Raw genomic sequence first — 115343 nt, 5'->3', positions numbered from 1 at the left:
AATACTTCTTTTTTATCAAATACTTGTGCAATATTAGGCACTGTATGCGCAAAAGGTACTAATTGCACATATGGAACAGTCATCTCTGGTGCATATGTTGCTAATGGAAAACCAGCTAATGTCATATATTCAATATTAGCAGTCCCTCCACCGTAACCAGAAGATAACATTTTTCCAGACACAGTTGCTTGTTGTTTAACAGCCTCCAAATTCTTAGAAACGTTATCCCCTTTATATTGGAATCCTTTAATATCATTTGGATTAGCGAGAGATTCACTTAAAATATAAGCAACTGTTTGTCCCGCTGCTTTTGATTGTCGTGTTTCATTAATTTGTTGTGCTGTATTACCATACTTCTTCTCAATACGTTGCATTTCTTTAGCCGAATAATCATGAGGTTCACGCATAATAACGGTTGAAATATTCGCCATAAAAGTCGCAATTGGGCCGTTCCAAAGTGAATCATCCCCAGAACTATAAACAACCCGTTGATAACCAAACTTTTGTAGCCAAGCCTGATTATGATCGGCATTAACAACAAACGAAATTGATAATGAACCCATTGTAACGACCAACATAACCAAACGAAACCATTTATTTTTGAACTTTAATTGGCTAAAAAAATTATTTAAACGGCCAAGTTTTTGTTTATGTACGAGATATTCTAGTAATACCGCAATAATAAGGATAATTAATCCTAAACTAACGGCACCAATTAATAATTGGCGATCAATCATTCCTGTTAGGCCACCAACAGCAGTCGCTTCCGACATGTCACTAAACATTATTGGTTCATTACGTGCTTTAACTTTCATGTACTCAGCAACAAAAACAACAATTACTGTTATCAGATAAATCGCTATCGTCATAAAAAAGCAATTTAAAATTGCATAAATTAAAACAAAAAATACAAAACAAATAAACACTGAAAACCAAGCACGTGGCGCTAACATAAATTTAATTGATTCACCTAGGGCTTTTGTAAAATCTGTTGTCTGATTATAACGACCCCAATCTTGGAAAAACATTGCCACTTGCAACATAACTGTCGTACCGATTGCTAATAATAAACCGGTTAATGTTACTCGCATCATTCCAATATAATTTAACGGTCTAATTGGTGTTTTTCTTTTTTTATTTATGCCATTCATTTTTAACCCCTACTTATATACTTTTGTTCTAATGCGCTATTTTTTGATTAATAGTATTAACTTTTGTAACATAACTATCACAGCAATACTAATTAATACTATCAAAATTGTATAAACGTTTGCCATGACACTGTTTATCTGGATAAACAACAATACCAACGTGGCTACTGATAGCCCTAGTATAAAATGATCACCTAAATATTTTAAAATTATTTGCAATGGCTTAATTTGATAAATTACCCTATCATGAAAAACATAAATAACACTTACTGCAAATAAGCTTGCAATGGTGCCAAAAATAGGATATGGATTATACGCAACAGTAAAATCAAAGGCCCCACTAATACTACTAATAGACCACAAGATAATACCAACAAAAAATGTGGCTAGGGTCATGGGCATTTTTTGTTGGTCTTTAATTAAAGAACCAAAATACATAAAGGGTTGCGCAATCAATGCTGCTTCCAATGACCATGGTAATTGCACAATAGTTCTAAACAAATAACCAGCGGCTGTCAGCATAATGATTGCTATTACCATCAACCACGACTTCTTTAATTTGGTAACCAAATTAAAAATTAACGTCGCAAAAAAGATAGCTAGTAATAACCAAACCAAGCCAACGCCAAAACTGCTTTGACCAAATAAAGTATCTGTTGGCCAACCAATACCATAGGCAAATGTTTTAATAATGGTCTTAACATCTGAAAACGGTTGCTTAATCCATGATAGTTGGCTAGCCAATATATTCAAAGCCATAATAACAATACTGGTTATGACATATGGTATAACCATTTTTTTTATACCATTTAATAATAGATGAGAAAATGATCGGGTACTATCTATAAAATAACCAACTACAAAAAAGATAGTTGGCACCGTTACTATCGTCAACAGTTGATAAATATGTATGTGTTGCTGTGCATTAATAACTTGCTCAATCATTAATAAAATAAATACTAAACCAACTAATGATTTCATCCGCCCCTTTAGTGTATCCATATCTCCTCCATACCCTATTATAAAAAACAAGAGACCCAAACAAATGTCTGAGTCTCTTTTCAATATATCTTTAGTAACTCATCAATGATAAGATATCATAACCTTCAAGTTTTTCACGACCATTTAAATCTTTTAACTCAATCATAAAGGCCAATCCAGCAACTATACCCCCTAAAGATTCTACCAACTTAATGGCAGCAGCAATTGTGCCACCCGTAGCAAGTAGATCATCAGTAATCAACACTTTTTCACCGGGCTTAATAGCATCTTTATGCATTTCTAATGCTGCTTCACCATACTCTAAAGTATATTTTTCACTAACGGTTTCTCTTGGTAACTTACCAGGTTTACGTGCTAAGACAATACCAGTACCTAGTTCATTAGCAACTGGTGCCCCAACTAAAAACCCACGAGATTCAGGACCAACTACAACGTTCACATCACGCATTTTAGCAAAGTGTGTGATGCGCCGGGTTGCTTCGGCGTACGCTTTTGGATCACCCCATAATGGCGTGATGTCACGGAAGATAACACCTTTTTCAGGAAAATCCGGAATAGAGGTAATATAGTCATTCAAATCCAACATCTGTTTAGCTCTCCTGCTTACTTAAATTCATTAATAACGTTTCTAATTCAGTTGTTGTACTGTAAATTAGTTGTCGTTCAAGATCTCGCTGTACCATAAATTTTTGGAACGTCTCTGTTTCGGTTAGATTCAATGGCGCTGGATTTGGTACAGCATTTAAAACACCATTCTCGATTATAACAAATTTTGCTTCCAAAAACACCTTTAATATTAACTGTAATGTTAACTTGTGTATGCTCAAATGATTGACAGCATCATCCAACTGCCTATTTAAATCAATATTTCTAAACGAATTAACAAATTTAAAAACCTTTGCAAAAGTTGGCTTATCTGGTACTTTTTGTAAATAAACGGGATTTTTAACATAAAACATTGGTACCAAAAGCTCCGGTACAGCATTTTGTAATAGTTCTTGTAATTGTGGCAATGATTCCGGTAAATCCACTAACACCATCGTTTGAATCCCTGTTTGCCGATCAATATCATGCCACATCACTGCATTTGCGGGTTGTGTAATATACTCAGATAGCTGTTGATAATGATTTTTATTGAAAAATACATATGTCGCATTAGCAGCAAAAGTTTGTTTAGTTAAGCGACTAGTACGCTTATCTAAAATTGCGGCCCCCTGAGCGGCCATATCTTTCAACATTAACTGATAGGTTGTACTGCCTCGAAACGTATTTTGACTCATCGTTCCTGTAACTTGCAATGATGAAAAATGGCCATTCAAAGCATCTGCTTGTTGACCCCAACCAAAAGCAATAATTGGTAGTACACCCGCTGCTGTCTGCGCTGTAAATCTTAAATGCTTACCCTCAGACATTGTTTTAACTTTATCAACGTTGTCTACATTAACGACAAATAATGGCTCCGGATTACCCTCACCAAATGGTGCTAACACCTGTAAATTATCAAAATTTTGTTGCGTAAAATCTGATGCAGTAACTTCAGCAGCAATTTGCAATTTTGGCTTTTGAGCTGTAGCTAGAGCTTGTTTAGTCGCTTCATCTTTTAAAACTGACCTAATCATTGCCAAATTATCTGTTGGTATCGTCATCCCAGCAGCACTCGCATGACCACCAAAGTTTGTCATTAAATCACGATGACCATCTAAAGCCTTAAACAAGTCAAAAGCTGCTACTGATCGCCCAGATCCCTTCATCTCGTTATCATTTATTGTTAACACAATCGTTGGTTTATCAGTTTGCTCAACTAATTTGCTAGCAACAATACCTAATACACCTTCATGCCATCCTTCACCAGCAACCACTAAAACTGGATCAGCTGATAATTCTTGTGCTTGAGCCTGTGCAGCAACCGTTATATCATTCACTAATTGCTGTCGCTTTTGATTAAGTTCGTTAACATGTTCTGCTAAAGTTTTAGCACTTTCATCATCATCCATCAATAACAATCGAACACCCGTCGTTGCATCTTCCAAACGTCCCAAAGAATTAAGACGCGGTGCAATCGTGAAGCCAATTGTTGATGAATCGATATCTGATAATTGTGTACCAGCGGCTGCTAACAATGCTGATAACCCCGGACGTGGATCTAACTTTAAATTTTCAAGCCCTTGTTTTACAATGATTCGATTTTCATCTGTCAATGACATAACATCTGCCACCGTACCTAGAGCAGCTAAATCCAACACTTCATCTGCTGGTTCTTCAAGCAATGCTGAAGCAACTTTAAAAGCAACACCAGCACCTGATAAACCACCAAATGGATACTCACCATCTGGATGACGGGGATGTACAATCGCTGTCGCTACCGGTAAATCTGCTGGTAACTCATGATGATCTGTAATAATAACATCAATACCCTGTGACATTAACCAAGCTACTTCGTTTTTACCTGAAACACCATTATCAACTGTCACAAGCAACTGCATCCCATCAGCAGCAAGTTTTTGATAATTATCTAAATTAGGTCCGTATCCATCACTAAAGCGACTTGGGATAAAATAAGTCACATTAGCACCCATCAACTCCAAAGCCCACGTCATAATTGCCGTACTGGTCATACCATCAACATCGTAATCACCATAAACAACAATGTTTTCACCGTTGTCAATAGCCTGGAATAAACGTTCAATCGCTTTATTCATATCATGCAATAAGAATGGATCATATAACGCTGAGATTTCAGGACGTAAAAAGGCATTTGCTGTTTCAACGGTATCATAGCCACGATTGACCAAAATTTTAGCAATTAATTTAGAGATACCAAATGTTTCGCTCAGTTCATTAATAATCGCTTTTTGGTTTTGAATATCCGGTTGTTCCCATTGATAACGTGAATTAATCATGAAATGCCTCCTCGTTCTATGAAATAGTGTCTGTTTCAGGTAATGTCATTGGTTTTGAATTTGTTTGTTCACCAAATGGCACATCATACACATCAAAATCATTAACAACACGTATGTTTTCAAAAGTTGAACGTGCTTGATAAGCCAATTCATTTGCTGCCTTACCTGCATAACGTGCCGAAATATGTGTCAATAATAACCGTCCAACTTGAGCTTGCGCTGCAATTTTAGCTGCCTGTATGCTAGTTGTATGGTAGTGATTACGTGCTTGCTTACCTTCACCTTTACCATATGTTGATTCATGAACCATAACATCAGCATTTTTCGCCAGTAGTAGCGTATTGTCATTTTTTCGTGTATCCCCGATAATTGCAACACAACGACCAGGCTTCGCTTCACCAATGACATCCTTACTATAAATAGTTCGTCCGTCTGACAACGTAATATCCTTACCTTGTTTTAATTGTCCATATAATGGACCTTCTGGTACGTTCAATTCGCGCAAGCGTTCTACTAGTAATTCACCTGGATGTGCATGTTCTTCAACACGGTAGCCAAATGATAAAATACGGTGGTCTAATGGTAGAGCTGTTACTGTGAATTTAGCCGTTTCTAATACCTCGCCACCTGCGTCAGGTAATTCCACAAAAGAAATTGGATAGGTTAGATGGGTTTGTGAAACTTGTAAACTAACTTCCACAAATTGACGGATTCCTTTCGGCCCATATATCATTAAGGGCTCATCGCCTCCTTGAAAAGAGCGTGAAGACAATAGTCCTGGTAATCCATAAATATGATCACCGTGTAAATGCGTGATAAATATTTTCGTGATTTTGCGTGGTCGAATAGTTGATTGTAACATTTGACGTTGCGTACCTTCACCAACATCAAACAACCAAACTTCATTAATTTCCTCAAGCAAACGTAAAGCAACACCCGTTACATTACGAAAACGTGCTGGAGAACCAGCGCCAGTCCCTAGAAACTCAATTTGCATAATTAGGAACTCCTTATCCTTTTAAATTATTTGTGCTTATTTCTAATTGAATTTTACTCAAAAAGAAAACCGCCTAAATGACGGTCTATACTAGTTATAATTTTAGCATTTTTTAACTGCTTTATACAGCAGTTTAATGATGCTAAAACGTAATTGTCCTAACTGATGATGGTTTTACAATCTCATTATTTGCTGAATCTTTAACTGTCGCAAATTGTATATCCAGTGATGATAAATGTTTTCCCACATGTTTAGGAACCAATACAGTTGTCGTTGTCGACGTCGTTTCGTAAGGTACAATACCTGAAGTATTTAAACGACCATCGTTGTAGATACCACTCAATATCGACATCGTTGTGTCATCAGAATATTTAATTGCTGTAATACCAGGTGTAATTGCTGTTACTAAATTATTGTTTGTCACATCATAGTTAATAACCAACGTGATAAATTTGGCACCTAATTTGCGATCGTTTAACGAACGTTTAGCTGATAATAGCGAATTTTGTGTGCGTGCAGTATTCTGAATAATATTGATATTTTTAATATGATAAATCATATTACCATTCGTAATGGTACTATCAACTTTTTTATTATCTACCCACTTCTGTTCAAGTCCTGTTTCTGTTAGTTGGTACTGACCAATTTTTTTAAGTTGTCCACGTTCAACATAGTTTTTATTTGCTAAATCTTTTTTGGTCGGTTGATATTCTTCATAACTGTCTTGTCCTTTTTTGGCAAAAGGAAGTTTATTATGATTCATAGCTTCTTCTGCCATCGTTCGTACACGCGTTGGTTGCCCATTGTTACGATATAATACTAAAACCATAATGAGCGCAACAATCGCAATTATGGTCGTTAAAAGCCAGCCCATTCGTCTATGCATATTACCCTTCCTTAATTAGGCTAACACAATAATGTTGTCTATAATACGATAACCGTATATTTTATGTAATAATTGTTCGCTATCACGAATCATTATCTCCAAATCATTTTCATCATACTTTTGTAAATCATGAATCGTTGTGCTTTGATTTGGCGCTAACGTTAAAATTAATTTTTTATCTTCTTTACCCATAATTTCAACAAACACATACTCTGATGAAAATAATTGTGTTGCCAACGGACGTTCTAATGGCATACCAAGTAAAGAAATTTTTAAATCTCCTAAGCGCATTTAGTAACCTCCGTTTTCTTTATCAATTATGCCATACAAAAAAGCAAGTAACCTTAAACAAAGTCACTTGCTTGTATTTTTAGCCGAAAAATCCTTTTTTATGTTCACCAGTCATTGCTTCTTTAAAAGCTTCAAGTGCTTTCTTCTGTTCCTTATTCAATTTCTTTGGAACATCTACATACAATGTCACAATGTGATCACCGTTGTTACCACTACGCATATGTGGTGCACCTTTACCACGTAGACGGAAATTAGTCTCAGTTGCTGTACCAGAAGGCACCTTTAATTTAACATCACCATGCACTGTTTTAACTGAAATTTCGCCACCTAATGCAGCTGTTGTAAAGTCAATTGGCATACGTGAATAAATCGTTGTCCCTTCACGTTCAAAATCATCCTTTGACGGTGAAACACGGAATACAACAAACAGATCACCATATGGACCACCATTAAAGCCGGCTTCACCTTGACCAGTCAAACGCATTTGTTGACCATTTTCAACACCAGCTGGAACAGTAACCTTTAGTTCTTTGCTTTCTTGTTTACCGTCATTTGTTGCACGTGTATACGAAATTGTTGCATCTTTACCAAAAACAGCCTCTTCAAAGGTTAGATTCATTCTGTATTGCAAATCTTGTCCCTTGCGTGGACGGTTAGGATCTTGGAATCCACCACCAAACATTTGACTAAAGATATCACCAAGGTCAGAAAAGTCGCCATATTGGGCGTTACCGCCACCAAAACCACCAAAGCCACCGAAACCACCTTGACCACCAGGTTGGCCATCTGTTGCACCATATTGGTCATACATTGCACGCTTTTGTTCATCACCTAATGTTTCATAGGCTTCTTGTATTTCTTTATATTTTTCTTCAGCACCTGCCTCATGATTAAGATCTGGGTGATACTTTTTTGATAATTTACGGTAAGCCTTCTTAATTTCATCTTGTGAGGCATTTTTATCAATACCTAAACGCTCATATAATTCAGTATTATTCATGAGGCAAATCCTCCTAAAAATTTTAATATGTATCGTGATTGCGAGCTGCTATTCTCACAATCACGTACGGTCTGTAACGTAGGGGTGTTCAGATCGTTAAATCATTTGATTATTTCTTATCGTCATCTGATACGTCTTCAAAGTCACCGTCAACAGTATTGTCATCTGATTGACCTTCTTGTGCGGCACCTTCTTGACCTTCAGCTGGTTGTGCTTGTTGATACAACTTAACAGCTAATTCTTGAGAAACCTTTTCCAAAGCTTCCTTCTTGGCCTTCATATCTTCTAAGTTATCAGCTTCCTTCGCTGCTTTCAAGTCTGCAACGCCATCTTCTACTGGTTTCTTATCATCTTCAGGCAACTTGTCGCCAACTTCTTCCAAAGTCTTTTCTGATTGGAAAATCAATTGGTCAACTTCGTTACGTAAGTCAGCTTCTTCCTTACGTGACTTATCAGCTTCTTCGTTAGCCTTTGCATCATTCATCATACGTTCAATTTCTTCATCTGACAATGATCCTGAGCTTTGGATGGTAATCTTTTGCTCTTTATTTGTTCCCAAATCCTTAGCAGATACAGAAACAATACCATTACGATCGATGTCAAACTTAACTTCAATTTGAGGTACACCACGTGGTGCAGCTGGAATATCTGCTAATTGGAAACGACCCAATGTCTTGTTATCGGCAGCCATTGAACGCTCACCTTGCAAAACATGGATATCAACAGCTGGTTGGTTATCAGCAGCGGTTGAGAAAGTTTGTGACTTTGATGTTGGAATAGTCGTGTTACGATCAATCAACTTTGTAAAGACACCACCCATTGTTTCAATTCCCAATGACAATGGTGTAACATCAAGCAAAACCACATCCTTAACATCACCAGTGATAACACCACCTTGAACAGCAGCACCAAGAGCTACGGCTTCGTCAGGGTTAATTGAGTGATCAGGTTCCTTACCTGTCAAGTTCTTAACAGATTCTTGAACAGCAGGAATACGAGTTGAACCACCGTTTAAGATAACCTTGTCAATTTCATCAATTGATAGACCGGCATCCTTCAAAGCGCTACGAACAGGTGCTTCAGCACGCTTTACCAAATCAGCCGTTAATTGATTAAATTGTGCACGAGACAAAGTTGTTTGCAAGTGCAATGGACCTTCGTTAGTTGCTGTAATAAATGGTAGGTCGATTTGAGCTTCAGTAGCTGATGACAATGTCTTCTTAGCTGTTTCGGCTGCATCCTTCAAACGTTGCAAAGCAAGCTTATCATTCTTTAAGTCAACACCGTGTTCTTTCTTAAAGCCATCAGCTAACCAGTCGATAACCTTTTGGTCAAAGTCGTCACCACCAAGGTGAGTGTCACCATTTGTTGACAATACTTCGAACACACCATCACCCAATTCAAGGACAGAAACATCAAATGTTCCACCACCCAAATCGTAAACCAAAATCTTTTGGTCTTGGTCTAATTTATCTAAACCATATGCTAATGAAGAAGCAGTTGGCTCGTTAACAATACGCTCAACTTCTAATCCAGCAATCTTACCAGCATCCTTAGTTGCTTGACGTTGTGCGTCATTAAAGTAAGCTGGTACAGTAATAACAGCTTTATCAACTGTTTCACCTAAGTAATCTTCAGCATACTTTTTGATGTATTGTAAAATCATAGCTGAAATTTCTTGTGGTGTATAGTCCTTACCATCAACAGTTACTTTGTAACCAGGCTCACCCATGTGTGACTTGATTGACAAGATTGTATCAGGGTTAGTAATTGCTTGACGCTTTGCTGTGTCTCCAACTTGCGTCTCACCGTTCTTAAATGAAACAGCTGATGGTGTCGTACGACCACCATTAGGATTAGTAATAATCTTTGGTGCGCCACCTTCCATAACGGCAACAGCTGAATTTGTAGTTCCTAAGTCAATTCCAATGATCTTTGACATAATAATTTACCTCTTATTGATCAGATTTTTTTATTTGTTAAATACTAATATTAATGAATAACTGCTTAATTATAAACAGATACCATCGCTGGTCGAACAACACGATCAGCTAAAACGTAACCCTTTTGAAGAACCGTTGCAATGGTATCCGCTGGATGATCATCATCTGCAGGTACTGATTGAATTGCTTGGTGGAAGTTAGGATCAAATGCTTCACCAGCCTCACCGACTGCTCTCACATCATGTTCTTCAAGTGCTGAAATTAGCGTTTTATACACCATTTCAACACCCGTCTTAATTTGTTGCGCTGAATCATCATCAGCTTCAACTTGCAAAGCACGCTCTAGATTATCTACAGCCGGTAAAATTGATTGCGCTAATTTTTGATTAGCAAATTTAACAGCTTGAGATTGCTCTTTTGCATATCGTGCTTGCATGTTTTGCATTTCTGCATGAGCACGCAAGTACTTATCTTCTGCTTCAGAAACTTTGGCTTCTAACTCAGAAATTTGATCTACTGTAGAAGTTGTTTCTTCATTATCAGTGTCAACATTGATTTGTTCACCGGTAACTTCGATTTCTTCTTCAGGAGTCTGCTTTTCCTTTGACATGTCAACACCTCTTTTCTAACGATAATATTCTAGTAACTGTTGCGTTAAAGCACTCCGGAACGCATCAACCAAGCTTATCATGTCAGCGTACCGCATAGATGTTGGACCTAATATAGCTATTGCCCCAACGCCGTACTGTGCAACACGATATGTGGCTGATACTAAACTATATGGTGATAACAAACTGTTACCATTTTCATCACCAATTTGTACCATCACTCCGTCATTTGCCGTTCCAACAACTCGTCGCATATCTCTAGCTGAATCAAGCAATTGATATAATTGTTTGATATCTTGCAAACTAGAATCAGTCGTGAAGTCAAGAACATTTAAATAACCGCCAATGAACACTTTATCATGAATAGAACGTGCCAAGACATCACCGAATAATTGCAAAAATGCAACTGGTGTTCGGATTGTACGTTCCATCTGCCAAGGCAAGTCACCAGTTAGGGTTCGTAAAACTTCAATAATGGGTTGGTTCACTAATGTCTTATTAATGTAATCAACCATATCATCAAGATTTTTTACGGACATACCTTCTGGTAAACGAAAACTTTGACTCGTAACTTGTCCATCATTCGTAACAATAATCGCCATAATTTGTTGGCCGTTAATTGGTACGAGACGAAAACCTGATAAGCGAATATCTGCTGATTCAGGTTTTAGAGCAACAACCGTATAACCTGTTAGGCTTGCTAATTCATTTACCATTGTTTGCATCAAATCATCAATTTCTTGAAAATTACGATTAAACACATGTTCTAAAGATTCCTGAACAACTTTTGATAAATGTTGCTGACGCATTAATTCGTCAACATAATAACGATAGCCTCGCTGTGAAGGGACGCGACCAGATGAAGTGTGCTCTTTTTGTAGCAAGCCCAATTCCTCTAATAGTGCCATTTCATTACGCACAGTTGCTGAACTTACTGCTAAATCTAATTCACTTAATAAAGTTTTAGATCCAACAGCTCTGCCGGTTTTTGCGTAATCACGAATTATGGTGGCTAATATTAGCCGCTGTCTTTCCGTTAACATACGCGTCACCTCCTTAGCACTCTCAACTACTTCGTGCTAACAGTTATTATAGTACACGCCTTATATCTAAATGTCAACACTTTTAGCACTCTTTATTGTAAAGTGCTAATTTATTTCTAAAAATGCTGTTATAGCTAGCTTTTTAAACAATGTAACCAATTAAAAATCCGTAAATTGATTACAAATCATCGAATTCACGGATTTTTCCATATTTACTTAGATACTTTTAACGAGACTCACCTACGATAACATTTCCTGCATATCCAAAACCGACCTTTGTTACATTCTTATTTAACACCCAGTTATAATGTCCCCTCGTACCAACGGGCAACATATTTATTTCATTAAACCAAGCATTAATAACAGGATAACCTTTTGACCACCCTATACCGATTACTTCACCAGCTGTCCGCCAGTGATCCGATGGAATCCCACGTGAATTTGTATAGTTAGCCCTTGTTGTTGCTAGGTTAGCTAATTCATTATCCCAGATAAGTGGCTTGCAGCCATTAGCTGTTCGTATTTTATTCAACTCTCGAAGTGTTACGTCATTTTCTTCTTGCTTATGGCCAACACCTTCATTATTAAAAGACCACTTATTGCCATTAATCATAACTGTTTGGTTTGTTATTTTTAAATACGTTATTGGATCAAAGTAATAATAGTTTTCTTGCCAACGTTGCAACCCACTCTGTACAACACCATTATTATCAACAAGATACCACTTACCCCATTGAGATAATACATAATCCCGCTTATTTAATAATTGACTTGTATTTAAATCAAAATAGTAATATTTACCTTCTATTTTATGAATACCTGTTAATAAAACACCATCATGATTTGCATAATATTTTCCTCCATTAATTTTTAACCACTGATTTTTACGAAGATAATGTGTATTATCTTCACCAAAATAATACTTGTTTCCTGAAATATGTTGTAACGATGAAACAGCTTTGCCATCGTTATTAAAATAGTATGTGTTACCCCATTGGTTTTTAAACACATTATCTTGCCGTAAGCCAGTATTACTATCAAAATAATAATATTGCCCATACCATCGTTGAATTCCAGTTTGTTTTTGTCCATTTTTAAATAGATACCAATTATGACCATCATTTAGATAGCCATTACCTAACATCCCATTTTGATAAAAGCGATGATTAATGTATTCATTCTTATTTTGGGCATTCACACACTTATCATTAGTTACCGTAACTCCCATAGAAATTGCGATAAACATCACACTTGCAATATAATAGCCTTTTTTCATCAAAATTCTCCTTATAACTTTGTCTTTCTTAACAACGTATATAAGGACGTTCAAAATAATTTTTTGTCTATTAAATTATTATCTCTATTTTTTTATAGCTTTTGTTTTCGGGTCAAAATAATACCATACACCATCAATTAGCTGCCAATCTACAAGTAGTATATTGTTATGAACATATTGTCTATCACCTAGTTCATTCGTTTGCCACCCGTTAGATAGAAAGAGTGTACTATTCTTATCATCAATATTTTGTGTCATATTACGATTATGAACAATGAAATTTGATATTGCATATCTCATTTGTTGATAAACATCTGTTTTTGGATGAACACCATCGTTTAAAGAATATTGACTATAAGCAAAAGGTGACTGTTGCCAATTAATAATCGGAATGCCAAAACTATTAAACGTTACTTTCAATGCGTCCTGCAAATCTTTAAGCGTATAATCACTGGCTTTTTTTTGCAGATAAGAATCAAACGGGACACTCCCCATAATTTTTAAATTAGGATTTGCCTGTTTTAATCGATAAATATTTGATTGTAACCTTTGTTGAACATAACCAATATTATTATCACTATAATTCAAATCATTCACACCGAGTGCAATTAGCAAATAATCTGCACTTTTAAATTCTACATCATTAATAATGTTAGTGACATTATTTGTTAAATCGACTGGTTTAGTTGCGCGATTACCACTTATCTGTGCACCAGAAAAAGAATAACAATCATTTAGTGAATTAGGTTGCAACAGTCGCCTTACAATATTGGGACATGAGTTACTAACAACCCGATTACCATTCCAACCGATCATTAAAGAATCACCAATTATCCAAATATTTTTATCTTTAAAATAGGCTAGTTCCACTAAATTGGAACAATTTTTATTACCTTCGTTTATTTCCAAACCTTTTTTATAATTAGCATTAACAAGTCGTCCTTCGTAAGCTCTGACTACTTCACTTTCTAAATTAAAAACAAAAAAACAGCTAAGAGAGTCAACAGAAGCCTTATTATTAACATGCTTACCACCTCATTTAATTTATTGTCTCATCATACTACGAAACAAATTACGTAGAAAAAATAAAATTAAACAACCAATAAAAAATTAGTTTTTTGGGCAATTACACTAATCAAAAAAAGATAGACCAGCGACTGCTGATCTATCTAATCGGTTTAATTTTTTATTATTCATCATGATATTTTCGTGATACTAATTAACATCATGCTTCTCGTTAGGAAATTCAATAGTCGGATTGAACTCCTTACCTGCAGCAATACCATCACGCATAATTTTTAAACGTGCATCTTTATCGGGTAAATTACTTTTCTTTAAACGCATATAATCCCACTTAATTTTCGCCTCACCACGAACTCGTCGATAAAAATTACGCTTTTGCATCGTATAAACACGATTACGATACATATTAAAGTAACGTGACACACGTTCCGGAATATCATTGGTAATATCATCTTCTGTATTAGAACGCATTTTATGCGTTACATTAGAAGCAGGAACTAAGTAACCCGGAGCAAGTTTTAAAGCCCGCTCTGTATATTCCAAATCATCAATCCAAATAAAAAAATCTGTAATTGGTAAACCAATTTCACCAACAATATGACGTGGGAATAAAACTGAAACAAACGTCCCATTTTCTACTAACACAGGCTTAGTAAATTTTTTATTCAATGTTGTATTAAACGTACCGTATTGACGTAATACATTTCTAACTGATGGGGTCCCATCAGTGAACAAAACATTCGATGATAAGAAACTAAAGTTTTGATTTTCATTAGCAAATGCTAATAAAGGTTGCAGTGAATCTTGATGTACAATCGTATCATCATCCATTACCCAAACATAATCATCATCAGTTTGTTCATAAAAATAACGAATACCAGCATTAAATCCGCCTGCACCACCGACATTTTCAGCCAGGCGGACATACTCAATACGGTCACCCAGTGATTCTAAAAATTCCTTCGTGTCATTATCAGAGTTATTATCAACAACAATTAAGTGCGATAATTTTGGTTCAACAGATTCTAATGCTGCAATAGCTTCTTTAAGCATTGGTAATCGATTATAGGTAACAATGACTGCACTTACTTTTCCCATTTGATTACTCCTTTACCTTGTTCTTCGCATATTCCACTGACGGATGGAAAAACCAACCATGAACAACACCTTTAATTACCATTCTGACACGTAGCCATTTTTTAGGCTGTCCATTAAAGAAAATCATTAACATTTCATAGGCTATCCGAATATGAGCACGCAAAAAACGAATAAACCCACGATTACGACTAAAGTACATCCGATTTCTAAAGGCATAGAAATATCTTGGTACACGGTTAATTGAATCTAACGAAACATTAGATTCAACATTTTGTGCCATCTTATGAATAATCCGTGATGTTGGCACCATATATCCTGGTAATTGCCGTGCTGCACGTTCCGTATATTCAATATCATCCCCCCAGATAAAGAATTCTTTAACTGGCAGACCAATTTTTGCAACAATTTGACGGGTAAACATTACTGAAACAAAAGTTGCGTTTCGTAGTTGTTCCATTTCAGTTGCATCTAATGGGATTTTTTTAAAGCGGTTAATTGGAAATGGTAAATTCATTTTAGCACGAGTATTGTCAGTCCAACGCACATCTGAAGCCAAAAAGCCAAATTGATTATTAACTTTTTTAGCACCTTCAAGTAGCTCCGTTAGCGCAGAAGGCGTTGGCACAGTATCATCATCCATTAACCATACATAATCGTCATCCGTTTCTTCCATAAAGTAACGAACACCTTTATTAAACCCACCAGCACCACCAATATTCTCAGGTAAACGCACATAACGAATTTGATTACCAAGACTAGTTAAATATTCTTGTGTATCTGCTTCACTATTATTATCAACAATAATAATGTTATCTACCTTTGTATCAGAATTCTGTAACGCCGCAATAACTTCTTTTAACATCGGTAGACGATTATACGTTACTACCACAGCACTCACTGTCATGTTATTTTCTCCAAACTAAATATAATAATTTAATATTAACAAATGAACAAATACTTCGTCATTCATTACCTTAATAGATGTACTTTACTTATTTTTCTTTACGTGAAACATAAATTGGACGATGTTTTGACTCTAAATAAATATTAGAAATATATCTACCTAAAATACCAATACTCAATAGTTGCATCCCACCTAGCGCTAACACAATAACCACAATTGATGCCCAACCAAAAACTGAAGTTTCAGGATATATAATGGCTCGAATGAAAACGATGATTGCGCCAATTAACGCTAATAAGAAAGAAAACATCCCCAAGAATGAAACCAGCACTAATGGTGCTCTCGAAAAATCAATAAATCCTTCAATTGAGTAACTTAACAATCCCCAAAATGACCACGACGTATTACCAGCAACACGATCCTTATTTTCATATTCTAAATACTTTTGCTTAAAACCAACCCAAGAAAAAATCCCCTTTGAGAAACGATTATATTCTTGCATGCTTAAAATTGCATCCACCATTTGTCGTGTCATAACACGAAAGTCACGCGCACCTTCAACAATATGCGTATCTGACATGGCATTAATTAATTTATAGAACAACTTAGAGAACCATGAACGAAGGATAGGCTCACCTTTACGACTTGTACGACGTGCACCAACTGCATCCCACTCACCTGATGACACACCAGCTAACATCTCTGGTAACATTTCAGGTGGATCTTGCAAATCAACATCCATTACGGCAATAAAATCACCTGTTGCATGTTCTAAACCTGCATATAAAGCTGATTCTTTACCAAAATTACGTGAAAAAGAGACGTAATGAACGTTTTCATCTTTGGCTGCTAATTTTTCTACTTCAACCATAGTATTGTCTGTAGAACCATCATCAATATACCAATATTCTAAATCATACTCTGAAAAATTCTGATGCTCTGCTTCCAAAGCCTTATAAAATAATTCGACCGTATCTTGTTCGTTGAAAACAGGGACCACTAACGATAACTTAGACATAAATTTTTCTCTTCCTAACTAACTGTACTAGTTATAAGTATAACAAAAAAAGCACCCCTTCACGGGCACTTTTTTTAATCATTTATTTATTAAAGTGTTCTGCGATAAATTTTTTGATATTACCAATAAAGTTAGCACGTAATAAAATCGTCAAACTAAAGTAAATGATAATCCCGACAACAATCTGAATAACTGATCTAGCTGGTGTTGCCGCCATATTTATCGTCATGATAAGTAACACAATAAACATCACAATACCAGCCACAAAGTATTTCCAAACACCATTGAATAATTTAGCAAAAGACAAATCATAACGCACAACCCAAAACTGGTAAATCGTTACTGCTACTTCCGAAATAACAGTTGCAATTGCAGCACCGTATAGACCCCATAATGGAATCGTAATAAAATTCAACAAGATATTAACAAAAGCACCCACCGTTACAGATATCGTAAAATCTTTTGTCCGATTAATTGGCATTAAATATTGTGTGCCAATCACATTACTCCAAGCAATGAATAACACAATTGGCGATAAAAGCGAGATTGTCCAACCAGCAGGCAAAAAGTTAGCACCCATATACCAAATAGCCGTTTTGGGTCCTAATGCCATCATACCAAACATCAATGGCACAGCTAAGGCCGTTACAAAATCCATCGATAGATAAATTGCTTTGTTAACAGCCTTCATGTTGCCTTTTGAAAAATAACTGGCAACACGTGGTAACATAACCGTTCCCATCGCTGTCACTAACGCAAGTGATACTTTCACTATTTTATCAGCATTTTCATAGAATGCGGCTGAGTCAATCGTGCTATTTTGGAATAATGGCAACATTGTTTTATTCAGTTGTAAATAAACCTGTGTTGCAATTGTTGGTATAAATAAACCAATCGTTGGTAATAAATGACGTCGTAGATCCAAAGTACTGATTTTTGGGAACTTAACCTTACCTGGTATATAAAACCACATCGTAATATTACCAACAACTTGCGTTAGAGCTAATAGTAAAATATAACGATTAACATCAGCTGGTGACTTCACAACTAAGAAAATTAAGATAACCATCGCAATTTTAACTAGCGAATTACGAATAACTGTTTTCTTAAAATCTTCCAAGCCCATAAAATACCATGAAATATCAAGCAATCCTGAAACAATCACCCAAGTTTGTAAATACAATTGGTGATTATTTTGACTAAATTCACCTGATACATTTCGCATGCTATAAATAAATAATATGTAAAGTGCTATTGAAATTAAACTAACAATTGTGTGCAATAGTTGAATTTCCCAAAAGCGCTTATTTTGTAATGCAACATCATCACGGACATACGCAATTTCACGTTGCCCATAAAGTGTAATTCCTAACGTTGCAAACAATAAGAAATAACTAACAATTGAATTTGTCCAAGCTTGAACACCCATTCCTGACGCACCTAAAACATGCGAAAGATAGGTCATTGTAATTAAGGGCGCTAACACCGTTAGTAATTGATAAAATACATTGTATAAATAATTTTTAACAACTTGCATATTTTCCTCTATTCATACAGACAGGTTGCTCACTCACCTGTATTCCTATTATTAGGGTAATAACCTTTTAACAACTGGGATTCTTTGTAAAATTAATATCATGATGACACTTAACAGCCACACAATCAACGGTAAAATAAATAGATGTACCCATGATGATGCCGACAAACTAAATACATGTTCAATTATCATAATCAAAAATTCATGAATCACATATACACCTAGTGAAACACCCGAGAGTTTGCGTAGCCATGTTGCAACCTTTGCGGATGGTTGCCAGGTTATATCAAATCGGTGTTGTGCCCACGCCCAAATACCTAAAGGAATGAAGAAACCACCAATTGAAAAGACACTATACACATCACGAACTGTTTCACCACGTATAGCTGACAGCACAATTGTGGTTAAAATCATAAAAATGATACTTAATCCAGTACCAGCATATAACCAATACCGTACTTTTTTAGTTATCTCAAACGTATGTAAATACCAACCAATAAAGAAAATACCAACACCTGTTGACAAAACCAATGGCACATTATTGACCATTTGATCTGGTGTACGTTGCAACAACATATAGCCATAATTAATAATACCAACGCCGATAACATATAAAGTGATGATATATGTCACAACTTTTTTATTAGCTTTTGTTGCCAATACTGATAAGAAAGGCATTGCAATATAGATTGGAATCACAAAATAGAAGAACCAAAAAATAGGTTGTATCGTATCATATTCTATCCCATTGATAAATCCTTTAATCGACCAATTATCTTGATGCATGACAAAATGATTCCACGCATACCAAATAAATGACCAAAAAATAAATGGCAGCAACACACGAAGCATTCTTTTTTTGAAAAAAGTTTTCGTATCATAACGATCACGATAATTTAACAAATTAGCACCCGATATCATGAAGAAAATTGGTACTGCCCAGATAAATACAACTTGAATAATTAAACTAATATACCAACTAGGGTCATGTGGCTTATACTCAAAAGCATATTCTGATGTATGTAACCATAATACCGCCATCGTTGCCATAATGTTTAATATATCCATATAGTAGTAATGCTTTTTTTGATTATCTACTAGGATTGGTTTTGCCATATTTTCTCCCACTCTCATTGTTAAGTCATATTTCTTAATCTTTTGGTTTCACATATAGCGCTGTCGTTAACACAATTAACCATAATTCATATGTCACAGTGCGCTACTTTATAATATCCAAAAATAAAGACCCAATCAACCGAAGATGACTGAGTCTAATTACTTTAGTGCTTTTCATCATGTGCAAAATTAAAATCTGCTGGTATATCAAATTCTTTCTTAACAGTATTAAATGCTGCATTGAATACTTGGTCCATATCATAATAACGATATTGACCTAGACGACCACCAAAAATAAATTGTGCTGAATGCTGACGTGCTTCTTTTGCATATTGCTTATACAAATTTGTGTTTTTCTCATCATTAACTGGATAATAAGCTTCCTTTGAACGATCCCATTCTTGTGGGTATTCCTTCGTCACAATAGTGACACCATCATCTGACAAACCATCAAAATGCTTCCATTCCATCACACGCGTGTAAGGTGTTTCTGCATCAGTATAATTAATAACTGAGTTACCTTGGTAGTTATCAACATGCTTCAATTCTGATTCAAAACGAACTGAACGATATTCTAATTCACCAAACTTGTAATCGAAGAATTGATCAATCATTCCGGTATACACAATACGTGGGAATTCAGCAATGTATTCATCTTTGTGATCAAAGAAATCTTCATTGACACGAACATCGATTAAATCATTGTCCAACATCTTTTCAAAGATTTGTGTGTAACCACCTACTGGGATACCTTGGTAACGGTGATTAAAGTAGTTATTATCGTAAATGAAACGAACTGGTAGACGCTTAATAATGAATGCTGGTAGCTCAGTTGCCTTACGTCCCCATTGCTTTTCTGTATAACCCTTAACCAACTTTTGGTAAATATCAGTACCAATCAATGAGATAGCTTGTTCTTCCAAATTACGTGGCTCACGATCACCTAATTCAGCTAGTGCTGCCTTTTTTTGCTCTTCAATCTTAGCTTGTGCTTCAGCAGGTGTCTTAGTTCCCCACATCTCATAGAATGTATTCATATTAAATGGTAGGTTGTATAGTTCACCCTTATAGTTAGCAACAACTTGATTTTGATAACCATTAAATTCAGCAAATTGATTAATATACTCCCAAACTTCTTTATTATCAGTATGGAAGATATGGGCACCAAAGTCATGGACCGTAATACCATGTTCTGTATGTGTATACGTATTACCTGCAATATGTGGACGCTTTTCAACAATTAATGAGCGCTTACCACGCTTTGCTGCTTCATAAGCAAAAATTGCACCAAATGGGCCTGCACCAACAATTAGATAATCATAATTTTTATCGTTTAAAGTCATTTTTATTATCCCCTATTACATCTTTATATAAAATACATTAAATATACTCTATCATAATTTATGATTCCACAACCTTAAAAATGAACCTTTTTGCGACCATTTTTGAAAAATTTTCGTTTCAAAAATTGCGTTCCTTTATCAATCCAATTTGTTTTTTCAGTTGTGATAATCGGATATTCCGCAAATGTTTTTTGTTCCGTGTACAACCAAGTATCCATTAAGCGTTCAGATAGAAAACCAAAAACGCGTTGCTCTTGACCTTCGTACTCACGGTACGGAATACGCTTTTCAACTTCATCTAATACATCAAACATAAATGATGTATATGACTGAAAGTTTTCCTGGTTCATAATACTCATATTAAACAAATGGGCCCGCTTTGATTGTCCCATTGTGATAAATGCCTCGTAATAAGTTGGAAATTTTTCTTTTATCACATCTGCCATCACAAAGTATGGTTCATTCTTATGCGCATTCAAATAATGATTTTTTTGGCTTTCAATATAATAATTACGTTGCTTCGGTAATAACACGTCCACTTTTTTCAGTGCTGTGCGAATTTGTGCTTCTGATAGAATATTATTCAAATCATGACCACCCTTACTACCAAGGTAGCGCCGGTAATGTACTAAACCAATAATATCTTCGTCTTGTAAGTTGTTTTTTGCCCAATACAAAGCTGTTAATTCATTATAAAACGGATTCATTTTTGACATATTTTTCCCAGTATTATCTTTTAAATAACCTGCAGGAATTTGATCTCGTAAATCCGCACCCACCATAATGGGGTAATAAGCCGCCTCATCAGGGATTTGATATGGTTTATGTGTTGCTATCAAAACTTTCATACAATTATATTTCCTTACTTGCTACTAACTTCATCTTCTGCTAAATGAATAACTCGCCAATAGAAAAATAGCATTAATAAAATTGGCCATGATGTCACGTTGGCAGGTGTTACTGCTGCCACTATTAAAATAGCTGCTGTTGTGACAAAAAATGCCTTAATAACAATCCGATAAAACACAATATGTTCAGGATTATTTAATTGTCCCAATGACTTTAAGACGGTCATTGCACGCTTGATCAAGCCAAATAATAACCAAGCACCAGTAGCCATAAATAATAATCCATACCGTGCTAACCAACCAAACACATCATTTAAAATTGGATATGATTGATTTTTATACACTGCCATGTATTCATAATTATTCTTAGACCATTGTGGTAAGTTGTCTACAATGTACGGACCTTCATATCCATAACCTACTCCCAACAATGGATGATGTAACCAGGCACCGATTAGACCAATCGTACCACCTAAACGATTATCAGTGCCACCTTTTTCAAACAGCCACCGATTAAGTAATTCATTAACTGATGGCATTGCAACATATGCAAGCGCACTACCTACCAAGGCTATCATCCCCAAAACAAACAACCACAATTTTTGATTTCTAGGTGCCATTAACCAATACAGCAACGCTAAAATAAAAATAATTAAAAAGCCAGTGGTTGTTTTAGCATAAAGTAAGACTAAAGCAATAAAAATAACAATTAACCAAGATAATATATACAATTTACGATGATTTTTAAACGACTTTATCGGTTCTTGAATAATCATCAATAATAATGGTGCAAATGCTAACCCTAGTAACAATGCCAAAAAAGATGCTTCGGGCTCTAATCCATTTAAACGGAATAATGTGGTCACATAACTACCATTATTATAAAAGTCACGATCTAACCAATGACGCTCAAACAGACTCGCTATAGCATTTGTTATTCGACTAAAGCGTCCAACTCCGAGTAAAAACAGAATTTGTGGCACTAGAACAATAACTGAATAACCAATAATCGTCCAAATAACACTTTTAACAAATTTTTTTGCATCATCAAATGATTGAATCGCCATTTTTTGAACAGTGTAGGCTACCCAAATAACCAAAATCATTTGAATAAAGGATACTAAACTGTGTAATAAACCATATGTTTGCTGACTATTCCCTATTTTCACTGATTGGTAGGCCATCAAACATAACTGTACAACCACAAACACACCCCAAAGACGTAAAGTGGTTGTTTTGGGTAATACCGTGCTTAATAACTGTGGTTGTACATACAATTTACCTAATATATATAATCCAAAAACCGCAATCGCAATTTGAGCAAACGAATCAAAGAAGAAAAATGTATACGTCTTTGGAAGCATTGCAAATGGCATTAACCAAGACATCATATAAAACTCCTTTTTAATTCTTTACTGCTTTCATATTTTTGTAGATGCCGGTAAAGAATGCCAAAACAATTCCCACAGCCAAACCAACAACTAAACCAAACAATGCTGCTTTCTTTGGTGAACCGCCAGAAACAATTGTCGCCGTTTGTGCATTTTTAGCTGATGACATTAATTCTGGTTGTGGCATATCAGCAATTAATTTTGGTGCATTCTTAGCGTATGAATCCGTATAAGCATTCACCATCTTCACTGCTTTAGTGCCCTTATCAATACCAGATATTTTTGCTTTAATTAACAAAGTAGTTTCTGGTGATGATAAGGTTAATGCTTGGCGCAATTGTGCGCCAGTCACCTTAACGTGTTGCTTTTTTAATTGTGCAACAGCAGGGTCAATAATTGTACGATCTTTTCCGATTTCTCGATAAGTTTTTAACATCCAAGCGTTTCCATTAACTTGTGAATTAGGATCCTTAGCATTGCTATCAATCTTACCAACATACATTGTGCGTGTAGCACTAACATTAATTGATGATGGTTGCTTGTTAATAAAGAACATCCCCATTGCACCAATAATGCCTAAGATAATAATCCACCAAGCATTACGAAGCAAATGCTTAAATAAATCGGTAACAGTAAATTGATTATTCATTTCTATTATTCCCTTTTAAACTTAAAATTTCTGATTAAATTTTAATCAGTTAAAAATTAAAACTTATTATTTCTAATTATACAGGAGAAATAATAAGTTTTATAGTTGAATACGCTACATTGCGCCTTCACCCTTAAAAACAGCGATAACTGTCATAAACAAAATTTTGAAATCAAACCATAAGTCAGCTTGATCAACATAGCCAATTTCTAGCTCAGCACGTTCTGGATATTGTATTTCACTCCGCCCACTAGCTTGCCAAAGGCCCATTGCGCCTGGTTTAACTGATAGGAATTTATCAACATCATCCCCATATTCAACCAATTCTTTTTCTACTACTGGACGTGGACCAACAATACTCATCTCGCCATTTAAAATGTTAATAAACTGCGGTAATTCGTCAATAGATGTTTTACGTAAAAAAGCACCAAATTTCGTGATACGTGGGTCCTCTTCAGTTGGTAATTTATAGCCATTCGCAACGAATTTTGCGTATAAGTCTTTATTTGCATATAATTTTTCTTCAGCACCTACGACCATCGAACGAAACTTATAAATACCGAATTCTTGATGCCCCATACCAACGCGTTTTTGTTGATAAAAAACAGGACCTTTATTATCACCAAATAAATAAAATAATGATATCACTAAGAAAACTGGGGATAAAATGATCAACGCAAATAATGCTACTGAAATATCTAAAAACCGCTTTGAAAAAATATAACTTTTTTCTGACAAACCAAAATCTCCTTTGCAATCAAAAAACATTACAAATACTTTGCATCAAATTCTGAATCTTGTGATGTCAAAATCTTAGGCCCCTCATTTGTAATGGCAATCACATGTTCATATTGCGCTGACCAAGAACCATCCTCTGTTGTAACTGTCCAACCATCTTCTGTCGATGTATTGACTTTCCAGCCACCCAAATTAACCATTGGTTCAATCGTAATCGTCATACCTGGCTTCAAACGCAACCCATGACCAGCTTTCCCATAGTGTGGGATTGCTGGTTCTTCATGCATAGTTGGCTGAATACCGTGACCAACATATTCACGGACATTACCGTAGCCATTTTCTTGCGTCACATATTGATCAATTGCGGCACCAATATCACCGACACGATTACCTACTTGCGCCTGATCAATACCAATATAAAGTGCTTTTTTTGTAACAGCCATTAATTTTTCCACTTGATCAGATACTTGACCAACTGCATATGTCCAGGCTGAATCAGAATAGTAGCCATCAAGGTCGACAACCGTATCAACTTTGACAATGTCACCTTCTTTTAGATACAAATGTTTACGTGGAAAGGCATGTGCCACTTCCTCATTGACCGATACAGTTGTTGCATATTCAAATCCTTCGAACCCGATTTGGGCAGCACGACCACCATGACTTTCAATATAGTGACGACTAAACTTTTCAATCTCCCATGTTGAAATACCTGGTTTGATTAAATTCCGAAGTCCTTTATGCATACCTGCAATAATAGCACCAGATTTCTTCATCCCTTCGATTTCTCGTTGTGATTTTATTGTAATCATTTATCTATAACCTGCTTTTCTTAATTCAGTTTAATTACTTGTATTATACGCTTACTTGTACAATTGTTGCTAATTTTTACATTATCTTATAAAAAAAGATTGAGACAAAAAGATGCCCCAACCTTTTGTATTATACTAAATTAAAATTCAACTTAAATATATCATTAAATTGATATTCTTAACGCAAATAAAATGTATTATCATTACCGAAATAATACCAGTGGCCATTTATTTTTCGATGACCTTGTACAGCACGGCCATCTGATCCCACATAATAGCGGTAACCCCAAGCACTCTTCCATTTATTTTCTTGACGAACACCTTTTTCAAACCAGTAGTAAGCACCCATGTAAAATCTAAATCCTGTAAATAATTGATCATTTTCAAACCAGCGCCATCCCTGCGGGGTATCCAAATATCCTTGGCGCTTGGTATTAACTTTAGTTAAAACACCTTGTTCATTCGCTAGGAAATGTTGCTTATTGATGGTTACTTTTTGATTTGTTCGTAGATAAAACGTCCCATTATCACCAAAATAATATTGCTTTTGATTAATAGTTTGTAATCCCTGCACAGCTCGTCCATCAAAGCCAACATAATAGCGATAACCCCAGGCACTTTCCCATTGATTGACTTGACGAACACCATTTTTAAACCAATAATAAGCACCCCTATAAAACCTAAATCCTGTGAAAAGGCGTCCTTTTTCATACCAACGCCATGCCGTACCATCATCAATGTATCCTTGATAATGAGTCGATTCTATTTTTTCAACTGGTTTAGTTGGCAAAACTGGTTTTGGCTGCGTCTCATGCTTATTATTTTGTATTGCATCATTCACGTTAGTTGTCGTTGCCTGTTCTGCTAAGAATTGTGAACCATAGTCAACAGATACATCAAATACGCCTGTTACGCCTGGAAAATTCGTATTAGAATTCCATTGCCACGCACCATATTGTTGATGCCATAAATTATCACTAGTCGGATTATAAGGATACGAAGCCATCCATATATTGCGATTACCAAATAAATTCACGTCTAATTGGGTTTGCGAAATGTAGTATGGCGCTGTATACAACATTTGACGCTGATAGCCAAGTGCTGTTAAACGATTACGAAACGCCAAAGCATTATTTGTAACATTTCCTGCCTGTGTCTGTGAATCTTCTAAATCATTTGCTAAAACAGTTGTGGTTGGCAGACCCAGCTTTTGAACTTGATTCGCAAAATAATCGGCTTCTTGATATGCTTCCTGTGGTGAGCGATATTTGGCATAGTGATAAGCTGAAACAATTAATCCTGCAGTGCGCGCATTTGAAATCTGAGTTGCTGCCACTGGACTAACATAATAATTTCCTTCAGTTAGCTTAACAATCACTCCCCGCACACCATGCGCCTTCATTTTTTGAAAATCAGTCACTGATAGTGTTTTATTCCACGACGACACATCAACCAAATCCATTCGTGGTTTGTTTGCTTCGCCTGCTGTGATGTTGGGGACACTATTTGCCGTCACATCATTTGTAGATAATGCATACATGCCAACTATACTAGTTGCGGCAATCATTACGATTTTTTTTAAGTTATTCATATTTTCACCTTAATCATTTAACATAATTAATTTGCTGCTTTCGTTAGGATAATAAAATCAGCACTGTGCACAAGCGCTTTTTTAGAATACTATATCGGGTGAGTCGTATATGAATAACTTTTTCTGTTTCATTAAATTTTTAGTCAATATTCCAGTTGTATTTGAGATTTAACATATTTTCCAAAAAAATTTTGCTTTTTTACATAAATAAATTTAGATAACCGTCATAAAAAAAAGTCTGAATTTACGAAAAATTCAGACTCTATCCTATTACAGAAACGTCATCAAAATATTCTTCAATGCTGCTGCTGCTTCATCCCCATCATGAGGATTATATTTTTTAGTAAGCTCTTGTAAAAGATGATAATCATAATCATCCTCTTGGAGCAATTGCATCAATTCAACTTCTGAGTAAGCAACCGGTAAATTCAAATCTTTTTTTGCATCTAGATAAATGCCCCGACGCGCACAATACTCAGTAACATCTGGCTGGAATAAATAAATTTTTTTCCCATACACTGAAAAATCAAAAAAGACACTTGAAAAATCGGTAATCAACGTATCAGCAATCATAAATAGCTTGTACAAGGAATAATTTTCTGCAGTAATAATCTGTCCTTGTTTCATACTATCGGTAAAGTAATGCCCACGATAAATGACTGTATAGTTTTCGGATAATTTAGCCAATGTTGCTTGTGTTAAATTAGTCTGTTCTTTTGCATCATACCCTCTAAAAGTCGGTAAATACAATAACACTGGTTTATCCGACTTAATGCCTAGCTGATACTTAATTCTTGCTGGTGTAATATTTTGTTCATACCGTTTAACAATATTTTTACGTAGCTGCCCTTGGGTTACAAATTGCTTGGTTCTAGGAAATACTTCTCTGAACTTCGCTAAATCATAATCACTATACGTAAACATGAAGTCAAATTGCACATGATCATACCAATACTGTACTAACTTAGATAACCCGACTTCTGAATGGCCTAACGCTTTAAGTGGGACACCATGCCAAAACTGAATATAAATATGTTCCTTATGTTCAAACGGTATTAAACGATCAATACTCGAATTAGCAATCCAATATTTGGATTTTAACAAATGATAGAAAAAAGTTGGTGAATTAGATGATATTTTCCGACCTAATTCTGGTTGTTTATACAACTTTGGTTTATTAAGTGCCCAGACCAACTCATAGTCCGCAAAATCCGGATCAGTACGTAACATGTTATACGCCTCTTTGGGCGTGTCTGAATATTGTCGTCCACTATATGAGATGAATAATATCTGTTTTTCATTTGGTTTGATAAATAATTGTAAGAATTTAACCAATATCAAAGTGCCCGTCAGATAGCTCATTCCAAAAAAGGACGAATTTTTAATACGATTCTTTATTTTTTGTGCTCGACCCATTCTATTACCATGTACCCTTAATTTAGTTACTTTAAGTGTAACAAAAATATGTTGCCATCATGTCACAAATTTCACATTTTCTAACTTATTTTGTTTCTTGCATCACTTCTGAACCACGATTAACAATCAAATAAGCATTTCCTTGATTATCCCAACCTTGTGATTCAAATTCACGCGTGCTGTAAACTTTCGTATAAACACCACTACTGATGTCAGCCTGTTTTAAAGTACCATTGGCCCATTTATCAGCTGGTAGCGCATAATAAATACCATCAGTTAGATAAAAAAGTTGTCTTGTTTGATTCTTAGTTGCTAAAAATTGACCAAAATAACCTGGTTTTTGACGTACAACAGTATTTGATATGGCCATATAAAATCGACCATTCTTAATACGGCCATGGTATAACATCAAATCGCCTGCTTTCACATTTTTAGCTGCTAATTGCCGTTTTGTCTTATCTGAAACCATACCTACCATTGCAACATTTCCTTGATCATCAATGCTTAAGTTATGTTCACCATGAAATGATTGTTTATTTTTCTTATCCTTAAAAATAAATTTGTGTCGTTCACTCGGATACAGTGTTTTTAAATCAACTTGTATTAACTGTTGCTGTCTTGATTTTTTAGTTAGTGATACTAGCCATAGCTGTTTTTGCTGTTGATTGAATGACACAGCTTGACCATGTCCCATGTAAAACTCAGGACCAATAACAATTGTTTGTAATAGTTGCTCGTCTGCCGTCGTTGCAAATTTATGATCATTGATTTTTTGTTCCAACTGACGTAAATTATCACTACCATTTTGCCAAACACCTAGTTCTTTAAGTCTTTTAACATCATAGCGAACAATTCGACCATAACTTTTATGTGCTTGCGATTCATACATAACATATAAATATTGTCCATTCATTACACTGCCCTGTGGTAGTTGCCAATTAACTAACTTCGTTGATTCTGTTGGTAACAATAATGCTGTTTGGAAGCCTTTAATCTCATTATTTACTGAACGATCATTTTCTTTAAAAGTTGTCACATTACGATGACTGGCAATGTAGTGTGGTTTCTTTAAATATGACAACCCCGTCTTAGGTGCTTGAACAACCTGATATTTTTTGGGCTCGATACGACTATTTTGAAAAACATTTCCCCAGTCACTGGTTTTAATCTTAGTGTTCGGTTTACTTAAAACTCGCCATTTCGTGGGTGTAACACGTGAAGGTCTTACGACTGCTGCACCACTTTGGTCTTGTAATTCCATTGTGATTTGATCTTGTGCTTTCAATTTCCTACTCAATTGCGCTTCAAATGGTTGGTTCAACATAATATCAGTATTTAATAACGTTTCTTGTTTATTTTTTACAACAAGACGATAGACCCTGGATTCTGATGATTGTGAATCCGTAATAGTCCCTTTAATCTCCTTGTTACCAGTTTGCATCTGCACGTTCTGTTTTAGGTTAACAGTTGTTAGGCTATCATTTGTTTGCCCATAAATTGTATGAACTGCTACCTGACTACTCATTATGACAACAATCAGCATCAGCCCCAATTTTTTAAATAACATCATGGTCGCTTTCCTTCCATTTATCGTATAAAACAAAAATTATGAACTTCATTTTTACATGTCGTCCATAATTTATTGTCATTTTGCTTAATATTACATATCTTTACGAATTAATGCACGTTTAATCGCTTTTTTACTTACTTTAAACGGTTGATTATCAATGCTATCTAAGGGCATAACCATCACAATTGCTGGACTAACATCACATACTAAATAATTCATATCTGAACGTAATATTTGATTATTGGTCAATTCAATTGTTTGACTAACAGTAAACACATCATGCACCATGAGCTTTTTTGATTGCTGATGATTAATAAAATGTCTACTTACAAAACGAATTATCCAAAATATCATAGCAAATTTGGCCGATGATTGTAATTGATTTGATTGTTTGATAACGATGCGTCGATTGCTTTTCTGCATTAAAGATTGTCCTTCTTATCTATCTACTAACCACTAAAATTTAAATCATACATTATAAATATACCATACATCTCCAAGACACCTGCTTAATAAAAAAGATGAAACAGTTTCCTATTCCATCTTTCATTGGATTAATGATGTGATTGCAATATCATTGCGTATTCGATAACCATTGCTTGTAGACTTTCATCCTGTAAAGTTTGTGCGTATGTTGCTAATTTCATCGGCGTTACTTGTGGATTATCAATCTTCTTTAAAATCTCACGTTTCTCTTCATACGCTATCTCAGCACCTTGTAATTGTGTGATTAATTGTTGACGTGCCCGCGCTACTTGTCGATTATCAGCTTGCACGCTAACTATTTTTTCATCACTACCCATTAATAGCAATTCATAACTATCATCTACTGTAAACGCATGGCACTTAAATCTATATTGACGATCATTAGGTACAATCTTGTTCGGATCATCAACAATCGTCTTAAAGTGCCCATCAATTATAGCTATATCTGTTTTGGCAATTGCATGACCAACATGTTCATACATCGTATATGTATTATTAGCATTACCATAAACATGAATTTCGATTTCTACAGGTAATTCGTCGATTTGTTGCATGGGATCAGCTACCATTGGTACAATTGCACCAACTTTAGCAAGTACTGGAATATTCGCCAAAGTACGTGACATTTTAATAGTTGTTGCGCCACTCTTATACTGACCAACTAAAATAGTACTTGAAGCAAGTGGGTGATTATCAATTTCATCGCCTTGATAAAGGATATCACTGAAGATATCCATCCATTGTCCCTCAGGTAACCAAACATCTACGGTTCCAGTATTACTTATCTTATTTTGTGGTGTCGTAATTGGTGCAACCATTAATTGGCTACCAAACATGTATTGATTTTTATACAAATAACTTTCTGTATTATCTGGATATTGATAGTACATCGGTTCTACTAGTGACCTATTATGCAAATTTGTTATAATATTAGCACTATCTAAATAGGGTATTAATTTACCACGCAAACGTAGATAGTTATCCATGTATTGACGAACATCTTCACGGAACTTCCAAGGCTCTTTACCAGAAAATGGATTATCTGAACTATGCAATCGATTAATTGGACTAAAAACACCATATTGAATCCAACGAAGTGCTAATTCAACATCAAAACTTCCTTTCATATGGCCCCCAATATCATGGCTCCACCATGTATAACCAATATTCGTTGCCATGCTAGTGAAATATGGTTGGAAATTCAATGAAGCCCATGTAATAAAGGTATCCCCTGAAAAACCAATTGGATAACGATGTGACCCTGGTCCTGCATAACGTGATAAGATAAGCCCCTCGCCATCATGTGATTGCGCATTATCAAGATAATGATAATGATTCAAATTCCAAAGTGGCTCTACTTTTTCTTTATTACGACTTGTCCCTTGTTGCCAATCCATCCACCAAAAATCAATCCCCTGTTTCTCTAATGGGTGATGTACCTTTTCAAAATAAGCCTTTCTAAACTTTATATTGTCTAAATCAAAGGGAGCTGGCTCTTCATGTTCGATATCTAAACCTAAATACTTCGCAACAGCAGGATAACTATCTTCAAAAGCCCTAATACCACCAGCTGGGTGTGTATTAATTGTCACATGGCGATGTTGCTTTTTTAGTTCAGCCAAAAAGCCATCCGGATCTGGGAATAAATTTCTATCCCAAGAATATCCAGTCCAAGTACTACCAAAACGTGACGGAACGTCTGTCGTACGATGCCAATCCATATCAATAACTGACACGTTAATTGGTACTCGTTCTTTATCAAAGTCGTCCATCAATTTTAAATACTCATCTTGTGTATACTTATAGTAACGACTCCACCAATTACCTAATGCAAAACGCGGTAAAATTGGTGTTTTACCACTCAATTTATAAAAATCGGCTAAAGCTTCTCGATACTCACGCCCGTATGCAAAAAAATACCCATCAACTTGTTCTGTCACACGCTGTGTAAATTCATTATCTGCAATTGCAAATGATTCGGTGTCGTCTAAATAAGCATACCCGTTTCGACTCATAATACCAGTATCTACTGGTATTTCTCCATCTGCATGGTCTAACGTTGCAAAAGTACCACCTAAATTGCCATCTTCATCTTCACCAAAATACCAACGACTATCATGCAGTGTATATTGATATTTAGCATCAATCCATAAGTTACTTGCCGCAAACTCACCACCATCATAATACAAGTGAAAATATTTTGTTTCTATTTCTAATAAATGGCCATCATTATGCTCTTTTAACGTATAATTAACATCCCCAAATATACGATTTTGGACTAACTGTGTTTGCCGATCTTCAAAACGGCCATCTTGTGCATACTCCAACCGAATTAGTCGATCTGTTAACAAGGTAAACCGATATGTCTCACCTTGAATGAAATTATGTGCCATTAAAAATGCTCCCCTTTACTAAATTGTCTTGCTTCACAACGCTCCCAAAACAAGCGTAAACGTTTTCATTTTAAAAAACAAGCATTTCGAATTCGTAGTACTACGCTTCTTTTACATCTTCATCCATAAAAGCTATATAATATAGTTAAAAAATGAGAGGCATTCTTCCAATGAGTTTAACTGTAAATCTATACTATACTGGCAAAGATGGCAGCGCCAAGAGATTTGTTGATGAGATGATTAATAGCGGTGTTGTTGCGAAAATACGTCAAGAGCCTGGGAATTTAAAGTATCATTATTTCCAATCATTATCAGACCCTGAAACAATTTTACTGATTGATAGCTGGGAAAATCAGACGGCTTTAGATAAACATCATCAATCGTCTATGATGAAAGATATTGCTAAACTTCGTGATAAATATGATCTACATATGCATGTTGAGCGTTATCGTGAAGATGATGCATCAAACGATACTGATAGCGACTTCATTCGTCAATAATATAAAATTAGGCGCTTCACTGAAATGTGATAGCGCCTAATTTTTGTTATTAATTATTTTTAATATCTATCGTTACCTTTACAAATTTAGCAAAGTCATCGTTTTATCCCACAATTTCTCTTGCAACACAACATCATTGACTTGTGGATTTACCTTATTAGACAATTTTTGCTTACTATAATATTGACCTGATTGCCACGTAACGTCTGGTGTGCCTTCAATAAAATAGCACAATGTCTTACCACCAGCCTCAGCACTTGGTAAGACTAGCTTACCCAAAGCTGATTGATAAATTTGACGCCAATTTTTTTGACCATTAGAAAAATTAGTTCTAATAACACCTGGATGAAATGCCACTGTCTTTAATCCTTGATCATGATAACGACGCTGTAATTCCTTAGTAAACAGTAAGTCAGCTAACTTCGAATCCCCATATGCTTTACTAGCATTGTATTTACCATCGTTATTATTCAAATTATCTAAATCAATGTGCCCATACAACTTATGTGCAATACTTGATGTATTGATAACCACTGCTTGTTGCTGATTAAATTGTGGCAACAATAAATTAGTTAGTAAAAACTGGGCTAAATAATTTATTTGAATTGTACGTTCAAAGGCATCTTCAGTCATTGCAAAGTCATCAAACAGCCCACCAGCATTATTAACCAAAATGTCGATTGGTTCATCACCTAAAGTATGCTTTAACATATCAGCTAAATGACGCACTTGCGCTAACTTTGCAAAATCGGCGATAAAATATGGTGCTCGTACTTCCTTTGCAACCGCTGCCGTCTTATCACGATTACGTCCAACTAAATATAGATTATAATTTTCATTATTGGCTAACTGCTTGGCCGCAGCTGCACCAATACCATCTGATGCACCAGTAATAATCACATTTTTCTGAGACATATAAAACAGTCCCCCCTTCGCTACGCTTGCTCAATAATTTCTAAAATTTGTTGTATTGCTGGATCCCAGACTCCCCACTCATGTGCACCAGGTACTTCCAAAAATTCATGGGTGAGTCCTTGTTTATTAATTTGTTGGTCCAGTGTCTGATTCATGGCATAAAATGGATCTTCTACCCCACAAAGTTGCCAAATTGCCGGTGCATTCGTGGTTTGTTGAGAGATTAAATAGGCAATATCATTATCTGATTCAATTACCTGTTCAGGTGACCCAAATAAACGACGATACCAACCATCACGTTCCGGCTTATTTTGCCAACTTCCCACGATATCAGGCATCGCTGATAGCGCAAAAATTTGTTTAAACTGGTTCGGATGCGTTAAACCGACTTTTAATGCACCAAAACCACCCATTGATACACCAGCAACATAACATTTATATGGATCAGTTGGCAAATTAAACCATTGTCGACAACGTTGCAATACTTCATCAGCAATGTAATCAAAATACTGACTACCATCTACTATGTTTGTATAATAGCTTCGGTCAGCTCGTGGCATGATAATTGTAATTTGCGTTTTGCTAGCATATGAAACCAAGCGTGTTTGATCTATCCATGAGTTTTCATCATCATGTAGACCATGTAGTAATAACAATATTTTACCCGTACCTTTTGGTTGATCAGGTAAAATTACATTAACTCGTGTATTCATCTGTAATTTTTCTGAATAAAACTCAAGTCGATTAATTGCCATATTATTCCCCTTTGGCATCATTCTATCATATTAAAAAGAACCAAAACATTACGGCAAATTAAAAAAGAGTTAACCTTTGCAGATTAGCTCATGCACCCTATCTATTTATCATAACGATATACTTTTGCTTCATATGGTCGTAATGTATGTCCGGTATCATCAACATAATTACTAATTACTTGCGTTGAACCTACTGGCAAATCAAATTCACGTTGTAATTTTTTATCCGTAAAATTAGCAATTACGAGTAACTCTTCATCCGCCGTTGTCCGTTTGTATATATAAACGTCAGCATCATCTGCTGCTAGTAACTCATAATGACCGGTCGTCATAATTGATAATTCATGACGTAATTTGATTAATCGTTGATAGTAATAAAAAATTGAATTCGAATCATCAACGGCATTAGCAACATTAATTTGCGGATAATTTTTATTAATCTTCAACCATGGTTTTCCCGTCGTAAAACCAGCTTGTGCTGAAGTATCCCATTGCATTGGTGTCCGTGCATTATCACGTGATGAATGGTAAACATATGTCATCATCTTTTCGGGTGACACAATCTTTTGATTAACCACCAAATCTTGATAAGCATTCAAAGTATCAATATCTTGATACTCGTTAATATCATCATATGCAATATTGGTCATTCCAATTTCTTCACCCTGGTAAATATAGGGCGTTCCCTGCATAAAGTGAAGGACCGTTGCTAACATTTTTGCGGACAATTCACGATAAGCAGGCCGCTCATCTCCAAAGCGTGACACAACCCGTGGTCGATCATGATTATTCCAATACAAACTGTTCCAAGCTTTACCATCAAGTGAAACTTGCCACTTTGACAGTACCCGCTTTAAATCAACTAAGTCAAAGCGCTCGTCGCTCCACTTACCCAAGCCATCCTTACTATCATCAATGACAGTATGTTCAAATTGAAATACCATTTGTAACTCATGCGCATCAAACCCTGTATATTTAATGGCATCAGCTGGTGTTACACCTGGCGTCTCGCCAACCGTTATAATATCAGCTTGTGATAACACTTTCTCGTTCATTTCACGCAAAAACTCATGAACACGTGGTCCGTTAGCAACCATTTCCATCGATGAACTATGCTTACCAAAATCAACACTTGGATCATCTGGAAATTGCATATCTTTAGAAATTAAGTTAATAACGTCCATACGGAAACCATCAACACCTTGCTCTAACCACCAATTCATCATGTCATAAATTGCCTGCCGTAACTTCGGATTCTCCCAATTTAAATCTGGTTGTTTTTTTGAAAATATATGCAGATAGTATTGACCAGTTTGCTCATCAAATGCCCATGCGCGCCCACCAAAATCTGATGCCCAATTATTTGGTTCATGCCCATCAACCGGGTCACGCCAAATATAAAAGTCACGATAAGGATTATCTTTAGATTGCCGACTTTGTTGGAACCAAGCATGTTCATCCGAAGTATGATTAACCACCAAGTCCATCATAATTTTCAGATTCAATTCGTGAGCTGCTTTGAAAAGTTTTTTAATATCAGCCATCGATCCAAAAGCTGGCTGAATAGCTTGGTAATCACTGATATCATAACCATTATCAGCATTTGGTGATTTGTAAACTGGACTTAGCCAAATAACATCGATCCCTAGTTTCTTTAAATAAGGTAAACGTTGAATAATACCAGGAATATCCCCCATGCCATCCCCATCAGTATCTTGAAAGCTGCGTGGATAAACCTGATAAACGACTGCTTCTTGCCACCATTTGTTTTTCATCATATTCCTCTCAATCACATCACTAGTTATTACCCATTTTAGCCTGCATACTCAAAAATGTAAACGCTTACTCTATGCATTATTAAATACAAAAAGGCAACTAAATTCACAAAAATTTAGTTGCCAAATCTTATTTATTAAATTAGCCTATTTACCCTGTTCATAGTTAACAGTCAACAAACTTGCTTCATGCGTAATAACTTCTTGGCTCGTTGTTGTCACTTGCTTTATTTGGTTACCTTGCGTTAACAATACAATGACAGTGTCTTGATTTCCTTGTCCTGTTACAAGATCACGATTAAATTCTAATAACAAATCACCTTGATGAACATGTTGACCTGCAACAATATGACTGACAAAACCTTCACCGCGCATCTTTTCTGTTCCCAGACCCACGTGAATTAATAGTTCTAGTCCATTATCCGAACGTAATCCAATCACATGCTTTGTTGTAAAGACAAAGACAATTTCACCACTAAATGGTGCATAAATCTGGTTATCGCTTGGTTTAATAGCAATACCATTACCACTTAACCCACGATGACCATTTTCATCAACCACCTCTGCCAATGGCATTACAATACCATCAACTGGTGCTGTAATAGTAGCTTCTAAATTAGTTTCATTAGCAGCAAGCAGTTCCTTATCATCTTCTCCAGTTACACCTTCAGCAACTAACTTTGCTTGTAGTTCGTTAACAATTTCAGCATGACGTTTCTCTGAAATATTAACTTTAAAGACATAGATGAACAATGCTATCACATGCAAAATTAACCCAGCCCAGAAAGCAACACCCTTAAACAAAGCAATACCATCTGAAGTAATTGAAGCTGCCGTAGCCGTTCCTGTCATACCAGCCGCAACGGCAACCCAACCAACAATACCGTTTGAAATTGCACTTGACGTTTTATCTAACATAGGGCGAATGGCCAACGTTACGGCCTCATTTCGTGTACCGTTCTTTAATTGACCATATTCAATTGTATCAGTCAAAGTTAAGATAACAGCCATAAAGATGAATCCCTGTGGCACATAGTACAACACTAAGGCAATCATAACAATTGCTAAATTATCAGTTGTAAAAATCAAAAGCATGTAGGCAATAATCATTGCAATCATACTTACAGAATAAATCATTTTACGACTAACCCATTTATTAATCACTGGGTATAGTGGTGACGTAAAGAAACCAGCAACTGTTGGAATGATTCCAGCAATCCAGAATAGACCGGGCTTATCCAGTACATATTTGAACATGTAGAACATTAATCCAGCTGTAGCAGCATTTCCAAAACCATAAACTAAGTAAGGTAAAGCTGTCCAAAGCATTTGGTCATTGCTCTTTAGTGCTCCCAACATATCTTTAACAGAAGTCTTTTGCTTAGCAACTGATCGAATCGCATCATCCTTTTCATGCGTACCATATGCCACAACTAATGATGAGAAAATAGCTGCAATTGCAACAATAATGGCAAAGACAATCCAACCAGATTGACCTTCCTCATGCCTACCAGTAAACATAAATGTTGCAAAAGTAACAACTGGTACAATAATTATCGTGACAATATTTTGTCCAAACGCTGTAAAGTTAGCTGAGGCCGTATAAATAGAACGACTGTGACTATTTTCAGACAATGCCGGTACCATTCCCCAATATGAAACATCTCTAAATGAGTATAAAATATCAAAAATTAAAAATAGCGGAATGAATAAAATCGTAAACCAAAGCGGACTGATATGTGATAGTCCAAAAATACCTGAGAATAAGACGACAATCAATAGTGCTGATGAAACACCAGTTCCAATCAGATAAGGCTTGAATTTTCCCCAGCGTGTATTCGTATTATCAACAATATTTCCGATCAATGGATCAATGAAAATTTCTGCAATTCGAATAATAAATATCAAAGATGTAATCATGGCAATGAGTTTTGTGGTCTCACCTTTTGGGATACCCGTAAACATCGCTGATGTTACATAAACCATAAAATAAGTACTAAAGGTCATCGACAATGCCGAATGTCCGAAATTACCAATGGCAAAATTCGTTATCGACCAAAAATTACTTTTCTTTTGAGCTGCATTACTGGTACTCATAATCTTTCATCCTCCTAATAAATGAAAAATTTTCTAAAAACATATCTCTATAAAATTTAGACTAGTGTCTGAAAACGAATAACGTTCCACGAAAATGGTGGTAACGTTACTTCCTGTAAATCTTCTTTCATTGTAATTGGTACAACTTGTTCTTTGGTATTCGTAAGGTGTGGATCATCACAGGTATAATTACGGTGACTAATGTTGACTAACTTTTCTCCTGTATTTACCCCAATATCCAAAGTCAAAGACTCTGTTTGATGACGATTAACTGCAAACACAGTATACTGATTAACATCATTTTTAACGATTACAGCATCCAAATATGGCACATCCCCAAACTCCGTGACATGATATGTGTCTGACTTTGCATGAGTTAGCAATGTCTCACCATATCCATATTTAGACACATCCGCTAACGGGGTAAAAATTGTTTGTTTAATTAATCCCGTTTTATCCGTTAAAATTGGCGCAATCACATTCACTAGCTGTGCAAAACAAGCAATTTTAACCCGATCAACATGTTTCAACAACGTAATCAAACTCGAACCAACCAATAATGCATCCTGAAAGTCATAAACATCCTCTAACAAATGTGGTGCCTGTTGCCAAGGTTCATTATGCTCATCAGCTTCATTTGAATGGTACCAAACATTCCATTCGTCAAATGAGATATTTAATGTCTTATCAGATTTATGCGTTGCCTTAGCTGCATCGGCCAAAGCAACAACTGAATCAATAAATTTATCCATGCGAAGTGCCTTAGCAATATGATGCATTGTCCCTTGTTCGGGCGCATCATAGTATTGATGCATAGAGATGTAATCAACGTTTTCATAACATTCCTGCAAAACAGCTGTTTCCCATGCGCCAAACTCGGGCATATGTTCATTAGAACTACCACAGACAACTGTTTCAATACTTGGATCCATCGCTTTCATGGCTTTAGCCGTTTCGTTGACTAATTGTCCATATTCCTTTGCCGACTTATGCCCAAACTGCCATTCAGCATCCATTTCATTGCCAAGACACCAAGTTTTAACACCATATGGTTTATCATGACCATTTTGTCGCCGTAAATTAGCCCAATACGTATCCGTATCTAAGTTGCAGTATTCTAATAGATTGCATGCTTCTTCAATCCCACGGGTACCCAAATTGACAGCAATCATTGCTGATGAATTAACTTTTGGTAACCAATCCATAAATTCATCGAGTCCAAATTGGTTTGTTTCAATGCTTTGCCAAGCTAAATCAACTTTTTGTGGTCGTTGATTTTTGGATCCAATCCCATCTTCCCAATGATATGTTGATACAAAATTACCACCTGGATAACGAATCATTGGTACGTCTAATTCTTTGACAGCATCAATCACATCTAATCTCATACCATCGTTATCAGACAACGTATTTTCTGGGTCATAAATGCCTTCATAAATACTACGCCCCATATGTTCTGCTAACGCTGAACTAATGCGGTGATCAATTTTACCGATGCTAAACAAATCATTCGCATAAAGTTTTCCCTGCATTACTTACCTCCTGTGTAATTTATTCATTAATGGTTAACCAATAACTAAATGATAGCGCTTTCATTGACCAAAGTAAATAACATTAACGTTGATTAATACAAATAAATCATTGTTCATAAACTTTTTAGTTGATAAAATAGACGTAACATGTCATGTATTGGTTTCGTTGATAACCTAATCATTACTAACTAAAGAATTATGCAATGTTTATCACTGGAGGTTCCAAATGGATTTAGATATATCCGATGCAGCAGTGCCTGTATTTCGTGCACTTGCAAGTCCCGTTAGAGTTAAAATTATTCAATTGCTCTCAAAAGATAAACTAAATGTTTCACAATTATCAAAGGCACTTGGCATTAGTAGCACGATTACCATCGCTCATTTAAATAAGTTAGAAGAAGCTCATCTCATTCAATCTGAGAAAAAAGGGAATCAACGAGTATCTACCCTAACTATTGACACTATTAACATTAATTTCCCAAAAAAGCTCTATATTCCATTTAAAAACCTAGATATTGACATTCCGATTGGTCAATATACATCGTATGATGTCACACCCACGTGTGGGCTTGCTGATAGTAAGGGATTTATCGGAAAATTGGATCAACCAGGCTATTTCATGGATCCTAAACGATATCAGGCTGGGATGTTATGGTTCGGCCAAGGTTATGTTGAATACCAAATACCAAATTATCTACAAAAAAATCAGTGCTTAGAAATGTTAGAATTAAGCCTTGAATTAAGCTCAGAATTCCCTTTTTCTAATAATAATTGGAAATCTGACATTTCTATTTCCTTGGATGGTCATGAACTGGGAACTTGGACTAGCCCTGGTGATTTTTCTGATACACGTGGTCTTTACACACCAAAATGGCTAGATGAAGATATGAATCAATATGGTATTTTGAAATCACTCCGCGTATCTAACCATGGTTCAACCATTGATGGCAAATCATCAGCTGATACGACTATCGATATGCTTGATATAAACAAGAGTTCATGGACTTTGCGTATTGCTGTGAAAGATGATGCAGAAAATGTCGGAGGCTGCACTATTTTTGGTCATAAATTTGGCAATCATGATCAAGGAATTAAAACAACTATCTATTATAGTGACCAAATATAATAAAAAAGCATGAGATTTACACCTCATGCTTTTTTAGAAAATTATTTATTATTAATTATATTAAATACATCTATTAATATTGTCTTTGATATCATTAGTAACAATGATTAATTTTATAACTGTTTTAAGTTAATTTAAAATCACTTAAAAATTTGTTACCTACAAATAAATAGACTATGTCCTTTATAAAGTTTTTTATTTCCTGAAAAATTAAAAAACAGCCACCGATATTTTCAAATCAGTTGCTGTTTCATTATTGCTATGTTTAATAATTAAATGACTAATTATCTTGTATTACTTATTAACTAACGCAAGAAACTTATTTAACTGCTCAATATCTGCCCCTAACATGACCACGGCCCGCATTGGCATATTGGCTAATAATTCTTGGTTATCTTCTACGTTCGCAATCATGTCTAGTGATTCACTTAAACCAGATTCTTCAATTGCTGGTCGTAGATCTGTTCGGTTGATAACTTCACTAATATAGGTTTCACTCGTAATGGGTTGCGAAATATTTGCCCCTAGCTTAACTGCTACATGTTGTGATAAACGAATGTCGCGTGATGAACTACCAATGTTAATTACATAATCACCATTATCAACTGTCCATGCTTGACGTTTGACATCATACCAAGCAAATTGGCGACGACCGAGTACTAACTGAATCTGCTTCGTTTCACCGGGTGCTAACGTGACTTTTTCAAACGCTTGTAGTGCATTAACTGGTGTCTCAACATCACTTGCCAAATTATTAACATATAATTGTACCGCTTCTTGACCAGCTAAATCACCAGTATTTGTTACATTAAATGTTACTTGTACTTTTTGAGAATCACTATCAATAACGAGGTCATCATATTTAAATGATGTATAACTTAAGCCATGACCAAATGGATAATTAACGTCACGATTCTTTAAATCGTAATAGCGATAGCCTACAAAAATACCTTCATGATAATTTTCCTCACGACGACTAACCGCAAAAGTCCCATATGTTGGGGTATCAGAAAGTCTGATTGGAAATGTTTCTGCTAATTTACCTGAAGGATTAACGGCGCCAGTCAAAATATCCCAAGTAGCTTCACCAACAGCTTCACCAGCTAAATATGTTTCCACAATACCGGCAACTTTATCTTGCCAAGGCATGGTAATTGCTGACCCATTTTGCAATACAACAATGATATTTTTATTAACCGTTGCTAATTGGTTAATTAAGTCTGTTTGATTTTCTGGCAAATCAATCGTTGTTTTATCAAAACCTTCTGACTCATCACGTTCTGGTACACCAGCAAAAACAACAACTTTGTCACTTGCTTTCGCTGCTATTAACGCACTGGCTACAAGCTGTTCATCCGCTTGTGATTGGTCAATATGATATCCTGCTGCATAATTAATATCTTGCTGACTTGCCTGAGCAGCCGCCAATGGTGTTACTAATTTATATGGATTAACATGTGAGCTACCGCCACCTTGATAGCGTGGTTTTTGCGCTAATTCACCAATGATTGCAACTTTATCTGTTGCTTTTAGTGGCAACACCTGTTGCTCATTTTTCAACAATACCATACTATCAGCAGCCATTTGACGAGCAAATGCATGCTGTTCTTCCTTGTCATATTCACCAGAAGTAGTTTCAATATGATACTTTTCAACCAACTGCAAAACCCGTAAGACAGCCGTATCTAAAACTGATTCTTCAAGTTCACCACTTTTAACAGCTGCAATTATTTGTTTAACTGAATAATCACCATTTCCTGGCATTTCCAAATCCAAGCCAGCTTTAAGTGCTGCAATATTATCAGCTACTGCACCCCAATCGGACATGACCAATCCAGTAAAGCCCCATTCATGTCGTAAAATCTGCGTTAATAAGCGATAATTTTGTGAACTTAAGACACCATTGATTGCATTGTATGAACACATCAGTGTCGCTGGCTGAGACGTTTTAACAATCTTTTCAAATGCTGCCAAATATACCTCACGTAAAGTTCGTTCATCTATGTTAGAAGATGATGTAAATCGCTGACTTTCACGGTTGTTAGCAGCAAAATGCTTAACACTAACACCGACACCTTGTTGCTGAACACCATTAACATAAGCTGCCCCCATTTCGCCAGAAAGGTAGGGATCTTCAGAGAAGTATTCAAAATTACGACCAGCTAATGGTGAACGTTTAATATTAACTCCTGGGCCTAATAATACTGACACCTGCTCAGCTTTGGCAGCTTCACCTAAATGTTGCCCTAATTGATACAACATATTGGTATTAAATGAACTAGCCGTTAATGCCGAACTAGGAAAACTAATTGCTTGAACACTTTGATTTAAGCCTAATGCATCTGCATCATCTGCCTGCTTACGTAATCCGGATGGACCATCAGTCACCATGATTTTAGGAATATTTTTGTCAGCATTACCTGCTGTGAACCAAAAATTTTTACCACTAACTAACGCTGCTTTTTCTGCCAGCTTTAATCCTTGTACAAAAGATAAATCAAACTTTGCCATATTTCCTCCTAGTCTATTGTGAACATATTAATTATCATTTCACGCAACATTTTACTATAAAAACAATAGATAACCTTAAAATGCAAGACATAAATCAAAGGTAGAATTTAATTCTGAGTTTTTTCTATTAAAGCCATTTAAACAATAGCATAATACCAAGCACAAACATTATAAGTCCAAAGACTAATCCACTGAAATATGCAATGGGTAAAAAACCTGACGTACTTTTAGTTGCATTTTGCTTTATTCCTTGAAACGCCCGAAATACTGCATAAAACTGCCATATACCAATTAAAATACTAATAACACCACAAATTCTTTCAACCATAATTTACCCCCTAATTATAAGATTATCATAACTCTCACCCTTATTTAAAAAAGCAGCTCACGTATCATTTTTGACATATGAGCTGCTTACTATTATCCAAAACTTACTAATCCAACGCCGCACCATTAGATGAAATTACTTGCTTATACCAATAGAATGAATCCTTTGGCGTCCGGTCTAAGGTACCATTACCTGCATCATCTTGATCAACATAAACAAAACCGTAACGCTTTGACATTTCAGACGTACCAGCACTAATTAAATCAATTGGTCCCCAAGTTGTATAACCCATTAAATCAACACCATCCTTAACAGCTTCTTTCATCTGAATAATATGTTGTCGTAGATAATCAATGCGATAATCATCATGAATATGACCATCCTCATCGAGGACATCTTGTGCCCCTAACCCGTTTTCAACAACAAACAATGGTACATGATAACGACTCCAGAATTCATTCAACGTAATTCTCAAACCAACTGGATCAATTTGCCAACCCCAGTCACTTGACGCTAGATAAGGGTTCTTACCACCAAATGTTAAGTTACCACTTGTCTTTTCAAAATCAGGATCAGCTGATGCCACCATTGACATGTAGTAGCTAAATGATAGATAGTCGACTGTCCCTTCACGTAATAAGTCTTCATCACCATCAGCCATATCAATCACAACATGGTGCTCAGCAAAATAACGGTTCATGAATTCAGGATATTCACCACGTACTTGCACGTCTGTGAAAAACAAATTTAATTCATCCTGCTTTTGTGTTTCTAACACATCTACTGGATTAGGTGTATTAGGATAATTTTGCATACGTGCTAACATGCATCCAATTTGAGCATCCGGATCAATGGCATGTATTTGCTTAACTGCAATTGCACTAGCAATAAATTGATGATGCAATGCTTGATAATGTAATTGCATCTTTTCATCTGCTGACAACCCATCTTCTAATGCACCAGTTGCATTAAAGCCCCATGTACCGGCATTAATTTCATTAAATGTCATCCAATACTTAACTTTATGTTGATAACGATTAAATGCCGTTTCCGTATACTTAGTAAATGCTGCAATCGTATCACGACTAGCCCAACCATTCTGCTTAATGGTTAGTGCGATAGGCATTTCATAATGTGATAAGGTCACAACTGGTTCAATACCATACTTTGCACATTCATCAAAAACACGGTCATAAAAAGCTAATCCCGCTTCGTTTGGTTGTGCATCGTCGCCATTAGGAAAAATACGACTCCAAGCAATTGACATTCGAAATGCTTTAAAGCCCATTTCAGCCATTAGCTTAATGTCTTCTTGATAACGATGATAAAAATCATTTCCACGACGTTTTGGGTAGTGCGTATCTGTTGGATCGGCAATTGCTTCATTTAGCGCTTCTCGTGTCACTTCATTCATTGCCATTGAATTATTACGATCATCAGCTTTTTTAACAACTTCAGCTGTGGTAATACCTTTACCATCAAGGTCAAAAGCACCTTCAATTTGATTAGCGGCTGTTGCACCACCCCATAAAAAGCCATCTTTAAAACCAGTTGGTACGTTCTTTGAATACATATTATTTCTCCTCACTTTACTAAACTTCTAATGACAACAATGGCGTTTGTTTCATAACATCGCCTGTCGCTAATACATTAACTGCTTGATAATCAACTGAATTCGTCACGATTATCGGTGTTGTAATCTCATAACCCTTGTCTTGAATAAATGCCATATCAAATGACACTAACAAATCGCCTGCCTCAACATGCTGCCCTTTCTCAACATGAAGTTGGAAGCCTTCACCATCTAGCGCAACCGTATCCATACCAATATGGATAAGTATCTCAGCGCCATCATCTGTCCGCATGCCAACAGCATGTCCTGTTGGGAATACTAAAATAATTTCGCCAGCCGCTGGTGCCACTACTTCGCCCTTACTTGGCTGAATGGCAACGCCTTGACCCATTGAACCTGATGCAAATACTTCATCCTTTACATCCTCTAATGGCACAATTTTACCAGTCAAAGGTGCTTGCAACGTTGTTGAGACTTTTGTAACTTCTGCTACTTCTGTTGCCGTTAACGCAGTTTTAGCATGTTCTGCTGCGTCAACTTCATCTGCATCAACACTTTGCTTACCAAACATTAACTGAAGGAAGAATCCTAGAACGGTAGCAACAACCATCGAAATGATTAAGCCCCAAACGCCCATATCCATACCATTTTTGCCAAAGGCACCTGGAATTGAGAAGATTCCCATACCAGCCATCATATATAATTTCGTACCAAACCAACCAATCATACCGCCACCAATTCCTGATGCGATACAACTTAGAATAAATGGTCGTTTACGTGGTAATGTTAATCCATAAATAGCAGGCTCAGTGACACCAAATATCCCCGAAACAAACGCTGGAATAGCAATTGAACGTGTCTTAATACTCTTAGTCTGCATAATAATCGCTCCAACAACACCGGTTTGTGCAAATGAAGCTGCCAACGATAATACGACCAAAGGATCATAACCAGATGCTGCAATATTGGCCATCATGACAGCCACAAATCCCCAATGAACACCAAAGATAACAAATACTTGCCAGAAGGCACCCATTAGAATACCAGCCACAATTGGACTGAAGTTATAAATACCAACAACCAAGGCTGAAATACCATTACTCAACCAAGTTGCGATTGGTCCAATCAGCAAGAAAGTGACCGGAACCGTAATTAATAGAATAACTAGTGGTACCAAGAAAGTTTTAACGACTGTTGGAATATAACGCTTAGCTACCTTTTGGACCTTAGATGCAAACCAGCAGGCTAAGATAATTGGAATAACTGATGATGTATAATTCATTGCAATGACAGGTATTTTCAAGAATGTTACATGCACTGGTGATTCTAGGAATGAACCTGAGAACAATGTGTATAACGTGGTTTTACTATTTACCATACCAACAATATCTGGATATACCAGAGCTGCTCCAATCAGCGCACCAATATACTCATCAACTTTAAACTTCTTAGCTGCTGAAATTCCTAACATGATTGGTAGGAAATAGAAAAAGCCATCACCAATTGCATATAAAATACGATACGTTCCAGAACTCGTACTTAACCAACCCAGTGCCGCAAATAATGCATCGAAACCTTTAATCATTCCAGCCGCACATAATGGACCCAATATTGGATTAAAGATACCAGAGATTAGATCGATAAAACGATCCATCACGCTCATATCATTTTTCTCTTCATAATCATCAGGAACTGTACCACCGTCAGCAAATCCCCCTTCTTTCACTAATGTCTCATAAACATCAGCAACATGATTACCAATCACAACTTGATACTGACCACCGGATTTCACCAAAGTTAGTACGCCATCCAAATTTTTAATTTTTTCATCATCTGCCTTGGACTCGTCTTTTAACTTAAAACGCAAACGTGTCGTACAATGAACAACACTTTGCACATTATTCTTACCACCAATATCTGCAATGATATTTTTACTTAATTCCTCATATGCCATCACAATATCCTCAATTTTCTAACAAAAAAGCTCAAATATATCAAAAAACATGACAAGTAATCACTTGAACTGTTTTTTAATATATTTGAGCTAATGCCTATTACTAGTAACACGCTACAAAATATTAAAATTTATTATTAACTTGGTGCCTCTTTTTGTCGATGCGTTACGCGCCAAATATGTAAGGTTAGATATAGCTTATCATCAGATGTTAACTGCCAATTTTCAGTTTTATCAAGATAAGTTGCAATTTTTTCAACCGTTGCATAAGCATCTGTATATTTGGCCTGCATTAACGCCAACAAACCCGGATCTAACTCATCATCTTCATCTGTTATACGTTTCATATGTCGAATAATAAATCGCCGTAAATGTGTGACAAAACGATCAACATTAAATGAATCCTGGTCCAATTGGATGCCAAATTGATATTGTACAATATCGACAATCGCATGAATAATTTTCGTAATGCGCATTGTATCTTGTAAATCCGTCTCATCGGTTTCCGTATTCACTAAATGATAAGTTAGATAAACTGCTTCACTACTACCAAAAGTTAAACCTGTTCTTTTTTCCATTAACTGAACGACTTCTTTAGCAATTTGATATTGCTGTGGAAATAACTTACGAACTTCCCAATCCGAAGAGCCACCTGCCATATCAATTCCCTTGTGAGCACGTTGTAAGGCAAAATCAATGTGATCTATTAAAGCTAAGTAGCCATAGTCATTAAATGTTGTCTCTTGACGCGTTTCTACTAAATGTACAACTTCTTTGGTTAACGTTAACGTTTCTGATGATACATTCGCAATGCTATCTAATAATCCTTCCGTTTTGTCGGCAGCTACGAAACGATGGGTTATTTTCGTATCATCAATTTCATCACCAATTTTTTTGCCGAACCCAACACCATTACCAACAACAACCCATTCAACACCGAATTCATTAGTAACTAAGGCTGCATTGTTATTAAAATTTTTAATAAATTTCATATCTACTAAACGGTCTCCATGTTTTCTAGTTGCTGGGTCATAAATAACCGTATAAATGAAAATAACCCACAAATCACTTGTATAATTGGCCACCTTATACGAGTAAATTATGGGTTAATGCCTAATCGAATTAGTAACACGCTCATTTATATAATAAAGTATAAATTCAAATGTAAGCGTTGTCAATAATTTTGTGGAAGATATTAATAACGCATAGTACTGGTTAATTAGTTTATGGCTGTTAATGCATATTTAGTTCCATAAATTATCCTTCAACTAGTCTCTAAATTATCATCTAAATTCAAACAAAATTATAGTATGTAGGCAACAAGCCCGTTTAGTCGATGAAATTTCATCTCTTTTCCTCAATATAAACCTACTCACTCAGAAATTGAACCAGTTATTCTAAGATACAAAAAAATATAAAATACATTAAGTATCGTATTAAATAAATTAGTTGTTAAACGTATGATTACAGTAATTAAATGTTAATTTTTATGAACCTATTAACTAGAACAACTTGAGAGTTTGACTAAAAGCGTCAGATTCACGAGCTGTATTTCAAAAATTATTTGAGTTGATCTTACAATTTTTACACCATTTAAAATAGAACATTGAAAACGAATACATTTAATAAATAATATCAATCAAACGGGTATTTTCTACTTATTATTGCATTATATAAACTATCTTCTTTATTTAAATTATTCCAATCAGATAATTTATAATTTAATTTATGAACAAGTTGATGTTGTAATAATTGAACTGCCCATTTTTCGTCAAACTTTACAGACAAATTATCTCGAAATTTAAAACTAGAATCGACTATAGTATTAAACGAATCTCTTTTTTTTCCCGGTTTAATTTTAAAATCAGTGTAATATTGTTCAAGAAAATCAATAAAAAAATAAAACGGAAATTTATCAAATTTCTGTAACCAGAACAACGTAGTTGCTTGTAACATTTTTTCACCTAAATGTGAGGATTGTTTGTAAACTCTAAACCACGAACCCATAACTGCAATTGGTCCATCCATAGAATATTCTGAAGGTTGCTGATTATACTCAATTAATTGATCATAAAAATCCTCGCGAACAAATACTGTAGCATCAATCCACGCACCTCCATATTTAGCCAATATCGCAAATCGTAGATAATCAGAATAATTGGCGTACGAATAATTTCGAATTTTATCTACTGCATCAGGAATTTGAATAAATTCCCGAATATTATCTTCCGACAAACTCACTAACGCATCAGAAGGAACAACATCACATAATCGCTTATAAGTTGCTTCAATAATTGGTGGTAAATTATCAAATCCTTGACCCCAATAAACAAATACCGGGAATTTACTAAATCGACTAGTGTTTTCTGATATATTTGAAGCAATTTTTTCAATTAAAGACTTATTATTATCAAAATATTCTGCTAATAATAATTTAGACATTAAATGTTTATCATCATATTTTTTAATAAACTTATGTATATTTGCTGAAGAACTAATAAGCTGTTTATTATCTTGATAGAATTTAATTCCATTTTCTCTATTACGTAAATGTTCAATTTGCATACCAATATAATACTCATATACCCAATCCGAATGAATACCTGGTCTAAAAATAATATCTTCAACAATATTATTAGCTTTTTCATAATTTCCTTGGACAATTAAGTCAATAATTAATTGTTTAATAGGAAATTCATAAGAATGATGCGTAATTTCTGAATAATAATTTTTAGATATTTGTTTTTTAGTTATTGATAATTCAAAAGTGATCTCGTTATTTTCCCAAGAATTATCAAATGCTTTCGATTCAGCGAAATTACCATCAATATAGACTACAAAAACTAATCCTCTAAATTTTTTATTATCAAACCACAAATTTTTTCTACTTTTCTTATCAAAAAAAACTGGTTCTAAATTTTTATATTTTTTTGACCAACGAGTAGATAATAAAAAAGCATTTTCATCCTCAAATTGAGTTTTTACAGAATTTTTTTCAATATTTTCAACTATAAGTTTTCCTTTTTTTATTACTGATAAATATGAAAACCAATTGCTATTGCGCCCACTTCTTTCTAAATTAAAATCAGTTTCAATGCCTAATTGTAGTAACAAATCTGAAATTAAGATAGAATAATAGTTTCCGATTTGATCCCTACTATAAATATATATATCAGAACTATTTTTAATTTTAATTAAATGCCTTAAATAGTCAGCGAATTCTTTCATCTTTTCCAAAATATTATTCCTTAAAAAATTATATACAATTTACAAAATTAAATATTTAACCTATCATCCAGTAGCTGATTTATTAATGCTAAAGATTCAGGTACAGTTTGATTCGCAATTTGTCCATGCCACTTTAAACTTGTATCTTTAAGATCTATCTTTTTTATTGTTTTTCCTGTATTCAATGGTAAAACGCTCGACTCAAATATCTTATTAAACGTACCACTATTAGATAATAAAATTTTCGAATATATCTGCTTAGAATCATCCATATTGTTAATATCGTCAATATAACTAATTTTCCTTATTCCATTTAAAAAATGTGGATCATTTTTTTCATTCAAAAAATATTCAGCATTGACTACCGGATCAACTGAAACAACCTGATAATCAAGTAACTTCCCATAATAGATTGCCCCTAATCCGCCTCTAGAAAATCCGTAAAAAACAACATTATTCTTTGGGACATTATATTCTTTTACTTTCGAATTAATAAATTCAACAATATTTTTTTCATATTCAGGATAATTCACACTAGACATAAAATATGAGCCTCTAGTTAAATTAACATCGGCAATTCTCACTAATACTGTGTCTTTTACTAAAGATCTAGACAAACTTTTAAATCTATCCGGTAAGGCTTGTTCAGAATAATTATCAATAGCCCATTTAGGTGCAGCCATAGGCGTAAAATAAAACAAAATACGCTTAGGTTTCCCATCTCCAGATAAACGTCTGTCGTTGATTTCTTCCGTATACCAAATTCCATTTAAACATTTCAGATTAGAACGATAAAAATTTTTTCTATGAATTAACCGTTTTGTTTTCCCAAAACTACCGTCAATAATAAAATCCATTTTTAATAATTCTCTAAAAATAAAATGATTTTTCCCCTCTACGGTTTGATATGCTAACGCAGCTCCATCAACATTTTTTAATAAAATTATCGTATTATCATTTAGTAAGTCGTTATCTACCTTGATATATTTCTTAATTTCATCAAAATTTTGAAATCTTAAATAGACTGGAAAACCATCAAAACATTTGTTTGCAAATTCATCGAATTGAATTAATTGGTTTAAATAATATGCTTGATTAAAATAAAGGTCTGCAAAACCCATTTTTTTATTGTATTCCAATGCCGAACAATCTTTATCAAATTTCAAAATGTGAATTTTATTATACCCATTCAAGAAATCTTCAATTCTGTCGAGTTCTTTATTCCTTGCATCTTGAATTTTGACGCTAATAAATTCAGAAGCAGTATGTGACTTGTCACTCCAATTTTCATCCACAATTACCCTATTAACATAACGAGGGGAATTATAAATTGGCAATATTTCCATTTTAGACACCTTCATTATGAATGAATCTAATAAATCTAAAAAATTTTCATTTTTTGACCTATATTTAACCACGTCAAAAAGTAAATCAAACACAACTATATCTATTTCGTTTTCAATGCTAAATTTAACTAGATTTTCATAATCATCTAAAAAAAATTTTGGGGGATAAGTTACAATTTTTACATTTTCATTATGGAAATACATATTAATATTATCGTCAAATATATATTCCGTAGCTTGGCTTCCAGCAATCAATACATTAATCACTAATATTTCCTCCCCCAAATTTTTTGAGCAATTTGCTCACTAGCTGTTCCTACATCATATTGACCAAATTTTGTCTTAAATGCTGCTATTTTACTTTGAAACCTCTGCGGTATTCTTTCAAAAGTATTAATCCATTGTATAAGTTCATCCTCATCATTCACAAATGGTCCGGGAGCATTATCCTTTAAGTTAAAGTTAATACCTCTTGTATTTACATATTCATCATAGTCAAAAGCCCAAAAAATCATTGGTTTATCTAACAAAGAATAATCGAACATAACTGATGAGTAATCTGTAATTACAGCATCTGAAATAATATATAGAGACTCGATGTCTGCTTCTTTGTTAACAAACATTATCTTATCTTGATACTTTTTATCAATGCCCGTTAATTTTTCAAAATTATGATTCTTAACGACTATAACTGTATTATTATTCAATGATTCATACATTTTTTTTACATTAAACAAACTATTAATATCTGTCGGATGCTTTTTATCTTGATTTCGCCAAGTTGGTGTATACAAAACTATTTTTTTATCAATTGGTAATTTATATTTAATTTTAATTTGTTTTCGTTCTAAATTGGTATGATTTTTAAAAAATACATCATTTCTTGGATATCCAGTTTTAAGAATTTTAGGGTGAATCTTAAATGCGTGTTGTGCGTATTCTGAAACAAAATCACTAGGAACTACTAAATAATCATAATTTTTAAAACGTCTCAAATATGAGTAGTAAGTCGTATCTTTCCATTCATCTAATACATCAAATCCCATTGCTTTTAGTGGTGTCCCATGCATAGTCTCGATTTCAATTTGTTCGGGCCTCTTACGTCGATTTCTATCTGTCCAGTTAACATCATTTACGAAGTATTTTGCTTTAGCTTGATAATACCAATATTCTTTTGTCCCAAATGATATAACTTTTGTATTCCCTAATTCAGGGTAACTTCTTAATTTATTTTGTACAACAACGACGTTATTTAACTGAGGATAGTTACTAGAAACGTACTCAAACAATGCCCTAGGATTTCCTTCAAATTTATTATTACGTCCCCAATAAGCAGACCATAATACGACATTTTCTAATAATGGTTCTTGTAGCCATTTACTATAGTCATTTTCTAAAAATGTCTCGAAAGAACCTACTTCTTCTTTATATAAAACTTTGGCTGTTCTTTGGATAGCAAAACCACCAAAAGCATATTCTTTAAGGTATGAAAACTTCCAATCAACGTTACTAATTTCAACAGTTTTATCAATTAACTCACTGCGATATAACCCCCATCTAAGTGGTTCATTTGTAATATACCCATCTTCAAAAGTTAATCGAATATTTATATTAAGCCACTTTTTGTCACCAAATCCATCAAGTGTCAGAGGAATCTCTAATCGATATTCATCATTAGACACTTTTTTTGTTGACCATATAATTTCACTAATCTGAGGATCAGGTATAACTTGAACAGAACTAGCCTCATTTTGCCATCCAACTAATTTTACTGTTAAATATAAAACGTTATTAATAATTTTTAAATCCGAAATAAAAGGATAAATCCAATTAACATTTAAAACAGCTAATCCTTTTTTACAATCAAAAGTTTCAATATACGCATCATTTTTAATTTGTTTTCTTGGCCCCATAAAATACATTGGTTTTGTAACTAAATTATTTTTTGTTACAAATTTCCACTCTTTTTGATACTTTTTTTCAAAATTACCTAACTTATTCTGCACAATTAATGGTAATTTAACTTGGCTACTAAATACGTTAAGTGGTAGTTCCTGCTTGCCAGAGACTAAATAAATTCTATCCAAATAATTAGCCACCTCAAAAGTATCATCGTCAATCATTTTAATAACGGCTTCATTTTTAGAAAGTGTTAACCTCATTAACCAATCATTGGAAGAATAATCGATTTTAATAACTAATCCATTCTCAAAAACAAAAGGTTCTGGCCATATGTTTAATTGTTTTTTCCACGGATTGCCAACATATCCCTTAACCCTAATACCATCTATCTCTACATCAATTTCTACTAAAACATTATCAATGTTATCAAATACATCAAGTTGTTTAATTGGAATATTTATTTCAAAATTAGCGTAATCTAAGTTAAAATCATGCTTGTCTAATGTAAAATGTGTACTGTTATATCCAAATTTAGCAGTAATATTATGATTATAATTAAAACTAATATTTCCAATGTTCTTTACTAAATATTCATTATTTTTATTTAATAAATTAACTTTAGCTTTTCTAATTAAATTTAAAGCGGACATATCTGAAAATTTTGGGAAAAACCAACCGCTAATATTTATTTGATTGTTCTCATTATGAACATCTGTTACTTTTGAATTTATAATAAAATCTTGTTTTGTTGCTTTTTTAATATCTGAAGTAACATTATTTTTCAGATAGTATAAATTATTATCCCAATATCCAGAATATTGAATACCATTTCTCAAGTATAAAAGTGTAAACTCATCCCATTCAAAAAAATTTTTTACATTTTTTGTATTATTAAAAAACACAAAATTTTCATATATTACTTTATGCAAATAGTCTTCATTAATTTCTGAAAGATATTCTTTTAATGTTTTAAATAATAGCTTTCTATCGTTTATAGGAATTAACTCATATTTCTCTTTTCTAAGCATAGCAAGAATTCCCATATTTAATGCTTTTAAAATTAACTCTTCAATTACTCTAGGGCTTGCATTATATTTTTTTAATCCTTCTAACGCAATTTGATTAACTTTTATACGATCCATAGTTGCTTTGATTCCAGTAGATTGATGAGTAATAGATCCCTCTCGTGCTCTCCACATATATACAACTTGATTTAAAACATCAATACCATTGGCTTTAGCATACGCTGGATTTACCATCGGAAAATCCTCATACAAGACGCCTTCTGGAAATTTAAAATTATTTTCTTTTAAAAAACTTAATCTATACAATTTATTCCATGAGCTTGCATCCCAAATTAATTCAGGATGTTCATCCAAACTTGTATGTTCAAAAGATCCCAAAATAGCTTTTGAATGAAGGTCAGGTTTCCAAATCTTTTTTGAATTAAAACGTCTAACATTTCCAGTAATAATATCACTACCAGTACGCTCAATAGTATCCAGCATTGTACGGTAACTATTCTTAACAACTAAATCATCTGGATCTAAATACGCAATAAACTCTGCGTTAGCAAACTCCGTCCCCTTATTTCTTGCAGCACCTAGTCCACTGTTTTTAAATGCATGCACTTCAATATAGTTAGGATATTTTTTTTCTAACTCATTCGCAATTTTTAATGTATCATCCTGTGAACCATCATCAATTAAAATAATTTGTAACTCATCTTCTGACAATTGTTGATCTAATACACTTTCAATTGCTTCACTAACATATTCCTCAACATTATACATAGGAACAATTACTGCTATTTTTTTTTTATTCATTTTTTTCTCCATAGACTATACAAATATATTATCAATTTCTAATGAATAATCTGCTACTTCCAATTTTTTATTATTACTAATTGAATAAATAATCCTAATTTTTTCATAATTTTCAAATAATTCATGATATGATAAAAACAAGTCTAATTTAGAATTATATTTACATGGTAGAGGGACTAATTCATGTATGTCTTTTGGTTTTCCATAAACAAATTTTATACCTATTTGTTGGCTAAATTCCAAACTCAAAAGGCTTTTATCAATGATTTCCCCCCTAATATCAGGTTTTCTAATTGACTTTGTTTCCATCGGTAAAACTATTAAATTATCAAAAGACTGCACACTTCTTTCTAAGACGTCATTATTTATATATACAAATTCAATTGATTTATACTTATGTTTCGCCTCGTTAAATTGAAAAGCAGTTTCCAATATATAATTACTAATTTTTTTATAATCTAATTTGGTAAATACAGGTCTTTCTTTATACCTAAGGTATATCCCTAGTATCTCAACATCTTTAGATAAAATAAATTGCTTTCTATAATCATCAATTTGATAAATTCGTTCTACAAATTTATCATTAATCCACTTAAAAGGGTAAATTTTTCCAGTCGTCGATTTACCAATTAAAATATTTTTACCTGATATATTATCAGTTGCAACTAATTTTAAAGACTCATTATTAGGATTTATAAAATATATATTATAAGGGAAAAGTGCACTAATATTTACAGATGTATTTGAACACAATTGAATTATTCTTTCATTTAATTTATCATAGCTAACTTTTTGGTGATATCCAAACCTTTCAATATTCAAATCAAAGCCATCTGATAATTTAATAAAATCATTTGATTGAAGAAATAATTTTTCACCCTCAGTCCACAATTTGTTTATTCTAATTTTAGGATCCACTACCGTTTGAATCATTAGTCTTTTAAACGTTTTACTGAAATAAAAATATTCAGTATCATTCGTTTTAGAATTAATATCAAAGTGCCTTTCTTTTAGTGACACCTCATTTGCTTCTTCAAATAACAAACGAAATTTATGACTATTAGCTATAGCATAAATATCGAATTTTTTATCCCCAACTATTTCATCATGAACTGTTAAATCAATACCTTTAATAACCAAATTTAAATCATTTTGTTTATATTCTAAATCAATAATTGTTTCATTATATGATCCAATAATTTTTGAAATAGAATATTTACCGTTAAGTTTCATACTAATTGCATTATCAGAACTTAATTTAATATCTTTAACTTTGATATCGTCTGACTTTTTTTTTTCTTTACCAAAAATTTTTCGAATTGATTGAATGTTTTTCATTTTTAAATAACCTTTACTCCATGCTTTTTCATGACAAAACTATATTGATAGTATCATAACTGTTCCAATTTTTGTTTCTTCGGTCATTTTAACTTTATTTAGTCCAAAATTTACAAACTGTGGCATAATTTCTTGTCCATTTCCAAAAATACGATTTACACTCTGCAATCTTTTAGTTGTTACCAAGTCTAAATTCGGTTCAAATAAAGCAAACTCATCGTCAGCCAATTCCAATTTAATTCCTGTATGCAACGTTTGAGGCTCCAACAACGTCTTCAAATCAGGATTATCCCGAAATCCTTTTAATTTTTTGGGCAATTGTAATATATTTATTCCCTTAAAAAAAGGGTTATTAACTGCTGAATCAATCACCGTATCTTCAGCCAAAGTTACTTCATAACCTGGTAATGTTGCTGAACGTTTTAAGCTAATTTCTTGCCCATTTTCATTTGTAAATTTCATAATAACCCTCTCAATATTGTGATTACGAATAACATCATCTACTTAGATTTTACATAATGATCATCTTGCCAAGTCCAAACCTGATCCTTCAATGAAACATAGTGGTTAATCCATAAATCATTAAACGCAGATTTTGTAAGTGGTTCTGACCATTTTTCACCATCTAATGAACGTAATATAGTGTCTGCATCAAACTTAATAAACGGTATCTGATGCGCATTCAATAACACATTGTCTACTAACGTTAAATCATCTAATTCGCCATCATAGCGTAACGATGCAGCGTAATATTGGTAAATATTTGTGATTTTGGTATCTGCTGGTATGTCATTTACTTTCAGAAAGTCTACTATTTCATCAGGTGTGACCATACTCAATTCAAACCACAAAATTTCAGCACGTTTTCCTTGTTGGGCGTTGCTTTTAATCGCTGCAAACAATTCTTGTCGCATTTTAGAATCTTCAAATAAATTCCCCGTAAAAATATATTTATCTGTCTCACCAAACCGTTGCACTGGTGATTGATAACCGTGCTTTACAAAATCAGTTAATGATTTAGCAATTTGCTTATGAATAGCTAATGTAAAATGATCACGATCATCAACGTATTCATCAATATGATTGCCTAAATGATAATCACGGATGTCAAATACCGCAACATTTTGTTCTTCGTATACTTCGATATACGCTGCAACCATATCAGCATAAGTAAACCCATTAGGACCTTCCAAATACCAAGCTGGTTGATGTTTTCTAAAAGCCAACGTTTCAATAACACCAACTAATTGAATATGATGATTAATTGCTCTAATATGATTGATATTTTGTCGCAACTTATCTTTGACTTCAGTTAATGAGTGTTGTGAGCCATCTGGATTTGGTTGCTTCCAATCATTATTCCCGTATGCAATTAATGCCACGTCTGCTTGCTTAATTTCTTGCTTGTAATACTCAATACTACCTTCAAAACTATGCGTCCAACCGGCCAATCGATCTAAATTATGTTGACCTTTGAATTGACCAGTCCCTGTTTCAGCAAAATTTTCTAACTTATGTGCGTGCAAATAATAAGCAGCCAACTTAGCATAAACAACATCACGATAAGGGGTTTCTTCCCTGATTAATTCTTGACCAGCCACAATGCTGTCACCAAAAACAATGACATTCATGTTTGCCCAATTATTTTGCGGCACTTTACATTTTATAAATTTTTTTAACAGTTCTTTTATTTTGCTTTTGACTTGCATACAATTAACGGCTCCATTTTTTGGTTACCAAAAATCGGTTTACTTACCTGACACATCAATAGTTGATGTATCAACGCTAGTTGCTAATTTCTTTGCGTTCAAATCTTTTTTGATTTGTGATGTTGAAATCTCAGGTGTACGTGGCAAATAGACAACTTCAGCCTCAGTCTCATCTTCGATAAAATCAAACTTACCAGCCCAGTCATCTCCCATAACCATCGTATCAATATGATACTCTTTCATATCAGAAACCTTTTGATCCCAGCTATTTTCAGGGATAACTAAATCAACGTAACGAATTGCTTCCAATAATTGCTTACGTTTTTCATATGAGAAATATGTTTTTTTCTGTTTTGAATCCCAATTAAATTCATCAGATGACAAAACAACAATTAAATAATCACCCATTTGCTTAGCGCGACGTAATAAATTAATGTGCCCATAATGTAACATGTCAAACGTTCCGTATGTAATAACTCGTTTCATAAATCTATACCCCTTTTTGGCCCTTTATTCCATTTTTCCTATTTATTTAATTATATTATAAAAAGCTAGTCTTGCATCATTTTGGTAGTGCTTAATATCAAATTCTGCAATTTCGGTTTGTTGCTCTATTGCAAACAACATCTGTGACACAAATGCATCTGTTGTCACATCTTGTGTTAATAAGCCATATGTTTGATTTCCTAAGACGCCAACATTGGCTGCAATATTAGTTGCCACGATTAAACGATGTTGCATCATGGCTTCCAGTAAGACCATTGGTTGTCCTTCATATAACGAAGGATGAACAAAGACATCTGCCACTGCCAAATAGTCAGCCGGATTATCAACTTGACCTGTAAACAAGACGACATCAGCAATCCCGAGTTGTACTGCTTGTTTTTCTAAATCACTCCGAATAACACCATCCCCAACAATAATCAATTCTGCTTCCGGATGTTGCTGATAAACCTTTGCAAAAGCATCCAATAGCATTGTTTGATTTTTTTCAGGTGATAATCTACCAACAGCAACAAAAACAAAATGCTCATAAGTTGCCCAATTACGTCCGTTTGCATAAATCAGTTGCTTAGAAATACCTTGATGTATGTCAGCAATTTTTCGCTTTTGACCATCATCAGTGACTAGAGTTGTCGTCCCGTTTTGTCTGATTAAACTAATAAAATGATTATCCGCAACATGCATATCAATTTTTCGTGTAATCCATGGTTTAGCCAACATTGATACTGGCCTAACTTTATCAACTGGCAAAACATCTGCTTCCAATTGAACACCCGATTGTTCGTCAACTAACTTATCTTCTTCAAACATCGTTTGCTTAACGTGTTTATGATGAATAATGGATTCTGCTATCCAAACATACTGATTAGCAATCAAAGCAAAAATCATAAAGTCGTTTGTTTCCCAGTTCCAAACACGAGCAAGTTCAATAATTTGATCAGCAATTACGATTGGTTGCGCCTGTTTGTCTACTAAAGTTCGATAATAGGTAGCCTCAAATGCTTTTGTGACGACATAATAATAATTAAAATGGCTGGTATCCAAAACCGTCACCATTGTAATTGGTAAGCTTATTTGTTCACCCAATGATTCAGATTTCAACTCATAAACTTGTTGATCACCAATAAATTTAGCCGTTGCATAACCTGCAATAATTTGTAAGTCTGCTGGTACTGACCCAAAGGCATCGTGCACTTTATCTTTAGCAGCTGCATTTAAAATTAATGCGTTCTCCAGATAATCCTGCAGGACAATACTTTGATTTACTTGCAGTGGTACGTTGACAGCCTGTAATTTCACTGATTTTGCATCAATCCACCACTGCTTTTTACCAACTTTAACGCGATAATAAGTTCCCACTTTGGTTTTAGCTACTGCTGTTGCCAAATAAAACTGATTAATTGTGGTGAGTTGCCGTTGCTTTAGTCCTCGCTTTGTTAGCCCTAATGGTTGATTGGTTAAAGTTGCAGGTTTTAAAATGGTGAATAATTGTCGTATGCCAACATCATATTGCTGTTCTGGTACCTTATGTGACAACTGATTCCATACCCATTGATAGATTGCAAAATGCTTCCCCATTTGCATCGGTAACACACTGGAAGCCTTTAACCAACCTAATTGTGTTTGTTGCGACAACTGCACTTGATAATAACGACCATCTGCAGTATCCGCTTGCGCCACAATCTTTACAAAAGTATGGTTTAGCCATTTAGCTTGCCCAATAACATCAGCCGTATCATTGCCTTTTAAATAAGGTGTTTTAAACAGACGACGCTTATTGTTATAAACCCAGCCAATTTGATTGTGTGATTGCTGGTCCAGTAATTCATTATTTTCTTGTACAACAATATCCTGGCCCATCACCCAACCACGCGGTAAATCATTAATAGCTAACTTATAAAAGTAATGCTGCTTGATTTGGGCACGTCCAAGCACACGAATAGTATCTTTTGGCTTTAACTGAATTGTTGATGCCGCTTGTTCAGAAACGGCAATTAATGAATGGAACATCTGCATTGCAAATTTGTTAGCTTTTGCTGGCGCTTGATAATCTTCAATCACCACTGCGCTATGCGTCTCATTTTCTTTATTATCACCAGGTAACGTTAATGAATTTGGTACTGCGACCATTTGTTCTGGGCGCACATATTTCGCCAACTTCTTTTGATTAATTTGCTTTAAGGTCTCTGAAACAGACACAATTTTATCAAACACTGGATACAACGTGAACAAGGCACCTAATTTTTTAGCATGCACTTTTTTTCCATCAATAACCTTCTGTGAATCAGCATATAAATCGTTATGTTGATAAACAACTAATTGTTTACGTGGCATGACTGTAAATAATTTTGAGCCATTATATGAATACCCTGAAAAATCAATTAGTGTATCAAATTGCACACTATTAAACAAACGATCCACTTCACGCAAATAACCTTGCTTGGGGATATGATTATCTGCCCAATCTTTAATACCATGCTCACTCACATAACGGTCTTGCTTATGCTCCGGCCGTGTCAGCGCTGTTACACCAAAACGATAAATTAACCGCACTTGTTCATCTAATTGATCAACATTATTAATAGTATCAGCCTTATTATTATCCCAAAGTAAATACGTCACATCATAACGATCATAATCAAGATTATGACTGAGATTAATGGCACTAGTCGTAATCCCATTATTTCCCATACCACCAGGGTAAATTAAAATTTTAGGCTTATTAAACCCTGCTGCTCGTAAATGATTAACCCCATTAACCGATTGTTGCGCAAAAATAGTTGCCACCATGCGTTCGGTCACATGGCCATCATCATATGGGACAACTTTGTTCTTTAGTGCTTGATATTTTGGCGCATCGTCTTGATTACTTTGGGTAATATGCTGAAGCTTTTGCCCAACTTCTTCAATATCGTCTAGTATTGGACCTGGTAGTTCATCATCATTAAAATACATGCCACGATAATGACTATATAATTCATGATCCCAAGCATAAAAAATAATGGGTTTATCTGTGACCATAAAATCAAAGAAAATACTTGAATAATCCGTAATTAAAATATCAGTTATCCCAAGAATCAGATTAGCATCCATCTCATCTGGCACTAAATACTGTTTTAAAGCTTGATGACGACTTGCTAACTGATAAGCATATGGATGCACTTTTACCAAAATATTTTTATCCGGGTTTAATTGCTGAAGTACTTTTATTTCTTCATAAATTTGATTAATACTTCCTGATGGATTCGAAATTGATGTTCCCTTCCATGTAGGTGTATACATAACGACGGGCTTTGTTTCATCAACAATGACTTGATATTGGTGCAAATAAGTAAACGTTTGTGCCTGTTCATCAGCATACGTTAAATCAATACGCGGATAACCACCTTCTAATACTTCACCTTGGTACAAACCATTTAGTTTATATCTATCCAAAAAGACATGCGAAGTATGTTTATTTGGCGAAATGATATAATCAGCCATTAATAAATTACGTTGCACGTTTTTTAACGATGTTTTTGAGCCCGGAATATCATAGCCCATATATTTTAAAGGCGTTCCATGCCAAGTATTAATGTACACTTGATCAGGTTTCTTATGCCAAAATGATTGGAAAGTTGAATTAGTAATCAGATACTTAGCCGCTAACAACCACTTCGCATAATCAGTTGTGTTTCGCTTAACCCAAATAATTTTTTGCTGTAACGCAGTCGGAATATTAGCAACCATCCGTTTTAGGTTTTGCGAACTAGTATCCGTCACAACCCAGACATGTTTTAAATCACGATAGGTTTCATGAGTTGCTAAATAACGAAAAATCGCTAATGGTGAATCCGTTATTGATTGACCATCGCGTACTTCATAAAGGACAACCTTTTTATCAACTGTTGCCTGATCATAGTGGCGAATGTAGTATTCACGTGTCTTCTTTAAATCCGAATATTTGTACGTCATGGCGACTTCAGCAATATGCGCCAAACGTTTTCCTTTTTTCTTTAAATCCATGCTCATTATCCACCAAATCTCACATTAAAAATACTTTATTGACGTCATGCTTATTTTCAAACAGCACATCATAGTGACGATTCAAATTAATGACATAATCAGCTGGTTCAATCGTCCGATCAAACCATTGATCATATAGATCCACCTCACCATAGACAAGTGGCTCATCCCAACCAAGTAGTTGATAATCAGACCGCAAACCACGTTCGTCAAAATGCACAACAAGCTGTGGGATTAAATCAGTATCAACATATTCATCTCGTATGGGTAATTTTGTTTTTGTATCAAAATGGCGAACAACCTGAACATTCCCCGAACTATTAACTGAAACACGTTGATGTGGTCGCTTTTCACCCGGTTTCGCAAAATCAACTGCCGTGACAATACCCGCTTTATTCGTAATAATAGCAATCCGTACTTGGCCATTTTGTTTGAATAAGCGTTGTCCATCGGCTGTCTTTTCCACCGTCATCTTCTGATTACCAATATAATCTTTAGTAAATTTATTAACATTGTCTCGTGCATCACTGTGCAGATATTGTGATAAATAAAAACTATCAATTTTTATGTTAGGTATATCTTTTGATAATTGTTCATACTCATGAATAAGTGTATTGTAATCACCTTTATAACGTGGATCTAATATCGTGAAAGTTGCCGCATTACCAATTAGTTGACTGATATTAGTCATATATTTTTTAATCGCACTAACATCAGTTTTTTCCAGTTTATCAATGATTATTTTCACTTGATTATCCATGTGTAATATCCTCTTTATTTTTTATATGTATCCAGGTTTTAACCTGGTTAAATTGCCTAATTTACATAGACAATAAATTGTGAGTCATGATCAGGCACACCGTTCACAATAGGACTGACACGCCATCCCTCTTTAACTTTAGCCACATAATATGACCATGAACGATTACCTTTTTGCTTACTTGCTAATACTAAACGACCACGTGTTCGATTAGTAAAGCGATTATCAACAACGACCAAATCCTCACCTTGATTATTTTTGACTTCAGCCCCGTCAACAATCATCTTTTGCCAACGTTTTGTGCTCGTTGTCTGATACGTACCATTAGGAATAATTGGTGTATTATCAGCATAACCAAATACGTGTCCGCGTTCTGCAAATGCCCCAATCATAATACCAATAATTAGCACTGCTAAGACTTGAATAATGCCTAATTTCTTTTTCATTTTTATATCCTTTACACAAAGTCCATGAAGCGACTACGGAAACGCATGTGAATATGTGCCCCCAAAATCAACAAAATAATCACAATACCCCAGAAAATCAAATTCGCGGTAACGTTTTGCCAAAACCAAATTGGATTTTCTAATAACGTTTCACGGAAACCTTCAATAATATAATACAGTGGGTTTAGTTTCAAAATGTTTGATAACAATAATGGGAAACTGGGGCTATCAACGGGAATAATTACCCCTGATATCCACATACCAACACGTAAGACTGCAGCATAGGCGTTGTAAAAATCAGGTACCAATACCGTGATTGTTGATGTTACCAATGACAAGGCATATAAGAAAACAAACATCGCAATAAAATAGTAAAAGAATTGTAGCCAATAAATTGACGGCTTAACATTCATAAACAGAATAGCAAAAAAGGCCATCCCCAACATTACAAAGTAACGACGTAATTCAGTCACAATTTCAGTTAATGGAATTGCTGCTAATGAAAACTTCATGCGTGATAACATGTTTACTTGAGATTGGATACTTTTAGCCGACTTTTGCATAGCTGATTGCATGAAAAAGTAAGTCACCATTCCCAAAGCAATCCAAGCAATATAACCAGCTAAACCAGTTGCATGGGGATTACTCCTATCACCACCACCACGAACTGCAAACATTAAAATCATGACACCAATCTGCAATGCTGGATCCGCAAAGTGCCAAAAATCACCTAAATAATTCTGCCGATACGTTTGATCATTGTTATAACGCGCAATGCGACGAACGACCGGCCAACTTTTGACCAACTCTTTTATAATTTTCCAAATATCTTTCACAATAACTACCTCTCAACCGGCAAGGTCAATACTTGACCTGGCGTGACGGTTTCATCTGTCAACTGATTGGCTTGCATAATTGCTGCAACAGAAATATTTGCATTTGCTGCAATACTTGCCAATGTTTCACCCTCTTTGACAGTATAACTATTCTGGGTAGCAGTGAGCATGTCTGTTCGTTGGCTATCATCACCATTACGGCCATGACGCTTATCCAATGCCGCTAACTTTGACGGTGCAAAGTTAGTAATTAAATGAGTCGGATGTGCCATAACATTTGCCCATGACATATTTAATAATTGCTTATTCATCAAGCCAACCGTTGCGATAATAAAAATGGTTAAAACAATACGTGTAAACCAGCCCATTTTTTCATTATCTTCCACAAAAGCATGCTGATTTTCTTTTTGTCGCTGCAAAGCCGTAGCTGGATCCGCTAACATTTGTCGATTACGTTCAATTTGCTTTAAATGTTTTAACGTAAACGTTTTTTGTGCTTCTTTATAACGCTTTTGATACGTCAATCGTTCATTTTCAGACAAACGATTAAAATGCTTCAAAAAGCGTTCATATTCTGGCATCACTTCATCAATTGGGCCATCCATCCGAATATCACCATAGTGCATCCAAATGACACGATCTGCCATTTGACGCATTTGGGCCGCCGAATGTGATACGAAGAAAATCGTCTTACCTTCTTCTTTAAAACGCTTCGTCCGTTCCATTGACTTTTGTGTAAAAGTTGGATCACCAACTGACAAAGCCTCATCAATAATGACAATATCTGCATCGGAATAAACTGAAATTGCAAAACCCAACTTCGATTTCATACCAGAAGAATATGACTTCACAGGTTGATCAATAAAATCACCCAATTCAGAAAATTCAATGATGTCATCCATCTTAGCTTCAATTTCTTTTTCCGTCATACCTTGCATCAAAGCTTTTAGACGAATATTTGCACGACCTGTTAACTGTGGTCGCATCCCCGCCCCAATCGCAATAATTGAAGTTGACCCATTAATCGTCATTTGACCACTGGTTGGTTGGGTTAAACCGGCTACCATTTCCAGCAAGGTTGATTTACCAGAACCATTAGTTCCAATAATCCCAATTGTCTCTCCAGCGTGTGCTTCAAAAGAAACCCCTTTGACCGCCCAAAAATTGGGAATACCTTTGCCCCAGAATTTAAAGACAGCTTTTACTTTATCAGATTGTCGTTCAGCTAAATCAAATCGTTTGGTGACATGATTTGCTGCAACGGTTACTTTTTTATCAGCCATTTTTCTAACCTATCTTTATTGTGCTGTGTCTTGCGCTTCAGCAGATTCTGTATCCGTTGATGATGCAGGACCGCTGTCAACAGTGCCATCTGAAGCGCCCGCTGTATTGTCTGAACCATCAGTGTTGCCACCGACATTCCCCCCAGTATTTGGTGTCTCCTCATATGATGGCGTCCAAACTGGTTGATATGATGGTGCTGCTGGTACTGGTGCTTGTTCAACTCCTGTGTCAGGTGTTGTGTTGTCTGGTACTTCTTCTTCACTAGGAACAATTTCTTCCTCGCTACTTGATTCTTCACTAACTTCCTCTGTATCAGGAATAACAGGTTCAGCAACTGACGATTCAACAACCTCTTCACTTGAAGATTCTTCACTGCTTGAAACGGCAACATGTTTATCATGATCTTTTAGGATTGTCATATGTTTAACAACCTTATTTTCACCACGTGTTGCAGTCACTGTGTACTTGCCTGGCATAACAAAAGTCACCAAAATATCTTTTGCCACTTTGTTAGGTTTATAATCCAAATCACGTAATTGCTTATGACTGCTAGTAATTTTAATCGCTGTGTTCTTTGATACATGAATCTTGATTTTTGCTTGTCCATCATCAATCCGAACTTTTTTTGCACTTAAATGGACAAGTTTTGCATCATACATTTGATCAGCACGAATTTGTTTTTGATGATCAATTGCTGCTTGCCGAGCAGCATGTTCTTTATTCATTGAAAAGCCGGCGACTAACGCGACGATAATACCAAATACAAGAAAAAAATGTCCCATTCTTTTTGAACGATCAACTTTTTTTACCCAAGAAAAAATAGTCACAAATAGGCCAAAAATAGCCACAACAACTGCAATGAGTAGTATGTATAAACTAATCATGTACTTCTACTCCTTTATAATAAAAGCGGGCATGCGTTTTACGCTTGCTCTTAGATGGTAAAGCGTGCCAATCACCATACATTTGCGTTAAATAATGTTGACTGGCTGCTGGTATGTATATATTTAAATCTTCAAATTTAGCTTGTTGCCGTTGCTGGTAAACTGCCAAATGAAAATTCTCTTTGGTTTTATTTAATCCCTGCACAATATACAGACTATAAATATCAGATTTATTTTGATACCGTTGATTAGTCTTTTGTGCCAATCGATCCATTTTATTCGCCCACCAAGCGGTTGTATGTCGTTTAGCATACTTAATTAATACCGGTTTTAACCACCAAGCCGGTTCTTGATGCGAAATAGCTAATCTTCGCGTTGAATTACGCATAACATCTAAATACTTCATATGATAATAAGCTTTTTTTTGCCCAAATTTTGTTGGCGGTACAGCATCGATTGGAAAAACATCGACATAAACGCCATTGTTGACGGTTGCCCACTTGCCGTCAGCTTGTGTATATGTATCGCTTATTCTGGCATAACCATACAACCAATTCGTTGTATTTAATGGTGTTAACAATTTATATTGTGAATTATTAGGCTTATATTCACGAATAAACCGCTCATATTCATGCCGTGGTAAGGCCACATCAGCATCATCATCCCAAGGAATAAACCCTTGATGACGAACAGCGCCGAGTGCACTACCACCTGTTAAAACGTAATGATAGTCATGTGTGTCAAAATATGTAACAACATCTTTCAAAATGGCTAACATAATCTTCTGTACAGCAGGTACAGTCAAATAATTTTGTTGTTGCGCCATTTAATTCCCCAATCCTTAAATAAATGCCATATCAATTGGTTGATATGTAATTTCAATTTTTACTTATAATTACCTTAAAAATCTCATAAAATACACTACTAATGTACTAATTTTATATCAAATTGTACACTAGTGCAACTAACCTCCTCATTACAACTAGGTAAAAAATAAAGCTTGTTAACTAGAAAAAAACATCAACCTGATCATTTTAAGCTGACAGATTGATGGTCTTATCATTTATTCAATTAATCGTTAACTTTTTCAATTTTGACAGCAGTTCCATAGGCAGTTACTGAATCACCAATAGTACCTGATGATGAATCAAAACGCATCATAACAACAGCATTTGCCCCTAATTTAGCAGCCGCTGTTTTCAAACGGTCAATCGCTTCGTCACGCGCAGTATCCTGTAATTTGGTGTACCCTTTGATTTCGCCACCAACCAGCGTTTTAACCGATTGTCCAAATGATGAAATAACATTTCTAGAACGAGTTGTTAATCCAAAAACTTCACCAAAAGTTTCGACTGTCTGATATCCAGCAATAGACTCTGTTGTTGTAATTAAAACTTTTTCTGACATAAGTTTTATCCTCCTAATTATCTCATGATGTGCGACATACTTACTATGTCACAAAGCACCGCTAATGAAAACCGCAATTAAACATCCTGGTTAATTCTTAATGATTTTTTATTTTGAAAACGATTTAAGGTGATATCAATGATCAATTGCCGTAATGCTAATCGTTCTGACCATTCAGGAATCGTATACCAAGCAAAGCCCGGCACCTCTTGACTCAAAATAACATTTGATAAGTAAATGTCGGTTTTATCAGTGAATTCATTAGTCACGCTTATATTTAATGATTGCCATTGTTGAACCATCTGCGTTAAATAATCTTCTAGTGCTGGCATATCAATCAAATCAATCGTAATCGTAATAGCTGGTAAGACATCTTTTACCGAAATCGTTTTAATGAAAGCATTCAATAAAGGATTAAACATCGTCCCTAGTAACTGTGAAGTGTCATATTGGAAAACTTGCGCTAGCTTTTGAATGACAATTTTAGTAAATGCTGTATGAATGGGATAACTAGTTGTTTGAAACGCCATATCAGTTGGCAACTGATTATCTTGTGGCGGAAAATAAGTTAACCGAATAAGTAACGGCGTTAACAGCTCAACCATCGCTTGTCGTTGACTTGTTGGCATACTGTATTTGAAGAAATCCTGATATGAATAGGCAATTTGATCAAACAAAGTTGTCACTTTATGTTGATTTTTAGCTGTTAAATTCACAAGATAATCACTAGCATCCCCAATTCCTAATGCATAACAGACCAACACGCCATAACGTAATTCAATATCTAACCCAAGTTGATCATTCTGAAAATACTTCTGTAAATATGGCGCCATTTGATTCAAAAGATTACGGACATTGTCTTGTAGGTCCTTGGTTGGTCGTAATAAATCATCATCCATCGGTTCAATATGATGCCCATTTTGTACACGCGTATACCAAACACCGAATACAATCGCTAAAATACGTTGCATCGTCAATCGTTTAGTCAATAATGGCACCAAATTTTGTTGTACTTGCGTAATCGCCCGATTCGTTGCACTGGAAAAAGGCAATGATTGATCAGCATAAGCCAGATAAATTAATTCAATCATCGCCGTTCTAATTTGTTGCTCATCACCAATCAATTGATAATTATCAGAAATATCAATGCCTTGTTTACGTAGCTCAGTACGCATTGCTTCTTTGGTCATCCGAACAACCGTCGTGCTTGATGAATGTCTAAAAGCAATGGCTTCATTAGAATGAATATCCTCTAAAAAGATATCTAACAACATCTCAAACCGCAATGATTGCCGCAAATAAAAGCCCTTTAATGAAGACGCACTAATTAGTTGTAAATTCGTTAAAGTAACGGTCCGATTTGCATCTGTTACTTTAATAAAAGTTTGCTTGGATTTGGTCATGCTTTGATAATCAATATTGAGTTGTTGAATCGCTTGTAAGATACGATATCGAGACCAATTAACAGCAGTCATTAGATCTTTAATTAAAAAGGTCCTACTATGATGGGTCATTAAATATCGGTGTAACATTAAACGTTCTTCATCTTTTTTTGAAAGTAACCAATTCATTGTGTCCGCTCTCTTTATTTTTAGTCATAGCCCTATGATAAACAGATTATCAGTAATATTTTAACTTAATTTTTATTATTTTTAAAAAACAAAGTTATATACATAAAGCCCACCATCATGTTTGACCATGAAAGTGGGCAGCCACAGTTTATTACAATTTTTAACTAAATAATTATTCTTTATTGAATAATTCAGCGTATTCGCCATATCCCTGTGTTGTTAATTCTGCAACGGGAACGAATCGTAAAGATGCTGAATTAATGCAATAACGGAGACCGCCTTCTGCAATCGGTCCATCTGTAAAGACGTGACCAAGATGAGACTCGGCATCTTGTGATGTTACTTCCGTTCGATACATGCCATGTGATGTATCTAAATGACGTTTAACGGCTTTCTTTTCAATCGGCTTTGTAAAAGATGGCCAGCCACAGCCAGCATCATACTTATCCAACGAACTAAATAAGGGTTCCCCACTAACAATATCAACATAGATCCCGTCATCAAACCATGCATCGTATTCATTATTAAACGGTGTTTCCGTAGCTGCTTTTTGGGTCACAGCATACTGTTCAGGTGTTAATCGTTCACGTAATTCTGCATCAGTTGGTTTTGCCATATTAATTGCGCTCCTTATCTGACCAATATTGTTTTTGATATTTTTTACGTGGCATCATCATCATCATTTCACGTAATGGATTCTTTTTATAAAATTGTTGATGTTCTTCTTCTGCATCATAAAAAGGTTTTGCATCTTCAATCGTTGTAACAATCGGTTTATCAAAGCGTCCAGAAGCAGCTAGTGCTTGTTTAGACGATTCGGCTACTTGGCGTTGTGCCTCATCTTTAACAAAAATCACTGGTCGATACGTCTCACCACGATCTGCGAATTGGCCCATCGCATCAGTTGGGTCTGCTAATTGCCAATATAATGTCACCAGCTCATCATATGAAATAATGTCATCATCAAACCAAATTTTCACTGCTTCAGTATGCCCTGTTATATGGGCAGCCACTTGTTCATAACTTGGATTTTCAACTGTTCCTCCGGTATAACCAGAACGAACTTTATCAATTCCTGGCAATGTTTCGAATGGTTCAACCATACACCAAAAACATCCACCAGCAAAAATTGCTGTTTGCATTGTCATGTCACATACCTCCTATACGTATAGGATACCACTGTCAGCTTAAATTACTTATCTTTATTATCATCTTTTTGGTCATCTTTATGCTCGTCTTGCTTATTATTTTTTTGAGCATCTTGTGCTTGCTTATTAGCCGAATCAGCCGTCGCATTCGCCTTATCTGCTGCTGCGTTAGCATCTGCGACTGCTTTGTTGGCAGAATCTTGCACAGCTTGCACAGAAGCATTCGTATCACTCATCTGTTTTTTCAAATCATTTAAGTCTTTATCTTTTTTATCTAGTGACTTTTCTAACGATGAAACTGATGCTTTATATTTACCAGAATCCTGTTCTGCATTCACAATTCGCTGATTAGTTTTCGCTGCTTTTTTCAACAAAGGAATGCCACCGTTTGTATCAATAGCCCGTTGATACAAACTTTTTGCTGATTCCCAATTTTGTTGTTTGATTGCTTTATCAGCCCGTGCGAGATAATCTAACTGTTCGCTAGCTGTCCGGTTCTCAATTGATACGCGCACCTTGCGTGAAGCTTGATAATGTTGTTTTGCAGTTTGCCAATCTTGGACGGCTACTGCATTGCGCGCCTTGTTTAATTCTCTATTGTAGGTACGGTCATCGCTAAACCACATCATAGCAGCATAACCTGCAATAATAATAATTATCAGCCCAATCACCGAGATGATTATTTTTTTTCGACTCATAATACCCTCCTTTGATAGGTAATTTTAGCATTATATCATGTTTACATTTAACCAACAATTCAATTACATAACAGGATTGACAAGCACAAAACTCATGTAACAGTTTATTCATATGAAAATTTAATGTAAAATGAAATTTATCTTAAAAAACGGAGAAAATATCATGGCAATCAAACATTTCAATCAATTATTAAATAAATATGCTGACCTAATCGCTCAAGTCGGTATCAACGTTAAACCAGGTCAAGATATTATTATCTACGCTGAAATCGATCAAGCTGATTTGGTTCACCGTATTATGTCAGCCGCCTATAAACTTGGTGCTAATCAAGTTATCGTAGAATGGAAAGATACCATTTTACAACGCGAATTCTTAAAGCATGCCGATCAAGCAACGCTTTCAAATATGCCAGTTTGGTTCTCAGTACGTGCAGAATCATTAATGGCCAACCATACTTCTCGTATTTCAATCGTTTCTAGCGATCCTGATGGTTTTAGCGACGTCCCTAGTGACCGTGTGTCACTTTACGAGCAAGCCTATCAACGTGCCAACAGTGCTGTTCGTCAAGCAACCATGAATAATGATGTCTCATGGTTAGTTGTCGCTGCTGCTGGCAAAGAATGGGCGCAAAAAGTTTTTGCTGACTTATCTGCTGACGATGCAACCGCCAAGCTATGGCAAGAAATTTTTAACATTAACCGCATTAGTTTAGAAAATGATGTCGTTGCCGATTGGCAAGCACACATTAATACCCTCAATAAAAAAGCTGATTGGCTAAATAAACAAAACTTTAAAGCGTTACACTATCACTCTGCTAAAACTGATTTAACAATTGGCTTAGCAGAAGACCATGTTTGGGAAGCTGCTGAATCATTTAATAAAGCTGGTAATCGTTTTGTCCCAAACATGCCTACTGAGGAAGTATTCACTTCACCCGACTATCGTCACATCACAGGTACAGTGCAATCAACTAAGCCTCTTTCATACGCTGGTGTCTTAATTACTGATATTAAACTCACGTTTGAAGATGGTCATGTTATCGCAGCAGATGCTACTAACGGACTAGAAACGCTACAACAGTTAATTAAAACTGATGCTGGTGCTGCCTCACTTGGAGAAGTATCACTTGTGCCACATGACTCGCCTATTTCAAATTCAAATATTGTTTTTTACACAACACTAATTGATGAAAACGCCTCTGATCATTTGGCCCTAGGTGCAGCATACCCTTCAAATATTAAAAACGGTACACAAATGTCCGTTGCTGAACGACAAGCAAAAGGACAAAACGATTCATTGGTTCACGTTGACTTTATGATTGGATCATCAGACATGGCTATTGATGGCATTAGCCAAGATGGTCATCTTGTCCCTGTTTTCCGTAATGGAAACTGGGCATAACCAAATAATCAAGTAAAAAGCAGCAAGTCACCCATTTTTTACACGGTGTAACTTGCTGCTTTTTCTAGGTGACACACTGATCGTCCACCTTATTTATTTATATTTATTATAGCTGTTTATCTTGAAACACCAACAATGACATTACCAACTTGGGCAAAACCAAAGTGCGTTGAACCAGCACGCATTTCCCAGTCACGATGACCAGTACCACTAGCAGTTGTCATGTTCGTTTCATTGTACCAAGCATCTACAACAGATGATCCTGAACCAAATCCAATTGAAATAACTTCATTAGGATTGCTCCAGTGCTCATTTGGAATAGCACCGCCAGCATTGGCAATTTGTTGTGCCCGTGCTTGCGCTTGTGCTGCCAAATCTGATGACCATTCTGTCGTCATACCACTACGCATAGACTTCAAAGCGTTAAATGTTGAATCATCAACATTACCTGCAGTTGTAGCTGAGGCTGAAGTTTGTGAAGATTGCGCTTGTTGTGCAGTTGCAGCTGATTGACTAGCAGCTGCGCTGGCATTGGCTGCGGCAGCATCATTAGCAACTGAAGCTGATTGTGCTGATTGTGCTGCTGCATTAGCCTTGGCAGTTTCTGCAATTGCTTGTGACTCAGCTGCTTTGGCAGCAGCTTCACTGGCAGCCGTAGCATTTGATTCAGCTGCTGCCATTGAGGCTGCTTGTGCTTGCGAAGCTGCAACACTAGCAGCGTAAGCTTGTGAGGCAGCTGCTTGTGAAGCGGCCGCTTGACTTTGAGCAGCTTGCGAAGCCGCAACAGCTTCATCGGCTGCTGCTTGTGAGGCTGCAATTTCATCAGCAGAAGGCGTTACTTCATAGGCCGTTTGAGTTGGTTGTTGATTAACAGATGATGCTGCAACAGGAGACACGGTATTTGAGCCGTTAAAGTGTTGACCAGCAACAATCAAGTCAGGATTAACAATACCATTAACAGCAGCAAAGTTATCAACAGTGTTGTTGGTAGCCATTGCTAGGGCCCAAACAGTATCACCTAATTGCACTTGATAATTGTTGACACCACCATTGTTTGTCACTTGTGATGCAACTTGATCAACAGTGTTAGCTTGCCATACATTTGCAGAAGCAGACTCATTACTACTTATAAAAGCAACTCCTGCTGCAGTTGTTGCGACAGCAACTGCGGCCCATTGCTTTCCTGCTTTATACATTTTTTTGTGTGACTTAGTTTCCATTGATGAAGTTTCCCCTTTAATCATTTAACACTTTCACGTGCCTTTAATTTCATTAGTTTTTATAACGTTCTTTAATAATAACAAATATTCTTAACAAAATCATTACAATTCAAAGGAAAAATTTTACATTTCTTAATAATTAAGTATCATTACTTAACATTTACTGGAAAACTAGCTGGTAACGGAGCGCCAATTGATTTTACCTGTGTGGTGAATGGTATTGGTATTTGCACTGCTGCCGAATGTAATAATAAGCCATCTGGATAGTCGGTTTGCATATTATATAAATCATCCCCCACCAACGGATGGCCAATCGCTGCCATATGTAAGCGAATTTGATGTGTCCGTCCGGTTTCCAATACCAATCGCACTAGTGTTTGTTGATAAACAGTTTTTATTTTTGTCCAATGGGTTATGGCTTGTTTTGCATGTTCCCCATTAACTTGACGCAATCGCTTATTGGTTGGATGATCACCAATTGGCAAAGTAATCGTACCTTGATGCTCATCCAAAACACCATTTACCCAAGCAAGATAAGTGCGCTTAATAGTTTTATCATGTAACTTTTGATTCAACATCGGTACAATGTACGGTACTTTAGCAATAATTAGCGCACCAGTTGTTTGACTGTCTAGACGATGAACCATGTAAGCTTTTTTATTTTGACGGCTTAAATAAGCTTGTGCAAAATTCATCATTGTCCCATCTTCACCAGGAGAATTGGGATGAGATTTAACGCCCTTTTGTTTATTAACAACCATGAAGTCATCATTTTCAAATAACACTGCCAATGTTTGACTGTCATCTGGTAGATAGTGCGAATCTGGCGTTATAAAATCATGCGCCAACCAAGTCATTTGCAGGTTATCACCAGGATTTAAAATCGTTGAAGTTGGCTGGTAATATCCGTTTAAACGAAGTCGTTTTTCCATACGAAAATTGCCACGTACCCGTCGTGGTACTTGCCAACGTATTAATTGGTCTTTAAGTGAAATTGGTGGTTGGTTAGCTGGCAACACAATTGTTTTTGTCCATGATGTCATCATGATTACCTCCAAAAAAACAAATAAAAAAGCCTGAGAGAAAACTCTCAGACTTTTTTGGTTAAAGCTCGCTAATATTACAACTTTGAAACGTTAGCTGCTTGCAAACCACGGTCACCTTGTTGTACTTCAAATGATACAGCTTGACCTTCTTCTAATGACTTGAAGCCATCAGTTTGGATTGCTGAGAAGTGTACGAATACATCATCACCTGATTCGCGTGAGATAAAACCGTAACCTTTGTCTGCGTTAAACCACTTTACTGTTCCTTGTTCCATGTCTGAAACCTCCTGGCATCTTGCCATAAAAATTTAATAATCCAAAACGAAGATGCCCTTATTTCATAGAAACATAAAACAAAATCTTTCAAACTATATTCTTAGTATAACACGTGTTCGAAACTAATGATACTGGTTTTTATAATATATATATATTTATCAGCAAAATATGGCTATAATCACAAAAAAACATTCATCAACGTCTAACAGTTCCCTGTTAATCAATTGATAAATGTTTCATTGTACACGTATACGTGTACGTACACATTTACTTTAACATTTGCTTCATAGCATTAGCTGTCATTTCAGCCGTTACTTGTTGTGTATAATCAGCAACGTCATTGGCATTAGCTTTAGGGTTAGCTTTTAAATAGGTAGCAACCTTTGCCTGTACACCTTCACGCATTTGCGTTTGTTGTGCTGCCATAGCTGTTTTATCTTGCGCTGCTGCTTGTTGCTTAGCAGTTAATTGCTTTGCTTGTTTAGCAGACAAAACAACCCATGTCTTTTCTGGTACTGTCACAGTTGCAGTTTGCTTAACAAGTGAATGACCTTCACCACCAAAGCCTAGCATTAGCTTAAAGAAATCATTGCGCCATTCCCAGCGCGTTGTCACTGTTTTAACAGTAGCTTTATCAACATCAGCTGTTTTATAGCTTGCACGTTTAAGCACTGCCTCAGTCATATTTTTCTTATCTGGTACAAAGTGTGGCTTAGCTTTTTTATCTTCACGATCAGCATAGACCATGACATAATTATCTGCCTTTGTACCAAGTTGTTGCGTAATCAACATACCAGCTGGTGACTTTGAACCACCCGCTGAATAAATCGTTTTCTCAGACGATGTTGTGACTTGCTTCATACCGTAATGAGAATTCATGTTGGCTGTTAAAAATAGTATCGTGACCACTAGTAGTCCAAATGAAATCAAACCAGCTACAAGACGTGTTGTGCGATTATCAATATTCATCCATGACACATAAGTCAATATTGAAAGTATGATCAAAACAATAATTATCATTGTAGCCTAGTCCTCCTTTTCATCTTTAATTGCAACACCATTAGTCATACCATATGGTACCACCTTACCCTTGCGGATAAAGAATACCAAGATAAGTCCAACAATAGCAAACGCAAATCCAATTGCAAATGAAACGCGGAAGCCCTTCATTGAAGCATCCAACATATCTGCCCCATATTGTAATGGATTAGTTGTTTGTAATGCCTTACTTGGTTGACTATTTGTCATAATATTTTGTGTCACTGATGTTAGCAATGCCACAACAACTGACGAAGCCACTTGACGGGCCGTATTGTTTGAAGCAGTTGCATGAGCTGCTTCATTAGGTGGCAAAACTGACATTGACATTGTTGTTAATGGCATCATGGCCATAGCAACACCAAACATACGAAGTGCATACAATGTTGTAATAAAGGCACCTGGTGTACTTGTTGTAATAAACATAAATGGTAATGTTCCCAAAGCTAGGATTGCAAAACCAATAATTGATAGACGCTTAGCACCGATACGATCATATGCACGACCAGCAATTGGCGCCATAATTCCCATCAACAAAGCTCCTGGCAACAATACTAATCCTGAGTTTAGTGTTGACATACCATGAACATTTTGTAGATAAGTTGGTAGCATCATTTGGACACCCATCATCGCCATCATTGTCATCATAACTGCAAGCGTCGTTAACGAGAACTGCTTGTTCTTGAAGACCCGAACGTCCATGAAAGGTACTGGCATCTTAAGTTGACGCCAAATGAATAGTAGAATGATAATCAAACCAGCAAGAATTGGTGAAACAACTGTCTTGATATCGCCCCAACCATCTGTTGATACGTTGGTAAATCCCCAAATGAAGACACCAAATCCAACAACAGAAAGGATAAATGATAGGACATCTAACTTCATTTTCTTAGTTGACAAAACATTCTTAACGAAGAAGAATGACAAAATAAATGCAATTACCACAACAATCAATGGCAAAATAAAGATAGTTCGCCATGAATCAGAAATTGTCAATCCTAATAAAACATGATCCTTTTCTAGAATCCAACCAGATAAACTAGGCCCAATAGCTGGCGCTAATCCAATAACAATACCATTAAGTCCCATGGCAGCACCACGTTCTTCAATTGGATAAATGTTAATCATAACGACCTGCATCAAAGGCATTGTAATACCAACTGCAATCGCTGTAATGATACGTCCTAATAGGAAGACCCACCACGAATTTGATTCAGCTGGTGAAAATGCTGTTAACGCCATTCCTAGTGTTAACAAAGCGTATGAAATAATATAAAGCGTTCTTGTATTAATACGCGTTGATAAGAAGGCTGATACCGGCATCATCACCCCGTTCGCTAGCAAGAACCAAGTTGTTGCTTGTTGGGCCGTTGAAAATGAAATATCAAAATCATGCATTAGGGTTGGAATAGCCGTCCCCAATGACGTTTGCATTAGCACACCTGCGAATGTACCAATCAACAATACAGCAACCATAGCTGTACGATTGAATGGCTTACCATTCATATCAAGCGTTGTTTGTTTATTTTGCGCCATTTTTTTCCTCCATTTTTTTATCTATAATCACAAGATATAATTCTAAAACTCATTTATCTTTTTATCAAGGGGTTTTGTTAAGTAATTTAACAAAGTTTGTGATTTTAAACACAAAATAATTTGCTATTAATTTTTTATTATTTTACCAGCTAAGAAACAAACAATAATGCAAGTAATAAAACCACTTACAAAAAATAGTGCCCTTAACCCACATTTTTGTGTTCCATTTCACAATTTAATCAAATTATTATTTAATTTTTTATTAAACCGCATAAAAAAAAGATTGAGATTCAAATATCTCAATCTTTTTTGTTCATTATAAATAATAAAGTTTACCACCAACCGTTAGCAGCACGGAATGCAGTTGCGTTTTGGATTGAACCATAACGTGAGTTTGCATAATTTACCATACCTGCAGTTTGTGAAGAAACAGAACCAGAACCCCAGCCTTCTTTAGTTTGGCCAAGTCCACGATAACCATTTGGTGAAACCGCATTAGGATTTCCGCCTGATTCAGGGACTACAACAGCGTTCCACAAAGCTTCAGTTCCACCGGCAGCTAAGAATTGTGCCTTCGTTGAACCGCCAGCAGCTGGTGCAGCTTGTTGTGCTGGTGCTGCTTGTTGCGTTGGAGCAGCTTGTTGTGCTGGTGCTGCAGTTTGAACAGCAGCTGGTGTTGCTTGTTGTGTTGCTTCACTAGCAGCAGCCTTTTGTGCAGCGGCTTGTGATGCAGCAGCAGAACTTGCTGCGGCAGCTGATGATGCGGCAGCAGCTTCACTGGCAGCAGCTGATGATGCAGCTTGTGACATTGCTAATGAAGCAGCTTCACTGGCAGTATCATCGGCTGATGATGCAACGTCAGCTGCATCTAAATCTTGTCCATCAGGTACTTCAATTTTTTGATCAACAAAGATCATATCTGCATCTTTTAAGTTGTTTGACTTAATCAAGTCATCAACTGTCATGTTAAATTTATCAGCAAGTTGTGATAATGTATCACCTTGCTTAACTGTATATGTTGAAGCGGCATCTACAATTGATGATCCAGCAACGAAAACTGACGCAACTCCGGCAACTGCTAAGGCTGTTTGTTTAACTTTACTCATAAACTTAATATTAACTCCTATATTGGAAACAAATTTTTTTATTTATGCTTATCCATAAACCCGTGACTCTCAGGCTTATTTCACTTTTGGATGTCATTCATCCAACAACATGTATTAGTTTACCAATATCAGCCTTTTAAATATTACGATTATATTAAATGAGATTGCATTGTTCGTTTATTACGATTTTTAAAAGTAACATTTTCGTAATATATCACAACAAAACTTATTAAATAGGGGTTTAAACGACTATCATGCACTTATTTAACTGGTTAACGATTAACCGATTTTCATAAATTTAGAACATAATAAAGGCCGAAAACCTTTAAGTTTTCGGCCTTTATTATTTTTTGTTACATTAGTGTCATTTTGAAAAGTAATGATTTTAAAATTTTCGTAGCCAAATCGTATCAATTTGATGGTTGGCTTGTTTATGCAATACCAAGTCGGCCCGTTCACGAGTAGGTAAAATATATTCATTTAAGTTTGGTAAATTAACTTCTTGCCATACTTTTGTTGCAGCAGCAACAGCTTCAGTTGTTGGTAACTTTGTATACGCTGCAAAAAAGTTATTATCATCTCCTACTGCTACTGCAGATGCCAGCAATGCTTTAAAACGATCAATATACCATTCTTCAATCAAATCTGTATCAGCATCCACATAGATTGATAAATCAAAAAAATCTGAAATATACACAGGCGTCTCAGATGATGCCTGTAAAGTATTAATCCCTTCAATAATAAAAATATCTGGATTTTCAAAAATATCATATTCACCAATCAAAACATCAGATTGATCGTGTGAATATTCTGGCGATTTTACTTTTGACTTACCCTCTTTTAAATCATTCATAAATGATAACAATGCCGTCATATTATAAGATTCCGGAAATCCTTTACGATCAAAAATACCTTTTTCTTGCAACGTTTCATTTGCCAATAAAAAACCATCCGTCGTTGTTAACGCAATTTGTTTCTTTGGAAAAGCAACTTGTAATAAGTATTGTAACAAACGTGCCGTGGTCGATTTTCCAACAGCAACAGAACCAGCGATGCCAATAATAAAAGGTCCTGGTGCTGCTGGACGCCCTAGAAAACCAGCTCGTTCATTAATATCACGATGATATTGATCATAGCGCAACTTAATATAACTCACTAATGGTCCATAAATATCAAAAACATCATCTACTGCTATCTGATCATTATAAGCCTTGATGTTTTGTAATATTTGGGGGGTCATTTGCAAACTGTCAGGCGCAACATATTTACTTGCCAATTGTTGCCAGTCTTTTTTATTAAAAACAGCAAAGTTTAAAGGTGCTGTTACCATGGCGATTACCTCTTCTCGTATAAGTCATCTGCCACACCAGCCAATAATGGTGTGAGTTTTTCTACTGCAAAGACTGTTAACTGATGCATTGCACGTGATGCAATCGTATAGACCAACTGACGTTCATCATCACCATGGTAAACATTGGCCGATGCATCCCACATAATGACTGCATCAAATTCCAATCCCTTTGCTAAGTATGCTGGTACGATAATTGTTCCTGATACTAAGCGCTGGTTTTCGGTTCTAATCACAGTAACATCTACTTGATTACGTAAAGCTTCATAAGCAATTTTTGCATCGTCCAATGTTTTTGTAATGATTGCCGTTGTTTCTTTTGCAGCGACATTAGCAGCTAATTGTTGTACCGTACCTGCAACCATATCATCAACCGAGTCAACAACTGATACAACCGGTAAATCACCTTCACGTTCAAAAGCATCAATTTGCGCACCATGCAACAAAATATCCTTAGAGAAGTTCGTTATTTGCTGCGTTGAACGGTATGTTTGGGTTAGCTCGATATACTCTGATTTTTTAGGATCAAATAATTGGCCTAATTCATCTTGCAAACTAACTGCATTTTCTTTGGTAAAAATGGCTTGATTCAAATCGCCTAACATTGTAAAACGTGCCTTTGGAAAACTGAATTTTAAAAAGGCTAATTGGAATGGCGTATAATCTTGAATTTCATCAATAAAGACAAAGCGAATTTCACGTTCACCTCGGCTTCCCTTTATTAAATCAAACAGCATCATATAAGGTGTCATATCTGCCATTGGCAAAGCACCTTGCCGCATTTTATCAACGGTTTGCTTAATACTTGTTTGCCAATCTTCGTTTGTGATTTGATAGGCTGACATATCGATGAAATTAGGCATTGACTTCAAAAAGTGTACAAACTGTTCATTAATATTAATGAAATGATTTCGGTTAACACCACGAATAATTGGCGTAAATGACTTCATCACGATTTGCTTAGCAATGAACTTATATTCCGCTTCATCTGATTCAAATTCACGTGGATTATCACGTAACATCGTATCGTATTGCTCTTTACTTAGATTTTGTACTTCGGCTTCGACCCAATCAGCATGTACTTCATTACCAGCTTTACCTTGTAAAATATTCATCAACTGCTCTTTAGTTGCTTGTAGTCGATTACCTAAATTATAGTTTTCATTAAATGAATAGTAAATTTCAGCAATACGCTTTTTACTAATTAGCTCTTTACCTCTAAATTTAATTGCCCGTAGCTTAATATGTTGCTTATTGAGCTTTTTTGCATAGCGTTGCATGGCCTCAAAGTAAACGCTGGTTCCCTTTAGGTCAATAATATTCTTCTCAACGCCAGCTGGTTGTGATTCGAAGCGTTCTTGTAGTGTTTCTAATTGCAACTTTGGTAAACGGCGTGATGCATATTGATAAAATGTCATTTGCACCATATTTTGTTCCCCTAGTTCAGGCAACACTTGATCAATATAATCATTAAATAATTGATTTGGTGAAAATAAAACAACTTGTCCTGATGTTAGGTGACCACGGTAACGGTACAATAAGTACGCCACTCGTTGCAAGACAGCTGATGTTTTTCCAGAACCAGCTGCACCCTGCACAAATAACAAATCTGCTGCCGTGTTACGGATAATTTTGTTTTGTTCTTTTTGAATCGTTGTAACGATTGACTTCATTTTTGTCGTTGATTCGCCAGAAACGGCATTTAATAGCATTTGATCACCGACTGCTTCATCCGTATCAAAAATGGTTACAATCGTACCATCTTCAATTTGGAATTGACGCTTTAATGAAACCTCTGCATCCTGTTTGCCATCTGGTGTTTCATAAGTCACATGACCTAATCCGCCATCGTAATAAATAGAAGAAATTGGTGCACGCCAGTCGTAAATCAAAAAGTTATCAGGTCCATCAGAAAATGATGCCAGACCAATATAAATTTGATCCACTTTCTCTGTTCCTTTTTCTTGTACATCAATCCGCGCAAAATAAGGACGTTCTTGTAGCCGATCTAAAACAACTGCTTGGTGCTCAGCTGAATTCATTGCTAGTTCACGTTCTTGTAGCATTTGCTGTTGTTGACGTACCGACATCGCTGTTTCAAATAAACTACCATACGTTGATGATTTGAAACGAACATCTTTCCAGCCAGCGTCAACATCCGCTTTTTTAGTAGCGGCGCTTGCCTGTTGCAATTGATTTTCCGCTTTAGCATCCTGGATTTTTTCCAATACAAGATCTAAGCGTTTTTGTTCTGCCTCATACGGCGTCATGGCAACTTCCCCCAATAAAATTAGTGATTCTATGTTACACCACTTTCGGCTGATTAGCCAGTTATTTATCAAATCATCATGTGATACATAGTAACTTAAAGTTAGTTATAACAATAAAAAACCGCAATCTACTGAATATATATCAATAAATTACGGGTCTTTAAGATTAAGCTAAGCACTTAGCCTATCTCAATGTGTTTTTATACAAATTAGTTTTCTTCAATTTCCAAGGGTGTGTCATCTTCTTCGGTTTGTGCAGCATCAGGTGCATCCGCTGAACCATCTTGACTACCAATGTATGCTAAACGTACTTTGTCGTAAACCTCATCATAAATAGCTTTATGCTCAGGTTCTTCTAACCAACGAATAACATTGACTTTTCCTTGACCAATCTTTTCACCTTGGTATGAGAACCATGAACCAGATTTAATAATGATATCTTTATCCGCAGCTAAGTCAATCATTTCACCCGTCTTTGAAATTCCTTTACCGAAGAGAATCTCAACTTCAACTTCACGGAATGGGGCTGCTACTTTGTTCTTGACAACTTTAATACGTGTTAGATTACCAACTGACTTAACATTATCACCATCAGCTTTAGTTGCATCAATACCACCCTTACGACGAACATCTAAACGAACTGATGAATAGAATTTCAAGGCACGTCCACCTGGTGTTGTTTCAGGATTACCAAACATGACCCCAATTTTTTCACGTAATTGATTAATAAAGATTGTTGTTGTGCCAGTCTTTAGGATAGCACCTGACATCTTACGCAATGCTTGTGACATCATACGCGCCTGTAATCCCACTGATGAGTCCCCTATTTCACCATCAATTTCAGCCTTAGGTGTCAAAGCAGCAACAGAATCGACAACAATCATATCAATGGCTCCTGACGCAATCAAAGCATCTGCAATCGCCAATCCTTGTTCACCAGTGTCAGGTTGTGATAGTAGTAACTCATCAACATCCACACCTAGCGCCTTAGCATAAGTGACATCCATTGCGTTTTCCGCATCAATATAGGCAACAATACCACCGTTCTTTTGCGCTTCCGCCACTGCATGGAGTGCCAAAGTTGTCTTACCAGATGATTCAGGTCCATATATTTCAACAATACGTCCCTTAGGATAACCACCAATGCCTAAAGCAACATCTAACTTCAATGAACCAGTCGGTGTTGATTCAACCTTAGTAAACTTGCTGTCACCAAGCTTCATAACTGAGCCTTTACCAAAAGATTTTTCAATTTTCTTTAGGGCATCATCTAATGCATTTTGACGCTCCTTTGGATCAGTAATTTTACCCTCTAATTTTTTGTTTGGATTAATATTTTTCCCTGTCGCCATGTATCTAGGCCTCCGTTTGTTAGTTTTAACTTAACGCATTTATAGTATAAACTAATCGACGCGTTTTTTCAATATTTAACCGTTCATTGGCATTATTTGTGTTAATAATGTTGCTAACCAATCAAATCCTGCGGCAACGCTTGCTTCGCGTACCGTTTGTCGATCACCTTGGAAAGTATATTTTTGTGCCAATGTTACCCCCGTTGGCGTTGCAATGCCAATGTAGACGGTTCCTGCCGGATGATTTTCTAAAGCATCAGGTCCAGCCACACCTGTAAAACTGATGGCCCAATCTGTATGCAATTTAGCTTTAGCACCCGCTGCCATAGCTTTGGCGACCTGACTAGAAACAACGCCATAGGTATCAATCATCGTTTTGGGAACATCAACTAACTGTGTTTTTGCAGCGGATGCATAAGTTACAAAAGCACCTGGTAACACAGCTGAAATCCCGCTTACTTGTGCTAAAGTAGCTGCAAATAACCCTGCCGTAAGCGATTCTGCTGACGTAATTGTTTGACGTTTTGCGATTAATGTTTGACCAACTAATTGCTGTTGCATACTCAATCTCCTTTCTACCAAATAAAGAAGCGTCACGTGGTAAAAATGTCTTTTATTAGTATAGAACAAAAATGAGGTTAAGACGAACAAAAGCCTTAACCTCAATATTATTTTAAAAATTGTTACTTAAATCCATCTGAGAAAACTTCACGGTTCTTGTAGAAGTAATCAATTCCTGAATAGATAGTTGCAATCAAAGCAATCCACATCATGATCATTGCAAACGGTACATTAAATGCCGCAAAAATCATATCATGCAACAAGAAGAAAGAAATTGAAATCATCTGAGACATCGTTTTAATCTTACCAGGCATCGCAGCTGCCATCACCTTACCGTTATTTTCAACGATTAATGTTCGTAGGCCAGTAATTGCTAATTCACGAATGACGATAATAGCAACCATCCAAGCTGGTACCCAACCTAATGCCACAAAGTAAATCAATGCTGTCATAACCAACAACTTGTCAGCCAAAGGATCAGCAAATTTACCAAAGTTCGTTACTAAATGATACTTACGCGCAATCTTACCATCAGCCAGGTCAGTTAATGAAGCACCAATAAAGATAATAGCGCCAATTAAATGTGTCACTGGCAACGTTGCACCAGCAAATGTTAACGTTCCCCAATCAAGAGGCAAAGACAATAACAACATAAACACTGGAATCAAGATAATTCGAAATACAGTAAGTTTATTAGGTAAATTCATTTTTTATTTACTCCTATGTTTTTAGCGTGTAAAGCTCATGCCCAAACGCCATACACTGGCGTTTTGTGATTGCAAATCAACTTTTTGATTGTTCAATGATACTTCGGTTGCCAAAGCGTTACCAATGGATACAACGACACCAGTTGCAGTTTGTGGAATCTCAACTTCTTGCGTATCGTTATTTTCAACTGTACCGTTCCAAAGAACTTTACCAGTTGCATCGCTAACTTGCATCCATGATGATCCATCAACAGCCTTTAATTGCATTTTGACGGCCTTATCCGGTACCTTAACAGAACCATAGTTAACAGCAGCACCATTAACTTCTCCATTACCTAAGTCAACTTTATCTGCTTTAGCAGCCTTCTTTTCAGATGATGACTTTGCGGCAGACGTTTTTGATGAACTAGCATCAGATTTAACAGAACTTGCTGTCGTCTTTGACGTTTTTGATGAGGACTTTTCAACGACCTTTGACGTTGTAACGGAAACCGTCGACTGCTCTTTAGATTCTTCTTTAGCGGATCCAGCAAATGAAGATACCACTGCCCAAATAATTGCAATAATCGCAACGACCACAACACCAATAATGATTTTAGGCATCATATTACGTGTCTTATCGGCAACCGTTTCTTCAGGTTGGTGCATCCCCGTACGTGTCACGTTATCAGCATCAACACGCGCTGCACTTAAATCAGGCTCTGCAGGTGTTTCTGCTTCATTTTCATATTTTTTCATAAAAGCAACTGCATCTAATCCCACAGCTGCTGCATATTGTCGTACAAATGCACGCTCGTAAAAAGCACCTGGTAGTTGATCAAATTGATCACTCTCAATCGCTGCTAAATAACGTTTTTGAATTTTTGTTGATTGTTGAATATCATCTAGTGATAAACCTTTATCAAGACGAGCCTGTTGGAGCTCTTGTCCAATGGTGGTGTTGCGTTCCTCATTCATAAATATTTCACCCTAACTTTTTAAATTTAGCATAATAAATATAATTGCATTCTTATTCATTCTAACATAATTCTGTCATGTCCGAACGAATGATTATACTTGCGATAGAACTAGTTGGTATCACTTTTAAAATCGCTAACATTTCAGGAAAATCCAAAGCTTGCAATGTTGTAATTTCATCTTGTAACGTTGCTTCGTCAAACGTTCGTCCTTCAAAGCGCATTGCAATCTCTTCAAGCTCATTTAATTTATTAATTAACCGACTTAACATGCCATTTTTTACTAATTCAAAACTATTTTGTAACTTATCAACCTCAGCAACTAAATGCGTTAACACAGCCGAAACCTTTTCAACTACCTCTTGTGGTTCAGCCGTTTCTGCAACGATTGCCACATAAGCAAATTGACGTTCTGCATCAAATTCAGCACTGAAATTATCATCAATTAAGCCATCATTATACCATGTCGTATAAGTTGGTGAAAAATCGCCAAAAACCAAATCAATTGCTAAACTACCAACCATTGCTATTTTTAATATATCACGCCGTGCTAGTGTGTCAAAATCCAGTTCCCAACGTTGTCCCAAAACAACCTTATTACGTGCTACTGGTAATGATACCTCTAACGTATTCGTTGGGATAGGTTGTAATTCAGGCGTTATTTTTGTTACCATTTGCTGACTTTTACGCTGCCCAGCTGGTGTTTGTTTAATAAATGCTAACATTTTTTGTTCATCAAAAGCGCCTGTTATCACAACATCCATATCTTGGGGTTGATAAAAAGCCTCAAACGCAAGATTTAGTTGTTCAGGTGTAATTTGGTGAACAGATGCAGCAGTTCCTGCAATATCCACTCCCAACGGATCATTTGGGTAGAGACGACTTAAAATCATGCGATAAACGCGTGAATTGATATCATCTTCATACATATCAACCTCTTGCGTAATAATCTCTTGTTCCCGTTGGACTGACGGTAAATCAAAATAAGGTTCTTGTGTAAACGTTAATAATTCTTGTAACGGTGCCCAATTATCAACGCCGGTTGAAACATAGTAACTTGTACGCGAGTGCGTTGTAAATGCATTGGCCATTGCCCCAAGTTCACTCAATCGTGTAAATGCATCATGATCTGGTTGTGCAAATAACCGATGTTCAACAAAATGAGCAATACCAGCCGGCTGCGTCACCAGTTGTCCATTTTGTACAAATGAACTATCACGTGCCCCGTAATCAACCCCTACTACACCAACAATTTGATGGAATTCTGGCCGCGGTAATAAATGCACACGCAACCCATTATCTAACGTTATATGATGTTCAGTTGGTAAAAAATTATCTGTTTTATTACTCATTTGGTGTCCCTCCAACCATCTCATAGTGTAGCTGCCATGTTGCTTTTTGTGCAAAATCACGAATTTGCGTTGCAGTTACAGCATCAATACAACGCAAATAATCATCATCGCTTACGATATGTTGCAGTACCTGCTGATTATATACTCGGTCAGCTAAATATAATGGTTGGTCTAGTGTCATTTTATAAGTATTTTTAATTAACTGTTTGGCAATCGTTAATTCTTCATCGGGTACTAGAGCTTGTTGTAGTCGTTGTAATTCTTCATTAACTTTTTCAACAGTCAGACTCAAATTAGCTTGGTCCACCCCAGCTTCTACTAATAATAAATCAGTATAAGGATTATAATCTGACGAAATACCATAAACAAGGCCTGATTTTTCACGTACATTTAATAACAAACGTGAATTAGCTAAGCTACCAAAAATACCATTAAAGACGGTTGCGATAAAGTATTCGCTATCTGCCGCAGGCAATGCATATCCTAACACAAGGCGTGCCTGCACCACATCATCAACCCGTTTAATTTGTTTCACTTGTGGTAGCAAATCTTGATGATAATATGCTGATAACATCTTATCACGTGCCGTAAAATGCAGTCTTTGTGCTAACTGCATGACTTGTGCTTGATCAACATCTCCTACCACCACGATATCAATACGATCTTTGACAACACTGTCTTGCCAAACTTGCCAAGCTGTTTGGCAAGTCACATTTGCCAATCCTTGTGCACTACCAAATGCTGGCGTTGCTTGAACGCTCGTTCCATAATAAGCATTTAAAGCTTGGCGCAAAGCGTAGAATGGTTTATCTTCTTTTAACCCTGCAATTTCATCTAAAGCAACTTCTTTTTGTCGATCAAACATAACTGGCGTAAAGCCTTCATCAAAATTGCCCATTGGCGCGTTAATTACTTCATTCAAAAAATCAAAACCTTCACTTAATAACGATTTGCCAGTGGTCACAAAGCTATCATGTACTAAGTTAAGCTGTAATCTCACTGTATGTAGTTGGCCAATTTTAAATACCTCAACACCAAATGCAGCCCCCATCATTTCATTTAAGACCTGCGTTAATTTGGTTTGTGAATCATATTTTTTAGAGGCCGTTTCAAGCATGTCGCCTGCAAGCACTCGTTCATTTAATGTCTTTTTATTTAATTGTTGCGTAAAATTGACTGCGATGTGGGTTGTTGCAAATTGTTGTGTGGGTAACACATGTACAAACACCCCTTTTTGAATTTCTTTTGTAAACACAAAGGTACCTACTCTAATGAAAACACCTTATTTGTATTTTCGCTTTCATTTAAATTATCTACTGCTATATAAGCAATCGGTTTTAAGTATAAACTGACGTACAATGAGTTACCAGCTTTTATCTGATGTATTTAAAAAATTTTATTGATGACAGTATATTAAAAAACGCCATTAAGGTTAAAAACCTGATGGCGTTTTATTATTAACAATTTATTTTCGCATGACTATGAAAAAATAGCTGACAAAATTAGAATAACAATTAATCCAACAACTGAAATTAAGGTTTCTAATACCGTCCAAATTTTCAAAGTTTGTGGTACATCTAAGTCAAAGAATTCCTTAAACATCCAAAAACCAGCATCGTTAACGTGTGAGATACCAACTGAACCAGCACCAATTGCCAAAACAACAAAGGCTGGATTAACAGCTGTTTGACTAGCAACTAATGGTGCGACAATTCCTGCTGTTGTCAAACCAGCAACCGTTGCTGATCCAACTGAAACACGCAAAATCAAAGCAATCAACCAAGCAAAGATAATTGGCGAAAGTGATGTGTGTGAAAAGGCAGCTGCGATAGCATCAGAAATACCACCTGCAGTTAAGATTCCTTTAAACGCAGCCCCACCGGCAATAACCATCAATAAGTTAGCAATTGACTTTAGGGCATTCCCCATTGAATCACCAACTTCACCCATGGTACGACCTTGCTTTGGTCCCATTGACCAAATTGCAAAGGCCATTGCAATAACCATAGCAATAACTGGATTACCAAACATTGCCACAATTCTATCAAGCGTTGATGGGTCGGCTATATAACCACTTTGAGCAGCATGTGTCATAGCTTGCCATGCATCATCCCCAATTTTACCAGAATATACTTGCTTACCACCATTGATGGTTAATGTATAAATCGTTGAAATAAGCATGAAAAATACAGGCATCAATGATGTTAAAATTGCCATCCCAAATGATGGTGTCTCTTCTAGTTTAAAGCTTTTTACTTCACCAATTGCATCTAGTTTCTTAGTGATTTTAAATGCTTTTGGCTCAACCTTTTGAATAAAGCGTGTAAACAATGGTCCTGCTACTAGCATTGCGACAACCGCAACAACAATACCATACATCAAGACGATACCAATATTAGCACCTAAAATGTTGGTAACAGCTGTTGGCGATGGCTGTGGTGGCAAAAATCCTTGGGCAGCTGACAAAGCTGCAGCCATTGGAATACCTAGATAAAGCAATGGTACGCCTGCCTCAAGAGCAATCGTAAACACAATCGGAATCAAAACAACTAGACCAACTTCAAACAACAATGAAATTCCAATAATAAACGATGCACCAGCAACAGCCCACTGCAAACGTTTCTTACCAAATTTTTCAATTAAAGTCGTTGCAATTCGGTATGATCCACCAGAATCAGACACCAAACGACCAATCATTGATCCAAAACCAAAGACAATAATCAGTTCACCCATTGTACCGCCGATACCGTCTTTTAAGGCATCTGCAATACCGGCGGGGTTCATTCCCAAGCCAAGTGCAACTAAAATTGACGTAATAATTAATGCTACGAACGTATTAACGTTCAATTTCAGGATGAAGAATAGCAAAACGGCAATTCCTAATACCAAAATCAAAAATGGCCAAATATTAAAACCATTCATTAACCATTGATATAGGCCAGTCGCTTTGTCAGTCGTCAATCCTGTTAGCATGGTAAACATATATACTAACCTCTACAATCAAAAATTTTCGCCAACATGAAATTTGTAAGCGATTACTCAACCAGATTATTGTACACCTTTTCACGAACCAAACACAACTAGCAAAATAAAAATGACCAATTATTTCATAAAATGGTCATTTTTTCTTCACATTTAGTAGGGCTAACGGAAACCACCACCACCAGATCCGCCTCCAAAACTACCGCCACCACCGGCACTGGTTGAGCCACCACCACCGGATGAACGTGTCTGTGTTGCGACTGTATGACTAAAATGGTTAATCATCATAAATGGATGCATTGAACCATAATAATAAACACTATCTTGTTGATAATTAGGGTAAACTTGTGCCAATTGATCCGCTACTTCCTCTAAAATGCCAAAGGCTGCAGCTGCAATCATCAATTCATCCCACAAGCCAACTTCTTGGGGTGTTCGTTCAGCTAACAAAGTAAATTCCTGTAGGTAATTCTTTAGTCGTGCTAAATTTTTTTCAACCTCTTCCCCAGCTGGTTTCTTTTGAAAACCAACTAGCCAAGAAGCCATCTGATTAGCACGATCTCGTTTTTTATCACCAGTTTTCGTACGCTTTGTTTCCTTTTCATAAATTAAATTATGACTTTCAGCATACTCACGGCTATAATTCGTGTACGCTTTCGTTAGTTGAACATGACGTTTACTACTGTAATTCAAATGCTTTGCTAAGGATTTCTGCGTCACCACACCATCAGTAGCTGCTTCGACCATCATTTGATAAAACTTTTTAATTGGCGTCGGTGCATCATCTGCCACAGGATGCTCCGTTAATACAAATTGTACACGTTCTTTACCACGTTTATTCGGTTCATCCTGCATGACAATTTGACCATCCTTAAGCAATTGTAACAATGCCACCGTTAGGAAATTATCGAGCACTGTTGTCGATGGTAACAGTGAATTAAAGAAAATATACGTGTTATAAATATTATTTGTTGGTATTTCACGATAATATTCTTGTTTGGTCTGCTTTTGTAGTGTCGTCATCTTTGGGTAGTACTTACGATATGAGCGATACCTATTAAACACGCAAAATACGATTCCAAAGAAACCAATACCGATAACCGCTATTACGATATAAGCAATTCTGGTACCCTTATCATTATTAATGGTCTCGCCGTTTTTGTAATCATGGTAATCATAATCACTTCCTTTAAAAGCTTCTTTCATATAAGAATCAAAACTACGCGATGTTTTGTAGGCTGTCTGATACGTATTTTTGGGGATTTGCACAATCATTTTCACAAAATCGTCTTCCGTCGTTGTCGCCGTACTTTTCATTGTCGCCTGACCATTACGAAAGGCAGTCTGGCCTGCAAACCCAAATGCCCAAATACCATAACCTTTATCGACCGATAATGGATGCTTAGGATCACTAAGCGTTACTTCAATATGATCTGGTGAAATGGCGACATCCTCATTTAAAAACTGCCAGGCAATCATCTGTTCTGTTTTAGTTTGTTCAACAAAATTAGTGATTCTATATTTAATCGTATAGTGATGGGTCCCGTATTTGGTAATTCCCCAATTCAATTCATGACCATTTTGACCATAACGGTATGCTTTTTGTTCTCTCGTGGCATCTGTATCCCATGTATTTGCCCGCTTAAACGCCCGGCCATCCATACTAACTTGATAATCAGACAACCTTTGTGGGCCTACTAATTTAATCGTCTTATATATTTCGCTACCTTCATCAGCTGTCACAGACCACTTTTCAGTAAAAGTTGCCGCCCCTTGATCATCCAAAGCAACGTTAATAGTCATGTTATTAACAGTTTGATCGGCAGATACTTTTGGTATAAATGCTAAACAAAATATAATCAACGACAAGACAGCGGTCAACAAACTATACTTTTTTAATTTTTTGGATCCCATTGTGGCATTTCCTGCTTTCCATCAGTGTTCTTAAAGTAAGTTTCCTTCGTGAATCCCATTGGTCCAGCAATTAAAAAGTTGGGGAAAATTTGAACCGCGCGATTAAGTTTGGTCACAGTATCGTTATAAACCATCCGTGAAAGGCGCACCTTATTTTCAAATTCATCCACCGCCGTCATTGTTTGTTGATACACACCACTCGCTTTTAAGTCCGGATATTGTTCAGCCAATGCATTCACAACTCCTAACACACTGGCAAACTGTTGTTGATCATCATCAATATCCGCAACTGATGCTCGATCAGTTACACTTGTTCGTGCATTTACAATTTTTTCTAATGTTTCTTGTTCATATGATTGGTACTTTTGCGTTGCCTGCATTAAATTGGTAATAGCATCCCAACGACTTTCTACCTGTGCTGCAATCTGTCCCATTGCATTGTGTACATTTTCTCGTAACTTAATTAAATTGTTGTAAATTGCAATCAACCAACCAATTAATAAGACAATAATGACGATAATAATAATCCAAACCATCAATTCTCCCCCTTTTTACCCCAGCGTCACAATAATTTTGTTATCGTTTACCCATCTATTCCTTATAAATCATCTGTATTAAGCTATTATAACATTTCCTGACTACAAGCCCTTTTAACCGACCTATTCTGCAAACCAGCTATAAATTTTGTGAGCATCTTGTCGTGGTAAATAGCGAATTTTAAGTGCCGTTTCAACATTGCCATTACGCACACTAATAATTAAATGAGCTAAAGTAGTCCGTTGCATAAAAATACTTTGCTTAATTTGGCATGATTGGATATTTTTCTTTGGCAGATAATAGGTCTTTTTGCCAAAAAAATGACCAATTTGAATTCGTAACATATCTTGATGCAAAATACCTACCCCAGTTGTGCGCCCAGCATAGCTCCCTAAAGACCAGGCTAGTGGTAATAGGATGAAAGAACCTACACCATACGGCCACCAAAAAATACAGATACCAATACTAATCACTAATGCTGGCAACTCAATATTACGGATGATTGCCCATTTACCACGCCGACTTGCTTGTAACCATTCTGTTGGCTTAATATTTTCTACAGATAACCATTTAACGAAGCGGTGTGCAATTTTATGAGATGCCTTATTTTGCACAACTGGGATAACGACCACATTACCACTTTGTTCATTATCAGAGGCATTAGCAGCAACTAATGCCTGGATTGTTGTTAAATGTAGTAAATGGCGTAACCAAGATTGTTCAAAAACAACACTTTGAATCCGATTTAAACGCACCGTCACTTTATCTGTTTGAAAAAAACCTTTTTGCATCGTTAATTGTTCATCGTACGTTGTTGTTTTAAAATGATAGTATCGTTGCACGATAAAACAATATGAAGCAAACGCGGCTAATACTATCAGGATGATAATATCCCAAAAGATGACTTGCTCAGTTTGTTGACTAAAATTTTTAATCATGCCATCCATAACCCCATCTGGTAGCATATCGTCTAGTCGATTATAAATAAATCCTAATCCTAATAAAATAGGCACAATACTAAAAGATGTTAAGGCATATAAATTCAAATCACGCCATTTAATTTGATAGCGCTGACTAATTTGCTCGTGTTGCTCGACTTTATCAATATCAAGTATTTTTTCAGAACTATTTTCATTACTTGTGGCATTTTGTTTCAACTTTTCTAGTTGTTTAACCTCACGCATGCTAATAACTGGTAAATTAACCTCAGCTTGTTTATCAGCTTGCGCCGAAGATGCCACTTTTAAATTGACTAACCCTAATGGTTTCATAAAAAACCACTGCTTCGTTTGAAACGTCTGAATTTTAGGATAAGTTAAATGTGTTTGCTTTTTATTAATTAAACCACGCTTAATCACAATTTCATGTTCATCAATGGCATAAGTAAATGTCACATAGCGTAGGATTTCAATGACTAATACTATACAAACAGCTAACAAAAGCCACCACCATAAGCGATTCGCAATAGCCAACACCAACAATATCCACCAATCTTTGACAACTTGCGTTAAAAAAACAATAATTGCTGCTGGATGTAAATGTTTCGGCTTAGCTTTCATAAACATCCTCCTCTTTTGCAAGGTCCATAATTTTTGTTTTTAATTTGGTTGCTGTCTGTCGATCAACACCACCAATTTCATGAACCGCCGCTGCTGTATGAATCTTTACAGACTGTAATTTTTTAAATTGCAATAATGGTCCCGCAGATAAGGTAACATCCTGAATTCGTAAAATTGGTACAGCTGTCGTCTTTTTGATGAAAAAACCAGTTGTCATTTCAACATCATGATCTGAAATTTGATAACGCCAAAATTGATAACGATACGGAATCAAAATAAATTCACCAACTGAAAAAATAATCCCTATCATGGCAATAATTGCTACTATCCACATTGGCCATTTTAAAAAATAAAAACCACATACCATGCCCACTATAACAATTATTTCAATTAATAAATTCAACGACGCTTGCAAACGCCATACTGATTTAATACTTTCAGGTAACTGTTGTCTCATTAATTAATACCTACTCCCTTATTTAACTAGTTATACAATATCATGGTCATTTTTTTATGACAAATAATTTTTACTATAATATTGCAACTAAAAAGCTCATGAAACTGATCTATAGCGACCAGCCTCATGAGCTGTTATTGTCTTTTTAATTTAAAAATTGATGCTATTTCTTAATATGCTTACGTTGGTAATCGGCAATTGCTGAATACTCTGTTTGCAATTGTCGTGATAAACGAATAAAAATTGGGCTCAATTCACGATATGCTTCATAATTGTCTGGATTTGGTTGGTATGTATTTGCTTCACCAACCATATCACCAATAACTTCTAAGTTATCAACAAGTCCCAATGCCTTTTGTGCCATAACAGTTGCAGCTAGTGCTCCTGATTCAAATGCTTTTGGCACAGTAACCGGTTGTTCAAAGATATCCGCAGCCATTTGACGCCATAGTGGTGAACGAGCAAAGCCACCCGTTGCTTGAATAGCGGTCAAATCACCGACAACTTCTTCTAGTGCAAGTGATACCATATAGATGTTAAAGATGATACCTTCAAGGACAGCACGAACCATATGTGCACGAGTATGATTATGTGTCAAACCAAAGAATGAGCCACGTGCATTAGCATCCCAAATTGGTGCACGTTCACCACCTAGATAAGGATGGAACAATAGGCCATCTGCACCAGCGGGAATCTTAGATGCGATTTCTGTTAATAGATCATATGAATCAATACCTAGTAGTTCAGCTGTTGATTTTTCTGAGTCAAACATGTTGTCTCGTGCCCAACGGAAGACATCCCCCCCGTTGTTAACAGGACCACCAACTACCCAGTGATCCTTATCAAGTGCGTACGTAAATGTACGTCCTTTAGGATCAATCTTAGGGGCATCAGTTACAACACGAATAGCACCTGATGTACCAATCGTGACAGCAGCAACTCCCTTTTGGATAGCATTAACCCCTAAGTTTGACAATGGACCATCCCCAGCACCATAAATAAATGGTGTCTCAACATCCAAGCCCATCTCGGCTGCATATGCCTTATTCATACCTGTTTCAATCGTATATGGATCTACTGGTTCTGGCAACTGTTCTTTGGTAACACCGGTAACTGACAAAGCTTGCTTGTCCCACTCTAGGTCAAAAATATTAAACAAACCAGTACCTGAAGCAATTGAATAATCCATGCGGTTTGCACCAAACAAACGGTTAAACAAGTACTCCTTAATACCTAGGTAGTGCGCTGCTTTATTGTAAATATCAGCATGCTCAGACTTCAACCAAAGTAACTTTGACAAAGGTGCCATTGGATGAATAGGTGTTCCTGTTTTACTGTAAATTTCTTGGCCAACACCATTTGCTTTTAATTCTTCTGTATATTTAACGGCACGTGCATCAGCCCAAGTAATAACACGTGTTAATGGCTGCCAATCTTTATCAAAGGCAATCAAAGAGTGCATTGCTGAACTAAATGATACACCTAAAATCTTACCATCCTTAGCAACCCGTGTAACTTGTGCCATTGCATCAGTAAAAGCTTCCCAAATTTCATCTAAATCTTCTTCAGCCATATCTGGTGCATCACGGTATAACTTGTATCCTTTATTTGCACTAGCGACAACATGCCCCTTAGTATCAAATAAGACTACTTTAGTAGACGTTGTTCCTAAGTCCACTCCGATTAGGTAATCCATTAATATATCCTCTCACATCTTTAAATATTTTGTAATTGCTTCACTACTAATTTTATGTAAAAAAATTACATTTTGCAAACGTTATCACGAAAATGATTTACTTTTCTGTTTCGCTATTGAAACTAGCACTTTCTGGTTTATATACACTACGATTATCTAATGCCCATTGACGGGGTGAAAATTCACCAGGCTTAGTTTGTTCAAGTGCATTATCAAATGCCTGCATACCAGCATCCAATTCATCTAATTGATGTAAAATATTCGCTTCTTTAATCATTGGTTGAACTGGCGAACCATATTCTAACAAACCATGATGTGCTAATACAGTATGTCGTAAAACTAACATATCTTCATTGTGTAAATCAATCTTTAATTCAGTTGCTGCTAAAACAATTTCTTCATCAACTAACACGATATGACCAATTAAACTCCCCGCTGTCGTATATTGCGTAGCAACAGGTCCTGATAATTCAATTACCTTCCCCAAGTCATGTAACAAAGCGGCTGCATATAATAAACTGGCATTCACTTGTTCGTATTGCTTAACAATTGCTTGCGCTAAATGCACAATTGATAATGTATGGTATGCTAGTCCGCCTGCAAAAGCATGATGATTAGCTTTTGCTGCCGGAAATTGTAAAAAAGCATCCTGATACTTTCTTAAAATATGACGGACAATACGTTGCCAATTGGCGTTTGTAATTTGAAAAATAATGGCTGATACTTCATCTGCCATTTCTTGCTTTTTCATTGGTGCTGCCACGATAAAATCGGCTGCATCTTGTGGCTCACCAACTTGTGTCAATCGGATTGCCAACACTTTTAATTGCGGTTTTTCTTGATAAGCTTGTCGAACTGCTTGAATATAAACCACTTGCCCTGCTTTTAATTTAGATACTTCATCTTCCGTTGCATCCCATTTCATGCCTTTAATTGTCATTGAACGATCCGCCAACTGCAAAGCCATATAGCGCTTGCCTTGTTGCGTCATCCTTACTTCAACTGATTTTAATAACGCAAATGTATCGACACGTTCATTTAATTGGTATTCTTTTAATGTTTTTGTCAAAATATCCCTCCTATTATGACCGCGCTAATGTAATAATATTATTACCTGGAACCTGACGGCCAGTAAAATAAAAGATTTGTTGGTCATCTGTTCCTAACTCTGATAACACTGTCATCATTGCATCACGGCGCTGATCATCAAAGTCTACGAATGCATCGTCAATTAATAAGGGTAATTGAAGCGTGCTAGCAACATTTAACACAAATGCCAGTCGTAAGGCAACGTATAATTGCGAAGCTGTCCCTTTTGATAATTGATTAACCCCTAACACCTTACGATCATTACGAACAACCTTTAATAAAGTTTTTGTTTGTTGCACTGACTGATAGTGATTATTTGTCAAACGTGCAAATAAAACACTGGCTTGTTGTAACAAATTAGGGAGTCGGTCAATAATGGCTGCGTTTAATGCTTGGCGAATCCATTCACTTCCTAGTCGATCAACAAAATATTGTTTTAACTGTTGATTTACCATTGTCACTTGATTAGCCACCATTTGTTGTTGATTTTCAATTGACGTATCCGTCCGTAAATTTTGTAATTGTACATTAATCTCAGCTAATTGTTGATTGACTTGCGCTTTTTCACGCTGAATACGTTGTAATATTTCTTGATTTTCTGATGTAGATTGTGGCTGATTCTTAACAGCATCCTGTGCTGCTAATTCGTGCATATCAGCCCCTTGTAATTGCTCTTCTAACATTTCAGCTTCACGATGCAAATCATTCACTTGGCGTTGTGCATCACGTCGTTGGCGTAATGCACTTTCATCCTTCACACCTAATTTTTGATATAACGTTTGCAGGGTTTGCTGCAAATTTTTACGCTGTAATTGCTGTTGTCCCATCGTCTCTTGTTGCACATGTACTGCCATTAAACGACTGCGATATTCTTTTGCTGATAACCCTTCACCTAACCAATTTAATGACACCTTCACATCAACTAATTCCGATAACATTGCTTGTTGGTCTTGAAAGGTTTGGTTCGTTGCTAGTAATAAATCATTTACTTTTTTAATATCATGTTGTGCTGTCATAATATCTGCAACAGTCATTTGTTGATAGACACTTGGTAAGACATTATTTGGTTGCGCATGAGTTGTTGGGTTGTTTTTATTTTGTCCGAACCACCAACCAATCACCAAGCAAATTATCAACATGAAAAAACCAATGACAACATGATTGATTAGTAATGTCATCATTAATAAAACAACACCAATTATAGCAGCAATTAATAAACTTTTATTATCAGCAGATTCAGTCTTAACTGATTGACCATTCAGTTTTGCTTTTTGTTCATCTGTTAATAATGGTGGTAGTTGCTGCCAGTGATACTTTGTTAAAACATCTTGTTGTGCCTGCATTGCGGCCGCCTGTTGCTTCGTTAAATCGGCTTGCTTTTGGTCAAGTTCTTCTAATTTATCAATGGCATCACTAGCGCTCTCAACTTGTTGCTTTGTGATAGCTGTCGTCACCATCATATCGTCTAATGATGTCAATTGTTGCCGTACACGTTCAGCTTCATCAGCAACTGTTAAGTCTAAGGGTTTGCCTGCTGCTTGTACTTGCTGCTTAATTTTATGCCATCGTTGATAAACTGGTAATAAATGCATTTGAGCTTGTTGATGCGTCATCTGACTTTGAATTTGCGTTTGCCATTGTTGCAAGCTTTGCAGACGCTGGGTTAATGATTGTGCATTTGTTTGTAGCTTATCCAATGAAGGCTGTTGGCTAATCGTAACTTGTAGTTGTTGCCGTAGTAGTTTTAATTGTGCTAAAGATTGATTAATTTCACGATGAGCTGTTTTGGTAGTCCCAAATTTGGTTGTTGCATTCTTTTCCCATTGATTTGCGACATCTAACCAATCTTGTGCACCTGGGGTAGCCAAGGTACGTAAATAAGCAGCAAAATCATCTGGTTTTAACGAAAAGATAGCCATTAACGCTTCCTGATCAAAACTAAAAATTGCTAAATATAGTTCACGATCAACAGGCCCCAATAACTTAGTCAACATTGCCTCTGGATCTGCAAAAACTTGTCCCGTAGCAACTGCAGTTAATGTCGTCGTTGTTTGCGTGCGCCCTAATCGTTCTAATTCATATAATTGATTATCTACTTCAAATTGAATACGTCCACCATAAGGACCTTTATCTAATGGTTCATACGTGTTGATTTTACGCCCTTTAGCCTGAGGAAACCCAAAAATCATATCAAATAAGAATTGATGTAATGTGGTTTTTCCAGCTTCATTTAATCCTTGCACAATTTGTAATCCTTGCACAAAATTAAAGGTTTGCTGGCTAAATTGCCCAAATCCAACAATATGTGCTTGTTTAATCCACATAACCTTCATCCCCTATCTGCGATACTTGTAATTGGGTTTGAACAGCTGATTCAAGTTCCGTTAGTGTTGCTGGATCCAAAAAATAATCTAACACATCACCATCTGTTACTTGTTTTAAACCTAATTTTTGCAATTGCTCTAAATTAAAAACACTTGCCACTGTTGCTGACCAGTATTGATCAGCAACTGCTGGTAAGCCCGCTATTTTTTGTTTTGGTTGTCCTGTTATTTCATAAATAAAGAACATATCATTTGGTTGTGCGGCTGCGACAAACTGCGCTAATAATTGTTGATTCGTAATAGCTGATAAAACAGTCGTTTGATCTGTCTCAATCTGCAACGAGATTAATTCAAATTCCTCTTTATGAATAAACTGCTCACGTACCTGTTGTACAACCATATTTAAATCACGATCAGTTTGTACTTTTTCTGTAACCCACGTAATTGGTGCAACTGGTGTAAAGGTTGGCACCAATTGTTGTGAATGACTTTCTACCATGTAATAACCTTTAGGACCCGTTTCCGTTTTATCTAGTCCTTGAATACTACCGGAATAACCAATGAATGGTTGTTCTTGTAGCGTTTCACGCACATGAATATGGCCGAGCGCCCAATAATCATAATGTTTTTGTTGCAAGGCTTGTAAACTAAACGGCGCATAATCACCAACACCAGTTTCGCCTAATGCACCATGATATAAACCAATATGCCAATCAACGCTTGTATTTTTCATTGGAAACTGTTCAACTTGGTCAGTCATTATATGCCGTTGCGTATATGAAAAGCCACTGATAGCGACTGTTTTGTGGTTTGCGGTTTGTAAATGGTGTGTTGTCACTTCAGCAGGAAATAAAGTGACATTTTCAGGAAACGTTGGTAATTGCTGCCAATTATTAACATAATCATGATTACCAAAAATAATATAAACCTGAATTTTTGCGTCAGCTAGCCGTTGTAATTCATTTACCAAATCTAGTTGTGCTCGTGCATCTGGGGTTGTTGTATTAAAGGAATCACCTGCTAAGACCACAAAGTCTACAGCTGCTACAATTGCGTCATCCACTAAACGATGAACTGCAACTTGCGTGGCGGATTGTAATTTTTCTTTTAACCAGCTTGGCGTAATTGATAAACCACCGAATGGATTACCAAGGTGTAAGTCACCAGCATGAATAAACTTCATGTCATCGATCTCCTTTATTTGCTTTTATCCTTATTATATTTGAGATTCGCTACAAAAAAAAGAGTGAGACAACATTGTCCCACTCATTAGTAAAACTAAGAATTTTATACTTAGTTTTGACCATACAATTCTGCAATTGGCTTTGTAATAATATTGTTAATTTCCATCAACAATTGGTTCAATCCTTTTTCAGCTGCAAGCATTTGCTTTAATGAATCAAATTTTTCCATTTCATTTGCAATTTCTTGCCATTCTGTAACTTGACTTTCATCAGGTTCTGTACCAGCTTGAACTGCTTGGTTAATTTGTCCTTGTGCATGTTGGAAACGTGAAAAGACTTCTTTTGCTTCAGGTTCCCCATCAACTGCAGCAATTGCGTCACGAAGCGTCTTGTATTGTGCTGTTTCTCGTAAATCATCAGCAACGGCATTGACATTATCGTAAATATTTATCATAAGTATCCTTTTCCCATCTTTTGTAATATATTCATTATCTCATAATTACTATTTTTTTAAAACTCTGGTAATAATGATTGAATACCTGACCAAGCCTTTTGAGCACCATCTTTAACGTTATTCCAAGTTGATGAGGCACCTTGTTTAATTTCATCACCAATACCATTAATGTTATCTTTAAAACCATTTTGAGAAGTAGACTCATTATCTTGAGTTGCAGCCATTTTGCTGCGCACACTTTTTGTTTTAAACTTTGTTTGTTCTGTATTAGGAATTACTTGCTCAAGTGTTGTTTTCATTAACGGCCCTGAGGTTTGTGACAAATATGCGGAAATCGTATGACTGGCATCTGTCTCATCATACCCTGACCAAGTTGTTACGACGACATCTGGTGTATAAGCAATTGCCCACGAATCAGTCGCATTGTCACTGGTTGAATCTGTTCCTGAAACTTCAGTCGTTCCTGTCTTACCAGCCACATCATAACCAGCTGGATCAGCACTAGCACCAGTACCATGGGTATAAACCCCTAACATCATCGATGTCATTTCATTAGCAACTTTTCTTGACCATAGACGCGTATGCTTTTGCTTTGCTTGCACAATCGTTTTGCCGGAAGCATCAACAATTTTAGTAATAAAATGACTCTTACTCATTTGACCATCGTTTGCAAAACTAGTGTAGGCCTGCGTCATCTCAAGTGGTGTCACACCCTTCTTCAAACCACCAATTGCCAAAGCTAAGTTTTTATCAGATTTTGTCAACGGCAATCCGGCTTTTTTAGCAGCATCATAACCTACTGATACACCCATTTGATCAAGTAACCAAACTGCTGGTATATTGTATGAATTTTCTAATGCTTGGTACATTGGAATTTTATCACTAGTATAATCACCATAGTTAGATGGTGAATAACCATTTGTACCAAAACTCATCGTACTATTCTTTAAATCAGAATCATATGAAAAACCACGTGATAATGATGGTCCATAGTCAACAATTGGTTTAATTGTTGATCCTGGTGAACGGCGTGATTGTGTTGCACGGTTAAATCCTCTAAAGACATGTTCACCCCGACCACCAATAATTGCGCGAACACCACCTGTTTTAGCATCCATTACAATCGATGCTGCTTGGGAACCATCCCCAATTGGATTTAAATTAGGATTTTCATAATCAGCTTGTAGGTTTGCTTGATCATCTTGATTTAGTGTCGTATAAATCTTATAACCATTATTTAAAATATCTTGTTCTTTTAAATGATAAGTATTGATTGCTTCATTAATAACTGAATCAAAGTAATAAGGATAGTTATAATTTGAATTGTCTACCTCATGGTCCACTGCATTAACTGGTAAATCTGCATTATAATCAGCTTGTGCTTGCGTCAAATACTTGGTTGCAACCAAGTTTTGCAGCACTTGATCACGACGATTTTTGGCAGCATCTTGATACGTTAACGGATCATAGCCATTTGGCGATTGTAACATACCAATCAACATCGCTCCCTGTGAAACTGATAGGTCAGCAGCATCAACACCAAAATATTTTTTAGAAGCATCTTGAATACCCCACACACCGTGACCAAAGTAAGCATTATTTAAATACATCGCCAAAATTTCATGTTTTGAATATTCCTTTTCAACTTCAATTGATAAGAATAGTTCGCGCGCTTTACGAATAATGGTTTGGTCTTGACTCAAATACGCATTTTTTACTAATTGCTGCGTTAAAGTTGAACCACCAACTGACACATGACTACCGCGAATGCGATACCAGATTGTTGTCAATACACCACGGGTCATGCCTTTAATTGAAAAACCATGTTCACGATAAAAATGACGATCTTCAGTTGCAATAACCGCATTCACTGCATGAGGAGAAATATCACGAAACTTAACATAAGTCCCTTTTTGACCAGATAAACTACCTGCTTTGTTACCAGCATTATCATAAATTTCCGTTGTTGATTGTAATTGTTTTTTTAAATCAGTAACATCTGTTGTCTTCGCCTCAAATGTTCCCAAAACACTCACAACGAGAAAGAGTGTTAAAAATAAAGTAATCAACCAACGATTAACTTGAAATCGATGCCAAAAAGGACCAAATGTCCGACTAATCCATGCATAAAATGGTTGGCAAAAACGTTTATGCCATCGAATAAATGGTGCAAAAAAATGTTTTAACCACTCAGTAACTGGGGCTGTTTTTTGTTGCCACCATTCTTTTAATCTTTTTAAAATATCTTTCATATTATTGCATCCACTTATTAAATTGTCCCGCAATATCAATTGCAACACTAGCTGAGGTGGTTGTCACATAAATCGTATTATGTCCGGCTAACGTGCCCACAACTTCTGAAATATCAGCATCATCAATCATTGCGGCCAATCGATTACCATTGCCTTGCGTTGTTTTCACGACAATCATAAATTCAATTGGTACAACGGAACTAGCCATATCAGCAAATCCTTGTGTTATTTTATTGCCTTCATGTGCATACATTGTCATTTGATCAGGCATAACTTGATAACGTGATTGCCCCTTGGCATCTGGTTGTCGCACAATCCGTAACTCTTTAATGTCACGAGACACAGTTGCTTGCGTTACTGCAATTCCTGCCTCCTGTAAGCGATGCAAAATCTCTTCTTGAGAATCAATCACGTCATGCGCCAAAATTTCAAGAATCATCATTTGGCGTTCTTGTTTTTTTAAAGCCATGTTTCATTCCTCTTTACAATTTAGTTCCTACCACGAAAGTAGTTTCACCTGCTTTATTTTAACATATTCGACTATTTAGCTTAAATTTTACTATATATACTAAAAAAAGGGCCTAGACAATATTGTCTCAGCCCAAGTCAAATCAATTTTACATCTCTTTTGGTGCTTTAACACCTAATAAGCGTAGTGATTCTGTCAAAATATATGATACTGCTGATACTAATGCCAAACGTGCATTTAGTTGATCATCCTCAACTAAAATCTTCGAATTAGCATAGTACTTGTTAAACGTACGTGATAAGTTTAGTGCATACTTTGCAATAACTGATGGTTCGCGATCACGCCAAGCGCGACGAACAATATCACCAAAGTTTGCAACTAATTTTTCAGTTTCCCAAACATTATCATCGTTAATAACTAAGTTAGTCAAATCTAATTCTGGATTACCAGCCTTGCGCAAAATTGATTGGGCACGTGCATTGGTATATTGCACATATGGACCAGTATCGCCTTCGAAACGAACTACTTCCTCAAGCTTAAAGTCAAAATCACCCAAACGTTCGTTCATCAAGTCATGGAATACTACCGCTCCAGTTCCAACCTCATGGGCAACTTCTTCTTTATTTGCTAATTCTGGATTCTTTTCGTTAATTTGTGCCGTAGCTAACTTAACTGAATCTGCCAAAACATCCTTCAACAAGATGATTCGTCCTGATCGTGTTGATAGTTTCTTGCCATCAACAGTAATCATACCAAATGGAATATGTTCAATGTCATCAGACCAATCATAATCCATTTTCTTCAAAACAGCCTTCATTTGCTTAAAGTGTTCACGCTGCTCACCACCCACAACGTATAATGACTTCACAAAATTATAATTATTCTTACGGAAAATTGCAGCCGCCAAATCACGAGTCATGTACAATGTTGCACCATCAGTACGTTGAATCATGGCAACATTTAAGTCTTCATCACTCAAATCAACAACTTGTGCACCCTGAGACTCAACCAATAGGTTCTTGTCCTTAAGTGTTTGAATAACTGCATCCATCTTGTCGTTGTAAAAAGCTTCACCATTAAATGAATCAAAATCAATATCTAAGTCATCGTATAATTCCATAAATTCTTTCAATGATTCTTCACGGAACCATGACCATAATTGATGCGCTTCTTCATCACCATCTTCAAGTTTCTTAAACCAAGCACGACCTTCATCATTTAATTCAGGTTGTGTTTCAGCCTCTTTGTGGAAACGAACATAGTATTTTACTAATGTATTAATTGGATCAGCCTTCACTTCTTCTTCAGATCCCCAACGCTTGTAAGCAGACATTAGTTTTCCAAATTGTGTTCCCCAATCACCTAAGTGGTTAATTTTGATTGGTTGATAACCATTTGCCTTAGAAATTTCTGCTAATGAATTTCCAATAACGGTTGAACGTAAGTGGCCCATTGACATTGGCTTAGCAATATTAGGTGATGACATATCAATTGTAATATGACCAGCTTCACCATCTGTATTATGACCATATTCAGTATTACGTAATACGTCAGCTAGAGTCTCAGCCCCAAATTGGGCTTGATCCAAGAAAAAGTTAACATAAGGACCAACAGCCTTCACATCTTTAAAGCTCTCAGTATCAATATCAGACACAATGTCATTAGCAATTTGTTGTGGTGCCATTCGGCGTGACTTTGCTAATAAAAATGCGGGGAAAGCATAGTCACCCATGCTAGCATCCTTAGGTACTTCAATTTTTGAAAGAATTGTCGCATCATCCAATTCAGGAACAACTGCAGCAATTTTTTGTGCAATGTGACTCTTGTAATCCATTATGCTTTGTCTCCTTTAGCATCATTCTTATCTGCATCTTCATCCTCTTCTTTTTCAGGACGCGGTGCAGGATTATCAGTTTTTACCAAAATTTTTGTATCTGACATACGCAAAACAGCACGATGATTATATTCATTAACTGTTGCATCATCCTCAGGATTATTTTCAGTAATCACTACTAATAATGAATGCTCATAAATTTTTTCAACAATTCCTTTAAAGTCATGTTCAAAATTTGCGAATTTTTTTCCGGCAACTAAATCGCCTAAATCAAATTCTGATGTATTTTCTACTGGATCTTTAGCCATGCTACTATCCCCTTTACTTTAACAACTGAGGTCATTTTTTATTTCATTAACAATTTAATTAGTCATTTTTATGACAATTCTATAAATTATAACAAATTTTACATCTAAAAACTAGAACTCTAACTCAGAATCTATTCTTTGTGCAACAGCCCAATCATTTTCATATGATGTATCAACCCCATTAACCTTTTGATATTCGTCTAACCCTTTAGCAGCTAAAACGACTACATCGGCCGGTCCAGCGTTTTTTATTGCCTCTGTAATAGCAACTGTCCGATCTAATTCTCGATAAATTGTCACATCTGGATTCGTAATGGCTGTTTGAATTTCATCAGCAATTTTATCAGGATCTTCATATTGTGGGTCATCACTGGTTAGATAAACAATATCTGCTCCTTCACTAACAGCTTTACCAATGCCTGGGCGACGTGATACCCCTTTATTTCCTGGTGCACCTACAACAACTGTTAATTTATTGACAGATTCATTTTGACGAACAAACTGCAATAATGCTGCAATTGACGCATAATTATGGGCATAGTCAACATAAACGGTTCCGTGTGACTTTGTATTTAATACTTGCATGCGGCCAGGTACTTTGACAATTTTTAGTCCTTCGACCATTGCTGGTGCATCAGCGCCAACTAAACGCGTTGCAATCATTGCAGCTAATGCATTACTTTGATTGAAATCACCCGGCATATCAAGTGTATATTCCCCATTAATATGTAGATGTTGCGCTTGTTGACCAACTTCACGCACATTAAAGACGCTACCATGTAAGTTTGTATCGGTTGCTTCGAAATAGGCATCAGCCTTTGGTGAGTCAGCATCTTCTTTTCCATATAGCCAAATACCATCACGTGGAACATTTAATGCCGCATGTTCAATTAAGGTACCAAAATAGTCACTGTCAGCATTCAATACAATTTGTTCGGAATGATCAAATAACATCATTTTATGAGCTAAATAATCTGCAAATGTTGGATGCTCGTTTTCACCAATATGATCAGGACTAATATTTAAAAAGATACCCACATTATAACGTAATCCATAGACACGACGCATCTTAAAGGCTTGTGAAGACACTTCCATTACCATATGAGTCATACCGTTATCAACGGCTTCGCGCATCCAACGGAATAAATCAAGTGATTCTGGTGTTGTTAGATGGGCACGATAATGAAACTTCGGCTCATTCCCCGTAATAACTTGTAATGTTGATGATAAAGCCACTTTATCATTTGTGTAAGCACGTAAAATTTCATATGCCATATAAGCTGTTGATGTCTTGCCTTTAGTCCCTGTAATCCCAATTAATGCTAAATCATTTTGTGGATAGCCATAATAAGCCATTGCCACAATACTCATTGCTGCGGGCACATCATCACTTATCCAAGTTGGTAAGTCGGTCGTCCCTTTAAAATTTTGCGGTGCAACAATTGCTATAGCCCCATCCTTAATCGCAGCATCTAAATATTCAGGTTTAAAATTACCTTTAATGAATAATAGCGTGCCGGGCACAACTTCTTTTGAATTATAGGCTAAATGTTTTATTTCACCATCAAATTCAGGTGCTGATATTAATAAATCTTGATCAGCTAATAACGTTGTAATGTTATCTGCAGTGAGTGTCATGCCATTTAGTCCTCTTCTTTACTTTCTTTTTTTTAATTCGCCAGCTTGTTGCAGTTGGTTTTTCATTTCTATTGCAGCACGGCCCCGATGCGCATATTTTACACGCTCAGGCATATCAATTTCTGCAAGTGTCTGTCCATTTTCAGTCTCTAGTAGCTCATCTAATCCATTGCGATTACCACGTGGTTTTGTTACTAGTTTTACACCACCTTTACCTTGTGACGTATAGACCTTATTTTGAGGTGAAATCACCACAAAATGTGCTAATAAGTACGCATCTCTTGCAGCGGCTGCGGGCATCTGTGCCAACACATACTGATTAATTTCATCATCACTATGTAATTGATGGGCTTTAAATTCACGCATTGTTGTCACACCAAAATGATCAGGGATAGCAGCAATAAACAATGCTGAATCATCGGCTAAAACATATTCATTTGGTAACAATTGATGAACTGTTTGGGCCTTCACTAATGCATTTTTAGCCATATCATCTGTTGTTTCTGGTGGGAATACAATTTGATCAATTACTTGTCGATAATTAACTCCCTCTATTCCTAATACCGCTAGATAATTAATCATTTCATTGGTTTTATGCGTATTATTTGAAGCAATAATGAAACGTGCCATGATTAAATACCTTCCTTTTCAATCGCACGTAAGGTATAAACTGATCCAGTTACCACGATAAGTGCTTTAGATGACTCCCGAACTTGACGTGCTAGTGAAATAGCTGCAGTTGAATCATCCGCAATCTCTACATCCACATCACTAGTTAAAACAATTTTAGCAGCTAATTCGTCAGCTGACATAGCATTTTTCGAATCCGGTGTCACTGCTATAATTGTCGAAACATATGGTAACAATTCATCTAACATTTCTGCTGTATTCTTACCTTTAACCAACCCTAGAATAACAGTTGGTTTAAATGGTAGATGCCAAGAACGAATTGTAGCAACTAAGCTTGTAATACCATGTGGGTTATGTGCCGCATCATACAAAATATTATGTTTACTATCAAACTCCATCCGTCCTGTGATTTTAACATGAGCTAACGCTTCTGCAACTGCGATATCAGATAACGCAATACGCTTATTTTTTAGAATGGTTACAATTTGTAAAACTGTACTCAAATTATTAGCCTGATATGCGCCTGTTAACGACAACTTTAGCCCTTCTAGTTGATCAGCATTTAATACAAGTCCTTCAGGAGAAGAACGTACTAATGTAATCTTTGGTTTGTCATACGGATTCCAAATAGCTTCTACTTGATTTGCCTTATCACGTAATATTTTAAACACGTTAATATCTTGACCAGGATAATTAACTATCAAACTACCTGGTTTAATCGCACCTGCAACGTTTTCAGCGATTTTCAAAAGATTATGCCCCAAAAAATCTGAGTGATCATCAGAAATTTTTGTAATTGCAACAACTAGTGGTGAATCGATAACATTAGTTGCGTCACCAGTTCCCCCTACACCAGCCTCTAAAACAGCAAATTGCACCTCTTGTTTTGCAAAATGGCACAGAGCAATCAATGTCCACATTTCAAATTTAGTCAATGTCTTTTCATCACCACCATGGTTTTTAATTTCAACCATAATTCGTTTGTAGTGATACATCACTTCTTTTTCGCTAATCATTTGACCATTAATAGTCACCACTTCACAATCTGTTAAAATTGCGGGCGTTGAAAAGTGACCCACACGATAACCAGCTGTCATCAAAATTTTGCTAATCATCACACCCGTTGATCCTTTACCATTTGAACCAACAATATGAATAACAGACAGGCGTCGTTCAGGATGCCCAATCCACGATAAAATTTCTTTTAACATGCCTACACGACTATGTTTACTAGGTGATAATTGCCAATCATCACCTAAATTCGATTCAAGTTGTCGATACGTTTCAACCGTCCCCATCAGTTTATCCGGTCCTTTTTTAATATACTTTCCTAACAAATAATTTTATCATAAGAAAACCTCGAAAGTTACAGTAACTTTCGAGGGATATTTCAAAAATACAAATTTTCTATTTAAGTACGCTATTTAACGTGTTTTCCTCTTCTAAACAGTCCTGTTTTTCTGATATTGAAATTTGTTGTCGATATTCTTTGGGCGTCATACCTAACAATGATTTGAATACTTTAACAAAATGACTCGTTGTTTTAAAACTTAGGTTGTTTGCAATATATTTTACGTTGAAATTAGTTGTCGATATCATTTTTTTAGCAACTTCAACTTTTTGATTTAACACGTATTGTTTAATTGTTATATCATATTTTTCTTTGAATTTCTTATTTAAATATCTTTCTGAATAACCAAAATAATCACTCAATTCCTTCAAGGTCAATTTTGACTTAATATTTTCTTGAATATAAATATCAATTCGTTCAGCCAAAGAAAGATTATGAGTGGCAAAATATCTTTTCATCTCATTAAAATAATACAAAGTAATATTCTCTAACCAAAGATTGAACGAAATCTCAACTTCTTGCGTTTCAATTTTCGCAAGTATCCTATTAAAAATATAATAGGCATTTTCAGCAGGAAAATTATGCCGAATAGCAGCTTCATTTAGTATTGATACATAACCAATTAAAGAATCTTTTTGACCACGTAAGTAGTTTTTCTCGCCAAATACGTTACCGTATTTTTTCATTCGTAATTCTGTTTTTAAATAATAAATTAATTTTTCTTCATCTTGATCATTGAATGCATCTATTAACTTAACAAAATTATCATGCATTTGCTTTTCTTGAATTGCATTAAATTTTAATGGGTTATCTTCTGAAATTATTGCATCTTCTAAATAAAATGAATACATTGACCAATCAGGCGCTATTTCATCTTTTAATAATTGATAAGCAAATTGTAAAACTGGTTTTACTTGTGGCGTAAGTGTAAACAATGCTAAATTTCTGCTTGAATACAGTGGCGCAGATAATTCTGGCTGCATCACAAGATATTCCTGATTGCCAAAACTAATAACTAAATAAAAACTATTCGCATCTCGTACCAAATTGTATGATTTATCTACACATACATCCAAAACATTATAAATACACCGTGATGAGCGGTTAATTAGATTCCCTTGTATTTTTTTATGTGTATTTTTTTGATAATAATCAATATTCATTTCTAATAATTGACCTAGAAGCTCTACATTACCTAATTTATCCATAACAATATGCCTACTCTTCTTTATTAATTCATTTATATTGCTAAAATTATTAACATAACAATAGTAAGTATTTCACTTATTAAGGAATCAAATTTATGATTTTTAAAATTCTAACTAGACTATTTTATAATTTTATACCATTTTCAGAAAAGTTAACTTTTGTACTATTTAAGCCATAAATGTAATTACTCTACATTAATTAAACATTAAAGAACTTTAAATGACATTTTAGTATATTACACTTTATGTTTATACATTAACTTAAATAAGCATTTTCAATTATATAATCATTTCATTTTTTATATATTATTAGAAATAATATCCCGTCAAAATTATAATTGTTGCAGTTGCTCAATGACTAAGAAATTCATTTATTAGTCCTGATGTTCATATAATAAAAGAGTTGAGAATCTCACACATTCGTCAGATTCTCAACTCTTTTTTCACAAGTATTTTGCAGTGCCTTTATAAAAATATAAGGTATACCCATTTATTTTTAATCAACAATTACTTTTATACGCCTACTCTGATTTATTCTTATTTTTTCTTAAAATTCCTCCTAATGAAAGCATAACCATTAATCCTAATAACTCTTCCAAAAGACTATTGAAATTGGTTTTATCATTAAAGTACACATTTGTATTTGGTAAGTTCAAAGTCTTATTATCTTTACTATTACCATCATTAATTTGATTGTATGCACTATTATTAAGTACTAACTTATTAACCATGTCATTACTATTTTTAGTAGAATCTTCATAATTTATTACACATTGCTCATCATTTACTTGACTAAATTCAGAATTCAACAAATCTAACATAGCAATAATTTTGTTAATACCGTCATTCATATTTTTCACAACTTGTTCAATAGTTACACCATTATTAATGTTATTACGCACATCATTATATATCTTATTAACAATATTAATTAATGATGATTGCTTATTAATATTTAACACAGAATCTTTAATTTTATTAATGACACTTGTTTTCACATCATTAATTTTAGCAATAGCTTTATTTTTAGTAGCTTGTAATTTAGCAGCATCACTGATATTATTAATAGCCATTTCACCATTTTGTTCAGCAATAACAACTTTTTGAGCAGAAATTGCATTAATAATAGTGTTATTAGAATTAGCAACTATCTGTAATATTTCATTGATAAAGCTTTGCTTTTCTTTATCTGTTAAATTTGAATTTTGCTTAATCACTTTAATAGCAGCCTGAGCTATTTGATTAAGTTTATTCTTAGCAGCCTCTTGTTCTGCTTTTAAAGTTTCACTCTCTTCAGTAACAGTGTCTGCAATGTTACTAATTGCATTAACGCCATTCATCGTATCTTGGTTAACTTGCACAATCGTTGTGCCTGCCGTTACCTGATCAACGGCTGTATCATATGCTTCATTGACAGCATTAATCAATGCAGTTTGTCGATCTGTACTCAAACCTGATTGCTTAATTTGTGCAATTGTTGCGTCCTTCGCTTCATCTAGCTTTGCGATCCCATCATTTTTGGCTGCTTGTAACTTAGCCGCATCACTCACGGCACTAATATTTACTGCGCCTGCATCCTCAGCTGTCGTAACATCCGCAGCGTTCGTTGCTTGATTGATAGCATTCTTCGCATCTGTTGCTGCATTAGTGATTTGCGCTTTGTACGCATCCTTTTGTCCAGCTGTCAGACTCGTGTTGTTCTCAATCGTAGCGATTGCGTTTGTTGCTGCGGTATCAACCACAGAAACAGCATCGTTTTTGGCTGCTTGTAACTTAGCCGTATCACTCACAGCACTAATATTTGCTGTACCTGCATCCTCAGCTGTCGTAACATCGGCAACGCTCATTGCTTGATTGATGTCATTCTTCGCATCTGTTGCTGCATTAGTGATTTGCTCTTTGTATGCATCCTTTTGTGCAGTCGTCAAACTCGTATTATCCTCAATTGCATCAATTGCGTTTGTGGCAGCAGTATCAATTGCATTCATAGCATCATTTTTAGCTGCTTGTAATTTAGCATCATCACTCACGGTTGCAATATTATCTTTACCAGTTTGTGTTGCTTCAGTTGCTTCGTCTGGACTTGTCGCTTGTGCAATTTGATCCTGCGCCGTATTCGCAGCTTCATCAACGGCTGCCATTAAATCACCTTTTTCATCCGCTGTCAGACTCGCATTATTATTAATGTCGTTCTTGGCAGCTTCCGCTGCTGCATTAATGGCATTTTGCGCTGTCTCTTGTGCGGCTTGTAAGGCTTCACTTTCTTCAGTAACTGTGCCTGCAATACTATTAATGGCAT

94 protein-coding genes (1 of these 94 running past the window's edge) are annotated in these 115343 nt (G+C 35.8%); 3 read left to right on the top strand and 91 right to left on the bottom strand.

Annotation, left to right across the window (positions count from 1 at the left end; genetic code table 11):
* The 29 genes from G7Y65_RS03150 to G7Y65_RS03010 form a co-directional block, all read right to left on the bottom strand.
* Nucleotides 1–1151: the 5' portion of an LTA synthase family protein gene (locus G7Y65_RS03150; protein ID WP_165314587.1), read on the bottom strand. It extends 832 nt beyond the left edge of the window; 1151 of the gene's 1983 nt are visible here — the first part of the coding sequence; it begins with the start codon at nt 1149–1151; its stop codon lies off the left edge, out of view.
* A 36-nt stretch (nt 1152–1187) separates the two neighbouring features.
* On the bottom strand, nt 1188–2153 hold the full coding sequence (locus tag G7Y65_RS03145; protein WP_165314586.1) for an acyltransferase family protein: 966 nt from the start codon (nt 2151–2153) through the stop codon (nt 1188–1190).
* A 70-nt stretch (nt 2154–2223) separates the two neighbouring features.
* Nucleotides 2224–2739 carry an adenine phosphoribosyltransferase gene (locus G7Y65_RS03140; RefSeq protein WP_042493805.1) on the bottom strand — a complete coding sequence of 172 codons (516 nt, stop codon included), beginning with the start codon at nt 2737–2739 and terminating at the stop codon, nt 2224–2226.
* 4 nt (nt 2740–2743) lie between these two features.
* Nucleotides 2744–5053, bottom strand: coding sequence for a single-stranded-DNA-specific exonuclease RecJ (gene recJ / locus G7Y65_RS03135; RefSeq protein WP_165314585.1), 2310 nt, complete (start codon nt 5051–5053; stop codon nt 2744–2746).
* A 16-nt stretch (nt 5054–5069) separates the two neighbouring features.
* Complete coding sequence (gene rnz, locus G7Y65_RS03130; RefSeq protein WP_042493800.1) at nt 5070–6050, bottom strand: ribonuclease Z; 981 nt, start codon at nt 6048–6050, stop codon at nt 5070–5072.
* Nucleotides 6051–6192: 142 nt separating this feature from the next.
* Nucleotides 6193–6936 carry a hypothetical protein gene (locus G7Y65_RS03125; RefSeq protein WP_137600592.1) on the bottom strand — a complete coding sequence of 248 codons (744 nt, stop codon included), beginning with the start codon at nt 6934–6936 and terminating at the stop codon, nt 6193–6195.
* 15 nt (nt 6937–6951) lie between these two features.
* Nucleotides 6952–7227, bottom strand: a complete 276-nt coding sequence (locus G7Y65_RS03120; protein ID WP_137600593.1) for a hypothetical protein — start codon at nt 7225–7227, stop codon at nt 6952–6954.
* Between the two features lie 79 nt (nt 7228–7306).
* Nucleotides 7307–8227: a DnaJ C-terminal domain-containing protein gene (locus G7Y65_RS03115; RefSeq protein WP_042493797.1), complete on the bottom strand. Its 921-nt coding sequence runs from the start codon at nt 8225–8227 to the stop codon at nt 7307–7309.
* 109 nt (nt 8228–8336) lie between these two features.
* Nucleotides 8337–10169, bottom strand: a complete 1833-nt coding sequence (gene dnaK, locus G7Y65_RS03110; RefSeq protein WP_147161811.1) for a molecular chaperone DnaK — start codon at nt 10167–10169, stop codon at nt 8337–8339.
* Nucleotides 10170–10234: 65 nt separating this feature from the next.
* A complete protein-coding gene (gene grpE, locus G7Y65_RS03105) occupies nt 10235–10780 on the bottom strand; it encodes a nucleotide exchange factor GrpE (protein ID WP_165314584.1) in 546 nt (181 codons plus the stop codon).
* 15 nt (nt 10781–10795) lie between these two features.
* Nucleotides 10796–11821, bottom strand: coding sequence for a heat-inducible transcriptional repressor HrcA (gene hrcA / locus G7Y65_RS03100; RefSeq protein ID WP_137600595.1), 1026 nt, complete (start codon nt 11819–11821; stop codon nt 10796–10798).
* Between the two features lie 226 nt (nt 11822–12047).
* Nucleotides 12048–13097: a CAP domain-containing protein gene (locus G7Y65_RS03095; protein ID WP_137600596.1), complete on the bottom strand. Its 1050-nt coding sequence runs from the start codon at nt 13095–13097 to the stop codon at nt 12048–12050.
* Between the two features lie 84 nt (nt 13098–13181).
* Nucleotides 13182–13967 (bottom strand): SGNH/GDSL hydrolase family protein, encoded by a 786-nt coding sequence (locus tag G7Y65_RS03090; RefSeq protein ID WP_275669037.1) that lies wholly within the window; start codon nt 13965–13967, stop codon nt 13182–13184.
* Between the two features lie 345 nt (nt 13968–14312).
* A complete protein-coding gene (locus G7Y65_RS03085) occupies nt 14313–15218 on the bottom strand; it encodes a glycosyltransferase family 2 protein (RefSeq protein ID WP_165314580.1) in 906 nt (301 codons plus the stop codon).
* Between the two features lie 4 nt (nt 15219–15222).
* Nucleotides 15223–16122, bottom strand: coding sequence for a glycosyltransferase family 2 protein (locus G7Y65_RS03080; RefSeq protein ID WP_147161805.1), 900 nt, complete (start codon nt 16120–16122; stop codon nt 15223–15225).
* A gap of 88 nt (nt 16123–16210) precedes the next feature.
* Nucleotides 16211–17140: a glycosyltransferase family 2 protein gene (locus G7Y65_RS03075; protein WP_147161804.1), complete on the bottom strand. Its 930-nt coding sequence runs from the start codon at nt 17138–17140 to the stop codon at nt 16211–16213.
* Between the two features lie 82 nt (nt 17141–17222).
* Nucleotides 17223–18677: a flippase gene (locus G7Y65_RS03070; protein WP_137600601.1), complete on the bottom strand. Its 1455-nt coding sequence runs from the start codon at nt 18675–18677 to the stop codon at nt 17223–17225.
* 51 nt (nt 18678–18728) lie between these two features.
* Complete coding sequence (locus G7Y65_RS03065; protein ID WP_165314579.1) at nt 18729–19793, bottom strand: acyltransferase; 1065 nt, start codon at nt 19791–19793, stop codon at nt 18729–18731.
* 164 nt (nt 19794–19957) lie between these two features.
* Nucleotides 19958–21136: a UDP-galactopyranose mutase gene (glf, locus tag G7Y65_RS03060; protein ID WP_042494642.1), complete on the bottom strand. Its 1179-nt coding sequence runs from the start codon at nt 21134–21136 to the stop codon at nt 19958–19960.
* Nucleotides 21137–21210: 74 nt separating this feature from the next.
* Nucleotides 21211–21984: a DUF4422 domain-containing protein gene (locus tag G7Y65_RS03055; protein WP_042494640.1), complete on the bottom strand. Its 774-nt coding sequence runs from the start codon at nt 21982–21984 to the stop codon at nt 21211–21213.
* Between the two features lie 14 nt (nt 21985–21998).
* Entirely contained in the window at nt 21999–23375 is a 1377-nt protein-coding gene (locus tag G7Y65_RS03050) for an O-antigen ligase family protein (protein ID WP_137600603.1), read from the bottom strand.
* Between the two features lie 13 nt (nt 23376–23388).
* A complete protein-coding gene (locus tag G7Y65_RS03045; protein WP_141926693.1) occupies nt 23389–24024 on the bottom strand; it encodes a YveK family protein in 636 nt (211 codons plus the stop codon).
* A 114-nt stretch (nt 24025–24138) separates the two neighbouring features.
* Nucleotides 24139–24792, bottom strand: coding sequence for a sugar transferase (locus tag G7Y65_RS03040; RefSeq protein WP_206222674.1), 654 nt, complete (start codon nt 24790–24792; stop codon nt 24139–24141).
* Nucleotides 24792–25574 carry a type I methionyl aminopeptidase gene (gene map, locus G7Y65_RS03035; RefSeq protein WP_042494633.1) on the bottom strand — a complete coding sequence of 261 codons (783 nt, stop codon included), beginning with the start codon at nt 25572–25574 and terminating at the stop codon, nt 24792–24794. Before map ends, G7Y65_RS03040 begins: the two co-directional genes overlap by 1 nt.
* A 178-nt stretch (nt 25575–25752) precedes the next feature.
* Nucleotides 25753–27165 carry a GH25 family lysozyme gene (locus G7Y65_RS03030; protein ID WP_165314578.1) on the bottom strand — a complete coding sequence of 471 codons (1413 nt, stop codon included), beginning with the start codon at nt 27163–27165 and terminating at the stop codon, nt 25753–25755.
* Nucleotides 27166–27435: 270 nt separating this feature from the next.
* Nucleotides 27436–28527, bottom strand: coding sequence for a CDP-glycerol glycerophosphotransferase family protein (locus G7Y65_RS03025; protein WP_240006074.1), 1092 nt, complete (start codon nt 28525–28527; stop codon nt 27436–27438).
* 139 nt (nt 28528–28666) lie between these two features.
* Nucleotides 28667–30151, bottom strand: a complete 1485-nt coding sequence (locus G7Y65_RS03020; RefSeq protein ID WP_165314577.1) for a hypothetical protein — start codon at nt 30149–30151, stop codon at nt 28667–28669.
* Nucleotides 30152–30241: 90 nt separating this feature from the next.
* Nucleotides 30242–30574, bottom strand: a complete 333-nt coding sequence (locus G7Y65_RS03015; RefSeq protein ID WP_165314576.1) for a hypothetical protein — start codon at nt 30572–30574, stop codon at nt 30242–30244.
* A 131-nt stretch (nt 30575–30705) separates the two neighbouring features.
* Complete coding sequence (locus G7Y65_RS03010; RefSeq protein ID WP_165314574.1) at nt 30706–33030, bottom strand: glycoside hydrolase family 31 protein; 2325 nt, start codon at nt 33028–33030, stop codon at nt 30706–30708.
* A gap of 170 nt (nt 33031–33200) precedes the next feature.
* Here G7Y65_RS03010 and G7Y65_RS03005 point away from each other — a divergent pair, with 170 nt between their 5' ends.
* Nucleotides 33201–33530 (top strand): putative quinol monooxygenase, encoded by a 330-nt coding sequence (locus G7Y65_RS03005; protein ID WP_137600610.1) that lies wholly within the window; start codon nt 33201–33203, stop codon nt 33528–33530.
* Between the two features lie 78 nt (nt 33531–33608).
* On the opposite strand, the gene G7Y65_RS03000 is transcribed toward G7Y65_RS03005, so the two are convergent.
* The 5 genes from G7Y65_RS03000 to arfA form a co-directional block, all read right to left on the bottom strand.
* A complete protein-coding gene (locus G7Y65_RS03000; RefSeq protein WP_165314573.1) occupies nt 33609–34445 on the bottom strand; it encodes an SDR family NAD(P)-dependent oxidoreductase in 837 nt (278 codons plus the stop codon).
* Nucleotides 34446–34465: 20 nt separating this feature from the next.
* Nucleotides 34466–35200, bottom strand: coding sequence for an alpha/beta hydrolase (locus tag G7Y65_RS02995; RefSeq protein WP_165314572.1), 735 nt, complete (start codon nt 35198–35200; stop codon nt 34466–34468).
* Between the two features lie 101 nt (nt 35201–35301).
* The gene (locus tag G7Y65_RS02990) at nt 35302–36978 is read right to left on the bottom strand and encodes a glycoside hydrolase family 13 protein (protein ID WP_147161794.1); all 1677 of its coding nucleotides are present in this window, start codon (nt 36976–36978) and stop codon (nt 35302–35304) included.
* A gap of 144 nt (nt 36979–37122) precedes the next feature.
* Nucleotides 37123–39072, bottom strand: a complete 1950-nt coding sequence (locus tag G7Y65_RS02985) for a sugar MFS transporter (protein WP_147161793.1) — start codon at nt 39070–39072, stop codon at nt 37123–37125.
* A 56-nt stretch (nt 39073–39128) separates the two neighbouring features.
* Nucleotides 39129–40604, bottom strand: coding sequence for an arabinosylfuranosidase ArfA (gene arfA / locus G7Y65_RS02980; protein WP_165314571.1), 1476 nt, complete (start codon nt 40602–40604; stop codon nt 39129–39131).
* Nucleotides 40605–40830: 226 nt separating this feature from the next.
* On the opposite strand from arfA, the gene G7Y65_RS02975 reads away from it, so the two are divergent.
* On the top strand, nt 40831–41730 hold the full coding sequence (locus G7Y65_RS02975) for an ArsR/SmtB family transcription factor (RefSeq protein ID WP_150190006.1): 900 nt from the start codon (nt 40831–40833) through the stop codon (nt 41728–41730).
* A gap of 294 nt (nt 41731–42024) precedes the next feature.
* Here G7Y65_RS02975 and G7Y65_RS02970 read toward each other — a convergent pair whose 3' ends face one another.
* The 24 genes from G7Y65_RS02970 to G7Y65_RS02855 form a co-directional block, all read right to left on the bottom strand.
* Complete coding sequence (locus G7Y65_RS02970) at nt 42025–44241, bottom strand: glycoside hydrolase family 3 C-terminal domain-containing protein (protein ID WP_165314570.1); 2217 nt, start codon at nt 44239–44241, stop codon at nt 42025–42027.
* Nucleotides 44242–44368: 127 nt separating this feature from the next.
* Nucleotides 44369–44569, bottom strand: a complete 201-nt coding sequence (locus G7Y65_RS02965; protein ID WP_165314569.1) for an immunity protein — start codon at nt 44567–44569, stop codon at nt 44369–44371.
* Nucleotides 44570–44675: 106 nt separating this feature from the next.
* Nucleotides 44676–46142: a glycoside hydrolase family 1 protein gene (locus tag G7Y65_RS02960; protein ID WP_165314568.1), complete on the bottom strand. Its 1467-nt coding sequence runs from the start codon at nt 46140–46142 to the stop codon at nt 44676–44678.
* 19 nt (nt 46143–46161) lie between these two features.
* Nucleotides 46162–48096, bottom strand: a complete 1935-nt coding sequence (locus G7Y65_RS02955; RefSeq protein WP_165314567.1) for a beta-glucoside-specific PTS transporter subunit IIABC — start codon at nt 48094–48096, stop codon at nt 46162–46164.
* Between the two features lie 137 nt (nt 48097–48233).
* Complete coding sequence (locus G7Y65_RS02950) at nt 48234–49088, bottom strand: PRD domain-containing protein (RefSeq protein WP_165314566.1); 855 nt, start codon at nt 49086–49088, stop codon at nt 48234–48236.
* A gap of 643 nt (nt 49089–49731) precedes the next feature.
* A complete protein-coding gene (locus tag G7Y65_RS02945; RefSeq protein ID WP_240006073.1) occupies nt 49732–51324 on the bottom strand; it encodes a capsular polysaccharide synthesis protein in 1593 nt (530 codons plus the stop codon).
* Nucleotides 51325–51371: 47 nt separating this feature from the next.
* A complete protein-coding gene (locus G7Y65_RS02940) occupies nt 51372–52937 on the bottom strand; it encodes an accessory Sec system protein Asp2 (protein ID WP_165314563.1) in 1566 nt (521 codons plus the stop codon).
* Nucleotides 52937–56398, bottom strand: a complete 3462-nt coding sequence (locus tag G7Y65_RS02935) for a bifunctional glycosyltransferase/CDP-glycerol:glycerophosphate glycerophosphotransferase (protein WP_165314562.1) — start codon at nt 56396–56398, stop codon at nt 52937–52939. Before G7Y65_RS02935 ends, G7Y65_RS02940 begins: the two co-directional genes overlap by 1 nt.
* A gap of 15 nt (nt 56399–56413) precedes the next feature.
* Nucleotides 56414–57736, bottom strand: coding sequence for a hypothetical protein (locus G7Y65_RS02930; protein WP_165314561.1), 1323 nt, complete (start codon nt 57734–57736; stop codon nt 56414–56416).
* Between the two features lie 39 nt (nt 57737–57775).
* Nucleotides 57776–58198 carry a hypothetical protein gene (locus G7Y65_RS02925; protein WP_165314560.1) on the bottom strand — a complete coding sequence of 141 codons (423 nt, stop codon included), beginning with the start codon at nt 58196–58198 and terminating at the stop codon, nt 57776–57778.
* Nucleotides 58199–58236: 38 nt separating this feature from the next.
* Nucleotides 58237–59367 carry an SGNH/GDSL hydrolase family protein gene (locus G7Y65_RS02920; RefSeq protein WP_165314558.1) on the bottom strand — a complete coding sequence of 377 codons (1131 nt, stop codon included), beginning with the start codon at nt 59365–59367 and terminating at the stop codon, nt 58237–58239.
* A 117-nt stretch (nt 59368–59484) separates the two neighbouring features.
* On the bottom strand, nt 59485–59931 hold the full coding sequence (tagD, locus tag G7Y65_RS02915) for a glycerol-3-phosphate cytidylyltransferase (RefSeq protein WP_074428042.1): 447 nt from the start codon (nt 59929–59931) through the stop codon (nt 59485–59487).
* 42 nt (nt 59932–59973) lie between these two features.
* Nucleotides 59974–63954 carry a CDP-glycerol glycerophosphotransferase family protein gene (locus G7Y65_RS02910; protein ID WP_165314556.1) on the bottom strand — a complete coding sequence of 1327 codons (3981 nt, stop codon included), beginning with the start codon at nt 63952–63954 and terminating at the stop codon, nt 59974–59976.
* Nucleotides 63955–63973: 19 nt separating this feature from the next.
* On the bottom strand, nt 63974–64714 hold the full coding sequence (locus G7Y65_RS02905) for a hypothetical protein (RefSeq protein WP_165314555.1): 741 nt from the start codon (nt 64712–64714) through the stop codon (nt 63974–63976).
* Between the two features lie 56 nt (nt 64715–64770).
* Nucleotides 64771–65160, bottom strand: a complete 390-nt coding sequence (locus G7Y65_RS02900) for a hypothetical protein (protein WP_141926675.1) — start codon at nt 65158–65160, stop codon at nt 64771–64773.
* An 11-nt stretch (nt 65161–65171) separates the two neighbouring features.
* Nucleotides 65172–65996, bottom strand: coding sequence for an ABC transporter permease (locus tag G7Y65_RS02895; RefSeq protein ID WP_165314554.1), 825 nt, complete (start codon nt 65994–65996; stop codon nt 65172–65174).
* 5 nt (nt 65997–66001) lie between these two features.
* The gene (locus tag G7Y65_RS02890; protein ID WP_150189885.1) at nt 66002–67279 is read right to left on the bottom strand and encodes an ATP-binding cassette domain-containing protein; all 1278 of its coding nucleotides are present in this window, start codon (nt 67277–67279) and stop codon (nt 66002–66004) included.
* 15 nt (nt 67280–67294) lie between these two features.
* Nucleotides 67295–68164: a hypothetical protein gene (locus tag G7Y65_RS02885; RefSeq protein ID WP_137600876.1), complete on the bottom strand. Its 870-nt coding sequence runs from the start codon at nt 68162–68164 to the stop codon at nt 67295–67297.
* Nucleotides 68157–68990, bottom strand: coding sequence for a LicD family protein (locus tag G7Y65_RS02880; protein ID WP_165314553.1), 834 nt, complete (start codon nt 68988–68990; stop codon nt 68157–68159). Before G7Y65_RS02880 ends, G7Y65_RS02885 begins: the two co-directional genes overlap by 8 nt.
* 245 nt (nt 68991–69235) lie before the next feature.
* Complete coding sequence (locus tag G7Y65_RS02875; RefSeq protein ID WP_042494342.1) at nt 69236–69571, bottom strand: heavy metal-binding domain-containing protein; 336 nt, start codon at nt 69569–69571, stop codon at nt 69236–69238.
* Between the two features lie 77 nt (nt 69572–69648).
* Nucleotides 69649–71142, bottom strand: coding sequence for a helix-turn-helix domain-containing protein (locus G7Y65_RS02870; RefSeq protein ID WP_165314551.1), 1494 nt, complete (start codon nt 71140–71142; stop codon nt 69649–69651).
* 172 nt (nt 71143–71314) lie between these two features.
* Nucleotides 71315–71758: a peptide-methionine (R)-S-oxide reductase MsrB gene (gene msrB, locus G7Y65_RS02865; protein WP_165314550.1), complete on the bottom strand. Its 444-nt coding sequence runs from the start codon at nt 71756–71758 to the stop codon at nt 71315–71317.
* 1 nt (nt 71759) lies between these two features.
* The gene (gene msrA, locus G7Y65_RS02860) at nt 71760–72290 is read right to left on the bottom strand and encodes a peptide-methionine (S)-S-oxide reductase MsrA (RefSeq protein ID WP_042494336.1); all 531 of its coding nucleotides are present in this window, start codon (nt 72288–72290) and stop codon (nt 71760–71762) included.
* 44 nt (nt 72291–72334) lie between these two features.
* On the bottom strand, nt 72335–72988 hold the full coding sequence (locus G7Y65_RS02855) for a hypothetical protein (protein WP_137600882.1): 654 nt from the start codon (nt 72986–72988) through the stop codon (nt 72335–72337).
* 163 nt (nt 72989–73151) lie between these two features.
* On the opposite strand from G7Y65_RS02855, the gene G7Y65_RS02850 reads away from it, so the two are divergent.
* On the top strand, nt 73152–74390 hold the full coding sequence (locus tag G7Y65_RS02850) for an aminopeptidase (protein ID WP_165314548.1): 1239 nt from the start codon (nt 73152–73154) through the stop codon (nt 74388–74390).
* Between the two features lie 116 nt (nt 74391–74506).
* Here G7Y65_RS02850 and G7Y65_RS02845 read toward each other — a convergent pair whose 3' ends face one another.
* The 33 genes from G7Y65_RS02845 to G7Y65_RS02685 form a co-directional block, all read right to left on the bottom strand.
* On the bottom strand, nt 74507–75610 hold the full coding sequence (locus tag G7Y65_RS02845; protein WP_165314547.1) for a LysM peptidoglycan-binding domain-containing protein: 1104 nt from the start codon (nt 75608–75610) through the stop codon (nt 74507–74509).
* Nucleotides 75611–75759: 149 nt separating this feature from the next.
* Entirely contained in the window at nt 75760–76656 is an 897-nt protein-coding gene (locus G7Y65_RS02840; RefSeq protein ID WP_240006071.1) for an RluA family pseudouridine synthase, read from the bottom strand.
* Between the two features lie 74 nt (nt 76657–76730).
* On the bottom strand, nt 76731–76931 hold the full coding sequence (locus G7Y65_RS02835) for a cold-shock protein (RefSeq protein WP_040760279.1): 201 nt from the start codon (nt 76929–76931) through the stop codon (nt 76731–76733).
* 268 nt (nt 76932–77199) lie between these two features.
* The gene (locus tag G7Y65_RS02830) at nt 77200–77952 is read right to left on the bottom strand and encodes a DUF4811 domain-containing protein (protein WP_150189889.1); all 753 of its coding nucleotides are present in this window, start codon (nt 77950–77952) and stop codon (nt 77200–77202) included.
* A gap of 6 nt (nt 77953–77958) precedes the next feature.
* Entirely contained in the window at nt 77959–79506 is a 1548-nt protein-coding gene (locus G7Y65_RS02825) for an MDR family MFS transporter (RefSeq protein ID WP_137600886.1), read from the bottom strand.
* 332 nt (nt 79507–79838) lie between these two features.
* Nucleotides 79839–80612 (bottom strand): LysM peptidoglycan-binding domain-containing protein, encoded by a 774-nt coding sequence (locus G7Y65_RS02820; protein ID WP_165314546.1) that lies wholly within the window; start codon nt 80610–80612, stop codon nt 79839–79841.
* Nucleotides 80613–80997: 385 nt separating this feature from the next.
* On the bottom strand, nt 80998–81942 hold the full coding sequence (gene coaA / locus G7Y65_RS02815; RefSeq protein ID WP_165314545.1) for a type I pantothenate kinase: 945 nt from the start codon (nt 81940–81942) through the stop codon (nt 80998–81000).
* A gap of 5 nt (nt 81943–81947) precedes the next feature.
* Nucleotides 81948–84230 (bottom strand): RNA polymerase recycling motor HelD, encoded by a 2283-nt coding sequence (gene helD, locus G7Y65_RS02810; RefSeq protein ID WP_165314544.1) that lies wholly within the window; start codon nt 84228–84230, stop codon nt 81948–81950.
* Nucleotides 84231–84439: 209 nt separating this feature from the next.
* Nucleotides 84440–85582 carry a recombinase RecA gene (gene recA / locus G7Y65_RS02805; protein ID WP_042494319.1) on the bottom strand — a complete coding sequence of 381 codons (1143 nt, stop codon included), beginning with the start codon at nt 85580–85582 and terminating at the stop codon, nt 84440–84442.
* A gap of 75 nt (nt 85583–85657) precedes the next feature.
* The gene (locus tag G7Y65_RS02800) at nt 85658–86143 is read right to left on the bottom strand and encodes a nicotinamide-nucleotide amidohydrolase family protein (protein ID WP_052348456.1); all 486 of its coding nucleotides are present in this window, start codon (nt 86141–86143) and stop codon (nt 85658–85660) included.
* A 122-nt stretch (nt 86144–86265) separates the two neighbouring features.
* Nucleotides 86266–86850 carry a CDP-diacylglycerol--glycerol-3-phosphate 3-phosphatidyltransferase gene (gene pgsA, locus G7Y65_RS02795; RefSeq protein ID WP_042494317.1) on the bottom strand — a complete coding sequence of 195 codons (585 nt, stop codon included), beginning with the start codon at nt 86848–86850 and terminating at the stop codon, nt 86266–86268.
* Between the two features lie 21 nt (nt 86851–86871).
* The gene (locus G7Y65_RS02790; RefSeq protein ID WP_042494316.1) at nt 86872–87807 is read right to left on the bottom strand and encodes a helix-turn-helix domain-containing protein; all 936 of its coding nucleotides are present in this window, start codon (nt 87805–87807) and stop codon (nt 86872–86874) included.
* A 61-nt stretch (nt 87808–87868) separates the two neighbouring features.
* Entirely contained in the window at nt 87869–89158 is a 1290-nt protein-coding gene (yfmH, locus tag G7Y65_RS02785) for an EF-P 5-aminopentanol modification-associated protein YfmH (RefSeq protein WP_240006070.1), read from the bottom strand.
* On the bottom strand, nt 89151–90413 hold the full coding sequence (yfmF, locus tag G7Y65_RS02780) for an EF-P 5-aminopentanol modification-associated protein YfmF (protein WP_165314542.1): 1263 nt from the start codon (nt 90411–90413) through the stop codon (nt 89151–89153). The genes yfmH and yfmF overlap by 8 nt, the downstream gene beginning before the upstream one ends.
* A gap of 224 nt (nt 90414–90637) precedes the next feature.
* Nucleotides 90638–92140, bottom strand: coding sequence for a gluconate:H+ symporter (locus G7Y65_RS02775; RefSeq protein ID WP_042494311.1), 1503 nt, complete (start codon nt 92138–92140; stop codon nt 90638–90640).
* Between the two features lie 162 nt (nt 92141–92302).
* Entirely contained in the window at nt 92303–94054 is a 1752-nt protein-coding gene (locus tag G7Y65_RS02770; RefSeq protein ID WP_165314541.1) for a DUF2207 family protein, read from the bottom strand.
* A complete protein-coding gene (locus G7Y65_RS02765) occupies nt 94036–94590 on the bottom strand; it encodes a LemA family protein (RefSeq protein WP_042494305.1) in 555 nt (184 codons plus the stop codon). The genes G7Y65_RS02770 and G7Y65_RS02765 overlap by 19 nt, the downstream gene beginning before the upstream one ends.
* Before the next feature lie 123 nt (nt 94591–94713).
* Entirely contained in the window at nt 94714–96150 is a 1437-nt protein-coding gene (locus G7Y65_RS02760) for a PH domain-containing protein (protein WP_165314540.1), read from the bottom strand.
* On the bottom strand, nt 96140–96607 hold the full coding sequence (locus G7Y65_RS02755; RefSeq protein WP_165314539.1) for a PH domain-containing protein: 468 nt from the start codon (nt 96605–96607) through the stop codon (nt 96140–96142). The genes G7Y65_RS02760 and G7Y65_RS02755 overlap by 11 nt, the downstream gene beginning before the upstream one ends.
* A gap of 163 nt (nt 96608–96770) precedes the next feature.
* Complete coding sequence (gene gntK, locus G7Y65_RS02750) at nt 96771–98303, bottom strand: gluconokinase (RefSeq protein WP_042494299.1); 1533 nt, start codon at nt 98301–98303, stop codon at nt 96771–96773.
* Between the two features lie 97 nt (nt 98304–98400).
* Nucleotides 98401–99372: a 3'-5' exoribonuclease YhaM family protein gene (locus G7Y65_RS02745; RefSeq protein WP_165314538.1), complete on the bottom strand. Its 972-nt coding sequence runs from the start codon at nt 99370–99372 to the stop codon at nt 98401–98403.
* Nucleotides 99373–99385: 13 nt separating this feature from the next.
* Entirely contained in the window at nt 99386–101716 is a 2331-nt protein-coding gene (locus tag G7Y65_RS02740) for an ATP-binding protein (protein ID WP_165314537.1), read from the bottom strand.
* Nucleotides 101706–102899: a metallophosphoesterase family protein gene (locus tag G7Y65_RS02735; protein WP_165314536.1), complete on the bottom strand. Its 1194-nt coding sequence runs from the start codon at nt 102897–102899 to the stop codon at nt 101706–101708. Before G7Y65_RS02735 ends, G7Y65_RS02740 begins: the two co-directional genes overlap by 11 nt.
* 110 nt (nt 102900–103009) lie before the next feature.
* Entirely contained in the window at nt 103010–103354 is a 345-nt protein-coding gene (locus G7Y65_RS02730; RefSeq protein WP_042494292.1) for a YlbF family regulator, read from the bottom strand.
* A gap of 56 nt (nt 103355–103410) precedes the next feature.
* A complete protein-coding gene (locus tag G7Y65_RS02725; RefSeq protein WP_052348455.1) occupies nt 103411–105606 on the bottom strand; it encodes a transglycosylase domain-containing protein in 2196 nt (731 codons plus the stop codon).
* Nucleotide 105607: 1 nt separating this feature from the next.
* Entirely contained in the window at nt 105608–106075 is a 468-nt protein-coding gene (locus G7Y65_RS02720) for an arginine repressor (RefSeq protein ID WP_165314535.1), read from the bottom strand.
* A gap of 148 nt (nt 106076–106223) precedes the next feature.
* A complete protein-coding gene (gene argS / locus G7Y65_RS02715) occupies nt 106224–107909 on the bottom strand; it encodes an arginine--tRNA ligase (RefSeq protein WP_165314534.1) in 1686 nt (561 codons plus the stop codon).
* On the bottom strand, nt 107909–108217 hold the full coding sequence (locus G7Y65_RS02710) for a hypothetical protein (protein ID WP_042494287.1): 309 nt from the start codon (nt 108215–108217) through the stop codon (nt 107909–107911). Before G7Y65_RS02710 ends, argS begins: the two co-directional genes overlap by 1 nt.
* 111 nt (nt 108218–108328) lie before the next feature.
* On the bottom strand, nt 108329–109855 hold the full coding sequence (locus G7Y65_RS02705; protein ID WP_165314533.1) for a UDP-N-acetylmuramoyl-L-alanyl-D-glutamate--2,6-diaminopimelate ligase: 1527 nt from the start codon (nt 109853–109855) through the stop codon (nt 108329–108331).
* 18 nt (nt 109856–109873) lie between these two features.
* Nucleotides 109874–110485 carry a non-canonical purine NTP pyrophosphatase gene (locus tag G7Y65_RS02700; protein WP_240006069.1) on the bottom strand — a complete coding sequence of 204 codons (612 nt, stop codon included), beginning with the start codon at nt 110483–110485 and terminating at the stop codon, nt 109874–109876.
* Nucleotides 110486–110487: 2 nt separating this feature from the next.
* Nucleotides 110488–111783 (bottom strand): bifunctional folylpolyglutamate synthase/dihydrofolate synthase, encoded by a 1296-nt coding sequence (locus tag G7Y65_RS02695; protein ID WP_165314532.1) that lies wholly within the window; start codon nt 111781–111783, stop codon nt 110488–110490.
* 109 nt (nt 111784–111892) lie between these two features.
* On the bottom strand, nt 111893–113044 hold the full coding sequence (locus tag G7Y65_RS02690; RefSeq protein WP_165314531.1) for an AraC family transcriptional regulator: 1152 nt from the start codon (nt 113042–113044) through the stop codon (nt 111893–111895).
* 521 nt (nt 113045–113565) lie between these two features.
* A partial coding sequence (locus G7Y65_RS02685) for a DUF1542 domain-containing protein (protein ID WP_165314530.1) occupies nt 113566–115343 on the bottom strand: 1778 nt, incomplete at its 5' end.

Source organism: Weissella sagaensis (genome assembly GCF_010306265.1).
GTDB lineage: Bacteria > Bacillota > Bacilli > Lactobacillales > Lactobacillaceae > Weissella > Weissella sagaensis.
This window is presented reverse-complemented; position numbering and strand designations above follow the sequence as displayed.

Bases quoted from the DNA above. Each gene is read 5' to 3' on its own strand.
- G7Y65_RS02920 (WP_165314558.1), bottom strand. From the start codon at position 59,367: ATGAATGTCATTGTTTTTGGTGACAGCATTGTGGCTGGTCAAGAATTA.
- G7Y65_RS02905 (WP_165314555.1), bottom strand. From the start codon at position 64,714: ATGGATAATCAAGTGAAAATAATCATTGATAAACTGGAAAAAACTGAT.
- G7Y65_RS03050 (WP_137600603.1), bottom strand. From the start codon at position 23,375: ATGATGTCTTGGTTAATGCCATTTGCAATGCTTCCAAAGACGTATACA.
- G7Y65_RS02960 (WP_165314568.1), bottom strand. From the start codon at position 46,142: ATGTATTCAAAGAACGTACCAACTGGTTTTAAAGATGGCTTTTTATGG.
- G7Y65_RS03010 (WP_165314574.1), bottom strand. From the start codon at position 33,030: ATGGCACATAATTTCATTCAAGGTGAGACATATCGGTTTACCTTGTTA.
- G7Y65_RS02800 (WP_052348456.1), bottom strand. From the start codon at position 86,143: ATGCAACAGCAATTAGTTGGTCAAACATTAATCGCAAAACGTCAAACA.
- G7Y65_RS03000 (WP_165314573.1), bottom strand. From the start codon at position 34,445: ATGTCTCAGAAAAATGTGATTATTACTGGTGCATCAGATGGTATTGGT.
- G7Y65_RS02945 (WP_240006073.1), bottom strand. From the start codon at position 51,324: ATGAAAGAATTCGCTGACTATTTAAGGCATTTAATTAAAATTAAAAAT.
- G7Y65_RS03015 (WP_165314576.1), bottom strand. From the start codon at position 30,574: ATGCAGAAAAGCAATCGACGCATCGTTATCAAACAATCAAATCAATTA.
- yfmH (WP_240006070.1), bottom strand. From the start codon at position 89,158: ATGAGTAATAAAACAGATAATTTTTTACCAACTGAACATCATATAACG.
- G7Y65_RS02890 (WP_150189885.1), bottom strand. From the start codon at position 67,279: ATGGCTGATAAAAAAGTAACCGTTGCAGCAAATCATGTCACCAAACGA.
- arfA (WP_165314571.1), bottom strand. From the start codon at position 40,604: ATGCAGGGAAAACTTTATGCGAATGATTTGTTTAGCATCGGTAAAATT.
- G7Y65_RS02700 (WP_240006069.1), bottom strand. From the start codon at position 110,485: ATGGCACGTTTCATTATTGCTTCAAATAATACGCATAAAACCAATGAA.
- G7Y65_RS02995 (WP_165314572.1), bottom strand. From the start codon at position 35,200: ATGGCAATTAATCGACTTGAGTTTTATTCAGAAAAATTACAGATGAAT.
- gntK (WP_042494299.1), bottom strand. From the start codon at position 98,303: ATGGATTACCTAATCGGAGTGGACTTAGGAACAACGTCTACTAAAGTA.
- G7Y65_RS02825 (WP_137600886.1), bottom strand. From the start codon at position 79,506: ATGGCGCAAAATAAACAAACAACGCTTGATATGAATGGTAAGCCATTC.
- G7Y65_RS02690 (WP_165314531.1), bottom strand. From the start codon at position 113,044: ATGGATAAATTAGGTAATGTAGAGCTTCTAGGTCAATTATTAGAAATG.
- G7Y65_RS02930 (WP_165314561.1), bottom strand. From the start codon at position 57,736: ATGAAAAACATTCAATCAATTCGAAAAATTTTTGGTAAAGAAAAAAAA.
- G7Y65_RS02840 (WP_240006071.1), bottom strand. From the start codon at position 76,656: ATGATGACATCATGGACAAAAACAATTGTGTTGCCAGCTAACCAACCA.
- G7Y65_RS03045 (WP_141926693.1), bottom strand. From the start codon at position 24,024: ATGAATAATCAATTTACTGTTACCGATTTATTTAAGCATTTGCTTCGT.
- G7Y65_RS02965 (WP_165314569.1), bottom strand. From the start codon at position 44,569: ATGGTTGAAAGAATTTGTGGTGTTATTAGTATTTTAATTGGTATATGG.
- G7Y65_RS02760 (WP_165314540.1), bottom strand. From the start codon at position 96,150: ATGAAAGCTAAGCCGAAACATTTACATCCAGCAGCAATTATTGTTTTT.
- G7Y65_RS03125 (WP_137600592.1), bottom strand. From the start codon at position 6,936: ATGCATAGACGAATGGGCTGGCTTTTAACGACCATAATTGCGATTGTT.
- G7Y65_RS02830 (WP_150189889.1), bottom strand. From the start codon at position 77,952: ATGATAATTATTGTTTTGATCATACTTTCAATATTGACTTATGTGTCA.
- hrcA (WP_137600595.1), bottom strand. From the start codon at position 11,821: ATGTTAACGGAAAGACAGCGGCTAATATTAGCCACCATAATTCGTGAT.
- G7Y65_RS03115 (WP_042493797.1), bottom strand. From the start codon at position 8,227: ATGAATAATACTGAATTATATGAGCGTTTAGGTATTGATAAAAATGCC.
- G7Y65_RS02900 (WP_141926675.1), bottom strand. From the start codon at position 65,160: ATGAAAAAGAAATTAGGCATTATTCAAGTCTTAGCAGTGCTAATTATT.
- G7Y65_RS03080 (WP_147161805.1), bottom strand. From the start codon at position 16,122: ATGACAGTGAGTGCTGTGGTAGTAACGTATAATCGTCTACCGATGTTA.
- map (WP_042494633.1), bottom strand. From the start codon at position 25,574: ATGATTACAATAAAATCACAACGAGAAATCGAAGGGATGAAGAAATCT.
- recA (WP_042494319.1), bottom strand. From the start codon at position 85,582: ATGGCGACAGGGAAAAATATTAATCCAAACAAAAAATTAGAGGGTAAA.
- tagD (WP_074428042.1), bottom strand. From the start codon at position 59,931: ATGAAACGAGTTATTACATACGGAACGTTTGACATGTTACATTATGGG.
- G7Y65_RS02910 (WP_165314556.1), bottom strand. From the start codon at position 63,954: ATGGATTTAAAGAAAAAAGGAAAACGTTTGGCGCATATTGCTGAAGTC.
- G7Y65_RS02880 (WP_165314553.1), bottom strand. From the start codon at position 68,990: ATGGCGCAACAACAAAATTATTTGACTGTACCTGCTGTACAGAAGATT.
- G7Y65_RS02990 (WP_147161794.1), bottom strand. From the start codon at position 36,978: ATGATGAAAAACAAATGGTGGCAAGAAGCAGTCGTTTATCAGGTTTAT.
- G7Y65_RS02950 (WP_165314566.1), bottom strand. From the start codon at position 49,088: ATGAAATTTATTAAAAATTTTAATAACAATGCAGCCTTAGTTACTAAT.
- G7Y65_RS02730 (WP_042494292.1), bottom strand. From the start codon at position 103,354: ATGATAAATATTTACGATAATGTCAATGCCGTTGCTGATGATTTACGA.
- G7Y65_RS02855 (WP_137600882.1), bottom strand. From the start codon at position 72,988: ATGAGTCGAAAAAAAATAATCATCTCGGTGATTGGGCTGATAATTATT.
- G7Y65_RS02955 (WP_165314567.1), bottom strand. From the start codon at position 48,096: ATGGCATATGAGGAATTAAGTAAAAATATCATTGCAGATATTGGTGGT.
- coaA (WP_165314545.1), bottom strand. From the start codon at position 81,942: ATGGTAACAGCACCTTTAAACTTTGCTGTTTTTAATAAAAAAGACTGG.
- G7Y65_RS02870 (WP_165314551.1), bottom strand. From the start codon at position 71,142: ATGAATTGGTTACTTTCAAAAAAAGATGAAGAACGTTTAATGTTACAC.
- dnaK (WP_147161811.1), bottom strand. From the start codon at position 10,169: ATGTCAAAGATCATTGGAATTGACTTAGGAACTACAAATTCAGCTGTT.
- G7Y65_RS03030 (WP_165314578.1), bottom strand. From the start codon at position 27,165: ATGAATAACTTAAAAAAAATCGTAATGATTGCCGCAACTAGTATAGTT.
- G7Y65_RS02765 (WP_042494305.1), bottom strand. From the start codon at position 94,590: ATGGTTTGGATTATTATTATCGTCATTATTGTCTTATTAATTGGTTGG.
- G7Y65_RS02740 (WP_165314537.1), bottom strand. From the start codon at position 101,716: ATGTGGATTAAACAAGCACATATTGTTGGATTTGGGCAATTTAGCCAG.
- G7Y65_RS02875 (WP_042494342.1), bottom strand. From the start codon at position 69,571: ATGTCAGAAAAAGTTTTAATTACAACAACAGAGTCTATTGCTGGATAT.
- G7Y65_RS03070 (WP_137600601.1), bottom strand. From the start codon at position 18,677: ATGCAAGTTGTTAAAAATTATTTATACAATGTATTTTATCAATTACTA.
- G7Y65_RS03005 (WP_137600610.1), top strand. From the start codon at position 33,201: ATGAGTTTAACTGTAAATCTATACTATACTGGCAAAGATGGCAGCGCC.
- G7Y65_RS02695 (WP_165314532.1), bottom strand. From the start codon at position 111,783: ATGGGGACGGTTGAAACGTATCGACAACTTGAATCGAATTTAGGTGAT.
- G7Y65_RS02925 (WP_165314560.1), bottom strand. From the start codon at position 58,198: ATGAAATTTACAAATGAAAATGGGCAAGAAATTAGCTTAAAACGTTCA.
- G7Y65_RS03140 (WP_042493805.1), bottom strand. From the start codon at position 2,739: ATGTTGGATTTGAATGACTATATTACCTCTATTCCGGATTTTCCTGAA.
- G7Y65_RS03020 (WP_165314577.1), bottom strand. From the start codon at position 30,151: ATGATGTTATTTAAAAAATTGGGGCTGATGCTGATTGTTGTCATAATG.
- G7Y65_RS02770 (WP_165314541.1), bottom strand. From the start codon at position 94,054: ATGGGATCCAAAAAATTAAAAAAGTATAGTTTGTTGACCGCTGTCTTG.
- recJ (WP_165314585.1), bottom strand. From the start codon at position 5,053: ATGATTAATTCACGTTATCAATGGGAACAACCGGATATTCAAAACCAA.
- G7Y65_RS02835 (WP_040760279.1), bottom strand. From the start codon at position 76,931: ATGGAACAAGGAACAGTAAAGTGGTTTAACGCAGACAAAGGTTACGGT.
- G7Y65_RS02735 (WP_165314536.1), bottom strand. From the start codon at position 102,899: ATGAAGTTTATTCATGCTGGTGACTTACACCTTGGTAATCCATTCGGT.
- G7Y65_RS03120 (WP_137600593.1), bottom strand. From the start codon at position 7,227: ATGCGCTTAGGAGATTTAAAAATTTCTTTACTTGGTATGCCATTAGAA.
- G7Y65_RS02755 (WP_165314539.1), bottom strand. From the start codon at position 96,607: ATGAGACAACAGTTACCTGAAAGTATTAAATCAGTATGGCGTTTGCAA.
- argS (WP_165314534.1), bottom strand. From the start codon at position 107,909: ATGGATTACAAGAGTCACATTGCACAAAAAATTGCTGCAGTTGTTCCT.
- msrA (WP_042494336.1), bottom strand. From the start codon at position 72,290: ATGACAATGCAAACAGCAATTTTTGCTGGTGGATGTTTTTGGTGTATG.
- G7Y65_RS02705 (WP_165314533.1), bottom strand. From the start codon at position 109,855: ATGACACTCACTGCAGATAACATTACAACGTTATTAGCTGATCAAGAT.
- G7Y65_RS03075 (WP_147161804.1), bottom strand. From the start codon at position 17,140: ATGTCTAAGTTATCGTTAGTGGTCCCTGTTTTCAACGAACAAGATACG.
- G7Y65_RS02935 (WP_165314562.1), bottom strand. From the start codon at position 56,398: ATGAATAAAAAAAAAATAGCAGTAATTGTTCCTATGTATAATGTTGAG.
- G7Y65_RS02970 (WP_165314570.1), bottom strand. From the start codon at position 44,241: ATGGCAAAGTTTGATTTATCTTTTGTACAAGGATTAAAGCTGGCAGAA.
- G7Y65_RS02820 (WP_165314546.1), bottom strand. From the start codon at position 80,612: ATGAGTAAAGTTAAACAAACAGCCTTAGCAGTTGCCGGAGTTGCGTCA.
- G7Y65_RS02775 (WP_042494311.1), bottom strand. From the start codon at position 92,140: ATGTTTACCATGCTAACAGGATTGACGACTGACAAAGCGACTGGCCTA.
- G7Y65_RS03065 (WP_165314579.1), bottom strand. From the start codon at position 19,793: ATGGCAAAACCAATCCTAGTAGATAATCAAAAAAAGCATTACTACTAT.
- G7Y65_RS02850 (WP_165314548.1), top strand. From the start codon at position 73,152: ATGGCAATCAAACATTTCAATCAATTATTAAATAAATATGCTGACCTA.
- G7Y65_RS03025 (WP_240006074.1), bottom strand. From the start codon at position 28,527: ATGAGCTATCTGACGGGCACTTTGATATTGGTTAAATTCTTACAATTA.
- G7Y65_RS03145 (WP_165314586.1), bottom strand. From the start codon at position 2,153: ATGGATACACTAAAGGGGCGGATGAAATCATTAGTTGGTTTAGTATTT.
- G7Y65_RS03095 (WP_137600596.1), bottom strand. From the start codon at position 13,097: ATGAAAAAAGGCTATTATATTGCAAGTGTGATGTTTATCGCAATTTCT.
- G7Y65_RS02885 (WP_137600876.1), bottom strand. From the start codon at position 68,164: ATGATTAGTTTATACATACTACTCATTGCAGTTGTTGTGGCTATTTTT.
- G7Y65_RS02985 (WP_147161793.1), bottom strand. From the start codon at position 39,072: ATGAGTACCAGTAATGCAGCTCAAAAGAAAAGTAATTTTTGGTCGATA.
- G7Y65_RS02725 (WP_052348455.1), bottom strand. From the start codon at position 105,606: ATGAAAGATATTTTAAAAAGATTAAAAGAATGGTGGCAACAAAAAACA.
- G7Y65_RS03085 (WP_165314580.1), bottom strand. From the start codon at position 15,218: ATGGGAAAAGTAAGTGCAGTCATTGTTACCTATAATCGATTACCAATG.
- G7Y65_RS02975 (WP_150190006.1), top strand. From the start codon at position 40,831: ATGGATTTAGATATATCCGATGCAGCAGTGCCTGTATTTCGTGCACTT.
- grpE (WP_165314584.1), bottom strand. From the start codon at position 10,780: ATGTCAAAGGAAAAGCAGACTCCTGAAGAAGAAATCGAAGTTACCGGT.
- helD (WP_165314544.1), bottom strand. From the start codon at position 84,230: ATGACGCCGTATGAGGCAGAACAAAAACGCTTAGATCTTGTATTGGAA.
- glf (WP_042494642.1), bottom strand. From the start codon at position 21,136: ATGACTTTAAACGATAAAAATTATGATTATCTAATTGTTGGTGCAGGC.
- msrB (WP_165314550.1), bottom strand. From the start codon at position 71,758: ATGGCAAAACCAACTGATGCAGAATTACGTGAACGATTAACACCTGAA.
- G7Y65_RS02710 (WP_042494287.1), bottom strand. From the start codon at position 108,217: ATGGCTAAAGATCCAGTAGAAAATACATCAGAATTTGATTTAGGCGAT.
- G7Y65_RS02720 (WP_165314535.1), bottom strand. From the start codon at position 106,075: ATGGCTTTAAAAAAACAAGAACGCCAAATGATGATTCTTGAAATTTTG.
- G7Y65_RS02845 (WP_165314547.1), bottom strand. From the start codon at position 75,610: ATGGAAACTAAGTCACACAAAAAAATGTATAAAGCAGGAAAGCAATGG.
- G7Y65_RS03040 (WP_206222674.1), bottom strand. From the start codon at position 24,792: ATGTTTTTTGATTGCAAAGGAGATTTTGGTTTGTCAGAAAAAAGTTAT.
- pgsA (WP_042494317.1), bottom strand. From the start codon at position 86,850: ATGAATTTACCTAATAAACTTACTGTATTTCGAATTATCTTGATTCCA.
- rnz (WP_042493800.1), bottom strand. From the start codon at position 6,050: ATGCAAATTGAGTTTCTAGGGACTGGCGCTGGTTCTCCAGCACGTTTT.
- G7Y65_RS03055 (WP_042494640.1), bottom strand. From the start codon at position 21,984: ATGAAAGTTTTGATAGCAACACATAAACCATATCAAATCCCTGATGAG.
- G7Y65_RS02790 (WP_042494316.1), bottom strand. From the start codon at position 87,807: ATGAATGAGGAACGCAACACCACCATTGGACAAGAGCTCCAACAGGCT.